58 protein-coding genes (1 of these 58 running past the window's edge) are annotated in these 87,931 nt (G+C 35.1%); 24 read left to right on the top strand and 34 right to left on the bottom strand.

The window, feature by feature from the left end; genetic code table 11:
* The 13 genes from OD917_RS06010 to OD917_RS06070 all read right to left on the bottom strand — a co-directional run.
* Positions 1–696: the start of a RagB/SusD family nutrient uptake outer membrane protein gene (locus tag OD917_RS06010; protein WP_263522646.1), read on the bottom strand. 1,281 nt of this gene lie to the left of the window's left edge; only the first 696 of its 1,977 coding nucleotides appear in the window; the start codon lies at positions 694–696; its stop codon lies off the left edge, out of view.
* Between the two features lie 18 nt (positions 697–714).
* Positions 715–4,098 carry a SusC/RagA family TonB-linked outer membrane protein gene (locus OD917_RS06015; protein ID WP_263522647.1) on the bottom strand — a complete coding sequence of 1,128 codons (3,384 nt, stop codon included), beginning with the start codon at positions 4,096–4,098 and terminating at the stop codon, positions 715–717.
* 688 nt (positions 4,099–4,786) lie between these two features.
* The gene (locus tag OD917_RS06020) at positions 4,787–5,773 is read right to left on the bottom strand and encodes a pectinesterase family protein (protein WP_263522648.1); all 987 of its coding nucleotides are present in this window, start codon (positions 5,771–5,773) and stop codon (positions 4,787–4,789) included.
* 211 nt (positions 5,774–5,984) lie between these two features.
* Entirely contained in the window at positions 5,985–8,003 is a 2,019-nt protein-coding gene (locus OD917_RS06025; protein ID WP_263522649.1) for a glycoside hydrolase family 127 protein, read from the bottom strand.
* Positions 8,004–8,119: 116 nt separating this feature from the next.
* On the bottom strand, positions 8,120–10,579 hold the full coding sequence (locus tag OD917_RS06030) for a polysaccharide lyase family 1 protein (RefSeq protein WP_263522650.1): 2,460 nt from the start codon (positions 10,577–10,579) through the stop codon (positions 8,120–8,122).
* Positions 10,580–10,594: 15 nt separating this feature from the next.
* Positions 10,595–12,922 carry a DUF5703 domain-containing protein gene (locus OD917_RS06035; RefSeq protein WP_263522651.1) on the bottom strand — a complete coding sequence of 776 codons (2,328 nt, stop codon included), beginning with the start codon at positions 12,920–12,922 and terminating at the stop codon, positions 10,595–10,597.
* A gap of 178 nt (positions 12,923–13,100) precedes the next feature.
* On the bottom strand, positions 13,101–14,525 hold the full coding sequence (locus OD917_RS06040; RefSeq protein ID WP_263522652.1) for a sialate O-acetylesterase: 1,425 nt from the start codon (positions 14,523–14,525) through the stop codon (positions 13,101–13,103).
* A gap of 203 nt (positions 14,526–14,728) precedes the next feature.
* Positions 14,729–18,169, bottom strand: a complete 3,441-nt coding sequence (locus tag OD917_RS06045; RefSeq protein ID WP_263522653.1) for a glycosyl hydrolase — start codon at positions 18,167–18,169, stop codon at positions 14,729–14,731.
* Positions 18,170–18,419: 250 nt separating this feature from the next.
* Positions 18,420–21,746, bottom strand: a complete 3,327-nt coding sequence (locus OD917_RS06050) for a glycoside hydrolase family 2 TIM barrel-domain containing protein (RefSeq protein WP_263522654.1) — start codon at positions 21,744–21,746, stop codon at positions 18,420–18,422.
* Positions 21,747–21,897: 151 nt separating this feature from the next.
* Entirely contained in the window at positions 21,898–23,025 is a 1,128-nt protein-coding gene (locus OD917_RS06055; RefSeq protein WP_263522655.1) for a glycosylase, read from the bottom strand.
* Positions 23,026–23,195: 170 nt separating this feature from the next.
* Positions 23,196–24,872, bottom strand: coding sequence for a hypothetical protein (locus OD917_RS06060; RefSeq protein WP_263522656.1), 1,677 nt, complete (start codon positions 24,870–24,872; stop codon positions 23,196–23,198).
* A gap of 155 nt (positions 24,873–25,027) precedes the next feature.
* On the bottom strand, positions 25,028–27,214 hold the full coding sequence (locus OD917_RS06065) for an alpha-L-rhamnosidase C-terminal domain-containing protein (protein ID WP_263522657.1): 2,187 nt from the start codon (positions 27,212–27,214) through the stop codon (positions 25,028–25,030).
* A gap of 363 nt (positions 27,215–27,577) precedes the next feature.
* Complete coding sequence (locus tag OD917_RS06070) at positions 27,578–28,396, bottom strand: AraC family transcriptional regulator (RefSeq protein ID WP_263522658.1); 819 nt, start codon at positions 28,394–28,396, stop codon at positions 27,578–27,580.
* Positions 28,397–28,497: 101 nt separating this feature from the next.
* Here OD917_RS06070 and OD917_RS06075 point away from each other — a divergent pair, with 101 nt between their 5' ends.
* Together OD917_RS06075 and OD917_RS06080 are read left to right on the top strand one after the other, a co-directional pair.
* Positions 28,498–29,712, top strand: a complete 1,215-nt coding sequence (locus tag OD917_RS06075; protein WP_263522659.1) for an MFS transporter — start codon at positions 28,498–28,500, stop codon at positions 29,710–29,712.
* Positions 29,713–30,021: 309 nt separating this feature from the next.
* The gene (locus OD917_RS06080) at positions 30,022–31,392 is read left to right on the top strand and encodes a phosphatidylserine decarboxylase family protein (protein WP_263522660.1); all 1,371 of its coding nucleotides are present in this window, start codon (positions 30,022–30,024) and stop codon (positions 31,390–31,392) included.
* Positions 31,393–31,584: 192 nt separating this feature from the next.
* Here OD917_RS06080 and OD917_RS06085 read toward each other — a convergent pair whose 3' ends face one another.
* From OD917_RS06085 to OD917_RS06095, 3 genes are all read right to left on the bottom strand, one after another.
* On the bottom strand, positions 31,585–33,165 hold the full coding sequence (locus OD917_RS06085) for a sodium:solute symporter (protein ID WP_263522662.1): 1,581 nt from the start codon (positions 33,163–33,165) through the stop codon (positions 31,585–31,587).
* Positions 33,162–34,226, bottom strand: a complete 1,065-nt coding sequence (locus OD917_RS06090) for a Gfo/Idh/MocA family protein (RefSeq protein WP_263522663.1) — start codon at positions 34,224–34,226, stop codon at positions 33,162–33,164. The genes OD917_RS06085 and OD917_RS06090 overlap by 4 nt, the downstream gene beginning before the upstream one ends.
* A 148-nt stretch (positions 34,227–34,374) precedes the next feature.
* Positions 34,375–36,873 carry a right-handed parallel beta-helix repeat-containing protein gene (locus OD917_RS06095; protein ID WP_263522664.1) on the bottom strand — a complete coding sequence of 833 codons (2,499 nt, stop codon included), beginning with the start codon at positions 36,871–36,873 and terminating at the stop codon, positions 34,375–34,377.
* Positions 36,874–37,304: 431 nt separating this feature from the next.
* On the opposite strand from OD917_RS06095, the gene OD917_RS06100 reads away from it, so the two are divergent.
* A complete protein-coding gene (locus OD917_RS06100; RefSeq protein ID WP_263522665.1) occupies positions 37,305–38,981 on the top strand; it encodes a glycoside hydrolase family 28 protein in 1,677 nt (558 codons plus the stop codon).
* A gap of 198 nt (positions 38,982–39,179) precedes the next feature.
* On the opposite strand, the gene OD917_RS06105 is transcribed toward OD917_RS06100, so the two are convergent.
* The 4 genes from OD917_RS06105 to OD917_RS06120 all read right to left on the bottom strand — a co-directional run bounded on the left by OD917_RS06105 (position 39,180) and on the right by OD917_RS06120 (position 42,821).
* Positions 39,180–40,016, bottom strand: a complete 837-nt coding sequence (locus OD917_RS06105; protein ID WP_263522666.1) for an amidohydrolase family protein — start codon at positions 40,014–40,016, stop codon at positions 39,180–39,182.
* Positions 40,017–40,022: 6 nt separating this feature from the next.
* A complete protein-coding gene (locus tag OD917_RS06110) occupies positions 40,023–40,820 on the bottom strand; it encodes an SDR family oxidoreductase (RefSeq protein ID WP_263522667.1) in 798 nt (265 codons plus the stop codon).
* Positions 40,821–40,934: 114 nt separating this feature from the next.
* A complete protein-coding gene (locus OD917_RS06115; RefSeq protein WP_263522668.1) occupies positions 40,935–41,948 on the bottom strand; it encodes a zinc-binding alcohol dehydrogenase family protein in 1,014 nt (337 codons plus the stop codon).
* 18 nt (positions 41,949–41,966) lie between these two features.
* Positions 41,967–42,821 carry a fumarylacetoacetate hydrolase family protein gene (locus OD917_RS06120; protein ID WP_263522669.1) on the bottom strand — a complete coding sequence of 285 codons (855 nt, stop codon included), beginning with the start codon at positions 42,819–42,821 and terminating at the stop codon, positions 41,967–41,969.
* Positions 42,822–43,217: 396 nt separating this feature from the next.
* Between OD917_RS06120 and OD917_RS06125 the strand changes: the two genes are divergently transcribed.
* From OD917_RS06125 to fucP, 7 genes are all read left to right on the top strand, one after another.
* Positions 43,218–44,366 carry an ABC transporter substrate-binding protein gene (locus tag OD917_RS06125; protein ID WP_263522670.1) on the top strand — a complete coding sequence of 383 codons (1,149 nt, stop codon included), beginning with the start codon at positions 43,218–43,220 and terminating at the stop codon, positions 44,364–44,366.
* Positions 44,363–45,514 carry a CaiB/BaiF CoA transferase family protein gene (locus tag OD917_RS06130; protein WP_263522671.1) on the top strand — a complete coding sequence of 384 codons (1,152 nt, stop codon included), beginning with the start codon at positions 44,363–44,365 and terminating at the stop codon, positions 45,512–45,514. The genes OD917_RS06125 and OD917_RS06130 overlap by 4 nt, the downstream gene beginning before the upstream one ends.
* On the top strand, positions 45,511–46,650 hold the full coding sequence (locus OD917_RS06135; protein ID WP_263522672.1) for a CaiB/BaiF CoA transferase family protein: 1,140 nt from the start codon (positions 45,511–45,513) through the stop codon (positions 46,648–46,650). Before OD917_RS06130 ends, OD917_RS06135 begins: the two co-directional genes overlap by 4 nt.
* Before the next feature lies 1 nt (position 46,651).
* Positions 46,652–47,875: an extracellular solute-binding protein gene (locus OD917_RS06140; protein WP_263522673.1), complete on the top strand. Its 1,224-nt coding sequence runs from the start codon at positions 46,652–46,654 to the stop codon at positions 47,873–47,875.
* Positions 47,876–47,877: 2 nt separating this feature from the next.
* Entirely contained in the window at positions 47,878–48,951 is a 1,074-nt protein-coding gene (locus OD917_RS06145) for a Gfo/Idh/MocA family protein (RefSeq protein WP_263522674.1), read from the top strand.
* 109 nt (positions 48,952–49,060) lie between these two features.
* Positions 49,061–49,504 (top strand): MaoC/PaaZ C-terminal domain-containing protein, encoded by a 444-nt coding sequence (locus OD917_RS06150; RefSeq protein ID WP_263522675.1) that lies wholly within the window; start codon positions 49,061–49,063, stop codon positions 49,502–49,504.
* 155 nt (positions 49,505–49,659) lie between these two features.
* Positions 49,660–50,964 carry an L-fucose:H+ symporter permease gene (gene fucP / locus OD917_RS06155; RefSeq protein ID WP_263522676.1) on the top strand — a complete coding sequence of 435 codons (1,305 nt, stop codon included), beginning with the start codon at positions 49,660–49,662 and terminating at the stop codon, positions 50,962–50,964.
* Between the two features lie 66 nt (positions 50,965–51,030).
* Here the strand turns inward: fucP and OD917_RS06160 are convergent, their stop codons facing one another.
* The 4 genes from OD917_RS06160 to OD917_RS06175 form a co-directional block, all read right to left on the bottom strand.
* Positions 51,031–51,522 (bottom strand): hypothetical protein, encoded by a 492-nt coding sequence (locus OD917_RS06160; RefSeq protein WP_263522677.1) that lies wholly within the window; start codon positions 51,520–51,522, stop codon positions 51,031–51,033.
* A gap of 356 nt (positions 51,523–51,878) precedes the next feature.
* Positions 51,879–53,282, bottom strand: a complete 1,404-nt coding sequence (locus OD917_RS06165; protein WP_263522678.1) for an efflux transporter outer membrane subunit — start codon at positions 53,280–53,282, stop codon at positions 51,879–51,881.
* 18 nt (positions 53,283–53,300) lie between these two features.
* On the bottom strand, positions 53,301–56,471 hold the full coding sequence (locus OD917_RS06170) for an efflux RND transporter permease subunit (RefSeq protein WP_263522679.1): 3,171 nt from the start codon (positions 56,469–56,471) through the stop codon (positions 53,301–53,303).
* A gap of 5 nt (positions 56,472–56,476) precedes the next feature.
* Positions 56,477–57,640 (bottom strand): efflux RND transporter periplasmic adaptor subunit, encoded by a 1,164-nt coding sequence (locus OD917_RS06175; RefSeq protein ID WP_263522680.1) that lies wholly within the window; start codon positions 57,638–57,640, stop codon positions 56,477–56,479.
* A 265-nt stretch (positions 57,641–57,905) separates the two neighbouring features.
* On the opposite strand from OD917_RS06175, the gene OD917_RS06180 reads away from it, so the two are divergent.
* From OD917_RS06180 to OD917_RS06195, 4 genes are all read left to right on the top strand, one after another.
* Positions 57,906–58,955, top strand: coding sequence for a sensor histidine kinase (locus OD917_RS06180; protein WP_263522681.1), 1,050 nt, complete (start codon positions 57,906–57,908; stop codon positions 58,953–58,955).
* A complete protein-coding gene (locus tag OD917_RS06185; protein ID WP_263522682.1) occupies positions 58,952–59,683 on the top strand; it encodes a LytR/AlgR family response regulator transcription factor in 732 nt (243 codons plus the stop codon). Before OD917_RS06180 ends, OD917_RS06185 begins: the two co-directional genes overlap by 4 nt.
* Positions 59,684–59,702: 19 nt before the next feature.
* Positions 59,703–59,996 carry a DUF3861 domain-containing protein gene (locus OD917_RS06190; protein WP_263522683.1) on the top strand — a complete coding sequence of 98 codons (294 nt, stop codon included), beginning with the start codon at positions 59,703–59,705 and terminating at the stop codon, positions 59,994–59,996.
* A 346-nt stretch (positions 59,997–60,342) separates the two neighbouring features.
* Positions 60,343–61,572 carry a PQQ-dependent sugar dehydrogenase gene (locus OD917_RS06195; RefSeq protein WP_263522684.1) on the top strand — a complete coding sequence of 410 codons (1,230 nt, stop codon included), beginning with the start codon at positions 60,343–60,345 and terminating at the stop codon, positions 61,570–61,572.
* Positions 61,573–61,751: 179 nt separating this feature from the next.
* Here OD917_RS06195 and OD917_RS06200 read toward each other — a convergent pair whose 3' ends face one another.
* Together OD917_RS06200 and OD917_RS06205 are read right to left on the bottom strand one after the other, a co-directional pair.
* Positions 61,752–62,366, bottom strand: a complete 615-nt coding sequence (locus OD917_RS06200) for a thioredoxin family protein (RefSeq protein ID WP_263522685.1) — start codon at positions 62,364–62,366, stop codon at positions 61,752–61,754.
* A 6-nt stretch (positions 62,367–62,372) separates the two neighbouring features.
* Complete coding sequence (locus OD917_RS06205) at positions 62,373–62,852, bottom strand: TlpA family protein disulfide reductase (protein ID WP_263522686.1); 480 nt, start codon at positions 62,850–62,852, stop codon at positions 62,373–62,375.
* A gap of 373 nt (positions 62,853–63,225) precedes the next feature.
* Between OD917_RS06205 and OD917_RS06210 the strand changes: the two genes are divergently transcribed.
* Positions 63,226–64,140, top strand: a complete 915-nt coding sequence (locus OD917_RS06210; protein WP_263522687.1) for a DsbA family protein — start codon at positions 63,226–63,228, stop codon at positions 64,138–64,140.
* A 47-nt stretch (positions 64,141–64,187) separates the two neighbouring features.
* Here the strand turns inward: OD917_RS06210 and OD917_RS06215 are convergent, their stop codons facing one another.
* On the bottom strand, positions 64,188–64,661 hold the full coding sequence (locus tag OD917_RS06215) for a CinA family protein (RefSeq protein WP_263522688.1): 474 nt from the start codon (positions 64,659–64,661) through the stop codon (positions 64,188–64,190).
* A gap of 231 nt (positions 64,662–64,892) precedes the next feature.
* Between OD917_RS06215 and OD917_RS06220 the strand changes: the two genes are divergently transcribed.
* The 3 genes from OD917_RS06220 to OD917_RS06230 are packed head-to-tail and all read left to right on the top strand — an operon-like array spanning position 64,893 to position 66,106.
* Positions 64,893–65,381 carry a hypothetical protein gene (locus OD917_RS06220; RefSeq protein ID WP_263522689.1) on the top strand — a complete coding sequence of 163 codons (489 nt, stop codon included), beginning with the start codon at positions 64,893–64,895 and terminating at the stop codon, positions 65,379–65,381.
* A gap of 32 nt (positions 65,382–65,413) precedes the next feature.
* The gene (locus tag OD917_RS06225; RefSeq protein ID WP_263522690.1) at positions 65,414–65,809 is read left to right on the top strand and encodes a hypothetical protein; all 396 of its coding nucleotides are present in this window, start codon (positions 65,414–65,416) and stop codon (positions 65,807–65,809) included.
* A gap of 24 nt (positions 65,810–65,833) precedes the next feature.
* Positions 65,834–66,106, top strand: a complete 273-nt coding sequence (locus OD917_RS06230; RefSeq protein WP_263522691.1) for a PrgI family protein — start codon at positions 65,834–65,836, stop codon at positions 66,104–66,106.
* Between the two features lie 75 nt (positions 66,107–66,181).
* Here OD917_RS06230 and OD917_RS06235 read toward each other — a convergent pair whose 3' ends face one another.
* Complete coding sequence (locus tag OD917_RS06235; protein ID WP_263522692.1) at positions 66,182–66,550, bottom strand: STAS/SEC14 domain-containing protein; 369 nt, start codon at positions 66,548–66,550, stop codon at positions 66,182–66,184.
* 334 nt (positions 66,551–66,884) lie between these two features.
* Here OD917_RS06235 and OD917_RS06240 point away from each other — a divergent pair, with 334 nt between their 5' ends.
* Positions 66,885–68,816: a metallophosphoesterase family protein gene (locus OD917_RS06240; protein WP_263522693.1), complete on the top strand. Its 1,932-nt coding sequence runs from the start codon at positions 66,885–66,887 to the stop codon at positions 68,814–68,816.
* A 257-nt stretch (positions 68,817–69,073) separates the two neighbouring features.
* On the opposite strand, the gene OD917_RS06245 is transcribed toward OD917_RS06240, so the two are convergent.
* The 5 genes from OD917_RS06245 to OD917_RS06265 form a co-directional block, all read right to left on the bottom strand.
* Positions 69,074–70,699, bottom strand: a complete 1,626-nt coding sequence (locus tag OD917_RS06245) for a glycosyl hydrolase family 18 protein (RefSeq protein ID WP_263522694.1) — start codon at positions 70,697–70,699, stop codon at positions 69,074–69,076.
* 83 nt (positions 70,700–70,782) lie between these two features.
* Positions 70,783–73,437 carry a beta-1,3-glucanase family protein gene (locus OD917_RS06250; protein WP_263522695.1) on the bottom strand — a complete coding sequence of 885 codons (2,655 nt, stop codon included), beginning with the start codon at positions 73,435–73,437 and terminating at the stop codon, positions 70,783–70,785.
* Positions 73,438–73,563: 126 nt separating this feature from the next.
* Positions 73,564–77,511 (bottom strand): family 16 glycosylhydrolase, encoded by a 3,948-nt coding sequence (locus OD917_RS06255; RefSeq protein WP_263522696.1) that lies wholly within the window; start codon positions 77,509–77,511, stop codon positions 73,564–73,566.
* 218 nt (positions 77,512–77,729) lie between these two features.
* On the bottom strand, positions 77,730–80,657 hold the full coding sequence (locus OD917_RS06260) for a triple tyrosine motif-containing protein (protein WP_263522697.1): 2,928 nt from the start codon (positions 80,655–80,657) through the stop codon (positions 77,730–77,732).
* A gap of 276 nt (positions 80,658–80,933) precedes the next feature.
* Positions 80,934–81,569 (bottom strand): HAD family hydrolase, encoded by a 636-nt coding sequence (locus tag OD917_RS06265; RefSeq protein WP_263522698.1) that lies wholly within the window; start codon positions 81,567–81,569, stop codon positions 80,934–80,936.
* A gap of 213 nt (positions 81,570–81,782) precedes the next feature.
* On the opposite strand from OD917_RS06265, the gene OD917_RS06270 reads away from it, so the two are divergent.
* On the top strand, positions 81,783–82,952 hold the full coding sequence (locus tag OD917_RS06270; protein WP_263522699.1) for a DUF4861 domain-containing protein: 1,170 nt from the start codon (positions 81,783–81,785) through the stop codon (positions 82,950–82,952).
* Between the two features lie 290 nt (positions 82,953–83,242).
* On the opposite strand, the gene OD917_RS06275 is transcribed toward OD917_RS06270, so the two are convergent.
* The gene (locus tag OD917_RS06275; RefSeq protein WP_318013866.1) at positions 83,243–84,310 is read right to left on the bottom strand and encodes a LacI family DNA-binding transcriptional regulator; all 1,068 of its coding nucleotides are present in this window, start codon (positions 84,308–84,310) and stop codon (positions 83,243–83,245) included.
* Between the two features lie 122 nt (positions 84,311–84,432).
* On the opposite strand from OD917_RS06275, the gene OD917_RS06280 reads away from it, so the two are divergent.
* From OD917_RS06280 to uxuA, 4 genes are all read left to right on the top strand, one after another.
* Positions 84,433–84,882, top strand: coding sequence for a YhcH/YjgK/YiaL family protein (locus OD917_RS06280; RefSeq protein ID WP_263522700.1), 450 nt, complete (start codon positions 84,433–84,435; stop codon positions 84,880–84,882).
* Between the two features lie 3 nt (positions 84,883–84,885).
* Complete coding sequence (locus OD917_RS06285) at positions 84,886–85,548, top strand: bifunctional 4-hydroxy-2-oxoglutarate aldolase/2-dehydro-3-deoxy-phosphogluconate aldolase (protein ID WP_263522701.1); 663 nt, start codon at positions 84,886–84,888, stop codon at positions 85,546–85,548.
* A gap of 38 nt (positions 85,549–85,586) precedes the next feature.
* Positions 85,587–86,399 carry an SDR family oxidoreductase gene (locus tag OD917_RS06290; RefSeq protein WP_263522702.1) on the top strand — a complete coding sequence of 271 codons (813 nt, stop codon included), beginning with the start codon at positions 85,587–85,589 and terminating at the stop codon, positions 86,397–86,399.
* 122 nt (positions 86,400–86,521) lie between these two features.
* Positions 86,522–87,706, top strand: coding sequence for a mannonate dehydratase (uxuA, locus tag OD917_RS06295; RefSeq protein WP_263522703.1), 1,185 nt, complete (start codon positions 86,522–86,524; stop codon positions 87,704–87,706).
* Positions 87,707–87,931: the final 225 nt, after the last annotated feature.

An 87,931-nucleotide genomic window follows, 5' to 3' on the forward strand; every position in this document is an offset into this window, starting at 1 on the left:
TGATTTTTGAGCCATTGCTGCGCCTTTTGTAAAACGACCATAATTAGCTGAATCCCAATTTCCAGGAAGCAAACTTGCCGCCATATCAAGATCTTTTACAATTTGATCTACTACTTCTGAAACTTTTGCTCTTGGAAGCTGAATAGAAGGATCATCTGCAGATGCATTTTGAACAGTTGTAACAATAGGAACTCCTCCGTAAACACGCATTAAATCAAAATATTGCATTGCACGCATGTAATACATTTGCCCTTTTGCACGATCACGAAAAGTTTTGTCAAGGTTTGAACCTTTAACATCAACTTCTTCTATGAAAGCTGTACACTCTCTGATTCTGTTATATGGATAATTATTAATACTTGTTGTTAATTTTGCTCCATAATATGTACTTGCTTCAGCAGCGTTCAAAAGCGTTTTATTTGGATTGATATAATCCTGTGTTCCTCCTAATTCCTCAGTTAGTTTTGAATTTGTATCTGTATACGAACCAATAACTGTTGCTGTAGGCGATTTATATGAATTATAAAAATCATAATACTGATTATCTACATAGGCTTGTGCACGCTCTTGAGTTTGATAGAACGTATCATCGTATAAGCCATAAGCTTGCTTATCTTTAAGAAAATCATCACTACAAGAAGCAGTACCTAAGGCAAGCAAAAGTGATAATGTTATATATTTAAATGGTGTTTTCATAATTGCTTTTAATTTAGATTAGAATGATACGGTAAAATTAAGCGTCCAAGTTCTAAGCGTAGGATACCCTACTGAGGAATTATCATACATGTTTCGGTAATGATCTGGATAAGGATTATATAAATCCCAAAGGTTATTACCCGTTACACCCAATGTTATACCAGATATTTTTGTATCTGCAAACACTTTTTTAGGAATATCATATCCAACACTTAAGTTTCTAACAAAACAACGGAAAGTATTCAATTGCCAGAAATCTGACGGGCTTGACATATAGCTCCATTGTGCTACGTTAGGATATTTTCCGTTTGGATTATCATCTGAATACATATCTCTCCAGAAACTTTCACGAGACCACATACTGTTTGCACTTGATGTTCCTTGGCTAACTAAATCAACAAATGTAGCACCTCCCCATGAAGTTGAAATTTGAGTTCTAAAATAGAATCCGTTAGCTTTGAATCCTAAGTTAGTAGTGAAGCCATAAGTTCTACTGCTGTTTGCTAATTTCACATAATCATTTTCTTTCATGATTTGACCATCAGCAGGAGCTAAAGTTCCGTCAGGATTAAGCTGCCCAGCAACGTCTTGATAAGCTAAAGATCCTTTTCTGATTCCAGAAGGTGTCGTGATATCAAAGTATTTTGGAGTTCCTCCAACAGCTGTTGCACGCTCGCTTAAGTAAGCCCAGTAGTTAGCAATATCTTCGTCTGTACGCAAAATACCGTCTCCTGTAGATGTTCCTTTCCAAACTGCAAATCCCCAAACTGGATTAAATCCTACTGACTGTCCTTCTCTTGTAGCGTTGTTAGATGGAAGAACATTTCCTTGATCTGGGTATTTTTTCACTTCATTGTTAGCATAACTAAAGTTAATACCTATATCATAACTTACATTACTTTTAATTTTATCACTCCAGTTAAGGCTAAACTCAGATCCCCACGCATCAATAGCGGCATAGTTTTGTTCTGCATAAGCTCCACCAGCAGAAATTGGCACACCAACTGCACTACTCATGTCTGTTAACATATTAGTAGTTTTATCATAGTAGAAATCAGCTGTAAAATTTAATCTGTTTTTCAAAACAGTTAAGTCAATACCAATGTTGTTTTTTACTGTAGTATCCCAAGTAACATCTCTATTAGGAGTTACCCTTGGTGTCACACCATTTCCATTATTTCCTCCTCCTGAGTTAGTTCCTGCAGGTCCAAATTGGAAACCTTTATCCACAATAACATCATAATACTGAACCCATCTCCAAGGCTGAATATTATCTTTACCAGTTTTACCAATAGAATAACGAAGTTTTAAGAAATCAACCCAAGGTAAAGCTTTTTCAAACCAATCTTCTTTAGACATAACCCAACCCAATTGAACAGATGGGAAATATCCCCAATAATTTTCTGGTGCAAACTTTGTAGAAGCATCACTACGGAAAAGGAATTGGAACAAATATTTTTGTTTGTAGTTATAATTTAAACGTCCAAAATAAGAAAGTGTACCTCCTTCTACTTTTGTTGCAGTACTGTTAGAAGCACTTAATGTCCCTGCTGTACGATAATCTCCTAAATAATCTTTACCTGTTTGCTCATAAGCTAAACGAGTAGATGTATTGTAAATTTCAGAAGCCTCTCCTCCTACCATAGCTCCAATTTGGTGATCTCCAAATGTTCTATCATAGTTAATGAAAAAATCTCCTTGTGTACTTTTGCTATCACTATTGTTATAGTAAACTCTTGAATTTCTAACGTTAGTTTCGATCACATAATCACCACCTGGATTAGTTGTAGCGTTGTAAACAGATGGGTCAGCTGCACTAGCAAGGTGATTGCCTTCTGTTTCGTAATTTCTAATTCTTGCCAAATCGTATGGCAACTGAATTTGTTCTGTATAAGAAGAGCTTTGCGTTCTTGAGTAAGTTCCTTTGAAAGATAACCCCTTAACAGCTGCTAATTTATAGTTTAACGAAGCATTCACATTATATGAATAATCGTCTGTAATTTGGTGAGAACCATTGTTTAAGTTAGCAAAATAGTTCCATCCAGCAATTGTAGTATTGGCATTTGCGCTTCCTAAATTTTTGTTTGAATTAGGAAATGGTGACATATAATACGTTTTACCATCTACAACAGTTTCCCACGGCACATGTTTAGGCATATGCAACAAGAATCCGTAATCTGCTTGCTCTCCACCTGCTGCAGAACCGTAACTTCCGTCACTAATATTTGCAGAAGCTTTTGTGAAAGATTTATCAATTGTTCCTGAATTACCAGAAACAGAAGCAGAGAAATCTAAATTCTTAGCAATTTTTGCATTAATTCCTGTACGGAAATTCCATTTATCATATTTTTGATATCCTAAATTAGCATCTTGAGTAAGATAAGTTGCTCCAGCAAAATAAGTAATATCTTCGCTACCTCCACTTACGTTGAAAGAGTGTTTTTGCTGAATAGCCGGTTTCCAAGCTTCTTCTAACCAGTTATAATTTAAACTTTTCATCTCTTCTAATTCAGAAGCAGAATACAATTTAACTGGATCTATATTCGGAGTTTGAGAAGTTAAAAATCTATTGCTGAAAACTCCAAATTCATAAGCATTTAAGGTCTTACTGTGGCTAATAGCATCGTTTACAGCAAACTGGCTATTATAAGTAAATTTTGCTTTACCCGATTTACCACGTTTTGTCTTTACTACGATTGCACCTTGCGAAGCACGAGAACCGTAAATTGCTGCAGAAGCATCCTTTAAAACCGTAATACTTTCAATCTCAGACGGATCTAATCTATTGAATTGTTCCAATGTAGGTTTACCATTAGTTGGATCTACCTGAATCATATCATCAATAATTACTAAAGGTATAGTTGAGTTTCCATCTTTAGAAAAACCAAATGATTGACGAATTTGAATACTTCCAGCATCTCCAGGACGTCCTGATCCACTTGTAACAGCAAGACCTGGAACTAAACCTTTTAGAGCGTCGGATAAATTGGTCACTGGCAAATCCATTAAATCATCTGGTTTTACCGTTGCGATTGCTCCAGTAAGCTCTTTTTTCTTTTGAGTTCCGTAACCAACTACAACAATATTTTCTAATTGATTAAAATCGTCTTGCATCTGTGCATTAACGATCGAACGATTATTAAGAGGAATTTCTATTTTTTTCATTCCGATGAAAGAAAAAACCAAAGTACCTCCACTTTTAACTTTGATTTGATACTTTCCATTGTAATCTGTCGTCACTGAATTTTTGGTAGATTTTTCAGTTACGTTAACGCCAGGCAACAGTCCTCCTAAATTGTCTGTAACAGTTCCCGTTACTGTAACTTGATTTTGAGCATAACTCAGTACACTCATCAGTGCAAACAAAAGAAAACTACATCTTTTTATAAGTGCTTGTTTCATAAATGTTTTTTTTGGTTAGGTTATTAATGTTAGTTAGTCATGTTTAAACGTGTCTTAATGGTAACATAATTTTCCTTAAAGGAATCTTAAAACATTTTCTTTAAATGTTCAAAACACATTTATTTTAGTATTCCAAAAATATAACGATGATATATTAGAACCGTCCTGCTCTATCCTGTTTTAATCGTATAATTTGGAAAAAAAAGACTCAAAAAAAACAATATTAATAAAAAACAAAAGGAAAAAATAAACGAAACAAAATATTTAAGATAAATGTTTGCTTAAAACAAAATTTACAAACCCATTTTCACTAAAAAACGATAAGATTTACATCAAAAATAAACATCTGTTATTTATTCTGCAAAACTTATTACTATCCCTACTGATATCTAAGCGCTTATAAAAAGCTATTTTTTACGAAAACGATAGAGATAATTAACTTAAACAAGTCCATTTCGTAATAAAAAACCTGTAAAAATATATGCATGATATATACAGGATAGCTTTAAAAAAACATTAAATAATTTTTAATAAAAAAAATATTTTTTAAAAGTAATTTCTGACCAACAAAATGTAAATGCTTTTTTTCGATGTTTTTTTTACTTAAGAAAACCTAATAAAAAACCCGCTAACATCAGTATCAGCGGGCATTTGTTAAAATTATTTTATTCTGTTGAACTTACTTAAACTATGATTTCGGATTCCACCAATTTAAAACTAAACCTCTATCATATTTTTTAATATCTTCTCTCTTTAATTGATGCGACCATGATACTCGCTGGGAAATATTTTTTGCGCTCAAACCTTTACTTCCATATTCTGCGTAATAAGCTGTTTTATCTTTATCTGGAAATCTTGTATCAATCCAAGCATTCCAACCTTCGGAAATAATGTGCGAACCTAAATCTGTATTGATGAAAACGGTTTGTGCATAAGGTCTCCAAGGTCTTCCTAAAAAAACTTTATCAACCGATTTGTCTTTCGCAGTAAGTTTACAATCAACAAAAACAAAACCATAAGCTTGTCCTTGCGGAGTTGAAGCGGCTGTGATGTACGAATTCACTAAACTTTCGATAGTGCATTTATAAAAATAAGCTGTTGCAGCTCCAAAAATAAAATCGGTTGTACCGTTGATAAAACAGTTTTCAAAATACGTACGAGTATTTCCTTCTGATAAATAAAGCGTGTCCTGATTTCCTAAAAGATTACAGTTCTTCACAATAACCCGATCGCTTTTTATATGAAGAGCTACCGCCTGTCCTACTCTTCCCGCTGTATTTTCAATTGTAAGATTTTCTAATGTACAGTCATTACCTTTAATTAAAAAAGAATAAGATGTTGAAGTTCCAAATTCTTTTTTCCCTGACGGATCTGGTTCACGAAGCGGTTTTCCAGAATAATCATCAAATGAAATAATCGTTTTATTTCGATCTGTTCCTTTTAAAGTAATGAAAGATTTTGAAGAAGGGATTTCCAATTTCTCAACGTACTTCCCTGGCTTTATAGTAATTACAACTCGTTTCTCTGAATTGTCTTTCACATTATTCACCGCTTCCCGAATGGTTTTAAAATCTCCTGAACCGTCTTGAGCAACGGTTAATGCGAGTTTATTATCGAGCGTTTGGGCTGATAGTGAAAGTGTTATTAGAAAAAATAGTGTTACAATGTATTTCATGTTTTTTTGTTTTTTTGTCATTTCGACCGAAGGGAGAAATCTCACTAGAAACTCCGCAATCTAAATCGCCAATCTTTGTCGAGCGCTGTGTGTGATTTCTCCCTTCGGTCGAAATGACAAACTGTACGAATATATTTCTATTACAAAATTTAAAAATCCGTTTTCAATCCACACCTTTACGAAGTAAATCCGTTTCATCCGTGTCCAAAATTTAATGCGACATCCAAACCGTCATTTCTCCTTTTCCTTTATTTCCCCATGCAAAATACGGAATCAGTTTTACTTGTACAGTATTTTCATTTTTAGCAGAAAGAGGTTTGTACAACGTTTTATCCCACGTATGATTAGAATTTATCACAGCTTCCGCATCAATGCTCACTAAATTTCTATTGTTTAATATAAAGTTGTTCGTTTTAAATTTCGAATTCAACTTTAAAGCCACATCATTCACACTAATTTTAGCAGGCAATTGATCCGATTCTAAACAATACACCAAAGGTCCTCTTTTTACAGCAACCTGATTTTTAACTTCTTCCACTAAAGGATTCGCTTCCATCAACTCAACTGGCATCGGAAGATTCAATTCAATTACATCTCCTTTTTTCCATTTTTGATTCAATTGCAAATAAGTTCCTGAAACAATTTTATCTGTAATTTTTGAATTATTTACCGAAACTTCAGTATTTTGGCTCCAACCGGGAATTCTTAAAAAGAAATTCTGCAAATCTTTTGGAGCTTTTACAATTTTCAACGTTATTTTTCCATCCCAAGGATAATTGGTTTGCTGTTCAATTTCTAATGCTTCTCCGTTAATTGTTTTGGTATTCAAAGAATTACTTCCGTATAAATTCACAAACAAACCTTCTTTTGAAAGGCTATAAGCATAATTTCCAACTTCGGCAATTGTTCTGGTTACGTTTGGTGCACAGCAGTTTGATAAGGCAATATAACCTTCACGCTCATTGCCCCATCTTTGGTGAAAAGGCAAATCGTTTGAAACATTCAGCGGATTATTATAAAGGAATTTTTCTCCTTCTAAATCCATTCCCGAAAGTACGCTATTGTAAAGTGCTAACTCTACAATATCAGCATATTTGGCATCTCCTGTAATTTGAAGCATTCTCCAATTCCACAAAACATTTCCAATATTGGCGCAAGTTTCGGTATGAGCTGTTGCATTTGGCAATTGGAAAGGTCTTCCATACGCCTGATGAATTTTCTGAACCACAGTCGGATCATAAGAAGTTCCGTCTGGAGAAACCCCATCATACAAAGAACCACAACCTCCCGTAATGTACATTTTGCGATACGTTACATCATCCCAAATTGATTCTAAATTATCTAGTAATTTTTTCTCCCCAGTTTCAGCATATAAATCGGCAATTCCTGCATATAGATAATTCGCTCTTACAGCATGTCCCATTGCGGTTGTTTGTTGTCTAAACGGAATTCTATCCTGATTGTCATCAGTTCCGTCATTTGTAGTTCCGCGAATATCAATTAGATTATTGGCTAATTCCAGATATTTTGGATCTTTTACGGTTCTGTACATTTCAACAATTCCCATATAATGTGAAGGACAAATCGCATTTCTAGCCAATTCTGGCGAAGCTTTTTTGTAGAAATCATACAAGAAATCAGCAACTCCTTTAGCAATATTCAGGAAGTTTGTTTTTCCTGTCGCACGATAATGAATACATGCCGCAGTCATTAAATGCCCCATATTATATTTTTCAAAACCCAATTGTTTCTTAACTTCTTCTGGTCCTAAAGTTCCCCAGCGTTCATCGATTAAAACTGGTGTGTGAATATAACCGTCTTTGCGCTGTACTTTCGCGAAAAGCGCAATAGCTTTATCCATTTCTGCATCGAGTTTTTTATCTTTTGTAACGGCATAAGTTGCAGCCATTCCTTCAAAAATCTTGTAGAAATCACCATCATGAAACGAAGGTCCTTTGAAAGTTCCTTTGCTTAAACCTGCCGCGATTTCGAAGTTTTTGTAAGCATGTGAGATCTCATCGTTATGATACAAATCCCACATATACGGCAAGGTATTTTTGGTTTCTACATCAAATTGTTCTTTCCAAAATCCGTTTGTCCATTTTACATCTTGTAAACCTACACTTTGTAATTTGGAATACGGGCTTTCTGAATTCGCTACCAAACCTTTATTTTGCGCAAAGATTACGGTTGAAAGAAATAAACTTGAGAGGATGATATTCTTTTTCATTTTGATATTAATTTTATCTGCTAGATCTGCCAAATCTGCGAGAGATTAATTTTTCCCGCAGATTTAGCAGATTGTGCTGATTTTATTTTTTATTATCTATCTGCAACGTATTTTTTTTACTTTACGAAGAAATTGATAGTTCTACTCATTGAATCTCCTTCAGCATCTTTTACCATGATTACGAATGATGCAAAACCTTTATTTTCAGCAGTGAACTGAATTTCTTTTCCTTTTAAACTCGCTTTTCCATTTTTTACTTCAGAGAAAGTGTAAACAGGTTTATTTTCGAAACCTTTGAAATAATCTGCAACGTTTAAAACTTTTTTATCATTTAAATTGATAAAATAATGAGGCTGCGCCAGCCAGTCTAAATAATTATCCAACTGCGTAAATCCGTCTTTATCGGTATCTGAATTAGTATCTGAAAAATCTCCTGAAGGAGAGTTTTCATTCAATCCAAAAGCTTTTTCCCACCAATTTGGCAAACCGTCATGATCGGTATCCCAATCTGCTGGACGAGTTTCTGAAACAAAATTCGGCCATCCGCCTGCATCTTGCTCGTTATCAATCATGCCGCCTAAACCGCTTTTACTTCCTTTGTAAGTGAAAGTTCCTTTTAAAGTTTCATCGATAATTCTATTATCGTGTTTGTCAAAAAATGGCTGATTCGCCCCAACATCCGAAAGTACATTTTTATAAGCTGCTTTCGCTGATTGCGTTTCTACATATGAAGGAAAAAATGGTTTATCAACGAAAGTTTCATATTCTACTTTCTCATTGTTGCTTACAGTAGATTTTCTTCCTTTATCCTGAGATTTTTCATCAAAGTAACCCGGCATAATATTTCCGTTAAAATAATAACGCTGCATTCCTTTTCCAACGCCTTCGTGCTGTGCATTTAAAGCCACAAATATTTTTGTTGAAGCACCCGGTTTATAATAGTTATTTACAAAATTTACTTCGTTCGCACCACCGTCAGTAGTTCTTCCACCCCAGTTATAGACCACGTTATTTGTAATATCCAATCTTCCTGTATAATATCCGTCGCCATTTAAACCTCCGCCAATACTCCAGTTACGACCTTGATTATGCGCCAATAAATTATGGTGGAAACTTCCGATATCTCCGCAAATAGTCGCGGCGAAACCGTGCATTTTTCCAGCAGGATATTTATCGTGTCCCGCAACGTTTAAAGCCTCTGAAATTAAAGTTCGCTGTAACGTAATATGATGCGCACCGCGTGAACTAAACGATTCATCAATTGTCCAGCTTATTGAACAGTGATCAATAATACTGTAATCGGCCCCTGTTAATCCCATTCCGTCAAACGTAGTTCCTCCGCCAATGCGAACTGTTAGAAAACGAATTACTCCGTCATTTCCAGTTAACCCAATCGGTGCTCTGCTGATCGTGATTCCTTCACCTGGAGCCGTTTGTCCTGCAATAGTAATATAAGGCTGATTTGCAACCAATCTCGAAGCCAGTTTTATATTTCCAGAAACATTAAAAACAATAGTTCTTGGACCAATTTCCTGATTCACGGCATCACGTAAACTTCCTGGGCCGTCGTCATTTAAATTGGTTACTTCAATTACTTTTCCGCCACGTCCTCCCACTGCATAGCGTCCATAACCTTCAGCTCCCGGAAAAGCCAATTGCGCAGGTTTAAACGACCATAGATTTCCTAAAGTTACTGCGCCGTTATTATCTATTTCGTCTACTCTCCAATAATACGTTGAACCGCTGTATAAGTCAGAAACAGTAAAACTTTTATCCGTTTGTTTTCCTTTAAATTCTTTTGAAGATTCCGTTGCCATTTCTACCGCATTTTTATCGGTTCCAAAATAAACTTTATGAGCCACTACATTTTTTGGAGCATCCCATTTTAGAATTAAAGTTTTACCCACTTCAACGTGTTCGTCTCTATTTTTTGGTTCCGGAGTGCGCGCCTGATTCATTAAATTTGGCGTATCCAATTCAAAACCATTAATTACAATCTGTTTTACAATATCAGGATTTGAAGTTGGATCGATTTCAAAACGAACAACCACATCTTTTCCTTTTGAAGCATTAAAAGTAATATATGCCATCGAAGCATCAATCTTGGCATTGGCTCTCTGACTTGCATTTATAGTTTCCTGAAGTTTTCCATCAACATAAATTTTTATTGGAGAAAAAGTCTTTCCTGTAATTACATCAAAAGCATTATGAAATGTCAACAATGTATGTTTTCCTTCTTTTAAACCGCTGATTTTTAATTCTAAATTTTCAGCTGTTATTAATCCGTCGCTTCCTAGTTTATTGTAAAATGGAGCGTTCATTCCGACTTTATACCATTTTGAAGTGAAGTTTCCTTTTAGTTTAAAACTCACTCCGTTAAAAGTTTTCTGGTCTTCTTTGTTTTCATTGATAACCCAAGCTTCATAACTCGGATCGTGAACTTCTTCTAGTCTCCTTTGAAAAAAATCAAAGTCGACTTTTACAATTTGTTTATCAGTATTTTGAACTGATTGTGCTTGTCCGTTTGTGGTCAAAAATAGGGACAAGACAGCACCGCTTATTAATTTCTTAATCATTTTTGTTAGTAATAGTTAGTTTAATTTCGTTTTCTCTGCTTCAGATTTTCCTAGCAGATTTATAATGTCTTTTTTTCTTTCTTCAGGAATTACTTTTAAAACCTTTAATTCTCCATTTAAGAGTTCGGCTTCAATCGTAGTGTTTTGTTTGGCATGTAATTTAAAATGAACGTTCCAGTCTTTTGGCCAAGCCGAAAAAAGATAGATTTTACCGTCTGTTTCCTGTAAAAGCATTTCCTGCATGCCAATCATTCCGGATCCGCCCCAGTTATGATCGGGAACCCAATCAAATCCTGGCCCCCAGAAAGCAGGAAAACGTCTTTCTGAATTCGCCATTTTCATAGTATTATATTTTGCCGCTTGATCTGTTAATCCCAAACGAGCTGAGAAAATATTGTCTTGTTTCCAACCTATATGGCTTCTGAATTTTAATGCATCCGAATCATATTTCCATGTATTTAAGGCCGTATCTAAATCTGGTTTTCCAATTCCGTAAATTCCCCACGGATAAACAGGATATAATTGCGGAACTTCAGAATTATTAACTCTTTCCCATGATTTTGCAGGAACCAAAACTTTGTGGTTTTCAATTTGTCCAAAATTTAAAGGCGGAATTCGGTTTTGAAATCCTTTTACATATTCCAGATCTTCTTTAGATAATTTTTCTGAAGAAAGGTTTAAAAGCTGAGTTGTGATAACTTGCAAAGCCGAAATCGTACTATTGGAATTATTCGCCATTTTATAAGTTTCCGCTCCAGAACCAGGATATAAAACCAATTTACCGTTTCCGTCCAACGCTTTTCTGCCTCTTTGTTTGGCTAAATATTGATAATGCTCATCAAAAAAACGAAGACAACTAATGATGAATTGATTGTATTTCTGAATATCTTCTCCAGCATATTCCTTTTGCTGCAACATCATTTGGCAGAATTCTAAAACCGTATCCCACTCATATTCTAACCACGCATTATATTCCATTCCCGGATCATAATCTGCAGGACGTTTCCATTCGTATTCTGCTGGATTTGGAAGTCCGAAATTTTCTAATTGTTCTGTGAATGATGCGCCATTGTGATTCCAGTAAACTTTGCTTCTTAATTCAGCATTTTTTTGAATGTCCAAATAATAATCTAGTTGCGATTTCATCATATCAAAATCACCGCTTTTTACCATCGGAAAATAAACCAATCGCTGATTTTGAGCTGTCATGGTTCCGCCACCCCAATTTCTAAAATCGGGTGTAAAATCTAAATCTTTATTGGTATAAACTGGATCAACTGTAAAAAGTCCGCCGTTGAATTTTGTTGGATATTTTCCGTACGCATTGCATCCCAACATATATCGAAACAACTGATAATTCTGTCCGATTTGATAAACCGAATCTTTCTCAATCGATTGATTTTTTTGAGTGAAAATAAAACTGCGATTCCAGAAATCATTCCACCATTTTATCGTGTTTTTTTCTGCTTGTTTTGAATTATTTTTATTGGATGAAATCAAACTTTTTAATCCATTATTCCAAGTCGAAAAATCAGATTGATTCGTATTTAAATATATTTCTAGCGAATGCTTTTTGGAAGGTTTTATACTTGACAAATTAAAACCTTTAAAATCTGTTGACTGATATTTTCCAAGATATGTACCGTCTGGTTTTAAGTTATCGCCTTTCATAAATCCACCAAAAGTCAGATTCGCAATCGGGTTTATCATTTGGTCTTTTACCGATTCCATTTTTTGCTGTTTTACCGCAACGTCAAAAACCGTATTTTCTCTGTTTCTGTGGTAAAATTTGATTCCGTTATTTTCAAACGAAATAGAATCTTTAAACATAATAAGTTCTCCCTGAGGCGCCCACTTATAAGAATTCGCATTATTTTCTTTTCCTTTCGGATAACGGTTATGATAACGCCAGCTTTCGTACGAAGCCGTCATTTGCAATGCATTTTTACTTTCTAAATCGACATGAATAATCGGTTTAAAAACATCTACCCAAAGTTTGATTTTAGTATCATCCTGACCAACCAAAACATATCCATCTTTCAGTTTTAATTCCTGACGAAAACCATCTTTCCCTTCAAACGGATTAGGCGTTAAAGTCACTTTTACTCTTCCTAATTTCAATAAAGTATTATGTTCGTCGAAAGTCCCACTTCGTGAAAAATAGAAATACAAATCGCCTTTCTCAACCCAGACATTCATGCCAATATCTCCACCTCCCAAAGGCATCGATTCTGATGAATTCTGACTCTGCGTTGTCCAAACCTGATTGTAATGATCAAACGTAGGAATTTGCGCTTTGAGGCAAAGCGTTGTGAAAAGAAGGATGTATTTTATGTATTTCATATATATTTTTTGCTCTTTTGTCATTCCGAGGAACGAGGAATCTCACCCGTAACCACAAAGATTGTCGATTATTATTGTGGAATTTCTAGTGTGATTTCTCCTTCGTCGAAATGACAAACTGTGTGTCAATTCACAATTCACAATTAACAATTAACAATTAACAATTAACCATTATAAATCACCACTCATCGGTTCTAAAAGAAGAAACTGGCAAACCTCCTGCACTAAACAATTCCGCTTTTGCGAAATCTTTCCATAAATAGCGTATTGCAACAGGATTTTTCACTTTATCAGAAGTCAGAACCACTGATTTTCTTCTTACCACCGTTTTAGCCGGATAGAAAACTTTGTCTTCTCCTGCGATTTCAAAACCAGTCACTTCTTTTTCATAAGATGTAATTCCGTTCGCAACATCATCAAAAGAAACGGTTACAGCGCCATCTTTTATTTCCATCGATTTATATTTCGGACTTTCAAATTCAAAACCTTCGATTCCGTAAGTTCTTGCCAAAGCCTGAAAAGCTAAACGATTTCCACCTTTTTCTTTATCCATTGGATGAATATTGTTTTCTTCTCCAACATCCATCAAAACCGCCATTGCCGAATTCGGGATTTCCTTAGAAGCCTTAAACTGCGCTTCTCTCAAATAAGCTGAATTGTATTTTTCCTGATAATCTTTTGGATGAAATGAAGCGTAATTAAACGGCGCAATCTGAGCGAAATAAAAAGGAAAATCTCCCTGATTCCACAACGTTCTCCAACTGCTTACCATTTTTTTCATTAAAGCCGTATATTCATTTGCTCTTTCATAATTCGATTCTCCCTGATACCAAATACAACCTTTGATTCCGTAACCAATTACAGGCGAAAGCATTCCGTTAAACAAAGTCGTCGGAACACGATTTGGGTCTTTTGCTAATTCTTCTTTTGTAGTCGGAATTTTAGCGCTGGTAAAATCTTTCAACATTTCTTTATTCATCCAAGCTTCCATGCTCGAACCTCCATACGAAACGTGAATTAAGCCAACTGGAACATTTAAAACTTCCTGTAAAAGCGATCCAAAATACCAAGCCGTTGCACTAAAATTAGATGTTGATTTTGGAGAAGCTTCTTCCCATTTTCCTTCGAAATCTTGTAAAGGTTCTAAAACCGTTGCTCTCGGAATTGTGATTAGACGAATGTTTTTATTGGTTGATCTTACAATAATTTCGTTTCCATTTTTAACTGGCTGTCCTTGAAAACCTTTTAAAGGCATTTCCATATTGGATTGTCCTGAACAAAGCCAAACTTCTCCTAACAAAACATTTTTGACTATTACCTTTTCATTTCCTTCCGATACTTCAATCGTGTATGGTCCGCCAAAAGCAGAAGTTTGTAATTCTGTTTTCCATTTTCCAGAAGAGTCTGCTTTAGCTTTGTAGATTTTAGAATCCCATGACGTTTTGATTACAATGTTAGCGTTCTTTTCTGACCAGCCCCAAATTGGTGCATTTGATTTTTGCTGCAACATCATGTTATCAGTAAACAATGCTGGCAATTTGATTTTGGCATTGATTTGAAAGCTTGCCAAAATCGTTAATAATGCAATAATTGATTTTTTCATATTATATTATATTTTTTTCTTTCTTATGAATCGCTTGTAACATCCATCGGGTTAAAACCCGACGCTACAATATGAATCGTTCCTCCAGAACTTTCAACTACCCTGTAAGAGCCAACGGCTCGAAACATATTGTAGGGCTGGACTTTAGTCCAGTTTAAAATGGTAAAAACAATAAAAAAAAGCCGCAGGCTCGGTACATGTATCTATTTTTCTTTTAAAATAGTTACCGGACCTAGCAATCCTGCTTTCAACAACGGTTCTCCTTCTAAACGAAACGGCGCAGTTGTCCATGTTAATCTTTCTTCTTTTGGTAATTTTTGATCGCCAATTAATCTGTTTCTCCAGGTATTTGTGATTTTAATTACAATTTCATTTTTACCTCTTTTGAGCACTTTCGAAATATCGGCTTTATAAGGAAATGTCCAGAGTGTTCCGCAGTGAATATCATTAATAATCACTTCTCCAATATTGGAAATTTCACCCAAATCCAACCAGATTTTATCTGTGTTTTTTCCTTTCCAGACAAAATCTTTTCTGTAGATCACAGTTCCTGAATAATATTTAATTTGATCAATTTCAGAAATACTCCAATCAAAAAGTTTCTTTGTTTTAAAAATTTCTTTCGGGCCTTTAAAAGCCGAATCAAACTGCAATTCCCAATTTTCATCTAAAGTTTGGACTTTCTCAAATTCAGATGATTTTCCTTTTACTACAACTTCTTTTGTATCTTCTTTAAAAATTACAAATCCAGATTCGTTGGCCTCTAAAATTAAAGAAACAATTGTTCTTCCGTTTTCTATTTTCCAATTGGCTAAAGCCGAAGTCTGATCTGTTACAGGATTGTACCATTGCGGAACTTTTCCTAAAATTCTGAAAGACGCCTCAAAAGAACGTTTCTCCGCTTTTTGATTGGAAATAAAATAAATATCTTCCGTATCTGATTTTCGATGTGTCCAAGCCAATGTTTCAGCTTCAGCACGGTTTAAATTTGGAAAATAAATATCCTGAGTAATTCCGATTGAAGCAAAATCATTTCCTAAATATGGCAATTTAACAACTGTTCCTTTTCCTATTTTCCATGTTGATGAATTGGCATTATTCCAAATTTCATCAATTATATTCTGCCATTTCTTTTGATCGTTTTCTGAATGAATTCCCGGTTGAAGATTTGGTTTTTCATCTACAAAAATAGTTCCACCATCTTTTACCAACTGCAATATTTTTTCGGCAGAAGCCAAAGAAAGCATCTTATTCGGTGCCATTTTATGACTTCCTGGAAAGAATAAAGCGCCATATTCAATTCCACCTTCAAATGAGATTTTTCCGTTTACTACTTTCGCTCTATTAATTAAAACATCAGCATTAAAAGAATCGTATTGATAACCATTTAGCGGATTAATCCATTGTGATAAATCGGTGATGTTTTTCGAATAGGTCACTTCTTTTGGCATTTTTGCCGTTGGCTGACCTTCATTTTCTAAACGGATTTTTTCACTTTCGAGTCTTTCTTTTCCAAATACATTCGGAATAAAAGGTACCAAACGATCAGGCACAAAAGAACGTGAAGGAAAATCTTCTCCAATAAAAACCGCCAAATCAATTACAGGTTTTCCCTTTTGCAATTGAAACTGTACTCTTTGACAATAATCAAACCATGCTTGCCCAGGTTTCCACCAAGTTTGGTCTCTTTGGAAAAAAGTTCCGATATCGTCTAAAGTCATTCCCGGTTTTCTATCCGTCCAAGGATTGTGGACAAAAACGTGATAAAATAAACGGTTGATTCCTAAAGCATAATTACGGTCTGCTGTAGTTTTTAGATTTCCGGGATGTTCATCCCAATCCATTCGCAGAGCGGTAAAAGATTCTGCCTGAATAATATCTTTTCCATAAATATGTCCGCCCGAAATGGCATCGACCATATCAAAAGGTTTATCATGCGTTGGACTTTTCAGCCAAAATTCACCACTAGGATAGTCGACATATTTATAATGAAGTAATGCGTCACTTGTAACAACTGGTGCTACATTTTCGGCACTTAATTTTATGTTGTTTTCCTTGGCGATTTGCGCTACAGTTCCATAGAAATTATCCGCAACTAAATCGGCAATTGTTTTTCTAACATCATATAAAACTCTCTCAGAAAAATCGGCATTTTCTATCGGAATTCCTGCCATAACTGGAAGATATTCTACAAGATCGTAGCCACGTCTCTTTTTAAATTCAGCTTGAAAAACCGAAGACCAGTTTTGGCTTCCGCATTCCCAACTGTCAAAATGAAGAATTTCTAAAACTTTTGAAGCTAATTCTGGCCCAGCAGAACGAACGGCTTCTCCAAACCAATGATCCAACTGAAAACGAATTAATTCTGGGTTAAATTTATCAACTTCCAGTCCTTTTCCTGCTCCACCAGTCGCATTTTCATGTCCTGTAGAAGTATGTCCCATTCGGATAATTTTCCATTTCCCTTTTGGGGCTTTCCAATTTAAGTTTCCATCGGCATCAACAAAATTGGAAATATTGATAATTTCAGTTTTTTTGAATGCATCAGAATTTGGAATTTCTTTGTCTGTAGTCTGCGCAGTCAAACGCCAGATTGCTCCCGATTTTCCTTCGTAATTATTAATCAGAGATTGGTTTGAAAGCGTAATTTTACTCACTTTTAAATTCTGTTTCCACTTCGCAAAATCTAAATCTTCTGCTCCAGGTTCTGTTCCTTTTGGATCATAAACAAATCGGAAATATTTTGCTGATACAGGCGTAATCGTATGTGTGTTTGGGAAATCCATATCCTGCCAGCCGTGACGTGGTGCAATCATTCTTTCGTGAAATCTAAAATTGATTCCATCATCACTCACTAGAACAATAAGACGTTGTGCCTGAAAATCTCTTCCTTTGGTTTCAATTACAATTGATTTGCAGGTAAAAGGCTGTGCAAATTCGTATTGAATCCATCCTGAATCGGCAAACTTGAAGTTTTCGTCCTTTTTAGGATCTGCCAAAAACGAGGCATCGGTGTTGTTGGATGTCGTTACTTTTGGCAATTGCATTTGCGAAGTGATTTGATATTCTTTTATCGGAATCGCAAAAGTGGCAATATCTTTATAATAGTCTTTGTAATGTGCTGGAACTGGCAGTTTTGAAGTAACTTTTTTTCCGCCTAAAATTTCAGTCGTTGACCAAACTACTTTCTGCATTGACATTTCTGGCGTAATCCACGGCCCGCCTGCAACTGCAAATCCGTCTGCTCCATGAAAAGCCAGTTTTAATCCTAAACGATCCGCTTCTTTAAAAGCCCAATGAATCATATCCCAAAACTCTGAACTCAACTGTAAAACCGGCGGATCAATCAATGGCGGATTGGCTGGGCCTTTAATCGTCATTAAATAAGCGCCCGCAATTCCTGCTTGTTTCATTGCTTCTAAATCGGCTGTAATTCCGACTTTAGAATACGCCGATTTCATCCAATACCAATACACCCAAGGTCTTGAGGATTCTAATGTTGGCTGAAAAGTAATTTCTTTTTTATGGACTTCTTGTGCAGAGACGATGCTTGCTGAGAGAAGAAAAAAGATAATAGTCGAAAGTTGGAAAGTCCAAAGTCGAAAGTCTTTTTTGAAAAGAAAAATGTGGTTACGGTTAGACATTATTGTTATTGTTTTCTGTTCGTAAACCCGACAGGTTTCAAAACCTGTCGGGTTTGTATTGTCGTTTTTTTTGTCATTCCGACGAAGGAGGAATCTTCGTAAGATGCTCTATAAAGATTGGCTTTTCTTTGCGGAGTTACTCGTGGGTATTCCTCCTTCGTCGGAATGACAAACTGTACTTAAAATATACTTTATCTATAAATACAAAATACCTAACAGGTTTTGGAAACCTGTTAGGATAAATCGTAATCTAATATTTAAACTTCTTCAAACTATTTTCCAATTCATTCTTTGATCCGCTGAAAGGCGTCAAATAAAAACTGTACTCATAATTTCCAGATTTAATCTGATACTGTTCTAATGGCTGCGCTACAATCGTCCAGCTGTCGTTTCCTCCCACTCCCATTTGGATTAAATCGATGTTTACAGTCAAAAATCCTGGATCTTTCAAATCATACGTATGTCCAGATGCGCTTAAATTTTCTTGTGTGTATGGCCATGCGCTCATGCTTAAAAGTTTATTATCGTTAACTACTAAAAATCCGCTGCTTTTTTGTGGAGTGCTTAATGCCATCCATCTTATATCACATCGGTTTCCGTTTTCTTGTGGTTTTGGATAATGTTCAATGAAATCGTTTATTGGAAGTGAATATTTCCCAACAAACGAACCGAAACTTCTATCGCTGTAATTTTCTAATTCTCCTTTACCATACCATGAAATTTGGTCGAATTTTCTTTGAACTCCCATCTGCATTCCGATTTTTGGAATGTTTGGCAGTTTGTCTGATGCTTTTAAGCTGTAATCTACTTTTATCAATCCGTTTGGTAAAATGTTGTAGATTACTTTTACACTTGCGCTGTCTTTTATGACTTCGTAGTCGCTTGTAATTTTGATTTCCGAAGCTGATTTGTCAATTGAAACATTAATCAATTTTGGTTTTGCTTTGTACCATTGTTTCAACAACTTTTGCGATTTCCATCCTCGTTTATCGTTGTCTGTAAGTGGTCTTACGAAGTTCGGTAATAGCGGTGCAAAAACTTGTTCTTCTCCGTTAAAAATATACGAACTCAAAGCTCCGTTTGTTCTTCCAATTGTAATATCAAAAGTCTTTCCTTTGATTTTGAAATCAGAATCTGATTCAGAAACGTTAATATTCTCTTTTGTCGAATCAAGTGAAACAGCTTCTATCTTTTTCAACACAAACTGATCTTCCGCGACAGCATAACCTTTTGCTGCCCAAAGTTCCTCTTTTGAAAGCTGAAATTCTATATTTAAAATATATTCGGCATCGGCTTTCATTTTTGGCAGATATGAACTGATATCTAAAGTTGTGGATTTTCCTGCTTCTACCTTGAATGGTTTTAAAATTTGAGTTTTAATCACATTTCCATTTTCTAAAACTTTTAAAACTGGAATATAACCTTCTAATGATTTAACGGCCTGACGATTTTTGATTTCTAACTGATTTCCGTTTAAAGTTGAAATCGCTGGCTGATAAACCCATTTATTCTCAAAAATGGAACCTTTTGGTTTTCCGTTAGAATCTACAATTCCCTTTGTATTGAAATTTCCGTCATGATATTTCTCTCCAAAATCTCCTCCGTGAGCAAAATAATTCTGCCCTGATCTTGAATCATATTTCACAATTCCTTGATCTTTAAATTCCCAAATACAGCCTCCAATCACTCTTGGAAGCGAACGGAATTCATCCCACAATTCTTTTAAATTTCCAACTGAATTCCCCATTGCATGAGAATATTCAACGAAAATAATCGGACGAGTATCTTTCTTTTGATCGACTAAAAATTTCGGTGTGAAAACGCCCGGATAAAAACGACTGACCATATCAACATACGAATCATCCTGCGGATTTTCGAATCGATAAGCGTGATCGATTGTTTTTGGATATCCTGGATCAAGCGGATCAATATATCCATCTAACTTTGCATTTCCCTGCGCTGGTTCGTAATGTACGGGACGTGTAATATCGAAATCGTGAACCCAACCCGACATTGCTGCATGATTTGGGCCTTTTCCTCCTTCGTTTCCTAAACTCCACATTACGACAGATGGATGATTTTTATCTCTTTCAACCATTCGGATCATTCTTTCCATATAAGCATTTGTCCAAAGTGGATCATTGCTTAATTTCCCTCCAATTCCGTGAGTTTCCTGATTGGCTTCGTCCATAACCATGATGCCATATTGATCGCATAATTCGTAGAAATAAGGATCGTTTGGATAATGGCTTGTACGTATAAAGTTGAAATTGAACTTTTTAATCGTCGTAATATCTTGTTTGATATCTTCTCTCGTAACGGCTTTTCCTCTTGTCGGATGATGATCGTGACGGTTTACGCCATACACATAGGTTTCTTTTCCGTTGATGAGCATTTTACCATTCTCTTTAGAAAATTCAATCGAACGGAAACCTACTTTACAACTTTTGGCTTCGGTAACATTGCCATTTTTATCTTTTATCGAAATGACCATCGTGTATAAATTCGGTTCTTCTGAACTCCATTTTTTTGGATTTTTAATGGTTTCCTGAAAGAATCCGAAGCGAACATTGTCCAGACGAGGATAACTTTCATTAATCAAATCAATCACAGGTCGTTGAAGCGGTTCTTTGAACATGGCCGTATTGTTTGCATCGTACAACTGAACATTCATTGTGAAATCTTTGATTTTTGCTCCAGTCAGATTCTCCACTTTCGGACGAAGTTTAAAAATAGCGTCTGTATATTGTTTGTCTAATTTGGTTTGAACAAAGAAATCCTGAATACGTAATTTTGGCTCTGCCATAATGAAAACTTCACGCTGGATTCCGCTCATGCGCCAGTGATCCTGATCTTCTAAATAAGAACCATCTGTCCAACGAATTACACGAACTGAAACTACATTTTCTCCCGCTTTTAAATAAGGCGTAATATCAAATTCAGATGGTAGAAAACTGTCTTCGCCATAGCCTAAAAATTCTCCGTTTAACCAAACTTCAAAACCTGAACTTACTGCTCCAAAATGTAAAGTCACGGTCATATCTTTCCAGTTTTCTGGAACAGTAAAGCTCCTTTGATAAGAACCAACACCATTGTAATCTTTAGGAATATAAGGCGGATTTATCGGTCGAAAAGGATATACAGCACTTTTGTAAATTGGATTGTCATATCCTTTCATTTCCCAATTAGAAGGCACTTCAATTTTATCCCAGCCTGAAACTTTGTTTTGGTAAAAATCTTTTGAGGCTTCTTTTAAGTTTACCGCATATTTGAAATCCCAATCGCCCGTAAGCATTTGCATTCGGCTTTTGGTTCTGTCGCCTTTTAATGCGTCTTCAACACTTGTGTATGAATATACAGTCGCTCTTGATGGCTGTCTGTTGATGCTCGTGATTGTTGGATCTTCCCACGGAGCAAATTCGTACTTTTTGTGCAACTCTGGAACTCCCGCTGGTTCTCCTGTTACGGATTGTGCCTGCGTGTAAGTTGTGAATAGTAAAATGTAAAATGTGAATACTAATTTTGGTATCGAAATTCGAAACCTTGAAAAGTTATTATTTTGAATTGGTTGAAACATTCTTTTATTTTTAGTATTTTTTGTCATTTCGAGGAACGAGAAATCGCACTAGAAATTCCACAATTATAATCGACAATCTTTATGGTTACGAGTGTGATTTCTCCTTTCAGTCGAAATGACAAACTAGGTCTTAATACTTAATTCTCTATACTTAATTCTTCTTTGCCTTCTTCTCTGGCGGAGCCACAAAATTCAATTTGCTTTTTCCTAAATCTTTCGAAGTTGCAATTGCAATTCCTCTTTGTTCAGCTTTGTTAACCGCGCAGTAAAAATGATACACAACGCCATCATGTTTTACCACAAATGATTTATGGGCAAACAAATCATCGTAAGGTTCAGAAGATTTAACTAAATCATCACCTTTCCAGTCGGTCCAGTTTACTAAATCATTTGAAACGGCAAAACGGTTAAATGCACCTTGATTCCAACCCGTCCAAAAAGCTCCGAAATAAAACATCACCCAAGTGTCATTAATACGCTGAATATAAGCATCTCCAGAAATTCCTTTATGATGGTTGATTAATGGTTTATCGCCATAACGCTTCCAGGTTTTCATGTCGTTTGAAACTGCCATTGCGATACGTTCTGCGCCTTTTGCAGGATTTAAACTATCGCCACGGGCATTGTAATACATGATAAAATTGTGTCCGGTCAATTTATCTTTATCGCGAATCACACTATTTTTGTACATCGTACTATTATCCCACCATTTGGCGTCTTTATCTTTTGGCGTTAAAACCGGGTTCTCTAATCTTTGAAATTCATGCGGTTTTGTGGGAGCTTCTTTGGTATACGCCATTCCGATTGATAAAACACCTGCTTCGTAACCTTTGCTGTCTCCGCCAAAATAACTCATCCAGTATTTGTCATCGTATTTTTCCCATTCGTAGCTTCCGCCCCAAGTCAGATCTTGCAACGAAATATATCCTGCTTTTTGATTGACATCCCAATGTTTTTCATTTTCTGAGAAAGACATTACTTTTCCCAAATATTTCCAGTCTAGAAGATTATCGCTTTCTGCTAACCAAGTTTCGTAACCTCTTCCGTCATAAATTAAATAGGTCATATACCATTTTCCGTCTTTTCTAAACACACTCGGACAATCCATTTTGTATGAGTTGTCTGTTGGAACCATCACCAAACCGTATTTATAAGGCGTTTTGATTTCTTCATAAATCTCCTGCATTACGCTGTCGGTAATTTCTCTTTTCTTGTATTTGGTTGCACAGCTGGTTATTGCAAGTGCTGAAATGGTTAGGATTAGGTATTTAATTTTCATTTTACTTTGTATATGTTTTGGTACGCGGATGACGCGGATTTACTTCGTAAAGACACGGATTGTTACGGATTTTTTTTTCTTTTAATTCACTTCAAAACTGATTCTAATTTTCAAATTGAAAATCTGTGTAAATCAGCGTTTTTACGAAGTAAATCCGTTTAATCTGCGTTCTATTTTCTCAATTCTTTTAGACGAGACTCCATCACATCTCTGTTCAGTTTTACTTTTACCATTCCTGTTGGATGAAATCTTCTCTTTAGATCAATTGCATTGTATACTATTGTATAAACATCATTTCCTTCTGGTATTAGACAAAGCGGAGTTCTCATAATATCCCACCATTTATCGACTTTAGTTTCTATTGGTAAATAATGTGCTTCTCCCCAATTAATGCCATCTGCAGATAACGAATACGCAATCATATTTGGTAAATGATGACCCCAGCCGTCTGGACCGCCGTCGAAAATTGCAATGTACATTCCGTTTGGTAACTGACTTACGATTGGATTTTCAACAAAAAGTGGATGCATTGTTTTAATGGGCTCCAAACCTTTATTCATTCTCAACCAAGGCCCTTCTAAACTTTTAGATTCTGCTAAAGCCACAAACCAGCCTTTTCCTGATTTCTTAGGATAATGTGCCCATGAATTAAATGGATACGCACCGCTGTAAAATCCAAAATATTTATCTCCTACTTGATAAGGAAAAAATGAAGCAACCCCTTGACGACCTTCCCATGGCTGAGAATCTAGCCCAGGTTCCATAATGATTCCCATATCTTTATAAGGCCCACCGATTCCATTGATTCCATCAACCGTCGATTCACAACGCCAAATTCTTCCAAAGGAATGATTTGGTTCTATTTCTTTGCTAACAGTATACGCCAAATAATAGCCGTACCATTTATTAGCTTTTTCATTAAAAACAGGCATATACGACCAAATTGCAGCACGACGATCATTCATTGGGTTATCATCTTCTGTAACGGCATAAACACCACTCGCTTGGTAGATTGTAGATTCTCTTTTCCAATGAATGGCATCTTTACTTGTCCAATGTCCGATTTTCGTTTTTACACGATCATAATAGTAGTCAACTCCTTTTTCTCCTGCTCTTTCCGTTGGAAACATATGATAAGTATCGCCGACTTTTACCACACGTCCACCTTCAAAACCTCCCTGAATTCCTTCTGTTCCAGACATTCCTTCATCAATAACGGGTTTGTTTTCTCCGCCGATAATTTCGAAAAGTGGTTTTTCATCTGAGAATCCTTCGACAATAAAGGTTGGATTCCAAAGTTTTCCGTCTGGAAATGCTGCATTTCTTGATTCTAATTTTTCAGAAGCTTTTACAACTCCTAAAAAGGCAAATAATCCTTTTCCAAAATTTATAGTTTGTGTTCCTTTTGGAAATGAAACTGCATAAATATTTATAGAAGGCAAACCTGTAATTGTACCTCCGTTTTCTAAAACTAATTTTGCATTTTGAAGTTTATCAGCTTGAAGATATTCTGAATTATTTTCCTGAAAAATACCAACCAAAATAGTTACAGGTTCTTTAAATTTCAATTGTAAAGATGCATTAGTTCCGTTTTTATATTTATCTAAAGGAAGTTCAATTCCTGTCAAGCCTTCTAATTCCGGAGCTAAACGAACTATATTGTGTTTGCTTCCCGAAAATACATGAGCATATTGTGTTGTTTTGAACGTTTTGTATTTTGATTTTACAATTTCAAATGAGGCTGGTTTCCATGCTGTTGTTTGTGCTGTAGCTTGGATGCAGACAGTCAATAACATTAGGAAAGCAGTTTTTAATTTGATGTTGTACTTTTTATTTTTTGAAAACATTGTTTTTTTATTTTTTGCTTTTTTTGTCATTTCGACCGAAGGGAGAAATCACACTGGGAATTCCTCAACAGTAGTCGACAATCTTTGTGGTTACTAGTGTGATTCCTCCTTTCAGTCGGAATGACAAACTGTACTCATAACTCATAACCCATAACTCACAAAGCCTTATAACTCACTTTATACTCCACATTAGGTTTTACAATCAATTGATATTTATTTTTAGCTAATTCTGTAATTGTTCCAGAGTTTGTTTTCGGCTTACTGGCACTTTCAAAAATCAATTTTCCTTCACCGTCGCCTGCTTTTACTTTGATTTCTTTGGTACTGCAATACACTTTAACTTCTCCGTTTGGTGTTGGAACTTTTCCTTCCATCCATTTTAAACCTCCAAGATTTGGTTTAATTTCATATTCTGAATAACCTGGAGCAGTTGGTTTTACACCTAAATAATATTTTCCTAGTAAATAAATCGGACTTGCACCCCAAGCGTGGCAAAGGCTTTTCCCGTAAGGACGACCGTACATCGTTAAGTGTTCTGTTCCTTTTTTGTTCGGATTGTATTCTTCCCAGAAAGAGGTTGCGCCTTCATTCAGCATTCCGCCCCAATAATCTTTCATTTCTTTTAAAACATAATTCTGCTCGCCCATCGCGCATAAAGCTTCTAACTCATAAAAACGCATATATGGTGTTGTGATTTGAAGAACATCTTTATTGAGCAACACTTTATTTTTTACACTTTGTTTTTGTTCTTCATTAAAATAATTAAAGAAAATACCGAACATATTTGCATATCTGGTTACGATGTTTTGCATTTTGCCATCGATACGCTGGTGTTTCATCACGTTTTCTTTTTTATCCCAAAAGACATCAAATAATTTGGTTTTTAAATCAGTTCCTAATTTTTGATATTGTTTTTGATCTTCAGTTTTGCCAGCAATTTCAGCACTTACGGCCATCGCCTCAAGACTTCTTGCTAAAAGCATTTGCTCAAAACTCACCTCGCCTGTTTTTGGCAATCCGTCAGCCCAGTCAATAAAAACCCAGTCGCCTTCTAATGGTTCGAGGAATCCGTTTTTGTTTCTTCTTTCTAAACAGAAATCCATGAGCGATTTCATTCTTGGATAAAAAGTTTTAATGAATTTTGTGTCCCCTGTATGCAAGTAATAATCATAAACTCCAACAAACCAATACAGCGAATAATCCATAATAATGTTTACGTGAGCTGTTACAGGATCTTTTCCGCGAAGTGCCAATAGCGTTCTTTCTACAGAAGCCGAATCAAAGAATAAATAATAATTCATTAAATAACTTTGATAAGCATCACCAGACCAAACCCAACGGTCGCGTTTAATTCCGTCTATGAAAAATTCACGAGAAGTTAAATGCATCGTATAAGCCGATACATCCCAAATTTTATTCAATTGTTCGTCTGAGGATTTGAATGCACCACGATAGTCCAGTGGCAGATATTCATAAAGCATCGAAATCGAATCGTATTTTACCCCTGCATCTGCTTGTACCTGAACATAACGGAAAGCTTTTGAACCGTCATGCGTATAAGTTTCAGATTGTTTTCCGTCAAAAGATAAATGGTCTAAAGTTTCGCATTTGGCAGAATCCAAAGCTTCTTCACGAGATTCTCCATAATAAAGTGCTAGTTTCCCTTTTCCTTTTAAACCATGAATTTTAATATAACCAAAAGTTTCTTTACCAAAATCTACTAATTGACCATTTCCTATTTTTTCAGTTTTCTTAGCACTCAAAGGTCTGGTTGTTAATTTAAACTCTGAAGGTTTACTTTCTGGCGAATTAAAATTCCAAGAACCAACTGGAACCCACGGCGTACCCGATTGTTGTGCTTTTCCGGTTTCATCGATCCAAAGTTTATCTTCGTTGGTTACTTTCCATGAAGCATCAGATTTAACGTATTTTCCATTAATATAAATTGCTGGCAATACTTCCTGATTGTAAACTTTAAAGGAAATTTTATGTTTTCCCGCAGGAATTGCAATAGATTTTGGCTGTCCGTAAATCTGAACGCCGTCTAAAAGCAATTGAAAAGGTCCTTCTGAATAAATTTTCACTTCGTCTGGCTGTGGAATATCTACTTCTGTTTGAAAAGTAACCAAAGCATACGGACTGTAATACTGCCAAAGCGGAGGAAATACAGCTTCGCGTTCTGTACGTCTTACCTGCATTTTATTGCTTAACCAAACTTCGAAATCTCCTGGATACCAGATCCATGTCGCTTCTTTTGGGTTTTCTTGTGCTAATGATAGCGAATAGCAAAAAAAAGCAATAAAAAAAACGAAAATCTTAAAAATGGAAAAGCGGTTTAGCATAGTCAGTGTATTTTGGGACTAAAGTTAAGTGTTCTCATCACATTTCACACCCTGCACTATCCTGCTATTTCATAAAAAACAATGCTTTTTATAATTTTTTAAGGGAAAAATTACGGCTTATCACTTTTTTAGTACTAAAAAAAATGATGTTACAATTTTTATGGGACACGGATAAGGCAGATTCGCTATCGCGAAGACGCAGATGAAAGCGGATTTTAATTATTTAACCCTTTTTTGTCATTTCGACTGTAAGGAGAAATCACAAAGATGTGTTATTATGGATAACTAAAAGAAAAAATCCGTCTAAATCCGCGTCTTTACGAAGTAAATCCGTCTCATCCGCGTTCAATTTACACTCAAAAACTAAGCAATCATTCTATCAGATTCATTTTCATCTTCCAAAATATAATTAGAAGGCGTTTTTCCCAAATGTTTTTTGAACATATAAATAAAAGCACTAGTGTTTTCGTAGCCTAAATTAAAAGCGATTTCTTTTATGGATTGTTTTTCACCCAAACGTTTTATGGCTTCAAGTAATTTTAAACGAGTTCGCCAGTCGCTGAAATTCATTCCCAATTCTTTGATGAATAAACGTGATAAAGTTCTACTACTCATAAACGAAAGCTCTGCGTAATAATCAATGGTGTTTTTGCTGGCAATATCCTCCATTATTAGTTCGACTACTTTTTGCAGTCTTTCGTGATTGGTTGTAGGCAGAAAAGTGGCGCTTGGTTCTATTAAAGCCAATTCGTCCAGAAAAACCGATATGATTCTATGTTGTGGAGGCGTTAAATTCCCATCTACTCCAAAAGAGATAATTTTGAAAACCAATTGCTTTAAAAACATCGGAATATCAAATGAAAAACTTTTCTCTGGCAATCCCGACATTGCTGATGGATCGATAAAAACGCTGTAGTAATTAACGTCTTTCTGAAAAGTAACCTGATGCTCCACTCCACCCGGAAGCCACAATCCCTGCAGCGGATTCACAACCCAGATATGATTGCCCACTACAACGTTCATTACGCCACGAGTTGCATAAATCAATTGTCCTCTTGGGTGCGAGTGCGAAATGCACATTTCGTTGGTTACCATTTCGGTATAACCAATAACAGGAATCGATGGATCTTCTCTGTATCCATGCTCCTGCGCCATTCTATATGTCCGAATCTGGTTATTCATTGTCCAAATATAGCAATTTTGACATTGTTATTTGTTTCAATTTTGTAAAAAATAATACAGCTGTTGTTTTTAAACCTAAATTAAGAATCAAAAAATAACCCATGAACACTATTAAAGCAAATCCTGACATAGTTAAAAAAACTACGTATTCGATACTTTTTATTATCAGTTTTTCTCATTTAGTCAATGACCTTTTACAGGCCGTAGTGCCGTCAATTTATCCGCTGTTGAAAGAAAACTTTAACTTAAGTTTCTCTCAAATCGGAATCATCACGTTTACCTACCAAATCGTAGCTTCTATCCTTCAGCCTTTTGTGGGAATGTATACGGATAAAAATTCTAAACCGTATTCGCTGATTATTGGAATGTGTTTTACAATGGTCGGACTTTTTATGGTTTCTATTGCTTCTAACTTTATTTACCTATTACTATCGGTAAGTTTAATTGGAATCGGATCTTCGATTTTCCATCCTGAATCTTCTCGTGTGGCGCATTTGGCTTCGGGCGGAAAAAGAGGTTTGGCGCAATCTATTTTTCAATTGGGCGGAAATGCCGGAAGTGCCATTGGTCCTTTGTTAGCTGCGTTTATTGTAATTCCGCATGGACAAAGTTATGTGGCTTGGTTCTGTATTATTGCTTTGGTTGGCGTTTTTGCTTTGTACAAAATTGCGATTTGGTACACCGAACATTTGTCTGAAAGAAACGCGAATAAATCGGCTCATAAAATTGAAACGCATCATTTATCAAAAAACCGTGTAATTGCTTCTCTTGTAATTCTATTGGTTTTGATTTTCTCTAAATACTTCTACATGAGCAGTATTACGAGTTATTATACTTTCTTTTTGATTGATAAATTCCATATTTCGATTCAGCAGTCACAAGTCTATTTATTCTTGTTTTCTGGAGCTGTTGCAGCAGGAACTTTAATTGGAGGTCCAATTGGTGACCGTTTCGGACGCAAATATGTAATCTGGGTTTCTATTTTAGGCGTTGCTCCGTTTACGTTAATGCTTCCTTATGTTTCTCTTTTTTGGGTTGGAACTTTATCTGTAATCATCGGATTGATTCTTTCTTCTGCTTTTTCTGCAATCTTAGTTTACGCAACTGAATTAATGCCTGGAAAAGTCGGACTTGTAGCGGGTCTTTTCTTCGGATTTGCTTTCGGAATGGGCGGATTGGGTTCTGCTGTTTTAGGAAAAATTGCCGATGCTACGAGTATTGAATATGTATTTAAGATTTGTGCGTTTCTGCCTTTGATTGGAGTTATTACGGGGTTCTTGCCTAATATTGAAGGGAGAAAAAAGGCTGAGAAATAATTTTAATCTTTTCTAAACATGTAGAAACATAATAATTTGCATTGTCAGAAAAAGGTAGTTTCATTTATTAAAACACACATTGCGTTCAGTTGAATTTATGTGTGTTTTTTTATTTTTAAAATTATTCAATTTCATTATTTGCTTTAATGAAAATTTTCATTTACCAAAAGTTTTAGTTTCCTATAAGAAATAGAGAATCTTATAACATAAAAACAGGCTCTTGTAACACCAAAATAAGCTCTTGTAACAAATTAAAATTTCTGAATTGTTTTCTAAAATACCTTCGTTATGAATTTAACCTAAAAGACTATGGAAACAACAGAATTTATCAAAGCTAAACAATTATTGGGAGGCTGGTTACCACAAAGCCCACAAATTATTGAAGATTGGATTTTAAAAATCAAGAAATTAACTCAAAAAAATCCAACACCGCTCATTCCTGAAATTTCCGAATTTCAAAATCTGGTGTATTCAGATCCTGTTTTGTATGCAAATGTGCAGGGAATGTTTGCAGAAGCATATTTTTTAAAACAACAGACTCCCTTAATTTGGGAACCAGAACCTATGACTTTTGAGGATTTCCTTGTTTTACTCAACGGAATCATGCAAACTGCTCCAGAAGCTTACCAAACTGGTGCTCCTGGAAGTCAATCGCCTGCGGGTATGATTGGATTCCCTATTAATGCCCTTTTGGCCTGGCCAATGGCTACCAATTTTGGTTATGATGTTTTTTCAAACGCTTTGGTCAATCAGCAATTAAAAAAAATATTAAACTACTGGTCAAATTTTTTGGTTACAGAAGATTCTCGATATGTTTTGATAGAAAATGATCCTTCAGAAAACGTAATTGCGTGGTTAAGCGAGGTGGCACAGTCAGAAATGATGCAAGTTGCCCAAGGTGCATTAGGTTTAGAACCAAATCCAATCCCACCAAATGCAACATTTTCTGATGTTTTCCAATCAGATCCTTCAGATACATATTATGGCTTTAAAAGCTGGGACGATTTTTTCACAAGATTGTTTTGCCAAAATGTACGCCCTGTTACTGGGCCTAATGATGATTCGATTATTGTAAACGCCTGCGAATCGGCACCCTTACAAGTAGCATTTAATGCGTCATTGTCAGATCAATTTTGGTTAAAAGGGCAGCCTTATTCGTTAGAAAATATGATGAATTTTGATGAATTAGCTCCTCAATTTGATGGAGGAACAGTTTATCAGGCCTTTTTAAGTGCTTTGAGCTACCACCGTTGGCACAGTCCTGTAAACGGTACAATCGTCAAAACAGCTATTGTAAACGGTTCTTATTATTTAGAAAATCTATATCAAGGCTTCTATAATCCAGCAGGAGCCGATTCTAGTGCGCCCAACAATTCACAGCCCTTTTTAACAGCAGTTGCCACAAGAGCTGTTATATTTATTCAAGCAGATAATCCAGAAATTGGACTTATGTGTGTAATACCTGTGGGTATGGCAGAGGTTTCTAGCTGTCAAATAACAGTAAAAACCGGCGACGTTGTAAAAAAAGGTGACGAATTGGGTATGTTTCATTTTGGAGGCTCAACACACTGTCTGCTTTTTAGACCAGGTGTAAATTTAGAGTTCACCACTTACGAAACACCAGGTTTGGACGCTCCTAACAACATTCGTGTAAACACACAAATAGCTAAAGTGCTTTAAAACGCATTTTATTTTCATAATAAAACACATAGTTTTCTAGATTGAAAAGCTATGTGTTTTTTTTATATTTTTTTTTTTAAAACATAGCCCGTGGTTTCAACCACTGGAACACAAGATATATTTCGTTACGTTTATCAAAAAACGTTTCCTGCGGTTGAAACCACGGGCTATGTTTAAAATTCTTAGAATTTATTAATTCCCATTAAAAACCAAATACAAAACCAAAATCACCAACCCCAACAAACCAAATAAAAGCTTCACCTTTTTACTAGTTTTAGGAATATCCGTTTCGTCAGAAACATTCACTTCTGGATTTCTATCGGTTAAAGAAATAATAACTGCACTAATCATTAAAACGGCAAAAATGTAAAACGAAATCAACAAAAAGTGAGGCCAAACGGGATATTTATCGGCTGGAAAAATCCATAAATATAAAACCCCAACAAACAAACTAAAAGCCGAACCCCAAGATAACGTTGCATTTACGGCTTTTTTAGTGGTACGTTTCCAGAAAACACTCAAAAGGAAGACAACAGATAAGGAAGGCGCAAGAAAACCTAAAACTGCCTGAAAAATATTGAATAAATTCTGCCCTTTAATATTGTCAATCGCAACGGCAATTAGAATCGCAAAAACACATCCAGCAGCAATTGTTAAACGGCCAATTTTAATCTGATCCTGAATCGTCGCCGTCGGGTTAATTTTCTTTACATAAATATCATTTGTGAAAACGGTACTTAAAGCATTTAACGACGAACCAATTGTTCCTACCAAAACCGCAATCATAACACAGATTACCAAACCATTCATTCCGCTTGGAAAAAGATTCGTAACCATTGTCATATAAGCCAAATCTGAATTGCTTCCTAATTCTGGATATAATGCATAACACAAAATTCCAGGAAGAATAAACAACGGCAAAGCCATAACTTTTAACCATCCAATAAAGTTCACACCCAGTTGTCCTTGTTCCAGATTTTTAGCTCCCAAAACACTCTGCACCATCGATTGATCGGTACAGAAAAAAGCAACTGCAGCTACAGGATAGCCTAACAAAATTGCTGGCCACGGATAATGCGCATCATCGGAAGGACGGACTAAATTCCAAAAGTTAGAAGGAGTTTTAGCAATTAAAACATCGATTCCGCCTAACTTTTGCAAACCTAAAAAGGAAAGCGTTAATGAAACCACAATCAGCAGAATCATTTGAAAAACATTCACTTTTGCAATCGCTTTTAATCCTCCCGCAAACGTAAAAATTCCAGAGAAAATCACTAAAACCGTAACGCTTTGCCACATCGGAATTCCCAAAATCTGACGTACTAAAACGCCTCCGCTAAATAATCCTAAAGACAGCCAGCTTACTAATATTTTTACTAACGCGTACCAAGCCAAGATGTTTTGTGTGCTATCGCCATAACGTTTCCCCATATATTCGGGCATTGTACTTACTTTGCTGGCGATATATCTTGGTGCAAAAACCATTGCCAAAAGCAGTAAAAATACAAATGCATACCATTCGAAATTTCCGGCTACAATTCCCGTAGCGTAACCAATACTCGCAAAAGCCAATAATGACGAAGGTCCAACATTTGTTCCCCACATATTAAACCCGATACTGTACCAATTTAAGGAGTTTCCGGCAAGAAAAAGAGTTTCGTTTTTCTTTCTCTGCTTCATACTCACCACATATCCAATGACTAATAAAGCCACCAGATAACCCGCAACAATGACAAAATCGAGTGTGGTTAATTTATCGTAGATACTGTTCATAGTCCGTATTCGTTAAGAATATCGGCAATTTTAACCGGCATTCCAGTTTGCAAAGATTTATCCATTGCTTGCAATAAAGCCACAGTTCCTATTCCTTCTTCCATGTTTGGATAAGCTTCAAAACCTTGCTCAATGCTATCTACAAAATATTCTAAATAATTCTGATATTCTCCACCATGATGACTTTGTCCTTCAAAACGGAAATAATATTTAATCGTGCTGTCGCCCCAAGTAATTACTTTTTCTTCGCCAGTTTTGTCTGTAATCGCATAGCGTAATTCGTGATAATCGGCCTGACTTGCACCTTCTGTTGCTCTTAAAATTGTGCTCATTCCGCTGTCACGTTGCGCAGGCTGAGTCGGCGAAGTGTAAACACCACTTACACGAGCAATTCTTCCATCGGTTGCTTTAAAGATAAAGTGCATTGTATCTTCATTCTTTAAACCTGCATTTTGTCCGTTACTGCTGATCATTCCGTAACCCATTACTTCCTGAATATTCGGCAAATACCATCTGATAAAATCTACAGGGTGACTTAAACCTCCGTAAAGCCATTTAAATGATTGTAATAATGACCATTCTTTCTTTAAAAACCATCTGTGATCGGCGTGGTATTGCGCTTCAATTGTTATCAAATCACCTATTAAACCTGCTTCGTAATCAGCTCTTTGTCTTTTGGCTGGTTCGAAGAAACGTGAACTTTGCCCAATGAAAACTTTTTTTCCTGTTGATTTACTTAGTTCTAATAATTCTTTTGCATCCGAAAGATCATCAATAAATGGTTTTGTACAAACAACGTGTTTTCCACTTAACAAAGCTTGTTTTACATGCTGTGCATGAAGATGATCTGGCGTATAAATCGCGATAATATCAATTGATGCATCGTTTAACAAATCATCGTAATTGGCTGTGTACGAATGAAAATCGAATTCTTTTGCGCGCTGTTTGCACAATTCTTCGTTTCGGTCGCATATTTTAACGAGTTCTAGTTTTGAACTTTCTATTGCAGCCGACATTGTGCTTCGTCCTTCTCCAAGTCCTAGAATGGCTATTTTTAACATGGTTTATTATTTTTGATTGTTGATTAACGATTTTTGATTGCTGATGTGAATACCATTCGTTAATTTATATTCTTATTTAAAATCTATTTTTTTGATTGTTGATGTAGAAAAATCTAAAATCAACAATCGTTAATCTTCATTCTTAAATCTAAACTTTTTTTAAGAAAATCCAAGTTTCATCTGGTTTTGCGCCTTCAATTCCCGATTGGTATTTTTTCATTAAGGCGTTCCAATCGTCTACTCTCGGATTATTTTGAGTTGTTTTTGGGTTTAATTTATCCAGATTTTCACCTTTTGGAATACTAATAACTAAGATCAATTGTCTTTCATTTTTGAAAACCTGCAATTGTTGGAAATCGGCATTACAGAAACCTTTCGCAACTTCTGGCCATTTTTCGAATTGCGTTTTATGATACTCTACATATTCTTTTTGCAACTTTTCATCAGCAGGAAGATTCGCCGTTAAAACCACATTTTCCCAGTCTGATGCAGGTTTCGAATCTTTACATCTTTCGAAGTTTTGGAAATCATAAACTAAATCTTCATAGATTTTAATTTCTAAAGAAGGAAAAGCGCCTGCCAGTTTTCGTTTTGTTCTTTCGGGCTGATTCATTTTTCCGTAAATCACTAAATGATTTTTCCATTGGTACAATTCCTGACCAACGATTCTGAATCCTGTTAAAGTCGATTTGATTTTTTCGATATCAAAATCAGAACCTATCAATTCGATGGCATATGGCTTTGGCATTTCCTGCAATCCCCATTTTTCATCGATCACGACTTCTTTTTCTAAATCTTTGTAAGGAGCTCTGATTCCTGCAGCATCTTTAATTTTAGAACTTACATACGGATCGTTGTGTTCCCAGATATTTCCTTTTGGACCGTTATGGTTTTTCAGGATTTTCTTTTCGGCAATCCAGTTGTTTTTAATCGTAAAACCTTCGCTTCCTTCATCGGTATACAAATACAGCCATAAAAACGGATCGTGCGCATATGGACTGTTATACACTTTGTCGATATAGTTTTCTTCGATTCGACTTCCTGGCTGAGCCGAAAGCGTATAAATTCCAGCTACATCATGCAAATGTTTCGCATAATGATGAATTTTATTTCCTAGAATTTTATTGTTCTGCATCACGTTTGGCGTGTGTGTCCAACCCCAGCCCATTGCCATTCCAGAATAGGAAACATCTGAAATTTCGTTATGCTCAATTGTAATATTTCGAACAAAACCAGCGCTAATTCCCAAAGTTCCCCAATCTTCATTGGTTACGTTTGTGATTAAATTATCAGCAATTACTTCATTCGAACACATTTCTCTTTCGTCTTTTATGATTAAAGGCAAATGCGCTTCAAAAGCTTCTTCAGAAAAAATCCCAACGTTAATGGCACTTCCGCCAATATCTTTAAATAAATTTCCTTTTACAGTATTGTGATTTGTTCCTTTATTTAAATCTAAACCAGTCGAAGCCAAATGCTCAAAACGACAAGATTCAAACTGAATATTATTCGCATAATTCACTTCAACCGCTGCACGAGGTCTTCCAACCCAAGCCTGATTTTCTAAATTCGCCTGATTTGGCGTTCCAGGAACTTTCAATTTATAAGCGTCTAACAAATATAACCCCGACTGCAACGGCACATGTCCTTGTTGTGAAGGACGAAGCCAGTTGCTGTACTGAAATGAAATTCCTTTAAACTGAAAATGATTTACAGGAGAATCGATTGTTCCTTTTACTTCTAAAAGGTTTTCTAAAACAGGAGCGGTAACTTTTGCCGTATTAATCTCTTCGCCAGCTCTTGGAATGTAATAGATTTTAGCATTTTTTTTATCCAAATACCATTCGCCAGGTTCATTTAAAAGTGAAAAAGCATTGTTTAAGAAATAAGCTGAATTTCCGTTGTTTTTCGAAATCCACGGCGCTGGCCACGGATGCTCGCTTTGAATACGGCTTTCTGGTTCTTCAAACGAAAGTCTGGCGCTGTCTTTTTGAACTTCAATATTTTTAATTCTAAGATTCGCATTCGACCACCATTGTACGATAAACATTTCCATTCCAGGTTCGAACTTAACCGATTTATCTTTAAACGGAATCCAACAAGTCTGTGATTCATGATCCCAAGACAAGATTCTTTCCATTGTGTTTCCAGCCGTATTTTTAGCTCTAACAGCCTTTTTATCGTTTACCCATAATTGTCTGAAATCAATTAAAATTCCCGCTTTTGTAGGCGCATCTGCCACCCAAACCGAACCTTTTTTCAGTCCGTTTATAACAGTTGTCGATTTTTTCCAGTTTTTAATTTCGATTCCACCGCTTATAATTGGTTTTGCATTTGCATCGGCTTCAATTGTTGTTGGGCTGTCCGCAGTTCCTGAATCTTCAGGTCTAACAAATAAAGGTTCGTTTAGATAATACGTTCCGTTCATTACTATAATTCGGATTCCGTCTTTTATGGATGGATCTTTTAATCGGCGAAGTTCTCTGGCTTTTCGCATTGCCATATGAACCGTTGCCAGCGGACTAGATTTTGTCCCGAGGTTCGAATCTTTTCCTGATGGCGAAACCCAGATTTCAGCTCCACTTGCCGAAATTGTGAATACCAGCAAAAAAACGACCAGTAATTTGTTGAAAGGAATTAAACGCATTATTTATAGTATTGATTTTTTTCTTCAGCTAAAATTACGAGGCATTTATTTAAAGCGCTATAATTTTTACAAATAATTGTATTTTTAACACTTTTACCAAATAACAGGTACAATTTAAAAGAATATAAAATTACGTGCATCCTGTACCCTCCTGTAATATTGGCTTCAAGACATTCATTTCGAAAATTCGGCTTTTAATTATCTTCTAATTTCCCAATTAAAAAAAGTTAAATTCATAAAAAATCTGTTATAAACTCACTAAAACTGTCATTTCATATTATTTTTTTAATAGATTTGTGTAATCGATTACATTAAATATTTCAAATTAAAAAACTGTAATTTTATTTATTGAATAAAAATTCACAGAATAAAAAAGGATTTAATAGTAAATCGATTTCCCTGAAAGACTTTTAACTATAATACGAATAAGAATGAAAACTAACCGAATTAACCTTTTATGTATAGCTCTCGCCTCTCTTGCTTTGAGTTTCAATACTGTTTTGGCACAAAAATCTGTAGACACGTATAAAAACATTGAATTTAAAATGGCTGAAGTACAAGAACCTGTCATTCCGAATTACAGTGTAAATTTAAAAGACTTTGGAGCGGTAAATGGCGGTTATGCTTTAAATACAAAAGCTTTTGCGGATGCGATTGAATTTCTTTCTAGACAAGGCGGTGGAAAACTAATTATTCCACCTGGAATCTGGTTGACTGGTCCAATCATTCTAAAAAGCAATATAGAACTGCATGCTCAAACTGGCGCTTTGATTAAATTCTCTACTGACAAATCTTTATATCCAATTATAGAAACCAGCTTCGAAGGTTTAAACACTTGGCGTTGCATCTCTCCTATTTATGGAAAAAACTTAGAGAATATCGCTTTTACTGGAAATGGCGTTTGGGACGGTTCTGGCGAAGCTTGGCGACAAGTTAAAAAGAGCAAACTGACAGACGAGCAATGGAAAAAATTTGTCGCTTCTGGCGGTGTTTTAAACGAAAAAAAGGACAGCTGGTATCCTTCTGAACAATATTTAAAAGGTGCTAAAGGAGCAGATCAGAACATTCGTCTTGACTTGAAAACGAAAGAAGATTTTGAAGCGATTCATGATTTTCTACGTCCTGTTTTGGTCAGCATTCAAAATAGTAAACGAGTAATGTTTGACGGGCCTGTTTTCCAAAATTCTCCTGCGTGGAATATTCATCCTTTATTGATTGAAGATTTAATTGTTCGAAACATAACCGTTAGAAATCCGTGGTTTTCTCAAAATGGTGACGGACTTGATGTGGAATCTTGTAAAAATGTAGTAATTGAAAATTCAAGTTTTGATGTAGGTGACGATGCCATCTGTATTAAATCGGGTAAAGATAAAGACGGACGCGACAGAGGTGTTCCTTGCGAGAATATCATTGTAAAAAATAATATTGTTTATCACGGTCACGGCGGTGTTACGGTTGGAAGTGAAATGTCTGGAGGCGTAAAAAACCTGCATGTTTCCAACTGTACTTTTATGGGAACTGATGTTGGTCTTCGTTTTAAAAGTACTCGCGGACGCGGCGGTGTCGTAGAAAACATTTATATCTCAGATGTTTTTATGACTGATATTCCATCACAAGCAATTTCTTTCGATTTGTATTATGGTGGTAAATCTATTGCTGAGACTTTAGCAGAAGGTGGAAATACAGTTAGCACAAAAGCAATTCCTGTAAACGAAGAAACACCTCAGTTTAAAAATATTGTGATCAAAAATATTACGATTAAAGGTGCTCAGCAAGCGGTATTTTTACAAGGTCTTCCTGAAATGAATTTAGAAAACATTGAAATCACAAACTTGATTGCTAAAGCACAAAAAGGATTTTCTATTATTGACGCTAACGGAATTAAAATCAGCAACGCACAATTGGATATTGAAGCTAAAAATGCTTTCGAAATTTATAATACTAAAAACCTTTCGCTGAAAAATATCGAGTTTAATCCTTCTTCATCAAATGCGATTACAATTAATGGTGAAGCGAGCAAGAATATTGATTTGAGTGGTTCTTCTGCCAATTTTTCGAAGACTACGACTATTGATAAAAATGTGCCTAAGAAAGCGGTTAAATTCTAGAACCAATTTTCACACATAGCCCGTGGTTTCAACCACGGGAACGCAATATTGTCACGTCTCGTTTTGCGTTGCTCACATTGTGTCCCGTGGTTGAAACCGCGGGCTATATTTGACAAAATTTGCAAGTAAAATTTTTATGAAATAAAAAAGCGTGAATTGATTAATTCACGCTTTTTTTTACAAATCTTAAATTAAGTATTAGCCATTCAAACTATAGAAATAATTCGCATTCTCAAACCAAATTTTGTTCTGGTCTTCAATAGAAAACTTCGAAATATAATCTTCTAAAGTTTTTACCACTTCATTATAATCGGAAGCTACATTTAAAACTGGCCAATCTGAACCGAACATTAATTTATCAATCGAAAAGTTTTCGAAAATCACATCCAAATAGGGTTTTAAATCTTCTGGTTTCCAGTTTTTCCAATCAGCTTCTGTGACCATTCCTGAGATTTTGCACCAAACGTTATCGTATTTCGCAATTTCTTCGATTCCTTTTTTCCAAGAATCAATACTGCTTGATTTAATATCTGGTTTGGCAATATGGTCAATTACAAATTTTTGGTTTGGAAAATCTTTTACCAAACGTATTGCAGCTGGCAATTGACGTTCGAAAATTAAAATATCGTAAGTATAATTAAATGTTTTTAAAGCTTTGATTCCTCTTCTGAATTCTGCTCCATCCATAAAATCATCCGCTTCACCTTGAACAACGTGCCTAAGACCTTTCAGCTTTTCTTGATCTGAAAAGAATTGCAAACGTTCTTCAATGTTTTCATTTCGTAAATCAATCCAACCTACAACTCCTTTTACGAAATCATTTTTAGAAGCTAAATCCAATAAAAACTGAGTTTCTTCTTCTGATTGGCTTGCCTGAACTGCCACACAGCCTTCAAACTGATTAGACTTTAATAATGGCTCTAAATCTTCTGGAAGAAAATCTCTTTGGATATTCTGCATGGTTTCGTCGATCCAGCTGTCTCGAACAGGATCAAACTTCCAAAAATGCTGATGGGAATCTATTCTTTTACTCATAATTTCTTAGTTAACATCGCTGATTAAAGCGCGGTCTAAATGTACGTAACCTCCATCCACAAAAACAAATTGTCCCGTAGTATGCGATGATTTTTCAGAAATGATAAAAAGTGCCGTATCTGCAATTTCTTCTGTTTTGGTCATTCGGCTTTCTAGTGGAATCGTTTTACTAATTTTTTTCAAGACCGCCTGTCCATCTGGTAATGTTTTAATCCAGTCTTCATAAGCAGGCGTATAACTTTCCGCAATAATTATCACATTCGAACGGATTCCGTACTGAATCAAATCGACAGCCCATTCTCTCGTTAAGCCCAAAACCCCGCCTTTCGCAGCAGCGTAACCCGAAGTTCCGCCCTGTCCAGTTAAGGCAACTTTTGAACCGATATTTAAAATATTTCCTTTGGATTCTTTTAAGTATGGAAGTGAATATTTAGCTAAAAGAAAATAACTTACCACATTCAATTTCAAAGAATTCATAAAATCCTCGTAGCTTGAATCTAATCCTGCTCCGTCATTTACGCCAACATTATTAATTATGGCATCGATTCTTCCGTACTTAGCTCCAATTACTTTTACAGCGTTTTCTATTGCAAGAGGATCGGTTACATCAGTTTGTACAAACAGTGAATTTACTCCTCTTTTTTGAAGTCTTTCTACATATTCAAAACCTCTTGCATTTCTGTCAACCAAAACCGGAATTGCACCTTCATCTGCCAATCGGTTAACGATCGTTTCTCCGATACTGCCTTCTTTTCCAGCTGAACCAGAAACGACAACTATTTTATTTTTTAAGTTTAAATCCATTTCTTTTTTGTGTTAGATGTGATTTGTAAGATGTGAAAAGTGAAATACATTCAACTTAAACTTGCACACATTTCACTAATAACTTTTCACTAATAACTAATAACTAATAACTAATTACTCTATTTCAATCAACGCCTTGATTACATTATTCTTCGGATCAATCAAATTCCCGAAATCAGTAATCATTTCATCAAAACTTGTTCTGTGAGTGATATATTTCTTAGGGTCAATTTTTCCTTCTTTCAGACATTTCATTACATATTCAAAATCTTCAATTGTTGCATTTCGGCTGCTCATTAAAGTCGATTCTCTTTTGTGGAAATCAGGATGACTGAAACTCAATTCGCCTTTTTGAAGTCCGACCAAAACAAATCTTCCGCCATGTGAAATATAATTAAAAGCACTGTTCATCACTTTCTGATTTCCAGTTGCGTCAATTACTACATTTGCCATATCTCCGTTTGTTAATTCAGCTAATTTTTGAGCAACATCATCGTTCAACGGGTTAATCGTTTCGTCTGCTTGTAACTGTTCTTTACAGAAATTCAATCTATAATCGTTAATATCCATTACGATTACTTTTGCGCCCGCGATTTTTGCAAACTGAATCAAACCAATTCCGATTGGTCCTGCTCCCATTACCAAAACGGTGTCCGTTGGTTTTACAGCTGCTCTTCTAACGCCGTGTGCAGCAATTGCTAATGGTTCAACCAAAGCCAATTCATCATAATCTAAACCTTGACCGTGCAGTAAATATTGTTCTGGAATCGAAACATATTCAGCCATTCCGCCATCAATATGAACTCCGAAAACTTTAATATTTACACAACAATTCGTCAATCCGTTTCGGCACGCAACACATTTTCCGCAGTTGAAATACGGAATAAAAGTTACTTTATCACCAGGTTTAAAACCTGCAGCATTTCCTTTTACATACTCAGCCGCCAATTCGTGGCCTAAAATTCTTGGATATTCAAAATAAGGCTGAGTTCCGCCAAAAGCGTGAATATCAGTTCCGCAGATTCCGATTCTTTTAATTTTCAATAAAACTTCGCCCTCTTTTGGTTCTGGAATACTGGTTTCTTTTAGTAGAAATTCCTGCGGTTTTTCGCAAACAATATATTTCATTTTATACTTTCTTAAATTTTATTTTTGATATGCTACAGCTTTTTGTCTGCTTGTTCCTAAACCTTCAATTCCAAGCTCAATAACATCACCCGCTTTAATATAAATTGGATCAGGTTTTATTCCTAAACCAACTCCTGGAGGCGTTCCTGTACTAATGATATCACCCGGAAGCAAAGTCATAAACTGACTTAAATAATGCACTAAATAAGGAATTTTGAAAACTAAATTTAAGGTATTACTGTCTTGGTATTTTTTACCGTTTACCGTCAGCCACATCTTCAAATTGTCAACATCAGCGATTTCGTCTTTCGTAGCCAAAAATGGTCCAAGAGGCGCAAAAGTATCGCTTCCTTTTCCTTTTGCCCATTGTCCACCACGCTCTAATTGAAATGCTCTTTCGCTGTAATCATTCAATAAAGCATAACCAGCAACATAATCTAAAGCTTCTGCTTCTTCAACATAACTTGCTTTTTTACCAACGATAAAAGCCAATTCCACTTCCCAGTCTGTTTTTTCGCTATTCTTTGGAATAATCAAATCATCGTCTGGCCCGCACAAAGAAGTTGTCGATTTAAAGAAAATAATAGGTTCTGTAGGAATTGGAGCATTTGTTTCTTTACAATGATCGATATAATTTAATCCAATACAGATAATTTTTGAAGGTCTTGCCACTGGTGAACCCAAACGTACCGAAGGATCCACTTCTGGTAAAGTTGGATTGCTTTCTAATGCTTTTTGCAGTTTTTCTAATCCGTTTTCTTCAAAGAAATTTTCGTTAAAATCGGTTACAATCGAAGAAACATCATATCTCTTTTCTCCAATTAAAACTCCAGGTTTCTCTTTTCCGATTTCTCCAAAACGTATTAATTTCATAATCGTATATTTTTATTGTTAGTTTATTTTTTCGATGAAAGGGCTTCACCATGATTTCATTTTACAAGATCTTTTACTATTTACTAATTCAAAATTTGCTAAAAAAGCTAAAGCAAACATAATAAATGTAAAAATTACAATTACAAAAGTAAATTTTAAAAATTAATATCCGAGATATATTTCAGATTCTGACTATAAAAATGATCAAACTTTAATAAATTATAACATTTTTTAAACGATTTGTAAAAATTATAGCACTATTTATCACTTAATGTAAAAAAGATTTCTTAAAAATAAATGATTTCTTGTTCATGTCAATCTTATTCCTACTTTTGTAATTGTGATTTTTACATTTATTAATACAATCGATTACATTATCAAAAATCCCTATATAAAATGATAAAATTAAAAGGCATAACTTGGAACCATACAAGAGGTTTGCTTCCTATGGTTGCCACATCGCAGCGTTTTACCGAACTACATCCTGATGTTGAAATTTCTTGGGAGAAAAGAAGCTTACAAGAATTTGCAGATGCCTCTATCGAAGACTTAGCCAAAAGATTTGATTTATTGGTAATCGATCATCCTTGGACAGGTTTTGGAGCGCAAACTAAAGCGATTCTTCCATTATCTGATTATTTATCAAACGAATATATTAAAGACCAAGAATTTAATACGGTTGGAAAATCGTACGGAAGTTATGTTTTTCACGATAAATTATGGGCGCTTCCTATTGATGCAGCAACTCCGGTTGCCTCTGCCCGCTTGGATCTTTTGGAAAAAAACAATTTAGAAGTTCCTAAAACTTATGACGATTTATTAGCATTGGCAAAAAAAGGTTTAGTTGCTTTTGCTGGAATTCCCGTAGATGTTTTAATGAGTTTTTACATGTTTTGCTGTAGTTTGGGTGAAGCTCCTTTTCTTTCTGAAGAAAAAATAATTTCTGAAACTACAGGAATTAAAGCGCTTCAAATGTTTAGAGAATTAGCACAATTAATTGATCCTGCAAACTTTAGTCGTAACCCTATTCAGGTTTATGAGGCGATGGTCAATTCAGATGAAATTGCTTATTGCCCTTTTGCTTATGGTTATTCTAACTATTCTCGCATTGGCTACAGCCGTAAACTTTTACATTTTTATGATTTAGTAAGTCTAAATAATAATCCTATGATTTCTTCTTTGGGAGGAACTGGTTTGGCTGTTTCTTCATTCAGCGAACATATTGAAACTGCCATAAAGTATGCCGAATTTACGTGTTCATCACAGATTCAGCAGAATATTTATACCGATAATGGTGGTCAGCCAGGACATTTGCAAGCTTGGAAAAGCGAAAGAATAAATGGTGTAACACACGATTATTTCAAAAATACACTTCCTGCTTTAGAGCGCGCTTTCCTTCGTCCGAGATATTATGGTCACATGTATTTCCAAGATCATGCTGGAGATGTGGTTCGTAATTATTTGATGAATGGCGGAGACGAATTGAAAGTTTTGGAAGAAATGAATTCGCTTTACGCGGAATCTCTAAAAATCCAGACCGTATGAGACCTTTAGAAGGATTAATTGTTCTGGAATTCTGTCAGTTTCTTGCAGGACCTTCAGCTGGATTAAAACTAGCCGATTTGGGCGCACGCGTCATCAAAATCGAACGTCCTGTAAAAGGAGAAGCTTGCAGACAATTGAGCATCAAAGATTTATTTGTTGACGACAGCAGTTTGCTTTTTCATACCATAAACCGAAATAAAGAATCTTTTGCAGCCGATTTAAAAAATCCTGATGATTTGATTTTAATTAAAAAATTAATCGAAAAGGCTGATATTATGACACATAATTTCAGACCCGGGGTAATGGAAAAAATCGGTTTAGATTTTAAAAATACTTTGGCTATTAATCCGCAGATTATTTACGGAACGATTACAGGTTACGGAAATGAAGGTCCGTGGGCAAAAAAACCGGGACAAGATTTATTGCTACAATCACTTTCTGGATTAAGCTGGCTGAGCGGGCGCAAAAGTCAAGGTCCAGTTCCTTTTGGTTTGGCTGTAGCCGATTTAATGTGCGGAAATCATTTTGTACAGGGAATCTTAACAGCACTTTTAAAAAGGGCCAAAACTAAAAAAGGCGTTTTGGTCGAAGTCAGTTTACTAGAATCTATTCTAGATGTACAGTTTGAAGCGATTACTTCTTTCTTAAATGATGGCGGTCAATTACCTGAACGCGGCGATATTAAAGGAAGTGCACATGCTTTTTTAAGTGCTCCTTATGGTGTTTACCAAACACAAGATGGCTATTTATCTCTTGCAATGGGAGATTTACTTTTTATTGGAAAAACTTTAGGTTTAGATTTAAACGCTTTCGCGGATAAACATCTTTGGTTTGAAAAAAGAGATGAAATCAGAACGATTTTGAGCGAAAGAATTCAAACCCAAGCTTCTGATTATTGGATTGAAATATTACAGAAAGAAGGTATTTGGTGCGGAAAAGTTTTCAATTACGAAGAACTAGACAATCAGCCTTTTGTAAATGAATTACAATTGAAACAAACCGTAAAAAATACCGAAGGTGAAACTTTAGTTACAACGAGAAGTCCGATTCAGTTGGATGGTGAGATTTTATTAAGCGAAAAAGCTGCTCCAAAAGTAGGACAAGATAATTTGAATATACACGAACAATTTTTAAACAGCCAGAAATGAAGCCTTTAGAAGATTATTTAATTGTAGATTTCAGCCAGTTTCTTTCGGGTCCGTCGGCGAGTTTGCGCTTGGCAGATTTGGGAGCGCGCGTGATAAAAATTGAAAAACCAGGAACGGGAGATATTTGCCGTACTTTATATACTTCTGATTTGATTATGAACGGTGAATCGTCAGTTTTTCATACCATCAACAGAAACAAAGAATCTTTTGCCATTGATTTTAAACAGCCAGAGGAACTTCAAAAACTAAAAAAATTATTAACCAAAGCCGATGTTGTGATGCATAATTTCAGACCTGGAGTTATGGAACGAATTGGTTTGAGTTATGAAGAGGTAAAAAGCATTAATCCAAATGTGATTTATGGCTCGATTTCTGGTTTTGGAGAACATCCTGACTTGAAAGATTTACCAGGTCAGGATTTGCTTTTACAATCTTTAACGGCTTTAACTTGGCTAAGCGGAAATCAAGAAGATGGTCCAGTCCCAATGGGATTGTCGATTGTAGATATGCTTGCCGGAGCGCATTTGGCTCAAGGAATTTTAGCTGCTTTATACAGAAAAGCAACTCATAATATTGGAGCGCAAATTCAAGTCAGTATGCTCGAATCGGCATTTGATTTTCAGTTTGAAACGATTACCACTTATTTTAATGACGGAGGCGAATTACCTATTCGAACCAAAACCAATAACGCTCACGCTTATTTAGGAGCACCATACGGAATTTACAAAACTAAAAACGGTTATCTAGCACTAGCAATGGGCTCGATTCCTGTTTTGGCTTCTTTGCTAAAATGCGACGCTTTATTACAGTTTCCTGAAAATAAATTTACACTTAGAGACGAAATCAAAAATATACTTGCAGAGCATTTGCAAACGCAGGAAACACAATTTTGGTTGGATATTTTAGAACCCGCAGACATTTGGTGTGCAGGAGTTTTAAACTATCAACAGTTATTTACTGAAGATGGATTTAAGGTTTTGAATTTTACGCAGCAAGTCGAAATGCTAGACGGCTACATATATAAAACAACACGCTGTCCGATAAAAATTGATGGCGAATATTTGACTTCTGATAAAGGTTCTCCAAAATTAGGGCAAGACAACGAGAAAATTATTAAAGAATTTATAGACTGCTAAAATGGATAAAATTAGAATCGCCGTTCGAAAATTCGATCCCTTCGAAAGCACACTGGAAAAGCTGTGGGATGCTTTCTGTCTTCAAAATGATATTCAAATTGAAGCCGAAATGATTCCAATGGAACTTCATGAATTGTATGAAACCACAATTTCTAAAAAAGGCTTAAAAGAAGGAAAATGGGATATTGCGCACATCAACACCGACTGGATTTTTGATGCTGTACACGAAAAAGCGGTTCAAGATTTATATCCTTTTATAGCCGAAAATCCGCCAGAGAATTATCCTTACGGTTGGCATAAATCGCTTTTGCATTTACAAAAACTCGATAATGGAACGTACGGACTCCCTTTTCACGACGGACCAGAATGTCTGATTTACAGAAAAGACTTATTCGAAAACCAAACTGAAAAAGAGAATTTCAAAAAGCAATTTGGGTACGAACTTTCAACACCAAAAACTTGGAAAGAATTTGTTGAAATTGCAACTTTCTTTAATCGCCCAGAACAAAATTTATACGGCAGTATTTTTGCCAATTATCCAGATGGACACAATATGGTTTTTGATTTCTGCCTGCAATTGTGGACTCGCGGAGGTTCACTAATCAATAATAAAAATCAAATTTGCATCGATAGCGAAGCAGCAGTTCAAGCTTTAGATTTTTATCGAAAAATTGTCAATAATAAAAATGCAGTTCACCCAAAATCTAAGGAATTTGGTTCAGTTGAAGCTGGTTTGGCTTTCGCCGAAGGACAAGCTGCAATGGCAATCAATTGGTTCGGATTTGCTTCAATGGCGGAAGTGATTGAAGAATCGAAAGTAAAAGGTAAAATCGACATTACTTCTCTCCCATCCGATCCAAATCATAAAACGGCTTCTTTGAATGTATATTGGTTATACACAATTGGTTCAGGAAGCAAACACAAAAAATTAGCTTACGATTTTCTGCGTTTTGCCACCACTGCAAAAAGCGACAAATTGTTGACAAAAGAAGGCGGAATTGGTTGCAGAAAATCAACTTGGAAAGATGAAGAAATCAATACTTTGATTCCTTTTTATCATAAATTGGAAATGCTTCACGAAAATGCTTTGACATTACCACAAACTCCAATTTGGCCAAAGGTTTGCGAATTTATAGACCACATGGTTTTAAAAGCCATTAATAGTGATATTCCTTCGGCACAATTATTAGAAGAAACACAGATTAATATTCAAAAAATAGAATAGATATGAATATTCCATATAAACCTTTATTACCCGAAACAAAACAGCCTATTATCATTATCGGGGCAAGCGGTATTGTAAAAGATGCGCATCTTCCTGCTTACGAAATGGCTGGTTTTAAAGTTTTTGGTATTACAAATAGAACGATTTCAAAAGCACATGATTTAGCAAAAGAATTCAAAATCGAACACGTTTTTGAAAACGTTGCTGCTGCAGTTAAAAATGCCCCTTCAAACGCTGTTTATGACATTACGGTTTTGCCTGATCAATACATCGAAATTCTAGAGCAATTGCCAGATGGAGCTGCAGTTTTGATTCAGAAACCAATGGGTAATGATTTAACTCAGGCTCGCGAAATTGTAGCTGTTTGCGAAAGAAAAAACTTGGTTGCTGCGATTAATTTTCAATTAAGGTTTGCTTCGTTTGTAAGTGCTGCACGTTATTTAATCAACGAAGGGATTTTGGGCCAGCTATACGATTTTGAATTCAAAGTAACTGTAAATACTCCTTGGGAATTGTTTCCGTTAATTAAAGAACATCCAAGATTGGAGATTCTTTTTCACAGTGTTCATTATATCGATTGTATTCGCTCTTTCCTAGGAAATCCTAAAGGTGTAATGGCTAAAACAGCTAAACATCCGCTTAAAAAATTATCTTCAAGCAGATCTACGATTATTTTAGATTATGGCGAAGATATGCATGTGGTTATTAATACGAATCACGACCATCATTTTGGGCCAAAACACGAAGAAAGCTATATCAAATGGGAAGGAACAAAAGGCGCTGTTAGAGCAAAAATGGGCTTGCTGATGAACTATCCCGACGGTCTTCCTGACGTTTTTGAATATGCTTTACCAATAAAAGAAGGCGAAAATGAATACCAATGGACAGAAGTTAAATTGGAAGGTTCGTGGTTTCCTGAAGCTTTTATTGGTGCAATGTCAAATCTGATGCGCTATAAAGAAGGTTCTGATGAAAAATTATCAGCTAGCGTGCAAGATGTTTTAGGAACAATGAAAGTTGTGGAAGCTTGCTATATCAGCAGTAAAAATGGTGGAATTTCTTTTGATGAAGTGTAATTAAAACACTATATTTCAAAACCAAAAAACAAAATTTTAGTCCTCTTCAAAACAAACGTAATTTTGACATTTATTTGAAAGAGTAAGACGAATAAAAAGTAATTAAATTATGTATTTCAAATCGACTTTTTTCGAAGATTATACCATCGACGATAAACGAATAACGGTTGGCAGAACGATAACAGAAACTGATTTTGTAGTTCACGCCGGACACACGGGAGATTTCTTCCCACACCACATGGACGAAGAATGGTGTAAAACACAACCTTTCGGCCAAAGAATTGCACACGGAACCATGGTTTTCAGTATCGGAATCGGTTTGACTGCATCAGAAATAAATCCAGAAGCTTTTTCAAGAGGGTACGACAGAATGCGTTTTGTAAAACCTGTTCATATTGGCGATACAATCCATTCTGAAATTACTATTTCTGAAAAAGGCGAAGCTAAAAATCCAGAAATGGGCGCTGTCACAGAGCATGTAGAAATCATTAATCAACGCGGTGAAATCGTTTTGGTTTGTGATCACTTGCTTTTTGTGAAAAGAAGATCCTAAGATACTAAGTTGCTAAGATTCTAAGTTTTTAAATACTTTGTGTTTTAGCAACTCCACAAGATTATTTTAAAGCCTTTAATTAAATCTCTTAAAATCGTTAAAAAAGACTTAGAATCTTAGAACCTAAAAAAATAAAAACAAAAACTATCTAAACAATGCAAATTACAAACCAAGCTGGCGATCAACACGAAGTGCCGACAGAAGGCGGAAAAGGAAATCAATACCTTTTGCCTTTTATTTTAGTTACATGCCTATTTTTTCTATGGGGAATGGCCCATAATCTTGATTCTGTATTGATTCCGCACTTGAAAAAAGCGTGCGAATTAAACAATCGCCAATCTACTCTTATCGATACTTCTGTATTCTTTGCTTATTTTATCATGGCAATTCCAGCTGGAATGCTGATTAAAAGGTTTGGTTACAAAAACAGTATTATCACAGGTTTATTAGTTTTTGCAATTGGAGCATTTTTATTTGTTCCTGCGGCTAATACTAGAACTTATGAATTATTCTTATTTGCTTTGTTTGTAATTGGTTGCGGATTAACCATTTTAGAAACCAGTGCCAATCCGTACGCTGCGATTTTAGGGCCAGCTGAATCTTCTTCAAAAAGATTGAATTTAGCTGCTTCTTTCAACGGATTAGCAGCAATGGTAGCGCCAATAGTGGGTTCATTATTTATTCTTTCTGGAACAAATCATACAAAAGAACAAATGGCGGCAATGCCAGAAGCAGAAAAAGCAGCTTATTTATTAGGAGAAGCAGCTTCTGTTAAAATGCCTTATATTGTTTTAGGAAGTATTTTGGTTTTAGTAGCAATTATATTTTATTTTGTGCAATTGCCTTCAATGAAAGCTACTCACGCTGAGGCTGAAATTAAACCAGGTTTTTTCTCTGTTTTAAAATTTAGACATTTAAGCTGGGGAGTTGCAGCGCAATTTTTCTATGTTGGAGCACAAGTTTGTATTACAAGTTTCTTTATCAGAATTGCACAGCAAGGCGCTGGATTAGACGAAAAAACAGCTGGATATTACTTAGGAATTTATGGTTTCCTTTTTATGGCGGGACGTTTTATTGGAACTTTCTTTTTAAGGTTTGTAAAAGATTATCTTTTGCTTTCTATCTATTGTGTAGTGAGCGTGTTACTTTGTCTAGTAGCAATCTATGGCTCTGGAATTGTGGTAATTTATGCACTTGGAGGAATCGGGTTCTTTATGTCAATTATGTTCCCAACTATTTTCTCTTTAGGAATTAAAGGCCTAAAATCGAATACAGAAACAGGATCTTCTTGGTTAGTAATGTCAATTGTTGGTGGAGCTATTATTCCTTACGGAATGGGAACTTTAATCGACATGAATCACGATGATATTCAGTCAGGATATATTATTCCGTTGGTTTGTTTCTTGATTATTCTTTCTTTTGGAGCTTACGGACATAAAGTAAAAGCTGTTTCAGAATAATTTTAGAAATCATATAAAATCAAAAACGCCTCCAATTGGAGGCGTTTTCTTTAGTCATGTTTAAGATTAATGGTTTTTTCCATTAGAGTGATCGTGGTCTTTGTTTGCTGACTGTTGTTTGGAGTTATTATTTTCTTTTCCTTTATTATTTCCTTTGCTGTTTCCGTTGTTGCCTTTTGGTTTTTCTCCTCTATTTTTTTGAGGTTTTCCTTGGTAACCTTTTGGATAACTGGCTCTGTGTTTTGTATGGTATTTATAAGGAGTGTCTCCTTTGTAATCATTTAAAACCACTTTATAACCTGAATACAAATCATATTGTCTGCAGTTTGCAGGAAGTTTTTTATCACGAGTCCATTTTCCGTTGCTCTCGTAGATAAACACACTTTGATTTACATCATAATATACATCAATATCTGGCAGATAATAATATCTGCTGTCGTCCTTACCTTGTGGTCCCCAATTTGGAGGAGTGCCAATATTAACATTGATTGAAACTTGTTGGGCATGAGCAAAAAATACACTCATAAATAGCACTGAGGCGAATACTAACTTTTTCATGTCTTTAGAATTAAATATTAATTTTAGTAGATATTAATCGAAAGTAATGCCAATATTTAAGCTTATAGCATTCATTATACAGAACCGCTGAACTAATCGACGAATAGTGTCTTTTTACCGACATAGCTTTTAAAAAAAATGCCTCATTTCTGAGGCATTTTTAAGTCATGTTTTCTTTTAATAGCGACCATAATACTGGATATAAAATGATCAATGTGGAACGATTACTAACTCACATATTTACGTATCCGTTTTTGGATAAATCAAAAGTAAATACAATTTATCATTATTAAATAAAATTTAGACCAAAAGCATAATTGTAGCGACAAACGTACATTTTTAAGAAATTGAAAATATTATTTCCAGCCTCCGCCTAACGCTCTATACAAATTAATAACAGCTTGCAATTTCTGCAGATTATCTGCCACTCCACTTAATTGAGCTGCTAAAAGGTTTTGTTCTGATGTTAAAACGTCTGTATAATTGGTTGCAGAGCTATATTCTAAAAGCTCTTGAGTAAAGTCTACTGCTTTTTCTAAAGCTGCAATTTGTTTTGCTCTCGAATCTTCTTTTTCAACAGCCATTTGATACGAATACAAAGCATTTGAAACTTCCTGACCCGCAACTAAAAGACTTTGCTGGAAACTATTGTATGCCTGTAATTGCTGAGACTGAGCTGTAGTTAATCTCAACTTATTTTTACCTTGATTAAAAATTGGCTGTGTTAATCCTCCAATAATCGAATAAAAAATAGAATTACTAAAGAAATCTTTCAATTCTAAATTTGAAAATCCTCCGCTTGCTGTCAGTGTCAAACTTGGATAGAAATATGTTTTAGCCAAATTTGTAGACTCAAATGCCACTCTGAAATTAAATTCTGCTTGGCGAACATCAGGACGATTGTTTAATAATTGAGCTGGCATTCCAATTGCAATTTTCTCAGGAATAATCTGCGTTCCTAAAACACCTCTATCAATTGGTCCAGGAGCTTGTCCTAACAAAATATTTAAAGCATTTTCTGTCTCACGGATATTTTGTTTTAAATCTGGAATTAAAACTTCTGCTGCATGCTGATTCGCTTCACTTTGAACTACGGCCGCTCCAGTTACAATTGCACCTTCTTTTAACTCTTTAATTGTTTCTACATTTTCAATACGGCTTTTTAAAGTCTGCTCCGTAATTTCAAGCTGCTTATCATAAGCTAACAGTAAGAAATAATTGTTTGCAATATCTGCAATCAATTGTGTTTGAACCGCTTGCTTTGCAGCATCAGAAGCTAAATATGTAGCCAAAGCTGCTCTTTTAGAACTGCTTAGTTTTCCCCAAACATCAATTTCCCAAGAAGTACTTACGCCTAATTTATAAGTTGTTGTTAAGGTATTGATATTAGCTCCACCAAAATTTAAAGATGCTTCAGATTGTTTCGAATGTGTTGCACTAGCGTCCAATTGCAATGTTGGATAATAAGCTAACTTACTCTGACGCAAAGTAGCTCTTGCTTGCACAATATTCTCAATTGCATTTTTCAGATTCAAATTCTGATCTAATCCTTTTTGAATTAAAGCATTCAGTTTTTCATCTTTAAAAACAGTATTCCAAGGCATATCTGCAATTGAAGTCGAATCTGTTGAAGACTCATCACGGTACAACTGATCTGTTTTTAAAGTTGTGGGGCGTTCGTATTTATTGGTAACAGAGCACGCACTAATTAGTGCGGCTGTTATTACCAGTAAAATATATTTATTTGAACTATTCGTCATCTTTATTGTAATTAAATTTTACTCTTTGTGAGCTTCTATTAAATGAATTTCGTCTTCATCGTCATCTTCATCATCATAACCATCTTTTGCTGGTCCGCTTACTTTTTCTTGTAATGTTTGGAAAATGATAAACAATACTGGAATTACGAAAACTCCTAAGATTGTACCAATTAACATACCTCCTACAGCTCCTGTCCCAATAGATTTATTACCAACAGCACCTGCTCCAGAAGCAAACATCAAAGGAACAAGTCCGAGAATAAAGGCGAAAGAGGTCATCAAAATTGGACGCAAACGTGCTACAGCTCCTTCAATCGCCGCTTGTACAATAGGCAAACCTTTACGTCTTCTGTCCAAAGCAAATTCGACAATCAAAATACCGTTCTTCGCCAAAAGTCCAATAAGCATGATTAAAGAAATCTGTAAGTAAATATTACTATTCAATTTAAAAATAATCGAGAACAAATAGGCTCCTGCCAATCCAAACGGAATTGATAATAATACTGCGAATGGCAAAATATAACTTTCGTACTGCGCACTTAACAAGAAATAAACGAATACCAAACACAAGATGAAAATGAAAATTGTCTCACTTCCTGATGCTAATTCCTCACGCGTTAATCCAGAGAATTCATAACCATAACCAGCAGGAAGATTTTCTGCAGCCACTTCCTGAATTGCTTTAATAGCATCTCCAGAACTGTAACCTGGTTTTGGTGCTCCTGTAATCGAAATTGACGTAAACAAGTTAAATCTCGAAATAGATTCTGGTCCAAATACTCTTGTCATTTTTACAAACTCGGTAATTGGCGCCATATTTCCTGCACTGTTTCTAACGAATATTTTATTCAATCCCTCTGTATTAGCTCTAAATTCTGGAGCCGCCTGAACCATTACACGATACTGTTTTCCGAATTTGTTAAAATTCGAAGCGTACAATCCACCATAGTAACCTTGCATTGTTGACAGAATCGTATTTACAGAAACTCCAGCATCTTTCGCTTTCGCTAAATTAATATCCATCATATACTGAGGAAATCCAGGGTTGAATGGTGTCGTTGCGTATTGAATTTCAGGACGTTCTGCTAATTTTGCTAAGAACTCATTATTCACTTTATAAAACTCAGCAGTTGTATGTCCTCCTTTATCCTGCAATTGGAATTCAAATCCGCCACTTTGTCCAAAACCTTGAATCGTTGGAGGCGAAATGAAGAAAATACTTGCCTCACGAATACCGCTAGTTTTAGCAAAAAGCTGTCCGATTACATCATCAACACTTAATTCTCGCTCATCCCAAGGAAGCAATTTTACAATAACCATACTGTAAGCACTACCCGCTCCAGCCGTAAAGTTCTGTCCAACGATTCGAAGTGTATTTTTAACTCCAGGAATAGTTTTCGCTATACTATCAACTCTTTTGGCAATAATATCTGAACGCTCCATAGAAGCTGATGGCGGTAAACTAATATTCGCGAAAACAGTTCCCTGATCTTCCGAAGGAACGAAAGCCGAAGGTGTAGTTTTCATCATATAAACCAAAGCCACACCAGCAATTACAATTGAAGCCAATGCAATCCATTTTTTCGCAGAAAGGAAACTTACTGAGCGTTTGTATCTTGCCGTAACATTATCGAATGCAACGTTAAATGAAGTATAAAAACGCTGTAAATAACTTTTATGTTTATGATCGTCAGCATGCGGTTTCAATAAAAGCGCACATAAAGCTGGACTCAAAGTCAAGGCGTTTACTGCCGAAAGAATAATCGCAACTGCCAGTGTAATACCAAACTGTTTATAGAAAACTCCTGTAGATCCATTAATAAAGGTTACCGGAATAAATACCGCCGCCATTACCAAAGTAATCGAAATAATCGCTCCCGAAATTTCGTCCATCGCATGAATCGTCGCTTTTTTTGCCGATTTATATCCGTGATCAAGTTTGGCGTGTACCGCCTCAACTACCACAATTGCATCATCGACCACAATACCAATGGCGAGTACCATTGCAAAAAGCGTTAATAAGTTAATCGTAAATCCGAATAAATTCAGGAAGAAAAACGTACCTACAATCGCAACTGGAACCGCAATTGCCGGAATTAAAGTCGATCTAAAATCCTGAAGGAAAATAAATACTACGATGAAAACCAATATAAAAGCTTCAATCAAAGTGTGAATTACTTTCTCAATAGAAGCATCTAGATTTTCGTTGACATCCACCATAATGGTATATTTCATACCTTTTGGAAAACTCTTTGCTGCTTCTTCAATCAGTTTTTTAGAATTGATGATTACATCACGCGCATTAGATCCTGGAGTCTGGCTAATTGCCATTGCTGCCGATTCTACGCCGTTTGTTTTAATAGTTGATGAATAACTTAAAGACCCCAGCTCTACTTTAGCCACATCTTTAAGTCTCAACATTTGTCCGTTTCCAACAGATTTGATAATGATGTTTTCAAATTCCTGAGCGCTTGTTAAACGCCCTTTATATTTGATTACATATTGAAAAGCCTGATTCCCGTTCTCACCAAATTTACCTGGTGCGGCTTCGATATTCTGTTCTGCCAAAGCTGTAGAAATATCACTTGGAATCAATTTATATTGCTGCATTACGTCTGGTTTCAGCCAGATTCTCATAGAGTAATCTTTTGAACCAAAAACAGTTACATCACCTACTCCAACTACACGCTGAATTTGTGGTACAAGGTTAATCTTGGCATAATTTTGAAGAAACGTCTGATCGTAAGCTTTATCATCACTGTATAAAGAGAAAATCAACAAGTTACTACTCTGGCTTTTTGTAACAGTAACCCCTGCCTGAGTTACCTCTACAGGTAGTAAACTTGTTGCTCTCGAAACCCTGTTTTGAACGTTTACAGCTGCTAAATCAGGATTGGTTCCCACTTTAAAGAAAACTTTTATAGAAGCATTTCCATCATTTGTGGCTGTAGAAGTCATGTAAGTCATGTTTTCTACACCATTAATTTGTTCTTCCAACGGAATTACGATACTTTTAAGTACCACATCTGCATTGGCTCCGGTATAACTTGCTGCCACGTTTACCGTTGGCGGTGCAATATCCGGATATTGAGAAATCGGTAACTCAATTAGGCCTAAAACACCTAAAATAACGATAATAACAGATATTACCGTCGAGAGTACGGGTCTTTGTATAAATTTTTTAAACATTTCTTTTATTTTAATTCGGCGTAAACTGCTTCCTGGCTTTGAGTTTGGGCTTTAATTTCAGTTCCTTCTTTTAATGAAGCTACTCCTTCTAATACGATTTGGTCACCTGCTTGTAAACCGCTTGTTACCACATAATAATTTCCTGCTGTATTTTCAAGCACTGTGATATTGACATTCTTTGTTTTATTGTCTTTCCCTAATACTACCGCAAACATTTTATCCTGAAGTTCAAACGTTGCGCTTTGAGGAACAATGATTCCATCTTTTATATCTTTTGGAATACGAACTGTAGTACTGCTTCCGCTTCTGATAATTCCTTTTGAATTTGGGAAACGGGCTCTTACATTTACAGTTCCTGTTTCTGTATTGATCAATCCGTTTACAGTTTCAATATTCCCTTTTTCATCATATGCAGAACCATCAGACAACAATAATGAAACTGCTGGCATGCTTTTGATTTTCTGAGCTAATGAAGCTCCTGTGCTATTTTCTTTAGTAAAGTTTAAAAGTGCTTTTTCGTTCATAGCGAAATAAGCGTAGACATTTCCAATACTAGAAACAGTTGTTAAAGGTTCTGTTGTATTAGAGCTTACTAAACTTCCTAAACGAAATGGTATTGAACCTACAACTCCATTTACTGGGCTTGTAACAGTTGTATATCCTAAATTAACTTTAGCATTTACCAAAGCTGCATTTGCTTGAGCCAAAGCTGCAACAGCCGACTCATAAGTATATTGAGCTGATTCTAAATCATATTTACTAATGATACCTTTTTCCACCAATGGTTTAACTTTATTTACAGCCAATTTTGCCGAACTTACTTCTGCTTGAGCGCTTTTAATACTTGCAGCTGCTGTACGAACTTGCTGCTCATACTCTGGCGCGCTAATTTTAAATAATGGCTGTCCAGCTTTTACTACCGCTCCCTCATCAACAAAAATCTTATCGATGTAACCTTCAACTCTTGGTCGGATTTCTATATTTTGCTGTCCTTGTATACTAGCTGGAAAGTCACTGTTTAATGTAGCTGATTCTGGCTGTAATACAACAGTTTTATACTCTTTAATTTGCGGCGCACCGCCGGCTTGTGCCGATTTATCATTTTTATTACCGCAAGAAGCGATAATAACTGAGGCTGCGAGAATACTTAAAAATGATTGCTTCTTCATCTTGAAAAATGTGTAATTATCTATTATATGTCAACAAAAGAACTAAAATATAACACACGAAATTTTTCAAATAGACGAAGAGCGAGAGACAATCGATAAAGGCAAGATGACAGCCGACGGAATTTTTTTAAATATTAAACAAGTGTTTAATTTTTGTCTTATCGGTTCTAAAATGCTTTTTAGAGACTCTAAATCGGGTTTTAGCGATTGCTCAAATTTTATATTCAAATAAAATGTAATATTGTCCTTAAAATCAGAAATTAGAATGACACCAAACTTTTTTAGACCTTATCTTTTTACTGGATTACACATACTGGGATGGTTCTTATTAGGGTATCTTATGTTGTTTTACATTCCTCTAACTTGGAATGTTGTGCTTCCGCAAGCATTCTGGCTTTGGCAGAGTATAGTCTTATTTCTTTTAATAGTTGTTTTTTATTCAACAGCAAAAATCGTTGTTCCAAAAACCATTATTAAAGACAATACTTCTCTGTATTTAATTTGGGCTTTTCTTGCAATTTTCACATTACAGTTAATCGCTTATTTTTATACTTCTCAAACCGATCTTCATAACCAAATTAGTAAAGCAATTGGTTTTAAAAAATATAAAAATCCATACTTTGACAATTACGTTTTTACACTGACATTACTAGTTTTAGGAATCAGTACAAGTTGGGCGATGTTACAGCATTGGCAGAAAGCCGCACAGCACAAACTGAAATTAGAGCAAGACAAGACAATGGCTGAATTAGCCATGCTGAAAGCGCAGATAAATCCGCATTTTTTCTTTAATTCACTAAATAGTATTTATTCGCTTACTTATACTGATATTGAAGATTCTAGAAATGCACTTCATACTTTAAGCCGTATGATGCGTTATTTACTTTACAGCACAGAAGGCGAACGAACGACATTATTTAAAGAAGTAGAATTCTTAAAAGATTTTATCGCTTTGATGAAGCTTCGTGCCAATAGTAAGTTAACTATCACCACAGAAATCCCTGAAAAACTGCATGACTATCCAATTGTTCCAATGTTATTACTACCTTTAGTAGAAAATGCATTTAAACATGGCGTTCATGCGACTGATAAAAGCGAAATACACATTAAACTTTCGCAAAATGATACTGATCTCGAATTTGAAGTAGAAAATACTTTCTTCGAAAAAACATCAGTTTCTGATGAAGGCGGAATTGGTTTAACCAATACCAAACGTAGATTGCAATTGATTTATCCGAATCAGCATCATATCACTTTTGGTGTTACCAATCACGGAACATATAAAATTAAATTGAAAATAACTTTAGAGCAATGACCTTATTAAAATGTATAGCGGTAGATGATGAACCATTGGCTTTAAAACTGGTAGAAACGTTTATACACCAAACTCCGTTTTTAGAATTAATAACAACATGCGACAATGCTGTCGATGCAATGGGTATCATTCGAGAAACCAAACCTGATCTCGTTTTCTTAGACATCAATATGCCCAATTTGAGCGGAATGGAATTGGCAAGACTTCTTCAAGATCAGCCTGGACCGTTGCCAAAAATCGTATTTACAACGGCTTACAATCATTATGCAATTGAAGGTTACCGCGTTAATGCAGTCGATTATCTTCTAAAACCTTTTAGTTACGAAGAATTCCTTCGCGCTTCGAGTAAAGTTTTACAATTATCAGAAGAAGCTAATAATCATTTTAATACCATTGCAGCAGATGATGAATTTATCTTTCTAAAAATTGAATACCAATGGGTTAGAATTTCGTTAAAAGACATTACTTATATCGAAAGTCTGAAAGATTATGTAAAAGTACATCTTGAAGATTCTCAAAAAGCTTTATTATCGCTGATTTCTCTAAAAGCTCTCGAAGAAAAACTTCCTTCATCCAAATTTATGCGCGTTCACCGTTCGTTTATTGTTTCGCTAGATAAAATAAGCGCCATTAGTAAAAACTCAATTTTTATTGATAAAATAGAAATTACAGTTGGCGAACAATATAAAGAAGCTTTTAAAATGCTAGTCGATAAGTGGCTAAAATAAAATTAGAATTACAAAAATCATGGAAAAAAGATCAAACAAATATTACCTGACTTTAAGTCTAAAGGAATATGCAAACGGCGAAACTCAGCCAGCAAAAGAATTAGGAATCGAATTTGACAATCATGACGAAATCTTCGGAATTATAGAAAGAATAAAAGAAAAGAAGCTTTTCGCAGACGATTCAGAAGCTGTACAGTTTGCAATTGGACTAAAATTATTCAGCGAAATCAAAATTAAGAATCGTAAAAACCCACTTTTTGATGAATTAAATGAAGTTTTTCCTGTCTTTATGAAAAAACTAAAAAGCCTTTAAAAAATCCTTTAAAAATAAGGTCTAAGAGCTATTGTCCATCAAATTTTTAATCTCGATTTTAGGATGATAAAAAAATAATCTAATTATTATTGACAATAATCTCTCACAAATTCCCGTTTCAATTAAGCATGTCCCACTAAATGCTTTTCCTTAAGAAGTTTAATTTCTTTTGTTTTGAAATTCTTTTGCTTCGCTTAAAGCATTTAGGCATTCTTAATTGAAAATATAAAAGATTTTCTTTTGAAACTGACCATTTCATTACTAAGGAATCTCTTAAAAACGATCTTCTCTTTCGAAATGTTCGATAATGCATAATTTATTTTTTAACCATTAAAATGAAAGCATTATGATAATTCAAAAAAGTATTTTTCTTCTTGTCGGAATCCTTGTTTTAGGCAGCTGTTCGAATAATGACAATACTGACGGAGACACCGATCCAGGACCAACAGGACCGCCTGTAGAAACTGGCACAGCCAATACAACTTATCAGCCAGCATTTTCTGGACAGACACGTGCAGGAAGTATTCAAACCACAACAGAATATGAAGCTAAAGTAATTACCAGCGGTTTAAGTGCACCTTGGGGAGTTGCTTATCTTCCTGACGGGCGCCTTTTAGTTACTGAAAAAGCAGGCAACATTCGAATTGTTACTCAAGCTGGAGTTATTGGTAATGCTTTAACTGGTGTACCTACTGTTAATCCCGCAGATCAAGGTGGATTACTAGGAATATGCTTGGATCCTGAATTTGCCACAAACCGAATGATTTATTGGGTATTTTCTGAAATCGTAGCTGGTGGAAATATTACCGCTGTAGCGAAAGGAAAAATATCGGACAATGAAACCGCAGTTGAAAATGTAACAGTTATTTATCGTTCGAATACACCAAATGCCAGCACACTACATTATGGAGGCCGAGTACTATTTGACAAAACTGGAAATCTATTTGTAAGCATTGGTGAAAGATCTGTTTTACAAACACGTCCACTGGCTCAATCAGTTACGAGTAGTTTGGGTAAAATTGTCCGTATTACAACTAACGGACAAGCCGCAACAGGAAATCCGTCTTTTACACAAACCGGAGCTTTACCAGAGCTTTACACTATTGGTCATAGAAATCCTCAAGGCTTGGCTATTCATCCAACAACAGGCGAATTATGGCAAAGCGAACACGGTCCAAGAGGCGGCGACGAAATTAATAGAATTAAAGCTGGGGCAAATTATGGCTGGCCAACAATTACTTATGGAATTGAATATAGCGGAGAAAAAATTGGAGAAGGAATTACACAGCTAACAGGAATGGAACAGCCCGTTTATTACTGGGATCCTGTAGTTTCTCCAAGCGGCATGACTTTCTACGCTGGAAACCGTATTCCAGAATGGCAAAATAATCTATTCATAGGTTCATTAAGTGGCACACATATTGTACGTTTAGCTTTTAAAGACAATAAAGTCGCTGGAGAAGAAAGATTATTGGCCGGACAAGGACAAAGATTTAGAGATATTACACAAGGAAAAGATGAAGCATTATACGCCGTTACCGATCAAGGAAGACTTTACAAAATTGATAAAAAATAGAAAGTAAACTTGTTCACTATACATGCCAAAAACGCCCCTTATTAAGGGGCGTTTCGTGTTTTATGATTTTTTTGTTTCAAGTTTCAAGTTTCAAGTTCCAAGTTAAGCGCAACGGAATAAAACATGAAACATGAAACATGAAACTTGAAACTTGAAACTTGAAACTTGAAACAAAAAACTTAAGCTTTTGCTTTTCTTTTTACTGTACAGCCAATTTCTTTAGTTTGCGTAATTGCTGGTTTTTGACCACTTTTTAAAGACGCGATTACATCTTCTGCATATTTTACTTTCTCAGGATTATTCCCTTCTGGATCATTATCGATTGCTCCAACATATTCTACAACATTTCCTTTTGAAGTTTTAGAAACTATGAAAATATGAGGTGTACGTTTTGCACCATATTCATCAGTAATTTTTTGCCCTGGATCAAATAAATATGGGAAAGGATATTTTTTGTCTTTTGCTAAATCTTGCATTTTTGCAAATGTATCTGCATTTGAAGCTTCAGGATCATTTGGATTAATAGCAATTACTGGATATCCTTGTGGTCTGAATTTTTTATCTAAATCGATAATTCTTTGCTCGTAACCAATTGCGTATGGACAAGTATTACAAGTAAAAACAACAATATAGCCTTTTGCATCTTTAAAAGTTCCAAAAGAAACTTCTTTATTGTCAACATTTTTCAGTTTGAAATCTGGAGCTGCATCGCCCGCTTTAAGTGTTACAGCATTTTGTGCGTGAGATAGAAAAGCAGAAAATGCTAATGCTAGTAATAAGATTATTTTCTTCATAATGGTTTACAGTTTTTTATATTCAGTTAATAATTGTTCATAGGTAAATTCGCTTTCAACAAATTTTCTTTTACCGTTTTTAATGAAAAGCGTTGCCGGAATACTTCCTGACCAGCTTGGATCAATTCGATCGATAAACTCTTGTGGATTACTTTCGTTTAAAAGAAAAACTTCATTCTTTAAGTTTTTCCTCTTTACAAATGGAATTACATTCGATTCCAATTTCGATTTAAAATCTAAGCTTACTAATAAAACAGCTACTTTTTCTGATTTATGTTCAGCTCCCAATTTCTCAAAATGTGGTAATTCTTTTATACACGGCGCGCACCAAGTTGCCCAAAAATTGACTACATAAGTGCTGTCTTTTCCGTTTTTAATTCTTTCATTAAGCTGATTTATATTTAAAAGCTTAACGTTCTGATTATATCCTTTTATAGAAAAAAGCAGAAATAGAAGAAAGGAGATTTTTAAGAATTTATTTTTCATAGACCTTCTGATCTTAAAATTAATTTGTTTCCTACAAATATAAACTAATGCTGAATTAGATTTTGTTAATGAAAATTTAATGAGTGTTTTAAAGGAACATCTTTGGCTTCGATTTTTACGAAGTAAAAAATAAACAATTAATTAAAGCTTGCAATCACTTATAATGAATCTCACTTTTTGCAAAGGCAGTTATCAAGATTAGGATGTTTTTTCTAAGTCACATTTTTTTGACTAATTGACTAGCAATGATATTCATCCCAACTTTGCAGTAAATTCAAAACTCGAGAGTACATTTTAAAAAATTATGAAAATACTGTCGCTACTATTAATCTTGATTTGCAGTTCAAGCTGCCAATCACAAACGAATTCTAAAATGAGTGAAGACAAAACGAATCCGCTATTGTGTGATCCTATAAGTGGAATGTGTGAAATGCCTGTTGGCGAAAAATCGAATGAAAAAACAAGTATTCCAACAGAAAATAAACCTGTAAAAATAATTTACTATACTGATCCAATTTGCTCTTCTTGCTGGGGAATTGAACCTCAGCTTAGAAAATTAAAATTAGAATATGGAGATTATTTTGAAATTGATTACCGAATGGGCGGATTATTGCCTGATTGGAGCTATAACAGTGGTGGAATAAGCAAACCTTCTGATGTTGCACATCATTGGGACGAAGTCAGTTTATATTATGAAATGCCAATTGACGGGAATGTTTGGATTGAAGATCCGTTAGATTCTTCTTATCCTTCTTGCATTGCGATGAAAGCGGCTCAAATGCAAAGCAAGGAAAAAGCGATTTATTTTATGCGTATTCTTCGCGAAAAGCTTTATCTAGATAAAAAGAATATTGCAAAATGGGAAAATATAGCAGAAGCTGCAAAAATCGCAGGTTTGGATGTTCAGAAACTAAAAACAGATTACGATGATGCCGAAGAACTTTTTCAAGAAGATTTAAATCTAGGAAAAACTCTTGGCGTACGAGGTTTCCCAACTTTATTTTTAGCCAATGCAGATAATAATCAATTAACTGTTTATGGTTCTAAACCTTATGCTGCTTATGAAAATGCTTTATTAAAGCTATTTCCAAAAGCAAAAAAGAAGAAATTTAAAAATGAAAATACGTTAGATTTGTTTGAGATTTTCCCAACATTAGCTCCAAAAGAATATGGTGTTATTTTAGATAAATCGACTTCTGAAGCAAAAGCTATTTTAGAGAAATTATATCAGCAAGGTCTATTAGATAAAAAGACAATAAAGAATGGTTCACTTTATATTAAAAAGTAATCTAATGGAAAACCGTAGAAGCAATTTTTTGCGGTTTTTCAATTATTCTAAATCTCCTTCAAAATCAAATCAGCAACAACATCAATTGCTTGATTGATTATATTTTCAGGATTTCCTTTAAATTCATAACGTTTAGCTATTTCTTTATCTGAAAAAACGATATGGATGAAAATTGTCCCAACTGGTTTTGAAGAACTTTCACTTCCTCCTGGAGTTGTTAATCCCGTTATACCAACGCAAATATCAGAGTTTATATACCGGTAAAAATTCTGCGCCATTAATTTGGTAACTTCAGCCGATTCTGCACTGTATTTTTCGATAGTTCCCCACGGAATTTGAAGTAAATCTTCTTTCATAGAGGAATGATAACAAATTATTCCACCAATCAAAATTCTTCCGGAATTGAATACCGTCGAAAATTCATAACACATTTTTCCAGCAGAAGCACTTTCTGCAAATGATATTGTCAAGTTTTTTTCTATTAAGGCTTGGCAGCATTGAGTAACTTTATCAGATGCCATAATGTTTTTAAGATTTAATTGCACATTTATTTTACAATCAAATGTAGATTCTTTTCAATGACTAACTTTATATAATTTCTTACAATAATTACATTATAAGTAACTGTTAATTATACAACTATCATGTTTTTTTTTGTAAGGATAAGCTCGTGATTGCATGGTAAATTTGTAAAATGCGATATACAGGAAATTATAGATCCCAAGAAAAATAATAATCTTAAAAACAGTATTATGGAAAAGCAACACAACCATGATTATGGTCAGTTTGACCCTGATTATATAGATCAAAACACTCTTGCTGATGGTACTTATACCAATGAAGATCAGTTCAAACAAGTGTTAAAAAAACATGACAATCGGGAATTTGGAGAAAGCGATCCTGATTATTACGAACAAAATACTCTTATTGATAACGACAATTATGCACGAGATGAAGATCCGTATCAATATCAGGAGGAGTTTATCGAAGATCCAAAACATCCGCAAGGTGATTTTGAACCAAATACTAATATTCGATCAGAAAATATTCCGAATCAAGAGCGAATTATCAATGAAGATGATGCCATTACCAACAACGACACTCAAGATGATGTGAATGAAGAACACCATCCTGATTTAGATTATGAAGATGATGTGGAAAAGGATTCTGATCACGATCAAGATGAAGAGTTAGATGATTTTGATGCGGAACATTATCCAGAAAACCATCCGAGAGAATAACGAAATTTTCGTAAATTGTAAAGCATTAGTTTATGACTATAGGAACGCAAATTGTCTGGCTTTTTGTATTAGCAATTCCAATCGCTTGTATAAGCTGGACTGTCACGCACGAAGAGATTTTTAGAGAACCTCATGAATGGTGTGTCAGACATTCTAAAAATGACAGGTATATCTTGTCAAGAAAGTTCTTTTATCTTCTTACGTGCGAGTATTGCTTTAGTCACTATGTCACAATCGCTTTTTTGATTATCTGTGATTATAAACTTTTGTTAAATGATTGGCGAGGCTATATTTTGGCAGGGTTTTCTCTGGTTTTTATGGCAAATGTTTATATGAGTCTTTTTGCTTTGCTTCGTCAAACTATTAAAAAAGAAAAAGTCGAAATCGAAAAAATTGAAAGCGAAACAGATAATGAAACAATTAAATAAGTATAACTAAAATAAATTAACATTATGGAGAACTTAAATTTCATAGACCCATTATTACACGGAATCACACCTGAAAAAAAGCCGCTGAATCTTTCTGTAAAACAAATGGTATGTGCTGGGGTTGGTGTTCTTTTAACATCAGCAGTTTTGAAAAAAACAGGACACAAAAAAGCAAGTGCTGTTGTAGGAAGTCTTGCTTTACCAATTTTAGCATCGGCTTGTTATAAAAAATACAATCAAGTTAGCAAAGAAAAAATAGATGCCCAGACAAGTAGCGGTATCGAATACAATCATTAATCGTTTTTTTTTATCTCATAAAAAAAGGAGCACTTTCTTTTAGAAAGTACTCCTTTTTTATATTAAAATCTGAGTTTAAGAAATATTTCCTTCAACCCAATTTAAAGCTTTATTAAAGTCTATTTTTTTATAACCACGAAATTCCCCTGGAACAATGTAACTAAATCCGTTTGTGAAAGAGATTATTTCATCTGTATCCGTTACAATTGCAGCTCTATTCCACTTTCCTAAATGTTTAAGTCCCAAAAGCCCATCTTGAAGCCAAGCACCCGCGGTAAAATTCTGAATATCGGTATCTAAAACCAATAAAAAATTAATCTCATTTGTTTGTTTTACCAAATGCTCAACGGCTGGAATTACTGTTGTCAAAAAATCGTCCTTTGTTACTTCTGCCAACGCTCTAAAGGCTACAATATTATCGGTAGTATCTATTTGATGTATCATGATTTTTATACTTTTTTGAGTTACTTAAATGAGTTTTGTCAGAGCACTTTATAAAATACTCAATTATATCTCAAATATACTTATTATCAGTGACATAGAATTTACATTTAACTATTCGTTTATTATATTTTTTTAAGAGACAAAGTTTCAAAGTAGCAAAGTGACAAAGGTTTATATCGAATACTTAAATAGGGATTCGTGTTAAAGAGGATCAAAATATTATCATTAAATAACACTATAATAAAGTTATTTCCACTTTAAATCAATAAAATTGCATTCAATTAAAAGTTCCGAAACTTCTAATAAACCCCAAATTTATTAAAGTTAAAAACCTATGTATTCAAGATTCACAATATTATACCTGTTAACGTTTTTTGCATTTTTCAATTCTACTATTTCCGCACAAAAAATCAAAAACCTAAACGGAACACAAATCGCATTTTTATCTGACATCCATTTGCAAGACTTATTCGGCAGATTTTCAGATTCAGATTATAAAGGAGTTTTAAATCCAAAAACAGGAGAATATGCTTTGGTGCGTACTATGTCATCGCAGCTTCATTCCACTCGAATTTTCAATGAAAATTATTTTGCATTTATAGCTGCTTTAGAAGATATCGCAAAGCGAAAAATCAAATATGTAGCGCTTCCGGGAGATTACACAGATGACGGACAGCCAATTCACGTTCTCGGATTAGCCAAAATATTAGATCAATATAGTAAAAAATACGGAATAGAATTTTTCATCACAACAGGAAATCATGATCCAGTTGGGCCTTTTGCTCAAGAATCTGGAAAGGAAGATTTCTTAGGAAAAGAAGGCAAAAGTCAACCCATTTATAGCAAAGAAGGTCTTTATAAGCCAAATTTAAACATCGAACAGCCCGTAGTTGTTACCGCCGATATTGCTAAAATGGGTTATTTAGGAATTACAGACCAACTTCAGAATTTTGGCTTTCATCCCAACAAAAAATACAAATTTTGGGCAACTCCATTTTCTTCCTATACAGATGAAAATTATACATTCGAAAAAGCTTTAGAAAGCGCTAAACTAGAAAATCGTGTATATGAAGTAGCGCCAAGTTATGAAGTTCCAGATGTTAGTTATGTTGTAGAACCAATCGATGGACTTTGGCTAATGGCAATCGACGGAAATGTTTATATACCAAAGAAAAATGCTTCTACTGAAAAAGATTCTAAAAATTACAGCGAAGCAAGTACAGGTTATAACAATGTGCTTTCGAACAAAAAACATCTTATAAAATGGGTTGAAACTATTTCGGTTCAAGCCAAAAAACAAAGAAAAACTTTAATCGCTTTCAGTCATTTTCCTATGATTGATTTTAATGATGACGCTTCCGCGGAAATAAAAGAACTTCTTGGCCCAAACAAATGGCAGTTGAACCGCGTTCCTGTAGAAGAAGTGGCACAGGTTTTTGCAGATGCGGGATTGAAGATTCATTTTGGAGGTCATATGCATATTAACGATACGGGTGTGAGAACTTCTGCAAAAGGAAATACTTTGGTTAATATTCAGACGCCATCGCTTGCGGCTTATATTCCTGCTTATAAATTATTGACTTTCAAGAAAGATAATATTATCGATATTCAAACCATTACTATCGATGACGTTCCGAGATATAACGAACTTTTCGATTTGTATAAAATGGAATATCAATTTTTGGAAAGTCAGAAAACGCAAGATATTTGGAATATTGATATTTTAAAAACAAAAAACTATCACGATTTTACCGATTTTCATTTGAAAGAATTAGTTCGGCTTCGTTTCTTAAAAGACGATTGGCCTTCTGCTTTCAAAGCTTTTATATTGAATGTTTCTGCGAAAGATTTATTGGTTTTAGCCAATATACAATCGGATAAGGATTTTGATTTTATCCTAAAAAATAAAGAACAGTTTCAAAAAGAATGGAATGAAGCTGAAGCGAAATCTGAGAAAGCTTTAACTCTAAACAATTTGAAAAAAGATAATTTTAATTGGACGGGATACGATCTTTTAGTAGATTTTTATCGTTTCAGAAGCGCAGACGAATTGGCTTTGGTTGATATTGGAACTCAAAGAGCAAAAGAATATAAAGTTTTATCTAATTTATTTTTACAAGGTTCTAAAGCTGATCTTTCGAAAGATAATCCGATGCAAAAACAAATGAAATTATTTCTTATCATTTTCAATAAATTCATGCACGAAGTTCCAGCTGATCATTTCACAGTTGATTTGAAAAATGGGGAGATTAAGAGTTTGAAATAACTTTGTAATTTAACCGCAAAGAACGCAAAGTTTTTATTATTTGAATACGCTTAAAAACGCAAAGTTCGCAAAGCTATATGGATAAAACTTTGCGAACTTTTCATTTTATAAAAATTTAGCTCAAAAAAACTTAGCGTGCTTTGCGTAAACCTTAGCGCTCTTTGCGGTAAAAAAAAAGCCATCATTTCTGACAGCCTTTATCACATTAAAACCTAAAATTTAATGTATCTAAAACCATTATGGCAAATGGGTTATGATTATTTTTTAATAAAACGTCTTACCGTTTTGATTCCGTTTTTTTCAACTGAAATCAAGTAAACGCCCGTTTTTAAAGTAGAAACGTCTACACTATTATTATTTACGGTTTGAGAGGAAACAGTTGCTCCACCTTCAGTATTAATAATATTTACATTTCCGCCAGAAACTTCGGTACTGAAAAAGATTTCGCTTTCTGTTGGATTTGGATAAATTTCTAAACTGGCAATAGATTGTTCAGTAGTCGGCGCAGCTGATCTTGCAGTTGAACCCGATTTTGTTATTCTAAACCAGTTGATATTAAAACCAGTATTTTGAACATAGATTCCGAAATTATACGTTCCAGCATTTACGTTCACAGTTTGAGTAATCGTCTGCCAGTTTTGCCATCCACCAGTATTTGGAACATTTATAGCACCAAGCTGAATAGTTCCTGCATTTAAATCAGATGATAATCTTCCGCCTGTAACTGCACTTGAGACACGATATTCAATTTGGTAAGAACCAGAAGTTGGGAAATTAATATTATAATAAGCCATCCAATCGCCTGTATCACAATATCCAACATTTAATCCACCGCCAGTATCTGTTGTTGCTTCGGTTTGAACACCGCTCATAGTATTGTAATTTTCTGCTTGAATTAAAGTTCCAGTTGCTGGAGGATTGCTTCCTGTAATAACCTGATTAATTGCCGTTAGCAAAGATTTTGAGCCTGTTGCATCTTGAGACAATTCCCAAATCATTACACCAGCCGCATTTTGAATCGCAAAAGTTGTTTTTTGTTTGATCGTCGGAATTCCGTTGTAATAAATGGTGTTTCCAACTTGATCTAAATTTTCAGCGCCTGGATATTGTGCTACAATATTGGCATAAGAAATTCCTTGGTTAGCAGAAGCTCCAAAACCATATCCGTAAAACGGAAGTCCAATTACGGCTTTACTTGCAGGCAATCCTCTTCCTGTCCAATAATTAAACTGATTTACTGCCATGCTATAAGGAGAATGCTGTCCCGGATTGTTTGGCGCCCAAGGACCTGTTGCATCATAAGCCATAATATTGATCCAGTCGTATGCTGCAAAAGTAGATGAAGGTACATTTGCACCACCATATCCTTCTGAAAGCGCTGCTGAAATCAATTTGCCATTGGCATGCAGTTTATTCGCTAAAGCAATCACAAATCCTCCGTAATCACCATTAATTGCTGGCCCTTCTAAATCTACATCGACTCCATCAAAATTGTGAGCAACAACATAATCGTATATTTTTTGAATGAAAGCGGTTCTATTTGCTGGAGTTATCAGATTAAAATAATTGTCACGAATTGCTCCTCCTTCTGAAACTGAACCTCCTCCAAGGGAAACAAAAACTTTTACATTCTGCGCATGTGCTGCATTGATGATCGTATTGCTTCCTGAATTAAAACTCAAATATCCACTGGCATCGGGATTTTCGAAAGCAATATTAATGTGCGTTAATTTACTATACTGAATAGTGCTTGAAAAAGCATTTAAATCAATCCAATTTGGAATATATGCGATTACCTTTTTTTGGGCTACAGAAAAATTAAAAACACCCAATGCTAAAATAAGAATCCATTTTGCCGACATTCTTTTGTAATTGTCTTTCATAGTGATTTGTTTTAATTTGTAAATTATGGGGATATTGAAAAATTGCAGGTTTCAGATTTTAATCTAAAACCTGCATTCTAAAATTATTTTTTAATAAAACGTTTAACCGTTTTTGCACCATCTTTATGGAAAACAACAAAGTAGATTCCTGTTCTAAGACGTGAAACATCAATAGCATTATTATTGATTTTTTGCTCAGAAACTAGCGTTCCTGTCTGATCTATAATACTCACTTTTTCTCCGCTTACAGATGTTGTCACAAAAAGAGTATTTTCTGCTGGGCTTGGATAAATATTTAGTTCAGTTGCAACTGGTTCTTGTTCTACTAAGGTTTCAGTTGCAGCCATTCTAGCTGTTCCTGCTACTTTTGTAATTTTAATCCAGTTGATGTTCATTCCTGTATTCTGAATGTAGATTCCGAAATTATACGTTCCTGCATTTACGTTTACAGTCTGCGAAACGGTTTGCCAGTTTTGCCATCCTCCAGTATTTGGAATATCAACATTTCCTAAAAGAATCGCTCCTGCATTCAAATCAGATGATAATCTTCCGCCAGTAACAGCACTTGCAACTCGATATTCGATTAAATAAGAACCTGTCGTTGGGAAATTGATGCTATTATATGCTAACCAGTCACCTGTCTCTGTGTAACCTACGTTTGAACCTCCGCCAGTATCTGTAGTTGCTTCAACTTGAATCCCGCTCATTGCTGAATAATCTTCTGCCTGAATTAAAACTGAAGTTTGAGAACTTGTTGCTGGAACTAATTTCCACTGTCCGCAAGTCTGATTATTGTTATCCCATTGCTGCACAATTGCTCCCGATGCTGTACTTGCTCCTGCAACTTCAACAATTCTTCCGCTGTGACGGGCAACAATTTTATAATAGCCATCGCCAGTTGAAACCAAAATAAACTGCTGATTTGTCGTTGCATTGTATGGATATTGTTCTACTCTTGCTCCATTAGCTTTATTGAAGTTATTGATGTCCATTGACATTCCGCTGTGGTTGGCAATGATTTTATACATACCGTCTCCTAAATGCGTAAAAGTAAATTTCTGATTGTTTCCAGAATTTAAAGCACCTTGATTAATTCCTGCTCCGTTTGACATGCTTGAATTCCAAACATCCATATACAAACCGCTATTTCTGTTTTGAAGAAAGAATGTCTGGTTTCCTAAAGTAGTAGTTCCGTTTGCAATAACTCTAATCGAACTTACTTTATCGTTCCAAGTTGTGTTCAAACAAGAATTATCAGAATTGATTACGGTTGAAGCACCTCCAAAATTATCGTCTTGATATAAAATTGCCTGATAACCTTGAGTTATTTTAAGTGAAGAAATATCATCATTTAAAACTCCCAAAGAATTTAAACGAGCCAGATTATAATCTCCAATTGTTAATCCGCCAGAGAAGCCTGTGTAGTTGCAATCTTTGTAAACTGTAATAACATCTGTTGAAGCTGGAACTGAAGGTGTAGTAAGTCCGTAATAACCTCCAAATGTCGCGATAACTTTGGTTGGCTGTGGCGAATGAAGCGATGGCGATTGATCGGCAACATCATCATAAGCAAATCCGTAAGCTAAATTATCGATATTGATTCCTGGTAAATGCCAGAATTTAGAATAATGATTTGTTGGGTTTGTTTGATAATATTTCGATGCATCATACCAATTCTGCTGACCTGGATTTGCCGTTGTAGTATTTACAACATGACGGTTAATTGCGGCCGTCAATTGCGATTGAATTACAAGATCTAAATCTCCGTCAACCAATCTTCTGTCCAAAACTCCTTTTCCTTCAAGAGCTTCTTGGGTTGTTGGCCTATTTTGAACGCGTCCTGTTCTTCCAACAAAAGCGCCAGATTGTCCAACCATTTCTAGTTGTTCTCCAATAACTCTTCCTTTGAATACTCCTGCATCTCCTGCGTAAAAGATCAAATCTTCATTTTTGTATTTGTTCCAAATTGCATCAATATATGATTTTAAATAATTTGCGTATTGTCCCGATCCTTCAGCGTAAGCAGCCGTTTTAGAAGGTGCAGTAATTTCTCCTGTTGCATCATTCACACAACCTTGAAATTCTGCTGGAACATTCGCTTTAAAAGCGGCAACGATATCAGCATGTTTTTTCAAATCACCCACTTTCTTTTGATAACCGTTAGCTCCAAACAATTCCAATCCCATTGGATATTTGTATGAATCAACTCTTGTCGGATTTCCGAAGAAACCATATTGATTATTGGTCAATTCAATCATTTCATACAAAATTCCTTGATTCGGATCTGTTGCGTTCTGCGGATTTGGCGATGCATATCCAGAAGGCGCTCCACTAGCACCAAAAAAGTAAAAGTACAATTGTGATCCTTTAGAAATAAAAACTCGGCATCCTGCAATTAATGGCAGTGTAAAAGTTTTATTTGGAATATCACTCAACTTAGTAAAACAAGATGCATATTTAGAATTTTGTCCCGGTCCTGTGTTTCCTCCGTAAGTTGGTCCAGTAACCGTATTGTAAGAAGCGTTCATTGGTAAAACCTGACTAGTTTGGGCATTGACCCAAACGTGATTTCCAGTCGTATAATCGATACCGACAATTGCTACATACAATTCGCTGTCAGCAAACGTTGAATTATTACTAATTGTAAATGGTACAGGCCCTTGAGCATGTATCAGGCTTGAAAACACTAAAAAAAGTGTTATCAAAAAAGAAAATCTTTGAAGTCTAATTTTATTCATATCTAAATAATTTTGGGGTTACGTAAATAGATTTAAACCAAAGCCATTTTCAAATAAATGGCTAAATAAATCTGCCAGGTGCAACTGGTATGCCCTCCTTGAATTGCACCCAACAGATTTAAAAAATTATTTCTTAATCAGCTTTTTTGTCCAGCTTTTTTGGTCTGATTTGAAGTTTAAAATGTAGATCCCTCTGCGAAGTTTACTCACGTCAATTACACTTTCATTTCCTTGAGGTCTATTTTGCAAAATCAAATTTCCAGTATTGTCATAAATCGTAATGACTTTATTGTCTAAGTTTTCAGGAGATGAAACTTGAACATAATTAGTTGTCGGGTTCGGATACACTGCAAAAACAGTTTCTTCTGCTGGAAGTTCTTCCTCAACACTCAAAGCCATTCTAGCTGTCGAAGCAGAACCATAAGCTTCTATTTCATATAATGAATATCCGTAAGGAGCCAAAGCTTTTGCTGTACATAAAATACGAAGATATCTTCCTGTTCCGCTTACCGCTAAATCATCTGTTCCTCCATCGCTTGCCGTTTGTGTATTGATGGTTTCATTTTCTGTAAAAACATTGTCAGTTGAAAGTTGTACTTTATACTGAGTTGCATAAGCTGCTTCCCATTTTAAAACAACTCTGTTGATATTGTAATTACTTCCTAAATCCACATAAATCCATTCAGTCGCATTGGCAAAAGAACTCGCCCATCTTGTACCTGCATCTCCGTCTGTTGCTTTATTTGCTGTAAAAGTTGCATTTTCTTCTGTAGAAGCTGTCGCTGTTTTAGCTAAAGCTAAATTCACATTCGGATTTGGAGTGATATTTCGAACTGTTACATCGCTAAAAACTCCAGTTGTTAAAGTTCCATTAGCGTGTGAAGTAACTGCCATTCCAACATAAATTGTACTAGCCATTGAAATTGTTCTTGGTGTTCCAATTTGTGTCCATGTTGTTCCGTTATCTGAAGAATATGAAGTAAATACATTTCCAGATCTTACTAAACGAATCCATTTTGGAGCAGCTCCTGTTGCAATTTCAGCAGTTGTTACTCCCGAGGTTGTGTCGCGAGTCAAAAACTCAATTCCAGCTGCAGCACTTGCGTCTGTCATGGCGTGTTTGGAAGTTGGTGTAAGTGTTTCTCGAAACATTACTCCTGCTTTTGCATAAGTGTTGGTATTAGTTAACGAATTTACTTTAGCAATAATCTCAGCATCTCCAGTTATTGGCTGATTTACAAATTGAAATTGATCGCTTGTTTCCCAAATGTCATTTCCTGCACCTTTAATCGTAAATGTTCCGCTAGCATGCGTAGCTTCTCCCGCAGGAGTTACAGCACCTAAATCGGTACTTGTCCAAGGCGCTGGCAAAGTGCTTGGATTTTCTGTAGAAACTAAATTTAAAGCTCTCAGATTGTCAAAATAATAGGTGTTTCCAGAACTTGTACCAGGCTCAAATAAGAAAACAAAACGATTTACTTCGCTGTCTAAAGTGGAAGCGTCTGGCGAACTTACATACGTAAAAGTTACTGTATGCCAAGCATTTGATTGTTTTACAACTCCTTGATAAATACTATGTCTTCCAACAGGATAATTCGCTGGAACCGAAGCGCTACTTTCTGCCTGCCAAGAAATAATTGATCCAACTGGTGCTGAAGTATAAACGTCCATCGCAAACTTTTTAACTCCGCCTTTGAAATCTCCAATATTGGTTAATGTGGTATTGAATGAAAAATTATCATACAATTCAGTCGATTTACGAACGTATTTTCCAACGTTTGAAGAAGTATTGATTCCGCTTGCATTTGGATTTGCTGTATTTGGTGTGTAAGTCCCAATAGCATCTCTAAAAGTAATATTGTGAATCGTTTGGTAATCTTCATATACTACACCTTGCGTGAAAGTGTCTGGAAGTTTAGTAGAACCTATTCTAATATTATCAAAATAATACGTATCGCTTGTGTAAGAACCTGAATTAAACAATAAAACCATTTGATTTACTGCTAAATTTGAAGTTCCCGCATCTGGACTTGAATTGTAGTAAAAAGTCAATGTTTCCCATTGATTTTGTTTGGTTGTAATGGCTACATAATTACTATTTCTTCCTGTCGGATAATTAGCTGGAAGCGATGTTGCACTGTTTTCAAAATTCATGCTTACAACCGTACCAATTGGCGCCGTTGTATACACATCGATCATGATTTTATTGGTCTGATTTTTAAATAAACCAGCATCTTCAATTGAAGTTTGTGTATTAAAGAAAAGTACATCATATTGCTCAGATGCATTTCGAACATACTTCGCTACATTCGCGGAAGCGTTAACCGAATTCGTTCCAGGATTTGCCACAACTGAATAAGTTCCAGTTGTTGTTCCTTTTATAATTTTATTTACGCCATCATAATTTTGCAGAACATCTGTTGCAATAATTGGTTTTTCTGGCGCTGCTTTTGTCAGCAGATTATCAAAATAATAAGTTGCTCCAGAATTAGAATTCGATTCAAAAAGAATAACCACATTGTTGATTGATAAAGCACTAGTATTAGGATCGATTATTTTTTCAAACTCAAATTCGATCGTTTCCCATTTGTTCTGAACTGTCGTTGTTGCTTTAAAACCGCTATGTCTTCCTGATGGATAATTGGTTGCAGTAGTTACGTTACTGTTTTCTAACTGCATCGAAATTTTTGTTCCAACCGGCGCCGAAGTATAAATATCAAACGAAAGTCTTTTTCTTCCGTAAACGTAATCGTTCGCATTGGTGATGGTTACGTTTCTGATGTTTAAAACATCATATAATTCACTTGAATTTCGAACATATTTTCCAACCAAAGCAGAAGTGTTAATTCCCGTAGCAGAAGGATTCGCAACAGCCTCTGTCAAAACTCCCGTTTTTACAGGATATAATACATTTCGATTACTTTGAAAATCTTCATGTATTTTTTCAACTGGCAATGCTGGCTCGGTTGTAACCGCCAGTTTATAGTTATTGACATTACAGCCAGAAACTGTTGCAGCTACAGAAACATCTCCTCCAGAAGTTCCCCAATTTACGGTAATCGAATTTGTTCCCTGCCCTGATGCAATTGTTGCTCCCGCTGGAACAGTCCAGTTGTAGGTCGCCCCCGCAATTGCATTTACAGAATAGGTTTTACTAGTTTCATTTTGGTAGACTTTGTTATCGCCTGTTACCGCATATTTAAAACTCCCATCGTAAACACGAACATAATCGACTTGTAATTTTGCTGGGAAATCACTAGGAACTGGCGGTACTCCTGCTCCATTTACACTGGTGTAAGGCGTTCCTGCACTACCAACAGCAAGGTTTAAAATGATATAGAACTGACTATCGTTAAAAGGCCATCCGCCATTAACTGTCGTATTTGGTGTTGCGGTGTGAAATAAAACATCGTCAACAAACCATTTGATAATATTTGGTCCCCATTCGACCGCATAAACGTGAAAATCTGAAGATAAATCTGTTGGAGAGCTGTAGCTTCTTCCTGTAAAATGATATCCGTTTCCGTCATAATGAATAGTTCCGTCTACAGATTGCGGATTTCTGTGTTTGGCTTCCATAATATCAATTTCACCAGTATACGGCCAGTTTCCATTTACGGGAAGCATCCAAAAAGCTGGCCATGCTCCCTGCCCATTAGATAACTTCATACGGGCTTCAATTCTTCCGTATTTTAAAGAGTACTTTCCTTCTGTTGTCAGTTTTGAAGAAGCATACGGCTGATCTGGAAATGAAGCATTCGGTTCATACTTTGCCTGAATGTTCAAATAACTGTTTGCGCCTTCTTTTACGATTGTCGCCTGATTTGGGTCGTAACGCTGTGCCTCAGCATTTCCAAATCCACAGAGCGACGGACAGCCGTTTCCTGATATGCTTTGCCATTTGGTTAAATCTACTGTTGTACCATTAAATTCATCAGACCAAACGAGCGTATTACATTGGGCATGAGTTTTAAGAAATGGCAGCATTAAGAATAAAACTGCAATACAAAATTGTTTAATTAAATAAGAATTGCTTTTCGGTGGTCGGCCGAAAAAAAAGTCATTTTGCTTCATTTTTAAATAGGTTTTAGTTAGTAAATGTTATTCCTTGAATAAATGCTACTTTATAAAAACAGATTGTATTTTCCGACAATAACAGCGCAATATTAACTAAAAAATCAGGCAAGACTTACATTTTTGAGTACGGTTTGACTACGGTACTATTAAAAAAATGTAATAAATAGCCCATAAAAACCGTAAAACTACTTAGGATTTCATTTACAAGACAAAAACTAAAAATTGAGAATGAACTCGGTAATGTTAGTATCAGAAGGAAGCTGTAATTTTTTGCGAATACGGTATCGAGTATCTTCAACACCTCGAACAGAAATTCCTAAAAGTGGTGCAATTTCCTTTGTATTGAAGTTCATTCGTAAATAAGCACACAATCGCATATCGCGTGGAGTCAATTCTGGATAACTTGATTTTAATCGTTGCATAAAATTATCATGCAATTGATTGAAAATTTCTTCAAATTCGTTCCAATGCTTGTCTCCCTGCAATTCGTGATCGATTAATTTATTAATTTTCGTCAGAAGACTGAAGTTTACATTTGGATCGTTTTTCTTATCAATCTGTCCAATCAATTCTTTTATCGAAAGTAAGATTTCATTTAAATGAATCAAATTGACCGTATTCGAAGCCACTTTAGCATTTTTAAGGTTAATTGTAGTTTGAAGATTTTCGCGAACAATCGCCATATTTTCTTGTTCTAAAGCCAGTTTCTGCTCATTTAATTCCGCACGATTTCGAAGCAATTCTTTCTCCTGATTAAGAATTAACTGCTCTCGTTCACGTTCTGCGACTCCTTTTTGATATTTAATAATGGTATAAATTAAAACGCCAAAAAGCATCAAATACAAAATATAAGCCCAAGTAGTTCTATACCAAGGCGGTAAAACTTCAAATCGAAAAACGGCTTCTTCACTAACTACATCATAAATATTTTTTGCCCTTACGTGAAAAACATATTCGTTTTCAGGCAAATTGGTATATTCTTTTTCTGTTTGCAGACTATAATCTGACCAAGTAGGTTCAAAACCTTCTAGCCAATATTCGTATTTTGTAGCATCGGCATCATCAAAACAAAGGGAAGCAAAAGAAAAATGAAGCGCATTATTAGAATGCGATAAAACAGTCGAAAATTTATCACTTACCGATCCTGTCTTATTCGGCAAAACATCATAGCGGCTGGAAAACAGCAAACTATCTTTTGGAAAAATACATTTTACTTCTGAAATAACCGCTTTATATTTCGTTTGATATTTCTTGTTTTTAATAACGCTGTAATGAATCAAACCTTCTTGCGTTCCAAAAAAGACATCGCCACTTTTTGTGGTTTGAATATTTTCGAAACCTGGAACATACAAATAGCGAAGTTTTCGAAAAGGAAGCTCCTCAATTTTAAAACTTCCATTTTTCTGCTTGCTCAATTTTCCTGTATTTTCGCCAGAAACATACCAAATATTGTCCTGATTGTCTGGTTTTAATAATCGGATGTGATTTTCTAGTCCGAGATATTTCTTAAAAACAGGATCTGGAATCATCTTTTTTGAAGATACATCTTGCCTGTAAACACCTTTGGTTGTTCCAAACAAAATCTGATTATCAACCTTAAAAGTATTCAAAAACAAGCTCGATGGAAAACCATTTTTATCATTGTAAAACTGAATATCCTTAACCGAATCAAATGTCGCGTTGAATTTAAGTTTATAAATTCCTTTATAACCGTGCGCAATCCAAATGTTGCCTTGTTTATCGGTTTCCATAATTCTACTGCTTTCCTCAAAACCTTTTATTCGATGCTGAAAAACCCAAGAATTGTTCATTTTTTTCAAAAGATATAATCCTGTATAACCTCCAACAAGAAGTAAATCAGGATGATTTGGAACTAGAATTCCTTGCCAGGCGCCGTCAATTTTGGCTATCGCTTTCGCGGAATTTCCCTTGATTTCGAATATTCCATTTTTTTCAAAAGCCAATAACGAATTACCGTAAACACCAACATTCCAAACATTTTCAGACATTCCTGAAACAAGCTGAAAGGTAACGTTTTCTCTTTTTCCGCTTTTATAAGCTTCCCAATTAAGCCAAAACAAACCATTGTCAGTGCCGATATATAATTTATTTTGGTAAATCTGGCTACAATAGATTTTGGTTTCAGAATTAGTTCCATCAATAATTTTTGATAGAGGAGACGAAATTTGAATTAACGAAATTCCACCTTTAAGTGTCACCCACAAATTTCCTTCTTTATCAATTTTAAAATTGGTCACATATTCATTCTGAAGTCCCATTTGCTTGTCGATATGCTGAACCAAATGTCCTGAACCATCTATGACTATCAATCCTGATTGACGGGTTCCAATTCCGATATAACCATCCGAAAGTTCAATTCCCGCCGAAATCTGACTTTGCTTTAATAAATGATCAACTTCGGTGACAAATGGTTTAATTTGATTTTCACTGAAAGTAAAAAGACCATTTTTTTGAGTTAATAATAAAAGTCGGTTTTGAGTTTGAAAAATCTTTCTCACCTGCAGTCCAACAAACTTGTGACTATTTTCAACTGGAACTAAGGTATCACCTTTTAGCTTTAATAATCCTTTTTCATTGTCTGAAACATATATTTCTTTTCCCACTTCGAAAAAATCATCAAAAGAAGTTTTAGCATCTATAACTTTAATTGAATTGTTTTTATAAATAAAAATCCTTTCGTAAGAAAAAAAAATCACTTCATTATTTCGAATGATGGTATGTAAAACATCACCAAAATTTCTAGCTGATTTAGGAAGCAATTTTACCAAAGAAGTATATTGATATTGCCCATTTGGAAGCTGAATCACAAACCCAAAATCCCCTTGCGCACCAACATATATTTTATCGTTTTTATCAATTGTCATAGAGCGCACCATACTTCGGTTTTCTGGCTGGGTCACAATTCCCCAGCGCACGCCATCAAACTGCATAATTCCAAAATGGTTGGCAAAAAACATCATGCCTTTAGAATCTTGCAAAACATCCCAATTCTCTGATGCCGCTTTATATGCTTTCGGGCTGTAATTGACTATAAAAGGAACTCCAATCTTTTTGATTTGAGAATTGACAATTGGAGAAAATAATAGGAATAGAAGTAAAATTCTAATTTTAAATTTCATCATTCTGTTTGCGTCTGTAGGTTAGTTTTGCGATTTTTAAAATCACAATCCGGAAAATGCTTCTTTGGGAAAAGTCATTTTCTAGACAAAAAACATTCTTTTTTTAAATGTATTAATAACAATTATTCATTATTATCAAAGCAAAAAAGAGAATGTCGAAACTCAAATATATAAAATTTTATTTTAATGCAATAAATTGCTTTTTAATGAGAGAATTTGATAATTAAACTTTGTCGGGTTTAACCTAAAACTTGAAACAAAACAAACATGAAACAAATTTTAAATTCCAAGTTTTTCACTTAACTCTTCATACGAACTAAAAAGCTCTGCTCCTTCTTCTTTTAAATCATCATTATTGAAACCATTTGCAAAACCATAAACTTTAAATCCACCGCTAATTCCAGATTTTACTCCTGCTTTACTGTCTTCTAAAACAATGCAATCTTTTACCTCAAATCCCATTTCTTTTGCGGCGTGCAGAAATATTCCTGGCTCAGGTTTCCAACTACCAATTTGATATGAACTGAAAATTTTATCTTCGAATCGATCCAACAGTCCTGCCACTTCAAGATTCAAACGAATTTTCTCCACAGGTCCGCTTGAAGCCACACAATATGAAATGGTCAATTTTTCGATAAAATCAATAACACCTTTCATTGGTTTTACCTGAGTTTTAAAAGCTTCAAAACTCTTTTCGCGATATTCAGTTTCAAAATTTTCTGGAAGTTTCTGATCGATCGCTTCTTCAATATGCCGAAAACAATCTTTTAGATTTCGACCATTAAAATGACGATAAGCGTCTTCCAATTCCATTTCGAATCCGTGTTCTTGTGCCATTGAAAGCAAAATTCCATTACCGATTTTCTCGGTATCGACTAGAACTCCATCGCAATCGAAAATTATACATTTTATCATTTTTATTGATTTCATTTAATTATAAAAATTGCCTTTAAAAGACAAGTAATGAAATTTACGAAAAAATAAACCGATTCAAAAATCTAAATTTAGTTTTGTGATTTTCAGCATTCTGTACAGAATTACACCTATTCTGTATTTTCGATTCAGTTTTGATTTGTACTTTTATAATCCTATCTAACCTAATTTTTGAAATATTAAAAACTGAAAAATTTGAAAAAACATCTTTTTATTATAACCGTTCTGACAGCAAATTTTACTGCTTTTTCTCAGAATAAAATTATTACGATTACCAACAATTTAAAGGTTGACAGAGAATTTGAAACCATAGAACTGACTAAGAAATCTCTCGGTTTAAATGCCAATTCCAAACTAGAAAATTATGCTGTAAAAGAAATCGGCAGTAGTTCTTTTTTAGAAACACAAACTGTAGATCAAGATGGCGACGGAAATGCGGATTTGCTTTTATTTCAACCAAAAATAAAGGCGTCGTCAAAACAAGATTTTGAAGTTTTTATTGGAACAAATCCTTCGGCATCAAAAGTTATCAATTGCTATTCTCGTTTTGTTCCAGAACGTACAGATGATTATGCTTGGGAAAATAATAAAGTGGCTTTTAGAACTTATGGCCCTGTGGCACAAAAAATGGTCGAAGACAAAATTGCAGGTGGAACGTTAACAAGCGGAATCGATGCTTGGCTAAAAAGAGTCGATTATCCAATTATCAATAAATGGTACGAAAAAGCAACAAACGGAACAGGAACTTATCATAAAGATACGGGAGAAGGTTTAGATAATTTTCATGTGGGAGACAGTCGCGGCGTGGGTGGAATTGCCGTAAATGTAGACGGAAAATATTATTTTTCTAAGAATTTTATCAGTTGGAAAACTATTACAACGGGACCAATTCGAACAAGTTTTATTTTAACTTATGCCGACTGGGATGCAAAAGGCAATAAAATAACTGAATCAAAATTGATTAGCTTAGATTATGGAAATCAGCTTTCTCGTTTTGAAATCAATATTACTGGGACAAAAACTATTGCTGCAGGTTTGACGCTTCATGACAAAAAAGGAACTATTGGAACTAACATAAAAGAAGGCTGGTTAAGTTATTGGGAACCAATTGATGATTCTGAAATCGGAACAGGTTTAGTCGCTCCAAAAAACACTTTGCTAAGTTTTGATAATCATGTTACGGAAGAAAAAGATTTGAGTAATCTTTACGGAAATATTTCAGTAAAAAACAACAAAGCGATTTATTATGTAGGTTTTGGATGGAAAAAAGGAAGTCCGTTTCTAACTAAACAAGAATGGGAAAAATATTTGAGTTCTTTTGCTGAGAGAATTAATAATCCGTTGATTGTGAAGGTTAAGAAATAAGTTTTTTTGCCACGAAGGCGCTAAGACACAAAGTTTTTAAATATAGCCCGTGGTTTCAACCACGGGAACACAAAGCATAATCACAATACGTTTCCCGTGGTTGAAACCACGGGCTATGTTTGAAGTGTGTTTTGTCATTTCGACTGAAAGGAGACCCGAGCGATAGCGAACTGGCGAAGCAAATCACACTAGAAACTCGATAACGATTGGCGATTTTCTTTGTGGAATATCTTGTGAGATTTCTCCTTTCAGTCGAAATGACAAACTAAACTTTAGAAGCAAGGAGAATATTATTTCACAGGAAAATAATTCTCTTTCAAAATAATCTCTAACGGAATATAATGTGTCTTTTCTGTTTCTTCTTGAAGAACCAGTTTTTTGTATAAATAATTGATTCCCAAATAACCTTGATCTTCTGGTCTTTGGTTAATTAGAAAATCAATTACGCCTTTATTTAGATATTCGATATTTTCTTTCAACAAATCAAAACCAATAATTCGAACGCCTTTTATGTTGTTTTTTTCTAAAAAATCAGCCACAATATAAGCTCTGGAATTCGGCACAAAAACACTATTTACGCCCAAAAACATTTCCATACTCAATTGATCTATTCCGGAATCTTTTAAAGTAACTTCTGAGAACTTAAAATTGGTCAATTCGTCATGATCTTTGAAATACGAATAAAATCCTTTAATGCGTTGGAGATAAACAGAAGTACTTTCGATTTCGCGCGTAATTTTAAAAATTAAAACCTGTCTTTCATTTTTAACCGCAAAACTGATTAATCTTCCTGCCAAATAACCGCTTTGAAAAGCATTTTGTCCAACATAAGCGTGTTCATTTTCCTCCGAAATATTCGAATCGATCATGACAATTGGAATGTTCTTCTTTTTATATTCGTCCAAAAACTGAACAGATTCTTCATAAAAAATTGGTGCAAACAATAATCCGTCGCATTCAAACTGCATTATTTTTTTTGCAGATTCTTTAAAAGAAGACAGATTATAATCATAGAAAAAATAATCCAAGACAATTCCGAACTTGCTAAATTCTAAAGCCGCTTTTTCAATTCCGTCAATCTGACTTTTCCAATATTCTAAAGTTTCCGATTTTGGAAGGAAAATGGCAAAGTGAAATTTCTTATTTAACGCCAAGTTACTGGCCAATATATTTCGCTTATAGCCAAACTCTTCGATAATCGCATTGACTTTGTCAACCGTTTCCTGAGCCACTTGTCCGCGTTTGTGTATAATTCGATCCACAGTTCCTGGCGAAATATTGGCTAATTCGGCAATTTTCTTAATCGTTATGATATTGATTCTTTTTAAGTTAAAAAAATAAAAGCAGTGCGGTAAAATTAATTTATTTTATTAAAAATAAGTTGTTTTACAGTACAATTTACATACATTTGTAAAAACACCGTGTACGCACACGCAAAGATACACATAACATTAAAAAACCAAAATAATAGCGTTCAAAAATGATAGTAGATTCATTACAAAATGCAGCAAAATATTACGGACTGCATCCAAATTTCAAAAAAGCTTTTGATTATGTAAACGAAAATGATATTGAAAATCTTGAAGAAGGAGCTTTTGAAATCGGCGAAGGTTTAAAATTGATTGTAATTGTCGGACAAGGAAATACGAAAGAAGAAGCCGTAAAAGGATTTGAATGCCATGATAAAAATATCGACATTCAGATTTCTATTAAAGGTCCTGAAACTTTTGCGTGGAAACCAAGAGAAAAATGCGTTAATCCTAACGGAGATTATAGCGACGAAAGAGATGTTCGTTTTTTTCATGATGCTCCAGACACCTTTTTTCAATTACAGGAAAAACAATTTGCGATATTATTTCCAGAAGACGTTCATACTGCAATGATTGGCGAAGGTCTTTTGAAGAAAATTGTAATTAAAGTAAAAATATAATTTATGAGTACCATTCAGAACTCGATTGATGTTATTGTAAAACAAGGAATGCTTCCGTTATATTTCAATGCAGATGAAAACAAAAGTATTGCGGTTTTAAAATCTCTTTATAATGTCGGAATTAGAGCTGTAGAATATACAAGTCGTGGCCCAGAAGCACTTTCGAATTTCAAAAAATTAATCGAAATTAGAAATGCTGAAATGCCTGGAATGCTTTTAGGAATTGGAACAATTAAAAATTTAGCGCAGGCAGAAACCTATTATTTAGCTGGAGCTGATTTTTATATCAGTCCAGGTTTTGTTCCTGAAATTGCAACGTTTTTAATCGGAAAAGAAGTTTTATATGCTCCGGGTTGTATGACACCAACAGAAATTATTGCTGCTGAAAATGCTGGAGTAAAATTCATTAAGCTTTTCCCAGGAAATATTTTAGGGCCAGATTTTATGAGCGGTATTCGAGATGTTTTTCCAAACTTAACTTTCATGCCAACTGGTGGTGTAGATACTACAAGACAAAGTATTGAAACTTGGTTTAATGCAGGAGTTTCGGCAGTTGGAATGGGAAGTAAATTAATCAGTAAAGAAGTAATGGCTTACGAAGCTTACGAGACAATTGAAAAAGAAACAAAAAGAGTTTTGGATTTGATTGAAACGATAAGAGGTTAAAAATCAAATTCAAACAAAATAATAAATTATAAAAATAAATGGATTCAATATTCAATCTAAAAGGAAAAATTGCGCTGATTACGGGTGGTGCTGGAGTTTTAGGAAGCAATTTTGCAAATGTTTTAGCCAAACAAGGCGTTATTGTCGGAATCGTTTCACAATCTCTAGAAAAAGCTGAAAACACTGTAAAAACAATCGAAGCAAATGGTGGAAAAGGTTTTGCGGTTCAGGCAAATGTTTTAAACAAAGAAGAAATCGAAAAACTTAGAGATTTTATTGTTGAAAAATACGGTCGTTTGGACATCTTGATCAATGGTGCTGGAGGTAATATGCCTGGAGCAACTATTCAGCCAGATCAAGCTGTTTATGATATGAAAACCGATGATTTACAAAAAGTTATTGATTTAAATATTATTGGAACTATGCTTCCTTCTCAGGTTTTTGCAGAACTTTTTGCAAAGCAGAAATCAGGAAATATCATTAATATTTCTTCGGCATCGGCTCAAAGACCTTTAACAAGAGTGGTTGGTTATTCGGCTTCAAAAGCAGCAATTGACAATTTTACACAATGGATGGCGGTTGAATTGGCGTCTAAATATGGCGAAGGAATTCGTGTAAACGCAATTTCACCAGGATTTTTTATTGGAGAGCAAAATCGCGCTTTGTTATTAACTCCAGAAGGAAAATTAACGCCAAGAGGAGAAAAAATTATCGATCATACGCCAATGGGAAGATTTGGTTCGCCAGAAGATATAGACGGTGCGCTTTTATTCTTATGCAGCGACATGTCTAAATTCGTAACTGGAATTACATTAAAAGTAGATGGTGGTTTTGCCGCTACAAGTATTTAAGATTTCTCACGCCCTGCAAGGTTTTGAAAACCTTGTAGGGCTAAATTATACGTTTATATAAATCAAAATACCTACAAGGTTTTGAAAACCTTGCAGGAGAACAAACCAAAAACACATAACAAATGGAACAAACATTAAGATGGTTCGGACCAAATGATCCTGTTTCTTTACAAGATATTAAACAAACTGGAGCAACCGGAATTGTAACGGCTCTACACCATATTCCAAACGGGCAAGTCTGGAGCATTGACGAAATCATTAAGCGTAAAGTTGAAATCGAACACGAAGACGGAGATCCTAAAAAAGGCGCTTCTGGCTTAACTTGGTCGGTTGTAGAAAGTATTCCGGTTCACGAAGACATTAAAAAACAGACTGGAAATTATCTTCAATACATTGAAAATTACAAAGAAAGCATTCGTAATCTGGCTTTGTGCGGAATTAAATGTGTTTGTTATAATTTCATGCCAGTGTTAGATTGGTCAAGAACAGATTTATCTTTTACGGTTGAAGATGGTTCTAAAGCTTTACGCTTTGATATCAATGCTTTTGCAGCTTTTGAATTATATATTTTAAAAAGACCTAGCGCAGAAAACGAATATTCTGAGGAACAAAAACAAAAGGCAAAAAGCTATTTTGAAGCCATGACTGCTGATGATAAAGTAAAATTGCAGCAAAACATTCTGGCTGGACTTCCAGGCGCTGAAGAAGCTTATTCTGTTGAAGATTTCTTAGTTACTTTGAATACTTACAATCACATTGACAGACAAGCTTTAAAGAATAATCTTTTTCATTTTTTAAAAGAAATTATTCCAGTTGCAGAAAGTAAAGGTGTTTTGATGGCTATTCACCCTGACGATCCACCCTACCCGATTTTAGGTTTGCCAAGAGTTGTAAGTACCGAAGAAGATTTGATCGAATTAATGAATGCCGCTCCTTCTAAATCAAACGGATTTACAATGTGCACGGGGTCATACGGTGTAAGAGCTGATAATGATTTGCCTGGAATGATAAGACGTCACGGCGATAAAATGAATTTTATCCATTTAAGAAGTACACAGCGCGACGAAGAAGGAAGCTTTTACGAAGCCAATCATCTTGAAGGAAATGTTGATATGTACGAAGTTGTAAAAGCAATTCTAGAAGTTGAAAAAAGAAACAACAGCAAATTACCAATGCGTCCAGATCACGGACATCAGATGTTGGATGATTTGAAGAAAAAAACAAATCCGGGTTATTCTGCAATTGGCCGTTTAAGAGGTTTAGCAGAACTACGTGGACTTGAATTAGGGATTAAACGATCCTTATAATTGGTTTTGCCACTAAGGCCCTAAGACGCTAAGTTTTTTTAAGCCACAGATTAAAAGGATTAAAAAGATTTTTTTCTCTCGCAGATTTTGCTGATTAAGCAGATAATTTAAAAGTTTAGTTTGTCATTTCGAGGGACGAGAAATCTCCGCAAGTGACTCCACAAGTTGAATTCTCAATCTTTGTAGAGCTACTTGCGGAGATCCTTCCTTCGTCAGGATGACAAA

The sequence above is a fragment of the Flavobacterium sp. SH_e genome (assembly GCF_025717045.1).
Classification (GTDB): Bacteria; Bacteroidota; Bacteroidia; order Flavobacteriales; family Flavobacteriaceae; genus Flavobacterium.

Excerpts from the sequence above, each read along its gene's own strand:
- OD917_RS06015 (WP_263522647.1), bottom strand. The coding sequence starts at position 4,098 with ATGAAACAAGCACTTATAAAAAGATGTAGTTTTCTTTTGTTTGCACTG.
- OD917_RS06020 (WP_263522648.1), bottom strand. The coding sequence starts at position 5,773 with ATGAAATACATTGTAACACTATTTTTTCTAATAACACTTTCACTATCA.
- OD917_RS06025 (WP_263522649.1), bottom strand. The coding sequence starts at position 8,003 with ATGAAAAAGAATATCATCCTCTCAAGTTTATTTCTTTCAACCGTAATC.
- OD917_RS06030 (WP_263522650.1), bottom strand. The coding sequence starts at position 10,579 with ATGATTAAGAAATTAATAAGCGGTGCTGTCTTGTCCCTATTTTTGACC.
- OD917_RS06035 (WP_263522651.1), bottom strand. The coding sequence starts at position 12,922 with ATGAAATACATAAAATACATCCTTCTTTTCACAACGCTTTGCCTCAAA.
- OD917_RS06040 (WP_263522652.1), bottom strand. The coding sequence starts at position 14,525 with ATGAAAAAATCAATTATTGCATTATTAACGATTTTGGCAAGCTTTCAA.
- OD917_RS06045 (WP_263522653.1), bottom strand. The coding sequence starts at position 18,169 with ATGTCTAACCGTAACCACATTTTTCTTTTCAAAAAAGACTTTCGACTT.
- OD917_RS06050 (WP_263522654.1), bottom strand. The coding sequence starts at position 21,746 with ATGTTTCAACCAATTCAAAATAATAACTTTTCAAGGTTTCGAATTTCG.
- OD917_RS06055 (WP_263522655.1), bottom strand. The coding sequence starts at position 23,025 with ATGAAAATTAAATACCTAATCCTAACCATTTCAGCACTTGCAATAACC.
- OD917_RS06060 (WP_263522656.1), bottom strand. The coding sequence starts at position 24,872 with ATGTTTTCAAAAAATAAAAAGTACAACATCAAATTAAAAACTGCTTTC.
- OD917_RS06065 (WP_263522657.1), bottom strand. The coding sequence starts at position 27,214 with ATGCTAAACCGCTTTTCCATTTTTAAGATTTTCGTTTTTTTTATTGCT.
- OD917_RS06070 (WP_263522658.1), bottom strand. The coding sequence starts at position 28,396 with ATGAATAACCAGATTCGGACATATAGAATGGCGCAGGAGCATGGATAC.
- OD917_RS06075 (WP_263522659.1), top strand. The coding sequence starts at position 28,498 with ATGAACACTATTAAAGCAAATCCTGACATAGTTAAAAAAACTACGTAT.
- OD917_RS06080 (WP_263522660.1), top strand. The coding sequence starts at position 30,022 with ATGGAAACAACAGAATTTATCAAAGCTAAACAATTATTGGGAGGCTGG.
- OD917_RS06085 (WP_263522662.1), bottom strand. The coding sequence starts at position 33,165 with ATGAACAGTATCTACGATAAATTAACCACACTCGATTTTGTCATTGTT.
- OD917_RS06090 (WP_263522663.1), bottom strand. The coding sequence starts at position 34,226 with ATGTTAAAAATAGCCATTCTAGGACTTGGAGAAGGACGAAGCACAATG.
- OD917_RS06095 (WP_263522664.1), bottom strand. The coding sequence starts at position 36,873 with ATGCGTTTAATTCCTTTCAACAAATTACTGGTCGTTTTTTTGCTGGTA.
- OD917_RS06100 (WP_263522665.1), top strand. The coding sequence starts at position 37,305 with ATGAAAACTAACCGAATTAACCTTTTATGTATAGCTCTCGCCTCTCTT.
- OD917_RS06105 (WP_263522666.1), bottom strand. The coding sequence starts at position 40,016 with ATGAGTAAAAGAATAGATTCCCATCAGCATTTTTGGAAGTTTGATCCT.
- OD917_RS06110 (WP_263522667.1), bottom strand. The coding sequence starts at position 40,820 with ATGGATTTAAACTTAAAAAATAAAATAGTTGTCGTTTCTGGTTCAGCT.
- OD917_RS06115 (WP_263522668.1), bottom strand. The coding sequence starts at position 41,948 with ATGAAATATATTGTTTGCGAAAAACCGCAGGAATTTCTACTAAAAGAA.
- OD917_RS06120 (WP_263522669.1), bottom strand. The coding sequence starts at position 42,821 with ATGAAATTAATACGTTTTGGAGAAATCGGAAAAGAGAAACCTGGAGTT.
- OD917_RS06125 (WP_263522670.1), top strand. The coding sequence starts at position 43,218 with ATGATAAAATTAAAAGGCATAACTTGGAACCATACAAGAGGTTTGCTT.
- OD917_RS06130 (WP_263522671.1), top strand. The coding sequence starts at position 44,363 with ATGAGACCTTTAGAAGGATTAATTGTTCTGGAATTCTGTCAGTTTCTT.
- OD917_RS06135 (WP_263522672.1), top strand. The coding sequence starts at position 45,511 with ATGAAGCCTTTAGAAGATTATTTAATTGTAGATTTCAGCCAGTTTCTT.
- OD917_RS06140 (WP_263522673.1), top strand. The coding sequence starts at position 46,652 with ATGGATAAAATTAGAATCGCCGTTCGAAAATTCGATCCCTTCGAAAGC.
- OD917_RS06145 (WP_263522674.1), top strand. The coding sequence starts at position 47,878 with ATGAATATTCCATATAAACCTTTATTACCCGAAACAAAACAGCCTATT.
- OD917_RS06150 (WP_263522675.1), top strand. The coding sequence starts at position 49,061 with ATGTATTTCAAATCGACTTTTTTCGAAGATTATACCATCGACGATAAA.
- fucP (WP_263522676.1), top strand. The coding sequence starts at position 49,660 with ATGCAAATTACAAACCAAGCTGGCGATCAACACGAAGTGCCGACAGAA.
- OD917_RS06160 (WP_263522677.1), bottom strand. The coding sequence starts at position 51,522 with ATGAAAAAGTTAGTATTCGCCTCAGTGCTATTTATGAGTGTATTTTTT.
- OD917_RS06165 (WP_263522678.1), bottom strand. The coding sequence starts at position 53,282 with ATGACGAATAGTTCAAATAAATATATTTTACTGGTAATAACAGCCGCA.
- OD917_RS06170 (WP_263522679.1), bottom strand. The coding sequence starts at position 56,471 with ATGTTTAAAAAATTTATACAAAGACCCGTACTCTCGACGGTAATATCT.
- OD917_RS06175 (WP_263522680.1), bottom strand. The coding sequence starts at position 57,640 with ATGAAGAAGCAATCATTTTTAAGTATTCTCGCAGCCTCAGTTATTATC.
- OD917_RS06180 (WP_263522681.1), top strand. The coding sequence starts at position 57,906 with ATGACACCAAACTTTTTTAGACCTTATCTTTTTACTGGATTACACATA.
- OD917_RS06185 (WP_263522682.1), top strand. The coding sequence starts at position 58,952 with ATGACCTTATTAAAATGTATAGCGGTAGATGATGAACCATTGGCTTTA.
- OD917_RS06190 (WP_263522683.1), top strand. The coding sequence starts at position 59,703 with ATGGAAAAAAGATCAAACAAATATTACCTGACTTTAAGTCTAAAGGAA.
- OD917_RS06195 (WP_263522684.1), top strand. The coding sequence starts at position 60,343 with ATGATAATTCAAAAAAGTATTTTTCTTCTTGTCGGAATCCTTGTTTTA.
- OD917_RS06200 (WP_263522685.1), bottom strand. The coding sequence starts at position 62,366 with ATGAAGAAAATAATCTTATTACTAGCATTAGCATTTTCTGCTTTTCTA.
- OD917_RS06205 (WP_263522686.1), bottom strand. The coding sequence starts at position 62,852 with ATGAAAAATAAATTCTTAAAAATCTCCTTTCTTCTATTTCTGCTTTTT.
- OD917_RS06210 (WP_263522687.1), top strand. The coding sequence starts at position 63,226 with ATGAGTGAAGACAAAACGAATCCGCTATTGTGTGATCCTATAAGTGGA.
- OD917_RS06215 (WP_263522688.1), bottom strand. The coding sequence starts at position 64,661 with ATGGCATCTGATAAAGTTACTCAATGCTGCCAAGCCTTAATAGAAAAA.
- OD917_RS06220 (WP_263522689.1), top strand. The coding sequence starts at position 64,893 with ATGGAAAAGCAACACAACCATGATTATGGTCAGTTTGACCCTGATTAT.
- OD917_RS06225 (WP_263522690.1), top strand. The coding sequence starts at position 65,414 with ATGACTATAGGAACGCAAATTGTCTGGCTTTTTGTATTAGCAATTCCA.
- OD917_RS06230 (WP_263522691.1), top strand. The coding sequence starts at position 65,834 with ATGGAGAACTTAAATTTCATAGACCCATTATTACACGGAATCACACCT.
- OD917_RS06235 (WP_263522692.1), bottom strand. The coding sequence starts at position 66,550 with ATGATACATCAAATAGATACTACCGATAATATTGTAGCCTTTAGAGCG.
- OD917_RS06240 (WP_263522693.1), top strand. The coding sequence starts at position 66,885 with ATGTATTCAAGATTCACAATATTATACCTGTTAACGTTTTTTGCATTT.
- OD917_RS06245 (WP_263522694.1), bottom strand. The coding sequence starts at position 70,699 with ATGAAAGACAATTACAAAAGAATGTCGGCAAAATGGATTCTTATTTTA.
- OD917_RS06250 (WP_263522695.1), bottom strand. The coding sequence starts at position 73,437 with ATGAATAAAATTAGACTTCAAAGATTTTCTTTTTTGATAACACTTTTT.
- OD917_RS06255 (WP_263522696.1), bottom strand. The coding sequence starts at position 77,511 with ATGAAGCAAAATGACTTTTTTTTCGGCCGACCACCGAAAAGCAATTCT.
- OD917_RS06260 (WP_263522697.1), bottom strand. The coding sequence starts at position 80,657 with ATGATGAAATTTAAAATTAGAATTTTACTTCTATTCCTATTATTTTCT.
- OD917_RS06265 (WP_263522698.1), bottom strand. The coding sequence starts at position 81,569 with ATGATAAAATGTATAATTTTCGATTGCGATGGAGTTCTAGTCGATACC.
- OD917_RS06280 (WP_263522700.1), top strand. The coding sequence starts at position 84,433 with ATGATAGTAGATTCATTACAAAATGCAGCAAAATATTACGGACTGCAT.
- OD917_RS06285 (WP_263522701.1), top strand. The coding sequence starts at position 84,886 with ATGAGTACCATTCAGAACTCGATTGATGTTATTGTAAAACAAGGAATG.
- OD917_RS06290 (WP_263522702.1), top strand. The coding sequence starts at position 85,587 with ATGGATTCAATATTCAATCTAAAAGGAAAAATTGCGCTGATTACGGGT.
- uxuA (WP_263522703.1), top strand. The coding sequence starts at position 86,522 with ATGGAACAAACATTAAGATGGTTCGGACCAAATGATCCTGTTTCTTTA.